This window comes from Nocardiopsis sp. NPDC101807 (assembly GCF_044766605.1).
Lineage (GTDB): Bacteria > Actinomycetota > Actinomycetes > Streptosporangiales > Streptosporangiaceae > Nocardiopsis > Nocardiopsis tropica.
Genome location: NZ_JBIWMK010000004.1, coordinates 517,293 through 631,959 on the forward strand (window position 1 = coordinate 517,293; position 114,667 = coordinate 631,959).

General features: G+C 73.9%; 94 protein-coding genes and 1 pseudogene (2 of these 95 only partly in view). 52 read left to right on the top strand and 43 right to left on the bottom strand.

The window, feature by feature from the left end; translation table 11 throughout:
• The 4 genes in view from ACIRPH_RS15160 to ACIRPH_RS15175 are tightly spaced (at most 2 nt apart) and all read left to right on the top strand, a layout consistent with a single transcriptional unit that may run on beyond the window.
• Positions 1-298, top strand: the final stretch of a protein-coding gene (locus tag ACIRPH_RS15160) for an ABC transporter permease (protein ID WP_402914291.1). Its footprint begins 707 nt before the window's first position; the window shows 298 of its 1,005 coding nt (coding positions 708-1,005); its start codon lies off the left edge, out of view; its stop codon occupies positions 296-298.
• Positions 298-1,323 (top strand): ABC transporter permease, encoded by a 1,026-nt coding sequence (locus ACIRPH_RS15165; RefSeq protein WP_402914294.1) that lies wholly within the window; start codon positions 298-300, stop codon positions 1,321-1,323. The genes ACIRPH_RS15160 and ACIRPH_RS15165 overlap by 1 nt, the downstream gene beginning before the upstream one ends.
• A 2-nt stretch (positions 1,324-1,325) precedes the next feature.
• A complete protein-coding gene (locus ACIRPH_RS15170) occupies positions 1,326-2,450 on the top strand; it encodes an ABC transporter ATP-binding protein (protein ID WP_402914296.1) in 1,125 nt (374 codons plus the stop codon).
• Positions 2,447-3,559, top strand: a complete 1,113-nt coding sequence (locus tag ACIRPH_RS15175) for an ABC transporter ATP-binding protein (RefSeq protein WP_402914299.1) — start codon at positions 2,447-2,449, stop codon at positions 3,557-3,559. Before ACIRPH_RS15170 ends, ACIRPH_RS15175 begins: the two co-directional genes overlap by 4 nt.
• Before the next feature lie 85 nt (positions 3,560-3,644).
• Here the strand turns inward: ACIRPH_RS15175 and ACIRPH_RS15180 are convergent, their stop codons facing one another.
• Both ACIRPH_RS15180 and ACIRPH_RS15185 read right to left on the bottom strand, forming a co-directional pair.
• Positions 3,645-4,529 (bottom strand): 3-methyladenine DNA glycosylase, encoded by an 885-nt coding sequence (locus ACIRPH_RS15180; RefSeq protein WP_402914302.1) that lies wholly within the window; start codon positions 4,527-4,529, stop codon positions 3,645-3,647.
• 126 nt (positions 4,530-4,655) lie between these two features.
• A complete protein-coding gene (locus ACIRPH_RS15185) occupies positions 4,656-6,446 on the bottom strand; it encodes a hypothetical protein (protein WP_402914305.1) in 1,791 nt (596 codons plus the stop codon).
• A 271-nt stretch (positions 6,447-6,717) separates the two neighbouring features.
• On the opposite strand from ACIRPH_RS15185, the gene ACIRPH_RS15190 reads away from it, so the two are divergent.
• The gene (locus ACIRPH_RS15190) at positions 6,718-8,142 is read left to right on the top strand and encodes an aldehyde dehydrogenase family protein (protein ID WP_402914308.1); all 1,425 of its coding nucleotides are present in this window, start codon (positions 6,718-6,720) and stop codon (positions 8,140-8,142) included.
• Between the two features lie 93 nt (positions 8,143-8,235).
• Here the strand turns inward: ACIRPH_RS15190 and ACIRPH_RS15195 are convergent, their stop codons facing one another.
• Both ACIRPH_RS15195 and ACIRPH_RS15200 read right to left on the bottom strand, forming a co-directional pair.
• Positions 8,236-9,294 (bottom strand): trypsin-like serine peptidase, encoded by a 1,059-nt coding sequence (locus ACIRPH_RS15195; protein ID WP_402914311.1) that lies wholly within the window; start codon positions 9,292-9,294, stop codon positions 8,236-8,238.
• Positions 9,295-9,456: 162 nt separating this feature from the next.
• Entirely contained in the window at positions 9,457-11,130 is a 1,674-nt protein-coding gene (locus ACIRPH_RS15200) for a CocE/NonD family hydrolase (protein WP_402914314.1), read from the bottom strand.
• A gap of 301 nt (positions 11,131-11,431) precedes the next feature.
• Here ACIRPH_RS15200 and dxr point away from each other — a divergent pair, with 301 nt between their 5' ends.
• The 7 genes from dxr to bla all read left to right on the top strand — a co-directional run bounded on the left by dxr (position 11,432) and on the right by bla (position 21,414).
• Complete coding sequence (gene dxr / locus ACIRPH_RS15205) at positions 11,432-12,652, top strand: 1-deoxy-D-xylulose-5-phosphate reductoisomerase (protein ID WP_402914817.1); 1,221 nt, start codon at positions 11,432-11,434, stop codon at positions 12,650-12,652.
• 21 nt (positions 12,653-12,673) lie between these two features.
• Complete coding sequence (locus ACIRPH_RS15210; protein ID WP_402914317.1) at positions 12,674-14,029, top strand: M50 family metallopeptidase; 1,356 nt, start codon at positions 12,674-12,676, stop codon at positions 14,027-14,029.
• Positions 14,030-14,345: 316 nt separating this feature from the next.
• Complete coding sequence (gene ispG, locus ACIRPH_RS15215) at positions 14,346-15,503, top strand: flavodoxin-dependent (E)-4-hydroxy-3-methylbut-2-enyl-diphosphate synthase (RefSeq protein WP_402914320.1); 1,158 nt, start codon at positions 14,346-14,348, stop codon at positions 15,501-15,503.
• A gap of 350 nt (positions 15,504-15,853) precedes the next feature.
• Positions 15,854-17,314, top strand: coding sequence for an amino acid permease (locus ACIRPH_RS15220; protein ID WP_402914322.1), 1,461 nt, complete (start codon positions 15,854-15,856; stop codon positions 17,312-17,314).
• Positions 17,315-17,590: 276 nt separating this feature from the next.
• Positions 17,591-18,400: a carbon-nitrogen hydrolase family protein gene (locus ACIRPH_RS15225; protein ID WP_402914324.1), complete on the top strand. Its 810-nt coding sequence runs from the start codon at positions 17,591-17,593 to the stop codon at positions 18,398-18,400.
• 125 nt (positions 18,401-18,525) lie between these two features.
• Positions 18,526-20,241, top strand: a complete 1,716-nt coding sequence (locus tag ACIRPH_RS15230) for a flavin monoamine oxidase family protein (RefSeq protein WP_402914326.1) — start codon at positions 18,526-18,528, stop codon at positions 20,239-20,241.
• Positions 20,242-20,490: 249 nt separating this feature from the next.
• A complete protein-coding gene (gene bla, locus ACIRPH_RS15235) occupies positions 20,491-21,414 on the top strand; it encodes a class A beta-lactamase (RefSeq protein WP_402914328.1) in 924 nt (307 codons plus the stop codon).
• A gap of 496 nt (positions 21,415-21,910) precedes the next feature.
• On the opposite strand, the gene ACIRPH_RS15240 is transcribed toward bla, so the two are convergent.
• Entirely contained in the window at positions 21,911-22,375 is a 465-nt protein-coding gene (locus ACIRPH_RS15240; RefSeq protein ID WP_402914330.1) for an Lrp/AsnC family transcriptional regulator, read from the bottom strand.
• A 143-nt stretch (positions 22,376-22,518) separates the two neighbouring features.
• Here ACIRPH_RS15240 and ACIRPH_RS15245 point away from each other — a divergent pair, with 143 nt between their 5' ends.
• The 3 genes from ACIRPH_RS15245 (at position 22,519) to ACIRPH_RS15255 (ending at position 26,456) form a co-directional block, all read left to right on the top strand.
• Positions 22,519-24,168: an alpha/beta hydrolase gene (locus ACIRPH_RS15245; RefSeq protein WP_402914332.1), complete on the top strand. Its 1,650-nt coding sequence runs from the start codon at positions 22,519-22,521 to the stop codon at positions 24,166-24,168.
• Positions 24,169-24,253: 85 nt separating this feature from the next.
• Complete coding sequence (locus tag ACIRPH_RS15250; RefSeq protein WP_402914335.1) at positions 24,254-25,096, top strand: GNAT family N-acetyltransferase; 843 nt, start codon at positions 24,254-24,256, stop codon at positions 25,094-25,096.
• 142 nt (positions 25,097-25,238) lie between these two features.
• Positions 25,239-26,456, top strand: coding sequence for a Bcr/CflA family efflux MFS transporter (locus tag ACIRPH_RS15255; protein ID WP_402914337.1), 1,218 nt, complete (start codon positions 25,239-25,241; stop codon positions 26,454-26,456).
• A 67-nt stretch (positions 26,457-26,523) separates the two neighbouring features.
• On the opposite strand, the gene ACIRPH_RS15260 is transcribed toward ACIRPH_RS15255, so the two are convergent.
• The 4 genes from ACIRPH_RS15260 to ACIRPH_RS15275 are packed head-to-tail and all read right to left on the bottom strand — an operon-like array spanning position 26,524 to position 31,664.
• Positions 26,524-28,200, bottom strand: coding sequence for an ABC transporter ATP-binding protein (locus ACIRPH_RS15260; RefSeq protein WP_402914339.1), 1,677 nt, complete (start codon positions 28,198-28,200; stop codon positions 26,524-26,526).
• The gene (locus ACIRPH_RS15265) at positions 28,197-29,090 is read right to left on the bottom strand and encodes an ABC transporter permease (protein WP_402914341.1); all 894 of its coding nucleotides are present in this window, start codon (positions 29,088-29,090) and stop codon (positions 28,197-28,199) included. Before ACIRPH_RS15265 ends, ACIRPH_RS15260 begins: the two co-directional genes overlap by 4 nt.
• Positions 29,087-30,022 carry an ABC transporter permease gene (locus ACIRPH_RS15270; protein WP_402914343.1) on the bottom strand — a complete coding sequence of 312 codons (936 nt, stop codon included), beginning with the start codon at positions 30,020-30,022 and terminating at the stop codon, positions 29,087-29,089. The genes ACIRPH_RS15265 and ACIRPH_RS15270 overlap by 4 nt, the downstream gene beginning before the upstream one ends.
• A gap of 40 nt (positions 30,023-30,062) precedes the next feature.
• Entirely contained in the window at positions 30,063-31,664 is a 1,602-nt protein-coding gene (locus ACIRPH_RS15275; RefSeq protein ID WP_402914345.1) for an ABC transporter substrate-binding protein, read from the bottom strand.
• A 769-nt stretch (positions 31,665-32,433) separates the two neighbouring features.
• Here ACIRPH_RS15275 and ACIRPH_RS15280 point away from each other — a divergent pair.
• Complete coding sequence (locus ACIRPH_RS15280; RefSeq protein ID WP_402914348.1) at positions 32,434-32,994, top strand: ATP-binding protein; 561 nt, start codon at positions 32,434-32,436, stop codon at positions 32,992-32,994.
• 70 nt (positions 32,995-33,064) lie between these two features.
• Here the strand turns inward: ACIRPH_RS15280 and ACIRPH_RS15285 are convergent, their stop codons facing one another.
• The 4 genes from ACIRPH_RS15285 to hisS all read right to left on the bottom strand — a co-directional run bounded on the left by ACIRPH_RS15285 (position 33,065) and on the right by hisS (position 40,985).
• Positions 33,065-33,913: an AMP-binding protein gene (locus ACIRPH_RS15285; RefSeq protein WP_402914350.1), complete on the bottom strand. Its 849-nt coding sequence runs from the start codon at positions 33,911-33,913 to the stop codon at positions 33,065-33,067.
• 399 nt (positions 33,914-34,312) lie between these two features.
• On the bottom strand, positions 34,313-36,850 hold the full coding sequence (locus ACIRPH_RS15290) for a LuxR C-terminal-related transcriptional regulator (protein WP_402914352.1): 2,538 nt from the start codon (positions 36,848-36,850) through the stop codon (positions 34,313-34,315).
• Between the two features lie 165 nt (positions 36,851-37,015).
• A complete protein-coding gene (locus ACIRPH_RS15295; RefSeq protein WP_402914355.1) occupies positions 37,016-39,472 on the bottom strand; it encodes an ATP-binding protein in 2,457 nt (818 codons plus the stop codon).
• Positions 39,473-39,647: 175 nt separating this feature from the next.
• Complete coding sequence (hisS, locus tag ACIRPH_RS15300; protein ID WP_402914358.1) at positions 39,648-40,985, bottom strand: histidine--tRNA ligase; 1,338 nt, start codon at positions 40,983-40,985, stop codon at positions 39,648-39,650.
• A gap of 833 nt (positions 40,986-41,818) precedes the next feature.
• On the opposite strand from hisS, the gene ACIRPH_RS15305 reads away from it, so the two are divergent.
• From ACIRPH_RS15305 to ACIRPH_RS15315, 3 genes are all read left to right on the top strand, one after another.
• Positions 41,819-42,433, top strand: a complete 615-nt coding sequence (locus ACIRPH_RS15305) for a GTP-binding protein (protein WP_402914361.1) — start codon at positions 41,819-41,821, stop codon at positions 42,431-42,433.
• Between the two features lie 140 nt (positions 42,434-42,573).
• Positions 42,574-44,880 carry an accessory Sec system translocase SecA2 gene (secA2, locus tag ACIRPH_RS15310; RefSeq protein WP_402914364.1) on the top strand — a complete coding sequence of 769 codons (2,307 nt, stop codon included), beginning with the start codon at positions 42,574-42,576 and terminating at the stop codon, positions 44,878-44,880.
• A gap of 183 nt (positions 44,881-45,063) precedes the next feature.
• Positions 45,064-45,333 (top strand): DUF6406 domain-containing protein, encoded by a 270-nt coding sequence (locus ACIRPH_RS15315; protein ID WP_267948433.1) that lies wholly within the window; start codon positions 45,064-45,066, stop codon positions 45,331-45,333.
• Between the two features lie 912 nt (positions 45,334-46,245).
• On the opposite strand, the gene ACIRPH_RS15320 is transcribed toward ACIRPH_RS15315, so the two are convergent.
• The 6 genes from ACIRPH_RS15320 to ACIRPH_RS15345 form a co-directional block, all read right to left on the bottom strand.
• A complete protein-coding gene (locus tag ACIRPH_RS15320; RefSeq protein WP_402914367.1) occupies positions 46,246-46,596 on the bottom strand; it encodes a hypothetical protein in 351 nt (116 codons plus the stop codon).
• A gap of 486 nt (positions 46,597-47,082) precedes the next feature.
• Positions 47,083-48,015: a cytochrome d ubiquinol oxidase subunit II gene (locus tag ACIRPH_RS15325; RefSeq protein WP_402914369.1), complete on the bottom strand. Its 933-nt coding sequence runs from the start codon at positions 48,013-48,015 to the stop codon at positions 47,083-47,085.
• Positions 48,016-48,031: 16 nt separating this feature from the next.
• Positions 48,032-49,282 carry a cytochrome ubiquinol oxidase subunit I gene (locus ACIRPH_RS15330; protein ID WP_402914371.1) on the bottom strand — a complete coding sequence of 417 codons (1,251 nt, stop codon included), beginning with the start codon at positions 49,280-49,282 and terminating at the stop codon, positions 48,032-48,034.
• 193 nt (positions 49,283-49,475) lie between these two features.
• Positions 49,476-50,150, bottom strand: a complete 675-nt coding sequence (locus tag ACIRPH_RS15335; RefSeq protein WP_402914373.1) for a response regulator — start codon at positions 50,148-50,150, stop codon at positions 49,476-49,478.
• Entirely contained in the window at positions 50,147-51,370 is a 1,224-nt protein-coding gene (locus tag ACIRPH_RS15340; RefSeq protein ID WP_402914375.1) for a sensor histidine kinase, read from the bottom strand. Before ACIRPH_RS15340 ends, ACIRPH_RS15335 begins: the two co-directional genes overlap by 4 nt.
• A gap of 272 nt (positions 51,371-51,642) precedes the next feature.
• Entirely contained in the window at positions 51,643-52,500 is an 858-nt protein-coding gene (locus tag ACIRPH_RS15345) for a spermidine synthase (RefSeq protein WP_402914378.1), read from the bottom strand.
• 210 nt (positions 52,501-52,710) lie between these two features.
• Between ACIRPH_RS15345 and ACIRPH_RS15350 the strand changes: the two genes are divergently transcribed.
• Positions 52,711-54,447 (top strand): proline--tRNA ligase, encoded by a 1,737-nt coding sequence (locus ACIRPH_RS15350; protein WP_402914821.1) that lies wholly within the window; start codon positions 52,711-52,713, stop codon positions 54,445-54,447.
• A gap of 141 nt (positions 54,448-54,588) precedes the next feature.
• Here ACIRPH_RS15350 and ACIRPH_RS15355 read toward each other — a convergent pair whose 3' ends face one another.
• Positions 54,589-55,050: a ferritin-like domain-containing protein gene (locus ACIRPH_RS15355; RefSeq protein ID WP_402914380.1), complete on the bottom strand. Its 462-nt coding sequence runs from the start codon at positions 55,048-55,050 to the stop codon at positions 54,589-54,591.
• Positions 55,051-55,095: 45 nt separating this feature from the next.
• On the bottom strand, positions 55,096-55,611 hold the full coding sequence (locus ACIRPH_RS15360) for a ferritin-like domain-containing protein (protein WP_402914383.1): 516 nt from the start codon (positions 55,609-55,611) through the stop codon (positions 55,096-55,098).
• Positions 55,612-55,970: 359 nt separating this feature from the next.
• Between ACIRPH_RS15360 and rimP the strand changes: the two genes are divergently transcribed.
• The 7 genes and pseudogenes from rimP to truB all read left to right on the top strand — a co-directional run.
• Positions 55,971-56,453, top strand: coding sequence for a ribosome maturation factor RimP (rimP, locus tag ACIRPH_RS15365; RefSeq protein ID WP_402914386.1), 483 nt, complete (start codon positions 55,971-55,973; stop codon positions 56,451-56,453).
• A 24-nt stretch (positions 56,454-56,477) separates the two neighbouring features.
• The gene (gene nusA, locus ACIRPH_RS15370; RefSeq protein ID WP_402914388.1) at positions 56,478-57,491 is read left to right on the top strand and encodes a transcription termination factor NusA; all 1,014 of its coding nucleotides are present in this window, start codon (positions 56,478-56,480) and stop codon (positions 57,489-57,491) included.
• Between the two features lie 28 nt (positions 57,492-57,519).
• On the top strand, positions 57,520-57,810 hold the full coding sequence (locus ACIRPH_RS15375) for a YlxR family protein (RefSeq protein ID WP_267950269.1): 291 nt from the start codon (positions 57,520-57,522) through the stop codon (positions 57,808-57,810).
• Between the two features lie 231 nt (positions 57,811-58,041).
• Positions 58,042-61,023, top strand: coding sequence for a translation initiation factor IF-2 (gene infB / locus ACIRPH_RS15380; protein WP_402914390.1), 2,982 nt, complete (start codon positions 58,042-58,044; stop codon positions 61,021-61,023).
• A gap of 83 nt (positions 61,024-61,106) precedes the next feature.
• A complete protein-coding gene (locus ACIRPH_RS15385; RefSeq protein WP_402914393.1) occupies positions 61,107-61,403 on the top strand; it encodes a DUF503 domain-containing protein in 297 nt (98 codons plus the stop codon).
• Positions 61,404-61,405: 2 nt separating this feature from the next.
• Complete coding sequence (rbfA, locus tag ACIRPH_RS15390; RefSeq protein WP_267948446.1) at positions 61,406-61,849, top strand: 30S ribosome-binding factor RbfA; 444 nt, start codon at positions 61,406-61,408, stop codon at positions 61,847-61,849.
• Positions 61,850-61,949: 100 nt separating this feature from the next.
• Positions 61,950-62,825: pseudogene (truB, locus tag ACIRPH_RS15395) on the top strand (tRNA pseudouridine(55) synthase TruB); the annotation flags it as partial.
• Positions 62,826-62,839: 14 nt separating this feature from the next.
• Here truB and ACIRPH_RS15400 read toward each other — a convergent pair.
• The gene (locus ACIRPH_RS15400; RefSeq protein WP_402914396.1) at positions 62,840-63,688 is read right to left on the bottom strand and encodes an alpha/beta fold hydrolase; all 849 of its coding nucleotides are present in this window, start codon (positions 63,686-63,688) and stop codon (positions 62,840-62,842) included.
• A 305-nt stretch (positions 63,689-63,993) separates the two neighbouring features.
• On the opposite strand from ACIRPH_RS15400, the gene ACIRPH_RS15405 reads away from it, so the two are divergent.
• The 4 genes from ACIRPH_RS15405 (at position 63,994) to ACIRPH_RS15420 (ending at position 69,545) form a co-directional block, all read left to right on the top strand.
• Positions 63,994-64,941 (top strand): bifunctional riboflavin kinase/FAD synthetase, encoded by a 948-nt coding sequence (locus ACIRPH_RS15405; protein WP_402914398.1) that lies wholly within the window; start codon positions 63,994-63,996, stop codon positions 64,939-64,941.
• A gap of 265 nt (positions 64,942-65,206) precedes the next feature.
• Complete coding sequence (gene rpsO, locus ACIRPH_RS15410) at positions 65,207-65,476, top strand: 30S ribosomal protein S15 (protein ID WP_267948452.1); 270 nt, start codon at positions 65,207-65,209, stop codon at positions 65,474-65,476.
• 305 nt (positions 65,477-65,781) lie between these two features.
• Positions 65,782-68,091, top strand: a complete 2,310-nt coding sequence (locus tag ACIRPH_RS15415; RefSeq protein ID WP_402914402.1) for a polyribonucleotide nucleotidyltransferase — start codon at positions 65,782-65,784, stop codon at positions 68,089-68,091.
• A 119-nt stretch (positions 68,092-68,210) separates the two neighbouring features.
• Complete coding sequence (locus tag ACIRPH_RS15420) at positions 68,211-69,545, top strand: M16 family metallopeptidase (protein ID WP_402914405.1); 1,335 nt, start codon at positions 68,211-68,213, stop codon at positions 69,543-69,545.
• Positions 69,546-69,591: 46 nt separating this feature from the next.
• On the opposite strand, the gene ACIRPH_RS15425 is transcribed toward ACIRPH_RS15420, so the two are convergent.
• The 5 genes from ACIRPH_RS15425 to ACIRPH_RS15445 form a co-directional block, all read right to left on the bottom strand.
• Positions 69,592-70,821 (bottom strand): Dyp-type peroxidase, encoded by a 1,230-nt coding sequence (locus ACIRPH_RS15425; protein WP_402914407.1) that lies wholly within the window; start codon positions 70,819-70,821, stop codon positions 69,592-69,594.
• Positions 70,821-71,375, bottom strand: coding sequence for a copper chaperone PCu(A)C (locus ACIRPH_RS15430; RefSeq protein ID WP_402914410.1), 555 nt, complete (start codon positions 71,373-71,375; stop codon positions 70,821-70,823). Before ACIRPH_RS15430 ends, ACIRPH_RS15425 begins: the two co-directional genes overlap by 1 nt.
• Before the next feature lie 250 nt (positions 71,376-71,625).
• Positions 71,626-72,099 (bottom strand): Hsp20/alpha crystallin family protein, encoded by a 474-nt coding sequence (locus ACIRPH_RS15435; protein ID WP_402914412.1) that lies wholly within the window; start codon positions 72,097-72,099, stop codon positions 71,626-71,628.
• A gap of 33 nt (positions 72,100-72,132) precedes the next feature.
• Entirely contained in the window at positions 72,133-73,689 is a 1,557-nt protein-coding gene (locus ACIRPH_RS15440) for a BCCT family transporter (RefSeq protein WP_402914415.1), read from the bottom strand.
• 271 nt (positions 73,690-73,960) lie between these two features.
• A complete protein-coding gene (locus ACIRPH_RS15445; protein ID WP_402914417.1) occupies positions 73,961-74,476 on the bottom strand; it encodes a MarR family winged helix-turn-helix transcriptional regulator in 516 nt (171 codons plus the stop codon).
• A 219-nt stretch (positions 74,477-74,695) separates the two neighbouring features.
• On the opposite strand from ACIRPH_RS15445, the gene ACIRPH_RS15450 reads away from it, so the two are divergent.
• From ACIRPH_RS15450 to ACIRPH_RS15465, 4 genes are read left to right on the top strand one after another with little or no spacing between them, the layout of a single operon-like run.
• A complete protein-coding gene (locus ACIRPH_RS15450; RefSeq protein ID WP_402914824.1) occupies positions 74,696-75,790 on the top strand; it encodes a polyprenyl synthetase family protein in 1,095 nt (364 codons plus the stop codon).
• Positions 75,787-77,298, top strand: coding sequence for a phytoene desaturase family protein (gene crtI / locus ACIRPH_RS15455; protein ID WP_402914419.1), 1,512 nt, complete (start codon positions 75,787-75,789; stop codon positions 77,296-77,298). Before ACIRPH_RS15450 ends, crtI begins: the two co-directional genes overlap by 4 nt.
• Positions 77,295-78,251, top strand: coding sequence for a phytoene/squalene synthase family protein (locus ACIRPH_RS15460; RefSeq protein WP_402914421.1), 957 nt, complete (start codon positions 77,295-77,297; stop codon positions 78,249-78,251). Before crtI ends, ACIRPH_RS15460 begins: the two co-directional genes overlap by 4 nt.
• A gap of 31 nt (positions 78,252-78,282) precedes the next feature.
• The gene (locus tag ACIRPH_RS15465; protein WP_402914423.1) at positions 78,283-79,293 is read left to right on the top strand and encodes a DUF5914 domain-containing protein; all 1,011 of its coding nucleotides are present in this window, start codon (positions 78,283-78,285) and stop codon (positions 79,291-79,293) included.
• Between the two features lie 314 nt (positions 79,294-79,607).
• On the opposite strand, the gene ACIRPH_RS15470 is transcribed toward ACIRPH_RS15465, so the two are convergent.
• Both ACIRPH_RS15470 and ACIRPH_RS15475 read right to left on the bottom strand, forming a co-directional pair.
• Positions 79,608-81,170 (bottom strand): FAD-dependent oxidoreductase, encoded by a 1,563-nt coding sequence (locus ACIRPH_RS15470; RefSeq protein ID WP_402914425.1) that lies wholly within the window; start codon positions 81,168-81,170, stop codon positions 79,608-79,610.
• Positions 81,160-81,900: a class I SAM-dependent methyltransferase gene (locus ACIRPH_RS15475; protein WP_402914827.1), complete on the bottom strand. Its 741-nt coding sequence runs from the start codon at positions 81,898-81,900 to the stop codon at positions 81,160-81,162. The genes ACIRPH_RS15470 and ACIRPH_RS15475 overlap by 11 nt, the downstream gene beginning before the upstream one ends.
• Positions 81,901-81,987: 87 nt before the next feature.
• On the opposite strand from ACIRPH_RS15475, the gene ACIRPH_RS15480 reads away from it, so the two are divergent.
• Positions 81,988-83,181 carry a lycopene cyclase family protein gene (locus tag ACIRPH_RS15480; protein WP_402914427.1) on the top strand — a complete coding sequence of 398 codons (1,194 nt, stop codon included), beginning with the start codon at positions 81,988-81,990 and terminating at the stop codon, positions 83,179-83,181.
• Between the two features lie 10 nt (positions 83,182-83,191).
• Here the strand turns inward: ACIRPH_RS15480 and ACIRPH_RS15485 are convergent, their stop codons facing one another.
• Positions 83,192-84,223 carry a MerR family transcriptional regulator gene (locus ACIRPH_RS15485; protein ID WP_402914429.1) on the bottom strand — a complete coding sequence of 344 codons (1,032 nt, stop codon included), beginning with the start codon at positions 84,221-84,223 and terminating at the stop codon, positions 83,192-83,194.
• A 91-nt stretch (positions 84,224-84,314) separates the two neighbouring features.
• Here ACIRPH_RS15485 and ACIRPH_RS15490 point away from each other — a divergent pair, with 91 nt between their 5' ends.
• The 3 genes from ACIRPH_RS15490 (at position 84,315) to ACIRPH_RS15500 (ending at position 88,618) form a co-directional block, all read left to right on the top strand.
• Complete coding sequence (locus ACIRPH_RS15490) at positions 84,315-84,821, top strand: DUF4383 domain-containing protein (protein ID WP_402914431.1); 507 nt, start codon at positions 84,315-84,317, stop codon at positions 84,819-84,821.
• Positions 84,818-86,305, top strand: a complete 1,488-nt coding sequence (locus ACIRPH_RS15495) for an SDR family oxidoreductase (RefSeq protein WP_402914433.1) — start codon at positions 84,818-84,820, stop codon at positions 86,303-86,305. The genes ACIRPH_RS15490 and ACIRPH_RS15495 overlap by 4 nt, the downstream gene beginning before the upstream one ends.
• A gap of 132 nt (positions 86,306-86,437) precedes the next feature.
• On the top strand, positions 86,438-88,618 hold the full coding sequence (locus ACIRPH_RS15500) for an MMPL family transporter (protein WP_402914436.1): 2,181 nt from the start codon (positions 86,438-86,440) through the stop codon (positions 88,616-88,618).
• 248 nt (positions 88,619-88,866) lie between these two features.
• Here ACIRPH_RS15500 and ACIRPH_RS15505 read toward each other — a convergent pair whose 3' ends face one another.
• Together ACIRPH_RS15505 and ACIRPH_RS15510 are read right to left on the bottom strand one after the other, a co-directional pair.
• Positions 88,867-89,658 carry an aminotransferase class IV family protein gene (locus ACIRPH_RS15505; RefSeq protein ID WP_402914438.1) on the bottom strand — a complete coding sequence of 264 codons (792 nt, stop codon included), beginning with the start codon at positions 89,656-89,658 and terminating at the stop codon, positions 88,867-88,869.
• A 143-nt stretch (positions 89,659-89,801) separates the two neighbouring features.
• On the bottom strand, positions 89,802-90,509 hold the full coding sequence (locus tag ACIRPH_RS15510; protein WP_402914440.1) for a GntR family transcriptional regulator: 708 nt from the start codon (positions 90,507-90,509) through the stop codon (positions 89,802-89,804).
• 297 nt (positions 90,510-90,806) lie between these two features.
• On the opposite strand from ACIRPH_RS15510, the gene ACIRPH_RS15515 reads away from it, so the two are divergent.
• From ACIRPH_RS15515 to ACIRPH_RS15535, 5 genes are all read left to right on the top strand, one after another.
• A complete protein-coding gene (locus tag ACIRPH_RS15515) occupies positions 90,807-92,057 on the top strand; it encodes an NRAMP family divalent metal transporter (protein ID WP_402914830.1) in 1,251 nt (416 codons plus the stop codon).
• Positions 92,058-92,271: 214 nt separating this feature from the next.
• Positions 92,272-93,057, top strand: a complete 786-nt coding sequence (locus tag ACIRPH_RS15520) for a LamB/YcsF family protein (protein WP_402914442.1) — start codon at positions 92,272-92,274, stop codon at positions 93,055-93,057.
• Between the two features lie 106 nt (positions 93,058-93,163).
• Entirely contained in the window at positions 93,164-93,820 is a 657-nt protein-coding gene (locus ACIRPH_RS15525) for an allophanate hydrolase subunit 1 (RefSeq protein WP_402914445.1), read from the top strand.
• Complete coding sequence (locus ACIRPH_RS15530) at positions 93,817-94,677, top strand: biotin-dependent carboxyltransferase family protein (protein WP_402914448.1); 861 nt, start codon at positions 93,817-93,819, stop codon at positions 94,675-94,677. Before ACIRPH_RS15525 ends, ACIRPH_RS15530 begins: the two co-directional genes overlap by 4 nt.
• 53 nt (positions 94,678-94,730) lie before the next feature.
• Positions 94,731-95,513, top strand: a complete 783-nt coding sequence (locus tag ACIRPH_RS15535; RefSeq protein WP_402914451.1) for a putative hydro-lyase — start codon at positions 94,731-94,733, stop codon at positions 95,511-95,513.
• 30 nt (positions 95,514-95,543) lie between these two features.
• Here the strand turns inward: ACIRPH_RS15535 and ACIRPH_RS15540 are convergent, their stop codons facing one another.
• From ACIRPH_RS15540 to ACIRPH_RS15555, 4 genes are all read right to left on the bottom strand, one after another.
• Entirely contained in the window at positions 95,544-96,227 is a 684-nt protein-coding gene (locus tag ACIRPH_RS15540; RefSeq protein ID WP_402914453.1) for a hypothetical protein, read from the bottom strand.
• 54 nt (positions 96,228-96,281) lie between these two features.
• Positions 96,282-96,890: a hypothetical protein gene (locus ACIRPH_RS15545; RefSeq protein ID WP_402914455.1), complete on the bottom strand. Its 609-nt coding sequence runs from the start codon at positions 96,888-96,890 to the stop codon at positions 96,282-96,284.
• Positions 96,891-97,230: 340 nt separating this feature from the next.
• The gene (gene dctA, locus ACIRPH_RS15550; protein WP_402914457.1) at positions 97,231-98,748 is read right to left on the bottom strand and encodes a C4-dicarboxylate transporter DctA; all 1,518 of its coding nucleotides are present in this window, start codon (positions 98,746-98,748) and stop codon (positions 97,231-97,233) included.
• A 241-nt stretch (positions 98,749-98,989) separates the two neighbouring features.
• Complete coding sequence (locus ACIRPH_RS15555) at positions 98,990-99,958, bottom strand: arsenic resistance protein (RefSeq protein ID WP_402914460.1); 969 nt, start codon at positions 99,956-99,958, stop codon at positions 98,990-98,992.
• Positions 99,959-100,071: 113 nt separating this feature from the next.
• Between ACIRPH_RS15555 and ACIRPH_RS15560 the strand changes: the two genes are divergently transcribed.
• A complete protein-coding gene (locus tag ACIRPH_RS15560; protein WP_402914462.1) occupies positions 100,072-100,470 on the top strand; it encodes a GNAT family N-acetyltransferase in 399 nt (132 codons plus the stop codon).
• A 166-nt stretch (positions 100,471-100,636) separates the two neighbouring features.
• Here the strand turns inward: ACIRPH_RS15560 and ACIRPH_RS15565 are convergent, their stop codons facing one another.
• The gene (locus ACIRPH_RS15565; protein ID WP_402914465.1) at positions 100,637-101,095 is read right to left on the bottom strand and encodes a GNAT family N-acetyltransferase; all 459 of its coding nucleotides are present in this window, start codon (positions 101,093-101,095) and stop codon (positions 100,637-100,639) included.
• A gap of 144 nt (positions 101,096-101,239) precedes the next feature.
• Positions 101,240-101,866: an HAD-IA family hydrolase gene (locus ACIRPH_RS15570; RefSeq protein ID WP_402914468.1), complete on the bottom strand. Its 627-nt coding sequence runs from the start codon at positions 101,864-101,866 to the stop codon at positions 101,240-101,242.
• Positions 101,867-102,009: 143 nt separating this feature from the next.
• Between ACIRPH_RS15570 and ACIRPH_RS15575 the strand changes: the two genes are divergently transcribed.
• Positions 102,010-102,246 (top strand): hypothetical protein, encoded by a 237-nt coding sequence (locus ACIRPH_RS15575; RefSeq protein WP_402914471.1) that lies wholly within the window; start codon positions 102,010-102,012, stop codon positions 102,244-102,246.
• Positions 102,247-102,270: 24 nt separating this feature from the next.
• On the opposite strand, the gene ACIRPH_RS15580 is transcribed toward ACIRPH_RS15575, so the two are convergent.
• The 3 genes from ACIRPH_RS15580 to ACIRPH_RS15590 all read right to left on the bottom strand — a co-directional run bounded on the left by ACIRPH_RS15580 (position 102,271) and on the right by ACIRPH_RS15590 (position 105,625).
• Positions 102,271-103,107 carry a TIGR03619 family F420-dependent LLM class oxidoreductase gene (locus tag ACIRPH_RS15580; protein ID WP_402914474.1) on the bottom strand — a complete coding sequence of 279 codons (837 nt, stop codon included), beginning with the start codon at positions 103,105-103,107 and terminating at the stop codon, positions 102,271-102,273.
• A gap of 97 nt (positions 103,108-103,204) precedes the next feature.
• A complete protein-coding gene (locus ACIRPH_RS15585) occupies positions 103,205-104,248 on the bottom strand; it encodes an endonuclease/exonuclease/phosphatase family protein (protein WP_402914476.1) in 1,044 nt (347 codons plus the stop codon).
• Between the two features lie 444 nt (positions 104,249-104,692).
• On the bottom strand, positions 104,693-105,625 hold the full coding sequence (locus tag ACIRPH_RS15590; protein WP_402914479.1) for a LysR family transcriptional regulator: 933 nt from the start codon (positions 105,623-105,625) through the stop codon (positions 104,693-104,695).
• Between the two features lie 99 nt (positions 105,626-105,724).
• Here ACIRPH_RS15590 and ACIRPH_RS15595 point away from each other — a divergent pair, with 99 nt between their 5' ends.
• From ACIRPH_RS15595 to ACIRPH_RS15610, 4 genes are all read left to right on the top strand, one after another.
• Positions 105,725-106,735: an NADP-dependent oxidoreductase gene (locus ACIRPH_RS15595; protein ID WP_402914481.1), complete on the top strand. Its 1,011-nt coding sequence runs from the start codon at positions 105,725-105,727 to the stop codon at positions 106,733-106,735.
• Between the two features lie 87 nt (positions 106,736-106,822).
• Complete coding sequence (locus ACIRPH_RS15600) at positions 106,823-107,641, top strand: aldo/keto reductase (protein ID WP_402914484.1); 819 nt, start codon at positions 106,823-106,825, stop codon at positions 107,639-107,641.
• A gap of 350 nt (positions 107,642-107,991) precedes the next feature.
• A complete protein-coding gene (locus tag ACIRPH_RS15605) occupies positions 107,992-108,876 on the top strand; it encodes an alpha/beta fold hydrolase (RefSeq protein WP_402914487.1) in 885 nt (294 codons plus the stop codon).
• A 477-nt stretch (positions 108,877-109,353) separates the two neighbouring features.
• Positions 109,354-111,009 (top strand): BCCT family transporter, encoded by a 1,656-nt coding sequence (locus ACIRPH_RS15610; RefSeq protein ID WP_402914490.1) that lies wholly within the window; start codon positions 109,354-109,356, stop codon positions 111,007-111,009.
• A gap of 68 nt (positions 111,010-111,077) precedes the next feature.
• Here the strand turns inward: ACIRPH_RS15610 and ACIRPH_RS15615 are convergent, their stop codons facing one another.
• Positions 111,078-111,665 carry a TetR/AcrR family transcriptional regulator gene (locus ACIRPH_RS15615; RefSeq protein ID WP_402914833.1) on the bottom strand — a complete coding sequence of 196 codons (588 nt, stop codon included), beginning with the start codon at positions 111,663-111,665 and terminating at the stop codon, positions 111,078-111,080.
• 286 nt (positions 111,666-111,951) lie between these two features.
• On the opposite strand from ACIRPH_RS15615, the gene ACIRPH_RS15620 reads away from it, so the two are divergent.
• Entirely contained in the window at positions 111,952-113,163 is a 1,212-nt protein-coding gene (locus tag ACIRPH_RS15620) for a DUF418 domain-containing protein (RefSeq protein WP_402914493.1), read from the top strand.
• Between the two features lie 67 nt (positions 113,164-113,230).
• Positions 113,231-113,986, top strand: coding sequence for a nucleotidyltransferase family protein (locus ACIRPH_RS15625; protein ID WP_402914496.1), 756 nt, complete (start codon positions 113,231-113,233; stop codon positions 113,984-113,986).
• Positions 113,987-114,161: 175 nt separating this feature from the next.
• Here the strand turns inward: ACIRPH_RS15625 and ACIRPH_RS15630 are convergent, their stop codons facing one another.
• Positions 114,162-114,667, bottom strand: the 3' portion of a protein-coding gene (locus ACIRPH_RS15630; protein WP_402914498.1) for a GNAT family N-acetyltransferase. The gene runs 445 nt beyond the window's last position; 506 of the gene's 951 nt are visible here — the last part of the coding sequence; the start codon falls outside the window, past its right edge — the gene reads right to left on this strand; its stop codon occupies positions 114,162-114,164.

Sequence of the window (114,667 nt, forward strand, 5' to 3'; positions counted from 1 at the left end):
CAACGCCAAGGGCCTGCACCGCAACACCGTGCGCACCCGCCACGTGATGCGCAACGCCATGCTCCCCGTCGTCACGTCCATCGGCCTGCTCACCGGAAGCCTGTTCGCCGGCGCGGTCCTCACCGAGAGCGTGTTCGCGTTCCCCGGGATCGGCTCGTTCGTGTACGCGGCCACGCAGACCCGCGACTACCCGGTCCTCACCGGGTTCATCCTGCTCATCGCCACCATGTACGTGTTCATCAACCTCCTGGTGGACATCTCCTACAGCCTCCTCGACCCGAGAGTGCGGGCCCAGTGATGCCAACGACACCGAGCTCCCAGAACCCGTCCCGGGCCGAGGACGCGTCGGACGCCGGGGGCCCGCTCCTCGGACGGAAGGCGGCCCGCATCGACCGACTCGCCGAGCTCATGGGCGAGCGCGACGAGAGCGGCCACGGCTCGGGGATCTGGCGCACCGCCTTCTCGCGGATGCGCCGCAGCCCCATGGCGATCACCGGAGCCGTGATCGTCGTCGTGTTCGTCGCCGTGGCCCTGCTCTCACCGCTCATCGCGCCCTACTCGCCCACCTCGCAGGCCTGGGGCGACGAGGTGTTCCCGAACCAGAACATCTTCGTCGGCCCGCGCGGCGAGAACTGGCTGGGGCTGGACAACCTGGGCCGCGACCAGTTCTCCCGCATGGTCGTCGGCGCCCGCCAGACCCTCATGGTCGGCGTGGTCGCCACCCTGGTCGGCTTCGGCGCCGGCGCGCTCCTGGGCGGCGCGGCCGGGGCCGCGTCGGTCCTCGGCGGGCGCTGGGGCCGCCAGCTCGACAACGTGGTGATGCGCGTCATCGACATGATGCTCGCGCTGCCGACGCTGCTCCTCGCGGTGACCGTCGCCGCCCTCGTGGGGCCGAGCCTCACCACGGTCATGATCGCCGTCGGCGTCGCCCAGGTCCCGATCTTCGCCCGCCTCCTGCGCGGCGCGATGATCTCCCAGGGCAACCGCGACTACGTCCTGGCCGCACGCGCGCTGGGGGTGCGCAAGCGCAGGATCGCGCTCACGCACATCCTGCCGAACTCCCTGGGCCCGGTGATCGTGCAGTCCACCCTCACCCTGGCCACCGCCATCATCGACGCGGCGGCCCTGTCCTACCTGGGTCTGGGCAACCCGGACCCGGCCTTCCCCGAGTGGGGGACGATGCTCGCCGACGCCCAGCGCTTCCTGTCCAGCGCCCCGCAGCTGGCCGTGTACCCGGCCCTGGCCATCATCGTCACCGCCCTGGGCTTCACCCTCCTGGGTGAGGCGATGCGGGAAGCGCTCGACCCGAAGCTGAGGAAGTGACCATGAGTTCCAGCACGCCGCTGTTGGCGGTGGACGAGCTGTCCGTGGTGTTCCGCGGGCGCGGTTCCGACCCGGAAGAGGTCCGGGCGGTGGACGGGGTGTCCTTCACCCTGGAGGAGGGCCGGGTCACCGGCCTGGTGGGCGAGTCCGGCTGCGGCAAGAGCGTCACCTCGCTCGCCCTCATGGGCCTGCTGCCCGACAGGGGGGTGCGGGTCGGCGGCAGCGCGGTGATGCGGCTGCCCGACGGGGAGGCCGACCTCCTGAAGCTCTCGCAGAGGCGGATGCGCGACCTGCGCGGGTCCCAGCTGGCGATGATCTTCCAGGACCCCCTCAGCTCCCTCAACCCCGTGGTGCCCATCGGCCGCCAGGTCACCGAGATCCTCCGGCGCCACCGGGGCCTGCGGGGCCGGAAGGCCTCGAAGGAGGCGGCCGACCTGCTCTACCGGGTGGGCATCCCCGACCCGACGCGCAGGCTCCGCGAGTACCCGCACCAGCTGTCCGGGGGGATGCGCCAGCGGGCGCTGATCGCCATGGCGGTGGCCTGCCGACCCCGGCTGATGATCGCGGACGAGCCGACCACGGCCCTGGACGTCACCATCCAGGCGCAGATCCTGGAGCTGCTCAAGGACCTGGTCACCGAGGAGGGCACCGCCCTGCTCATGATCACCCACGACCTGGGCGTCGTCGCCGGCCTGTGCGACGACATCAACGTCCTGTACGCCGGCCGGGCGGTGGAGACGGCGCGGCGCGCGCCGCTGTTCGCCGACCCGACGCACCCCTACACCGTCGGCCTGCTGGGCTCCATCCCCCGGTTGGACGCCCCCCGGGGCGAGGCGCTCACCCCCATCCGCGGCTCGGTCAACGACAACATCGCCTGGGCGGACGGGTGCGCGTTCGCGCCCCGGTGCGACCACTACACGATGGAGTGCCTCCAGGGCCCGCCCCAGCTGGTCACCGCGGGAGCGGGCGGCGGGGCCGCGGCGGGGGGCGGCGGCGCGGCGGGCCGGGCGGCCGGGGCCGGCCACGCGTACCGCTGCGTGAACCCCGTCCGGCACGCGGACGTGGTGGACCGGACGGTACTGGAGAGCCCGGCGGTGGTCGGCGACGACGAGGAGGCGCAGGGATGAGCCTGCTGCGGATCAACGACCTCAAGGTGCACTTCCCGATCAGGCGCGGGGTGGTGTTCGACCGCACGATCGGCCACGTGCGCGCGGTCGACGGCGTCAGCCTGGAGATCCAGGAGGGCCAGACCTACGGCCTGGTGGGGGAGTCCGGCTGCGGCAAGACCACCCTGGGCCGGGCCGTGCTGCGGCTGGTGGACGTCACGGAGGGGGAGGTGCTGTTCGGCGGACGCGACCTGGCCGGTCTGGACGCCGAGTCGATGCGCCGGGAGCGCAGGAACCTCCAGATGGTCTTCCAGGACCCCCTGGGCAGCCTCAACCCCAGGCAGAACATCGGCTCGATCCTCCTGGAGGGGCTGCAGACCCACGGGATCGGCGGCCCGGAGGACGACGGCCCCGGGGCGTCCGCGGGAAGGCCCGAGCGGCGGAAGCTGGTCCTGGAGGACCAGCACCGCAGGGTCGTGGACGCCCTGGAGAGGGTGGGGCTGTCCTCGAAGGCGCTCAGCCGGTACCCGCACGAGTTCTCCGGAGGCCAGCGGCAGCGCATCGGGATCGCCCGGGCGCTGGTGCTCGAACCCGACCTCATCATCTGCGACGAGCCGGTGTCGGCCCTGGACGTGTCGATCCAGGCACAGGTCCTGAACCTGCTGGAGAGCCTCCAGCAGGAGCTGGGGCTCACCTACCTGGTGATCGCCCACGACCTGGCGGTGGTCCGCCACGTCAGCGACGTGGTGGGGGTGATGTACCTGGGGGCGCTGGTGGAGGAGGCCTCCAGCGACGAGCTGTACGAGACGCCGATGCACCCGTACACGCGGTCCCTGATGTCGGCGGTGCCGGTCCCGGACCCGGAGGTGGAGGACGCCCGCGAGCGCATCCTGCTCTCCGGTGACCTGCCCTCGCCGGCGAACCCGCCGTCGGGCTGCCGCTTCCACACCCGCTGCCCGTGGAGGCAGGAGGAGCTGTGCGACACCGAGCGCCCGGAGCTGCGCCCGGTGCGGGGCGCCGCCGAGGGCAGCACCCACCGGGTGGCCTGCCACTACGCGGAGCAGATCCTGGCGGGGGAGATCCGGCCGGACGAGAAGCTGGCCGAGCGCATCGTGCACGGCGTGGGCTGAGCACGGACCGCCCCGCCGCAGGAGCGGGGAGGCGCCGGGCCGCCCCGGCCCGGCGCCTCCCGTCCCGGCACCGGCCCGTCGGGGGTCAGGCCGCCCGCAGGGTCCGGCAGGCGTCCAGCAGCCGCTCGCGCAGCACGGCGCCGCGCTCGGCGAAGCCCCTCTGCGCCTCCATGTACGCGGCCTTGCCCTCGGCCGTCTCGATGCGCACCGGTGCGTAGCCCCAGTCCGCCAGGTCGTAGGGGGACGCGCGCATGTCGAGGGTCCGGATCTCCCGGGAGAGCTCGAAGCAGTCCACCACGAGTTCGGAGGGCACGGCGGGGGAGAGCTTGTACGCCCACTTGTACAGGTCCATGTTGGCGTGCAGACAGCCCGGCTGGTCCAGCTCCGACTGCAGCTCGCGGGTCGGCCGGAGCGTGTTGAGGGGGCGTGCGGCCTCGGTGAAGAACCGGAACGCGTCGAAGTGCGAGCACTGGATCCGGTGCGACTCCACGACCCGGTCGGTGCCCTCGTGGCCGAGCCGCAGCGGCACCTGGCCGTGGCGGACCCGTCCCGTGCGGTACGCCATCGCCCACTCGTGCAGGCCGAAGCAGCCCAGGTGGGCGGGGCGGGAGGCGACCGAGGACAGGAGCTTCTCCACGAAGCCCAGCACGGGCCGGGCCGCCAGGAACTCCCCGGCGTCCACGGCGACGGCCCCGTCGGGCAGCTCCGTGTAGAACCGCTCGGACAGGCGGGCGCGGGCCCCTTCGCCCAGCAGCGCCGTCCCGGCGCCCGGGTGCCAGCGCCGCAGCTGCGAGGGCTTGAGGTTGTAGTAGGTGAACAGGAAGTCCTCCACGGGGTGGGGCACGCCCTCGCGGCGCCGCCGCAGGTGGTCGGCGACCAGCGCGTCCACGCGCAGTTCGTGCCTCTCGGCGCGCCCGCGCCACTCCGTCTCGGCGAGGGCCGTCGGCGCCCCGGTACTCGTTCCCGTCACGGCCCCCAGGGTACGCGGGCGCGGTGGGCGCCCTCCGCGCCCGCGGGAGCGGCGCGTGGTCATCCGGAGTCTGCGCTTCGGCGTACACGCGTCCTCCGCGCCCGCGGGACCGGCGCGGTGACGGGCTCAGTTGGACTGCTGGACGGGCAGGTGGCGGCCCAGGTAGCCGATGTAGACGCGGTTGGTCGTGCCCGGCCCCAGGTGGGGGTAGAAGTACAGCCGCGGGCAGATCCCGTACTCGATGTCCAGCTTGATGTGGGCGTACATCGGGACGCGCCCGCCGGGCTCCACCTCCTCCGGCACCCGGAAGAGGCGCTTGTCGTTGAGCTTTCCCCGGTTGCGCACGTGGTCCGACTCCTGCGAGGCCAGACGCTTGACCGGGATCACCTCGTAGCCGTCGGGCGTCTCCTTCAGGTACGAGTGGAACCCGAGCCCGCTGCCGGGGTTGTCGAACTGGTAGCGCGCGTAGTCGTTCAGGGCCAGCAGGGCCTCCCAGGCGCGGGTGACCCACAGGGCCTCCTTGCGGCTGTCGGACAGCTCGTACACCGTCTGCGCCTCGATGGTGAAGAACAGGTGGGGCAGCGCGGACCCGTCGGTGACGCGCTCCAGGAGTTCGCGCACGCTCCGGGGCGGACGCCGCCGCGGGTCGCGCGGCGCGGGGGCCGCCGCCAGCCGGAACTGCCCGGCCTCGCGGGCCCGGGCGCGCAGCCACCGGACCTCGTAGGCGGCGGCGCGCGCGTGGTCCCGCGCGCTGTCGAGCTCCTCGGCGAGGTCGGCCGTCTCGGCGAGGAGGGCCTGGCGCTCCTCCGCGAGTTCGGCGACCCGGGTGCTGAGGCGCGTGACCTCCTCCCTCAGGCGCTGGACCTGCTGCTCCTGGGCCTCGCGCTCCTGCTCGGAGGCCAGGTCGGCGGGGCCGGGGGCCGCCCGGTGCGCGGCGGCGGAGCGGGCGGCGGGAGCGGGGCCGGGGGAGGGGGACCGCGCGGCCGCGCGCAGGTCCTCAGTCTCCTCGGAGAGGAGGGCGTCGACCGCGAGGAGGGGGTCGGGGAGGCTCACGTCGAGGGCGTTGTCGCGTACCCGGCGCGACAGCGCCGCGCCCACCCAGTTGCGGATGCGCTCTCCGTCGCGGGCGGTGTCGAGCGTGGCCGGGCTCATCCTGGGGTGGCGGGGGGCGTCCTCCTCGTCGAGCAGGTCGACGCCCGGTAAGAACGTGCGCACCCCGCCCGGGGGGACGTCCAGCCCCCGGGGGAGGAGGGAGCCGACGCGCTCCAGGGCGGCGGCGTCGAGCACGTAGGCGGCGCACATCCCGGTGCAGCGCGCCATGGCGCCCGCCATGGCGTCGCGCCAGTCGGCGACGGTGACGTCCCGGGGGGCCCCGGTCGCCACCACCGCCATGCGTCTGACGGGGTCGCGGATGGCCGACACGAGCGTGTCCATGAGGGCGTCGTCGCGTCCGCGCACGATCAGGGGGGCGGGGGGCATCGGGTGCTCGCCGTCGTGGGCGTCCACGGAGTCGAGGAGCATGCGGGCGGCCTCGGGGGGCATGACGTCCAGGCGGGGAGGGTCCGTCGCGGCGCGCTCGGCGGGGGCGGGGTCGACGGCCATGTCGATCCACACGTACCGCCACGGGGCGAGTTCGGGGTCCACGACCGCTGTGGCGACGGTCCGCCACACCCCGTCGGGCTTGTCGGACTCCGTGGTGAGCCGGAGGAAGCGCAGTCCCTCGTCGTCGTTGTCGTGCCGGACCACCAGGGCCCGGGAGCGGTTGCTCAGCTCGTGGCGTCCCGAGGCCGAGAAGTCCACCCGCGCGCCCGAGTTGCCGCGTTTGCTGAGCCAGCGGGACAACACCGTCGAGGTGGTGTCGATGAGGTCGCCGTCGTGCTCCGGGACGGCGACGAGCGTGCGGTAGACAAGTGGCAATGAGCACTCCCGGGCTCCCGACGGCGGCGGCGGACCCGAGGGTCCGCCCGAACACGCTGGCAGAGCCCTCCTCCCCACTTTGGACGAAGGAGTCCTCCGGCGCCAGTCGGTTGGCCAAAGAACCCTCGGCCACATCCCAAGGATCTCAGAAGTCTCAGGCCGCCCCACCGGAGCACTCCGGGCCGGTTGCGCCACTGTGGCCAAGGAACGACACGCCAGTGGCAAAAATGGACAAAGCGGGCGGCGAGACGCGGGCACTAGCGTCACGGGCATGTCCACGCACCCGTTCTGGCTGGCCGGCACCGCCGCGACCGGCGACAGCGAGATCCCCGTCGTCAACCCCTACACCGGCGAGTCCGTCGGCGCGGTCGCCGTGCCGACCGCCGAGCAGATCGAGCAGGCCGTCTCCGCGGCCCACGCCGTCGCCGCCGAGGCGGCCGCCCTGCCCGCGCACGTACGGGCCGACGCCCTCGTCCACATCTCCCGGCGCATCGGCGAGCGGTCCGAGGAGATCGCCCGGACGATCACCGCGGAGAGCGGCAAGCCCCTCAAGTGGTCCCGCGCCGAGGCGGGCCGCGCCGTCTCCGTGTTCCGCTGGGCGGCGGAGGAGGCCCGGCGCGACAGCGGCGAGCTCCAGCGGCTGGACACCGACCCCGGCGGCGTCGGCCGGATGGCCGTGGTCCGCCGCGTCCCCAAGGGGCCGGTCCTGGGCATCTCGCCGTTCAACTTCCCGCTCAACCTGGTCGCCCACAAGGTCGCCCCGGCCCTCGCCGTCGGCGCGCCCGTCGTCCTCAAGCCCGCGCCCGCCACCCCGATGACGGCCCTGATCCTGGGCGAGATCGTCGCGGAGACCGAGCTGCTCGGCGGCATGCTCTCCGTGCTCCCCATGCCCAACGACCGCGCGGCGTCGCTGATCACCGACGAGCGCCTCCCCGTCATCTCCTTCACCGGCGGGGCCTTCGGCTGGGAGCTGCCCCGGCTCGCGCCGCGCAAGCACGTCACCCTGGAGCTGGGCGGGAACGCCGCCGCCGTGGTCCTCGCCGACGCGGACCTGGACTGGGCGGCGCAGCGCATCGCGCTGTTCGGCAACAACCAGGCCGGACAGGTGTGCATCGGCGTGCAGCGCGTGATCGTCGAGGAGTCCGTCCACGACGAGTTCGTGGCGCGGCTGGTGGAGCGCGTGGAGGCCCTCGGCGTCGGGGACCCCGCCGACCCGGCCACCGACGTGGGCCCGCTCGTGAACGAGGCGTCCGCCGAGCGCGTGGCCGCCTGGATCGACGAGGCCGTCGCCGACGGCGCCGAACTGCTCACCGGCGGAACCCGGGACGGGGTGACGGTCGCGCCGACGGTGCTCGCGAACGCGCCCGCCGACGCGAAGGTCGTGCGCCAGGAGGTGTTCGGACCGGTGCTGGTCGTCCAGCGGGTGGCCGACACCGACGCCGCGTTCGCGGCGGTCAACGAGAGCGACTTCGGCCTCCAGGCCGGGGTGTTCACCCGCGACCTGCCCACCGCGTTCCGCGCGCACCGGGAACTGGAGGTCGGCGGGGTGGTGATCGGCGACGTCCCCACCTTCCGCGCCGACCAGATGCCCTACGGCGGCGTCAAGCAGTCGGGCGTGGGCAAGGAGGGCGTGCGCGCCGCCATGACGGACCTGACGTACGAGCGGGTCCTGGTGCTCACCGGCATCGACCTGTAGCGGAACCGGGCGCCGCCCCGTGGGCGGCGCCCGGTCGGGCACCCCTCCCGTACGTCCGCCGGAGCGGCGGCCACCGCCCCTCCGGCCGGGCGCCTAGAGCCCCGCGGCGTGGTCGTAGAGCTTGCGCGCCTCCGCGCCCAGCCGGGGGCCGTACTGGGTGGAGCGGTCGTCGGCGTACTTGAAGCTGACCACCGAGGAGATCGTGCCCCGCCCGGTCGAGGTGTCGAAGCCCGTGAACCAGGGCCCGCCGCTGGACCCCTGCGTCATGCTGCACCGCACGCCGTTGGCGGTGGTGCCGCCCGTGTCCGGTTTGGTGCGGCCCGAGCAGTAGTGCAGGTCCTCGCCGTCGAAGGGCGAGGCCGAGGGGTACCCGAACGTGTACACCTGGACGCCGTCGCGGACCTTGTCCGCGGTCCAGGAGCCGAACGAGATCCGCTGGGACCCGACCTCGTCCTGGACGGCGGTCCCGCCGCTCTTGTTCAGCACCACCATGGCGAAGTCGTAGCTGTCGTCGGCCTCGCGCGACCACTGCGGGGCGACGAGCATGTCGCGGGCGGTGAACCTGCCGTACGGGTCCTTCCCGGCGCCGTGGCCCGGCACGAAGGTCCAGTTGCGCGCCCACGACCCCTGGCCGTCCTTGGCGCAGTGGCCGGCGGTGACCACGGTGCTCTTGTTGGCGGAGTCCACGACCGAGGCCGAACAGGTGAAGTCGCGGCCGTCCATGGTCAGGTAGACCTTGCCGGTGGTCTTCGTGACCAGGCCGCCGGCGGTCCACCGCTCGCCCCGGCTGTCGGCGCGCGGGGACGCCTGGTGGTCGACGCCTTCCGGAGCGGGGGGCGCCGCGGGCGGCAGGAGGGCGCCCTCCAGCATGCTGGTGATGGGCTGGGCCGCGGCCATCCGCTCGGCGGTCCAGTAGTCCAGCACGGCCTGGTGCTGGGTGCCCGTGACGGCCGCCCTCTGGTGGGAGATCCCGTCCACGCGCGTCACCGCCTCACCGCTGGCGCGGGCGGGCGAGGCGTGCTGCGGAGCCCCGGCGGCCCGGGTGACGGCGGAGGCCGGTGCGGGGAGTCTCTCTACGAGGGCCAGTCCTCCCAGGGCGACCGCGACGGCGGCCAGGGGGGCGAGGATCTTGTGTGAGGTGGACGAGGTCATGCCCACGATCTTTGCACACTTTGGGTAACTCAACGGCTACTTTGAGTTTGTGTCTCGGGCGGCGGGGAAATGTGGTCGGCCGCCTCCGGCGCGGGGGTCGTGCCGGAGGCGGCCGGGGGGCGTCCGGCCGCCTCCGCGGGAGCGGCGCCGGCCGGGCGCCGGTCAGGCGAGCGGCACCGTGACCCGCGTGGGGGCGTCCTCGGGGGACGTCACGTCCACCCGGTCCCCGAGGGCGCTCTCGCTCGTGTAGCGGGCGTCCCGGCTGTCGATGACGACCGCCAGGCGGTGCCCGGCGGGGACGTCCCAGACGACCGGCTCCAGCTCGGCGGTGACCGTCACCGGCTCGCCCGGGACGGCGCCCCGCAGGGTGTGGGGGGTGTGGGAGAGCAGTGAACCGGCCCCGTTGCCGTCGACGGCGTAGAGGTGGAGGAAGACCGACTGGTCCTCCGCGGTCGGGGTGAACGTGAACGTCGCCTCGGGGGCGCCCGCCACGCGCACCCCGTCCGGGTAGGCGGGGCTGGTCCACACGGCCGCGCGGCGGCGGTCCACCGTCGGCAGCAGGACCCCGGTCGGGATGTCGAAGAACTGCTGGAGCGCACCGGAGAGCAGGACGGAGCCGCTCTCCGCCGGCGTGCCGATCCCGGTCCGGAAGCGGTAGTCCCACCCCGTGGCCGGCTCGGTCACCATGGCGCCGCTGCTCTGCCAGCGGAACCAGTCCCCGCCCGGCTCGGCCAGGTAGTACTCGTCGGAGCCGCCGGTCACCGAGGGCCAGTCGGGGTGGGAGGTCCACCCGCCGCCCCCGTTGTTGGGCCTGACGTGCACGGGGCCGTCGGCGTCCACCTCGCTCTCCTGTCCCCGGAGGTGGTGGTCGAACCAGTCGCCGAGGGACTCCCACACCTCGTCGGGCAGGCCGAGGGCCCCGAACGCCTCCTGCGTGGCGTGGTCGCCGGGGGCGAGCATCAGGCGCTTGGGGCCCTCCAGCTCCTCGTAGAAGTCGGTGACGTGCCCGACGGGGAAGACGCCGTCGTTCCAGGCGTGCGCCATCATCACGGCCGTGCCGTTGGCGTTGAGCGCGTCGACCCTGGTGGCGGCGGAGCGGTCCGGGGCCAGGTCGAGGGCGGGCCGGATGTTGCCGCGCCTGTACTCCTCCTCCATCTCCGCCAGGTCCTCGCCGGGGCGGCCCGTGAGGTTGCCCGCCAGCAGGAGCAGCTCGGCCGCCTGCCTGTTGACGGTCTCGTCGGGGTACAGGGAGGCGGCCAGGTCGGCCCATCCGCTCAGGGAGGCCACGGCCCTGACCCGGTCGTCCTCGGCGGCGGTCAGCAGGCTGATGCCGCCTCCGTAGGAGATCCCGGCCATGCCGATGCGGTCGGGGTCGGCCTCGGTGTTCTCCAGGGCCCAGTCGATGACGGCGCCGGCGTCGGCGCGGTCGTCGGGGCCGGCGACCTCGATCTCCCCGCCGGAGTCCAGGAACCCGCGCGAGGTGTAGGCGACGACCTGGTAGCCGGACTCCATGGCGAGCCTGGCCGCGGCCCCGACGTAGATGATCTGGGGCGTGCCCCAGGCGGAGGGCATCACGAGGAGGGGGTGGGGGCCCTCGACGCCGGTCGGGGTGATGACCTTCGCGCTCAGCTCGGTGCCGTCGTGGCTGACGATCCTCTCGTAGGAGACGGAGGCGCCCACGGCGGCGGAGGCGGGTGCGGGGTGGAGGACGGCGGCGGCGAGGACCGCCGCGAGCGCGCAGGACAGCGGGCGGGCGGGTCCTCGCGCGGCGGTCGGGGCCGGGGGGCCGCCGTCCTCCGGCGGCGCGGAACGGGGGGCGCTTCTCACAGGGCGCATGGGGAACCTCGGGGGTGGCGGGGGCGGGGGAGGGCCGATGGGTCGTCGCGCCGTGTCGCCATCGGGGGGCCGGTGTCCGTGGGCGCCGAGGGGGTGTCCGGCGCCTCACATGACCGTGAGGTAACTTACTCCCGGGTAAAGTTAGGCCAACCCGCACGCGTTGTAAAGACCCGGTGACTCCGCGGTCCGCCGGTCCGGGGCGGTGCCCGTGCGGCCCGTGCGGGGTTGTCCACAGGGGCCGCCGGAGGTCCGCCCGGTGCGGGACAATGGGGCCGTGCGAGAAGAACAGCAGCGAACAGTAGTGATCCTCGGCTCCACGGGCTCGATCGGGACCCAGGCCGTGGACATCGTCCGGCGCAACCCCGACCGCTTCCGCGTGGTGGGCCTGGCCGCGGGCGGCGGAAGGGCCGACCTGCTCGCCAAGCAGGCCGTCGAGCTCGACGTGCCGCTGGTCGCCGTCGCCGACCCCGAGCGGGCCGCCGACCTCTCGCGCTCCCTCGCCGAGCACGGCAGCCGGGCCGCCGTCCTGGTCGGCGCCGAGGGCGTGGCCGAGCTCGCCGGGAGCCCCTGCGACGTCGTGCTCAACGGCATCACGGGCGCCCTGGGCCTGGAGTCCACCCTGGCCGCGCTGCGCGCGGGCACCACCCTCGCCCTGGCCAACAAGGAGTCCCTCATCATCGGCGGTCCGCTGGTGCGCGACCTCGCCAGGCCCGGCCAGATTGTCCCGGTCGACTCCGAGCACTTCGCCATCGCCCAGTGCTTCCCGTACCTGCCCGAGGGACAGCTCGCCAGCCCCGCGCAGGGCCACGTGCACGCCCGCCGCGACGAGGTCAGCCGCCTGGTCGTCACCGCGAGCGGGGGCCCGTTCCGGGGCCGCGACCGCGACGGGCTGGCCGGCGTCACGCCGGCCGAGGCGCTGGACCACCCCACCTGGAGCATGGGGCCGGTCATCACCGTCAACTCCGCCACCCTGGTTAACAAGGGGCTGGAGGTCATCGAGGCCAGCCTGCTGTTCGACATGCCCTTCGACAGGATCGACGTCGTCGTCCACCCGCAGTCCATCGTCCACTCGATGGTCGAGTACGTCGACGGATCCACCATCGCCAAGGCCAGCCCGCCCAGCATGATGATCCCCATCGCCTACGGGCTCGGCGCGCCCGACCGGGTCCCGGGCGCGGCCCCCGGCATGGACTGGACCCAGGCCCAGAACTGGACCTTCGAGCCGCTGGACCACGAGGCGTTCCCCGCCGTCAGGCTCGCCTGCGAGGTCGGCGCCGCGGGGGGCACCGCCCCCGCGGTGTACAACGCCGCCAACGAGGAGGCCGTCGACGCCTTCCTCCGCGGAAACCTCGCGTTCCCGTCCATCATGGACACCGTCTCCCGGGTAGTCTCGGAGCACCGGCGAACGGACCGCCCCGGGGGAGCGTCGCACCAGAGCGTGGGACTGAGCCTGGACGACGTGTACGCCGCCGACGCCTGGGCCCGCACACGCGCGCGCGAGCTCCTCGCACGCCAGGCCTGACACCGCCTAGAGGAGAGTTGCATGGTCGCCCTGATGACCGTGGTCGGGATCGTCCTGTTCGTCTTCGGGCTGTTGTTCTCGATCGCCTGGCACGAGCTGGGTCACCTCTCCACCGCCAAGATGTTCGGGATCAAGTGCACCGAGTACATGGTGGGCTTCGGCAGGACCCTGTGGTCCTTCCGGCGGGGAGACACCGAGTACGGGATCAAGGCGGTGCCGCTGGGCGGCTTCGTGCGCATGGTCGGCATGCTCCCCCCGTCGCGCCAGAGCGCCGACGGCGGCGCGCGCAAGCTGTCCCGCTGGCGCGCCATGGCCGAGGACGCCCGTGAGGCCAGCTACGTCGAACTCTCCCCGCAGGACCAGGACCGGCAGTTCTACCAGCGCGCGCCGTGGAAGCGGCTCATCGTGATGTTCGCCGGCCCCGGCATGAACGTGGTCCTCGCCGCGATCCTGCTCGCGGTCCTGTTCATGGGCATCGGCGTCCCGAGGAGCACCACCGAGATCGGGCTCGTCAACGAGTGCATGGTCCCGGTCGGCAGCTCCGTCACCGACTGCACCGGCGTGCCGCCCACCCCGGCGGCCGAGGCCGGGATGCTGCCCGGCGACGTCATCGTCTCCGTCGGGGGCGAGTCCACCCCGGACTGGAACACCGCCAACCGACAGATCCGCGAGTCCCTGGGCAGCACCGAGGTCGTGGTCGAGCGCGACGGCGAGCGCGTCCCGCTCGACGTCGACGTCGTCGAGAACGAGCTCCCGGCCCGCGACGCCGAGGGCGAGATCCTCTACGAGACCGACGCCGACGGCGAGCCCGTGTACGACGCGGACGGCTACCGGGTCTACCAGACCGAGACCGTGGGCTTCCTCGGCATCGTCTTCGCCCAGGAGCGCGCCCCGCTCACCGTCGGCGAGTCCGCCGCAGAGATGGGCTCCATGATGGTCGGCGTGGGCGAGGCGCTCATCTCCCTGCCCAGCAAGGTCCCGGAGGTGTTCGCCGCCGCGTTCCTCGGGGAGGAGCGCAACCAGGACTCCCCGGTGGGCATCGTCGGCATCTCCCGCATCGGCGGCGAGATCATGGCCCAGGGCCTGCCCGTCGCGGACACGGCGGCGATCATGCTCCAGATCCTGGCCGGTGTGAACCTGTTCCTGTTCGCCTTCAACATGCTCCCGATCCTGCCCCTGGACGGCGGCCACATGGCCGGAGCCCTCTGGGAGTGGCTCAAGCGCGGCTGGGCCAGACTGTTCCGCCGGCCCGAGCCCGCCCCGGTGGACGTGGCGATGCTGACACCGGTCGCCTACGTCGTGGTGGCGTGCTTCCTCGTGTTCAGCGTGGTCCTGCTCGTCGCCGACCTCTTCAACCCGGTCAGGCTCTTCGGCTGACGCACACCTTCGCGACGGCGGGCGGACGGCCGGACGACACCGGCCGTCCACCCCGGTCGCGGGGCGGTTCCGGCGTGACGCCGACCACCCCCGCAGGCCGGTAATCTTCAGCTGGCGCACCGGTTCCGCGCTTCGCGGGGGGCGCCCTTCCACGGGCGGGTAACCTGGAGATCGCGATCCGGGAACGACGGTGCAGCGGAGGCCGCCGCGCGAGGTGACCCCGGACGCGGCGCCGCGCGCTGCGCCGGACGCCCTTTCCCGATAACCGACGAATCAAGTGCCGCCCCCCTCCGGCGGCAGACGAGGTGAATCAAGCGTGACCGTCGATCTCGGTATTCCCGCCACCCCGCCGCGCCCGCTGGCGACCCGGCGCAAGACGCGGCAGATCATGGTCGGAAACGTCCCTGTCGGCGGGGACGCCCCGGTGTCCGTCCAGTCGATGACGACCACCCGTACCTCCGACATCAACGCGACGCTCCAGCAGATCGCGGAGCTCACCGCCTCCGGCTGCCAGATCGTCCGCGTGGCCGTGCCCACCAACGACGACGCCGACGCGCTCCCGATCATCGCGAAGAAGTCGCAGATCCCCGTGATCGCCGACATCCACTTCCAGCCCAAGTACGTGTTCCAGGCGATCGACGCCGGCTGCGCCGCCGTGCGCGTGAACCCGGGCAACATCAAGAAGTTCGACGACAAGGTCGCCGAGATCGCGCGGGCCGCCAACGAGGCGGGCACCCCGATCCGCATCGGCGTCAACGCCGGTTCGCTGGACAAGCGCCTGCTCCAGAAGTACGGCAAGGCCACCCCGGAGGCCCTCGTCGAGTCGGCGCTGTGGGAGTGCTCCCTCTTCGAGGAGCACGGCTTCCGCGACATCAAGATCTCGGTCAAGCACAACGACCCCGTGGTCATGGTCAACGCCTACCGCCAGCTGGCCTCCGCCTGCGACTACCCGCTGCACCTGGGCGTCACCGAGGCCGGCCCCGCGTTCCAGGGCACCATCAAGTCCGCGGTCGCCTTCGGGGCGCTGCTGTCCGAGGGCATCGGCGACACCATCCGCGTGTCCCTGTCCGCGCCTCCCGCCGAGGAGGTCAAGGTCGGCGCCCAGATCCTGGAATCGCTGGGGCTGCGCGAGCGCGGCCTGGAGATCGTCTCCTGCCCGAGCTGCGGCCGGGCCCAGGTGGACGTCTACACGCTCGCGGAGGAGGTCACCGCCGGGCTGGAGGGCATGGAGGTGCCGCTGCGCGTGGCCGTCATGGGCTGCGTCGTCAACGGGCCCGGCGAGGCCCGCGAGGCCGACCTGGGCGTGGCCTCCGGCAACGGCAAGGGCCAGATCTTCGTCAAGGGCGAGGTCATCAAGACCGTGCCCGAGTCCAAGATCGTGGAGACCCTCATCGAGGAGGCCATGCGCATCGCCGAGGAGATGGGCGAGGCCGGGGCCGAGTCCGGTCGGCCGACCGTCGCCGTGGCGGGCTGACCCCGGGATCCTCCGACGACGGCCGCGCCGCACCCCCCGGGGTGCGGCGCGGCCTTTCGCGTGCCCGGGCCCGGGAGGCGGCACACGGTGGGAGCCCCGCCGGGCCCCGCCGTGCGGAGCTCATGCGTGTGCCATCGCTCACACCGGCACGCGTTTTCTTGCGCGGGAGCGCAAGGATGCGCCGCTTCCCGGGGACAGACGCAACGAATGTGGGTCATGTTACCTGGGTAACGCAGTTACGGTTACGGGGGGCGTTTTCGGGATGATTCCGGTACGAAACGCCCGCCCACCTCCCCCATCCCCTCCCAGGGGGACAGGTGTGCCCGCCCACAGCAACGAGGAGTAGTCACGTGGTCGACCAGAAGACCCCGGCGGACGCGGCGGCGCCCGTCGCCGTGCCCGCGCTGAGGGAGCGGCTGACCCGGCGCAAGCCGGTCGAGAAGCTCGTCGCCGAGGCCGGCGACGGCAGCGGCCTCCAGCGGCACATGGGCTTCTGGCAGCTCTCCATGATCGGCATCGGCGCCACCCTCGGCACGGGCATCTTCGTCGTGCTGGGCGAGGCCGTCCCCGTGGCCGGGCCCGCCGTCGTCCTCGCCTTCGTGCTCGCCGGCGTCACCGCGCTGTTCTCCGCGCTCGCCTACGCCGAGATGGCCGGGATGATCCCCGCCTCCGGCTCCGCCTACTCCTACAGCTACGCCACCATCGGCGAGTTCATGGCGTGGGTGTGCGGATGGTGCCTCATGCTCACCTACGGCGTGTCCGTCGCCGCCGTCGGCGTCGGCTGGGGGGAGTACATCAACGAGCTCCTCCACCTCACCACCGGCCTGTCCCTGCCGGGCGCGGTGCTCGCCGGACCGCTGGAGGGCGGCGTGGTCAACCTGCCCGCCGCGATCGTGGTCCTGCTGTCCATGTTCGCCCTGCTCGCGGGGGTGCGCGAGAGCAGCCGCGTCAACGCGGTCATGGTCGCCGTCAAGGTCGCCATCCTGGTCATGTTCGTCGCGATCGCGATCACCGCCGTGCAGGACGGCAACTTCGCCCCGTTCATGCCGATGGGCATGGCCGGGGTCAGCGCCGCGGGCGCCACCCTGTTCTTCTCCTACATCGGCTTCGACTCCGTCTCCACCGCGAGCGAGGAGGCGAAGAACCCCCAGCGCGACCTGCCCCGCGCGATCATGTTCTCGATGATCCTGGTGACCGCCGTCTACTGCCTGGTCGCCGTCTCCGCCGTCGGCGCGCTCGACTGGACCGGCTTCGTGGACGGCCAGACGTCCCTCGCGGGCATCCTCACCCTGGTCACGGGCACCCCGGTGTGGGCGGTCGTCTTCGCGGCCGGGGCGGTCCTCGCCCTGGCCAGCGTGGTGCTGGTGGTGCTCTACAGCCAGACCCGCATCCTCTACGCGATGTCCCGCGACGGGCTCATCCCCAAGGCGTTCTCCACCGTGGACGCCAAGGGCACCCCGCGCACGAACACGGTCATCACCTCCGTGTTCATCGCGCTCCTCGCCGCGCTGGTCCCCCTGGGGCCGCTCGCGGACGCCACATCCATCGGAACCCTCTTCGCGTTCGCCCTGGTCAACGTGGCCGTGTTGGTGCTCCGGCGCACCCGTCCCGACCTCCCGCGCGCCTTCCGTGTGCCCGGCGCCCCCGTCACGCCGGTCCTGGGTGTGCTCGCCTGCGCCTACCTCATGTTCAGCATGTCGCCGAGCGTATGGGCGGCCTTCGGGGCCTGGCTCGTCGTCGGACTGGCCGTCTACTTCGGCTACGGCATGCGCCGCTCCGCCCTGGAGCGCGTGCCCGCGCCCGGGGCCTAGACCGGGGCGGAAGTCCGCACCGCGCCGTCCGCGCCGGGGCCGGGGACCCCTCCCCGGCCCCGGCACCGTGCCCGCCGCCGGCCTCCGGCCGCCGGGGCGCGCCCGGCCCCCTGACGGGCCCACGCGGCGATGCGCGCACGAACGTGCCGGAACGCGCAAGGAAAAGCCGTGTTCCAGGGGAAAGACGCGCGTTTCCGCCGCTCCGGCGCACCGTTCCGACACGATCTCCCGCCTAGAGTGGACGCGGCCCGACAGCGACCGAGGGGGAGGCGGCCCATGACGCGCGGACCACTGCGTGTGGCCCTGGACCAGGGCGCCGGCCGCAGCGGCGACGTCGCCGACGCGCTCGGCCGACTCGCCGACCGCGCCGCGCAGGCCGCCGAGGCCGGGGCCCGCCTGCTGGTCGGCCCCGAGATGTCGCTCACCGGCTACGCCCTCGGGGCCGGGACGGTGGCCCGGATGGCCGAACCCGCGGACGGACCGCTCGCGGACGCCGTCGCGGCGATCGCCGCCGACACCGGCGTCGCCCTCGTCTACGGATTCCCCGAGCGCGCGGACGGCGCCGTGTACAACACCGTCCAGCTCGTGGACGGCACCGGTGCGCGCCTGGCCGCCTACCGCAAGGCCCACCTGTTCGGCGACCTGGACCGGAACGCGTTCTCCCCGGGGGCCGACCCGGTCGTCCAGGCCGACCTCGACGGGTTCCGCGTCGGCCTCCTGATCTGCTACGACGTGGAGTTCCCCGAGGCCGTGCGCGCTCACTCCCTCGCGGGCACCGAGCTCCTCCTCGTGCCGACCGCCCTGATGCTCCCCTTCACGGAGGTCCCCACCCGGGTGGTGCCCGTGCGCGCCCTGGAGAACCAGCTCCATGTGGCCTACGTGAACCGCTGCGACACCGAGGGCGACCTGTCCTACGCGGGCCTGAGCGCGCTCATCGGGCCGGACGGGACCGAGACGCTGCGCGCCGGCCCGGGCGAGGAGCTCCTGGTCGGCGACGTCGCGCCGGACGCCGTCGCCGCCGCCCGCCGGGAGCACTCCTACCTGGACGACCGCCGGCCCGACCTCTACCGGGCGCTCACCGCCTGACCCGCCCCCGGGGCGCACGCGTCCCCGGCGCCGACCGCTGCCGGGGGGCGCGGCCCCGGGCCGCCTCCCCCCTCAGCCCGATCACCGGCTCAGCCCGATCACCGACCACCCGAAGGAGGGACTCCATGACGTCCGCAGTGCCCACCGCCGCCGGTACCCCGCCCACGCCCGGCACACCGCCGCTGAACATGTGCGGGCCGGACTTCCCGTTCGCCTACGACTCCTACCTGGAGCACCCGGCCGGGCTCGGGCAGGTCCCCCCGCAGCACCACGGGACCGAGGTCGCCGTCATCGGCGGAGGGCTCTCCGGGATCGTGGCGGCCTACGAGCTGATGAAGATGGGGCTGCGCCCGGTCGTGTACGAGGCCGACCGGATCGGCGGACGCCTGCGCACCGAGAAGCTCCCCGGCTGCCCCGACGACGTGGTCGCCGAGATGGGCGCGATGCGCTTTCCGCCCTCCTCCACCGCCTTCCTCCACTACGTGGACCGGGTCGGCCTGGAGACGACTCCCTTCCCCAACCCGCTCTCCCCGGCCACCCCGAGCACCGTGGTCGACCTCAAGGGCGAGTCCCACTACGCCACGACCCTCGCGGACCTGCCCGAGGTCTACCGCGAGGTGGCCCGTGCCTGGGAGCGGACGCTGGAGGAGGGCGCCCAGCACAGCCGCATGCAGCGCGCGATCCGCGAACGCGACACCGCGACCCAGAAGGAGATCTGGAACGATCTCGTCCGGGGGCTGGACAACCAGACCTTCTACGGTTTCCTCTGTGAGTCACCGGCGTTCGCGTCCTTCCGCCACCGCGAGATCTTCGGACAGGTGGGGTTCGGCACGGGCGGCTGGGACACGGACTTCCCGAACTCCATCCTGGAGATCCTCCGGGTCACCTACACGGGCGCGGACGACGACCACATGGGCATCCGCGGCGGTGTCCAGCAGCTTCCCCAGCGGCTCTGGGAGGACGCCCCGGACAAGCTCGTCCACTGGGCGCAGGGCACCACGCTGGAATCGCTGCACGGGAGTGGTCCGCGCCCGGCCGTCACCGCCCTGCGCCGCACCGCGGCGAAGGGCTCGCCGTCGGGGAACATCACGGTCACCGACGCGTCGGGCTCCGTCCGCACCTACGCGGCGGCCGTGTTCACCGCGCAGAGCTGGATGCTGCTGTCCAAGATCGACTGCGACGACGACCTGCTGCCGATCGACCACTGGACGGCGATCGAGCGCACCCACTACATGGAGTCCTCGAAGCTGTTCGTCCCCGTGGACCGCGCCTTCTGGCGCGACAAGGACCCCGAGACGGGCCGCGACGCCATGAGCATGACGCTCACCGACCGCATGACCAGGGGGACCTACCTCCTGGAGGGCTCCGACCCGGACGGCCCCGCGGCGATCTGCCTGTCGTACACCTGGTGCGACGACTCGCTCAAGTGGCTGCCGCTCTCGGCCGGCGAGCGCCTGGAGGTCATGCTCTCCTCGCTGGCCAAGATCTACCCCGGGGTGGACGTCCGCTCGCACATCACCGGTGACCCGGTCACCGTGTCGTGGGAGGACGAGCCCTACTTCATGGGCGCGTTCAAGGCGAACCTGCCGGGCCACTACCGCTACCAGCGCCGCCTGTTCACGCACTTCCACCAGGAGGGCCTGGCGGAGCGCCACCGGGGCCTCTTCCTGGCGGGGGACGACGTCTCCTGGACGGCCGGATGGGCGGAGGGCGCGGTGCAGACCGCGCTCAACGCGGTGTGGGGCGTGGCGCACCACTTCGGCGGCGGCACCGACGCCTCCAACCCCGGGCCGGGCGACCTGTTCGACGAACTCGCCCCCGTGGAGCTCCCGGAGGACTGAGCCCGGCCGTGTCCCGCGCCCCGCGACCGCCCCGGGCGGCGGGGCCGAGCACGCGTCCCGCGACCGCCCCGGCTCCGGGGGCGGGGCCGAGCAGGCTCCATGCCGTTCGTGCATGGGAGCGGTGGTTTCCGTCTTGGACAGCATCAGGAGCGGTGGCCAGACTTCTGGCGTGGGGCCGCCCGCCGGGGGCGGCCCGCGCGGACCGGGCAGCCGGGCCGCGCACCCCCCGAACAGGAGCTGAACAGGACCATGTCCCTCTCACCGACCCTGCGCGCCGGAGGCGCGGCCCTGGCCGCGCTGGCCCTCACCTCCGTCACCGCCTGCGCGGCCTCCGGGCCGGAACCCGGGCAGGAGCCCGCCCAGGAGCAGTCGGCCGCCCCGGACGCCGCGCCGGGACCGGTCCGGGAGTTCGAGCGGTTGGAGGAGCGGTTCGACGCGCGGCTCGGCGTCTACGCGGTGGACACGGGAAGCGGTGAGGAGATCGTCCACCGGGCCGACGAGCGCTTCGCCTACTGCTCCACCCACAAGGCCCTCTCCGCGGGCGCGGTGCTGCGGCGGAACACGCTGGAGGAGATGGAGGAGGTCGTCGCCTACACCGCCGACGACCTGGTCGGCCACACGCCGATCACCGAGGCGCACGTGGACACCGGGATGACCCTGCTGGAGGTGGCCGACGCCGCGGTCCGCTACAGCGACAACACCGCGGCCAACCTCCTCCTCGAGGAGCTGGGGGGACCGGACGGGTTCGAGGAGGCCATGGAGGAGATCGGCGACGACGTGATCGAAGCCGACCGGATCGAGCCCGACCTCAGCCGGACGGCGCCCGGGGACACCCGGGACACGAGCACGCCGCGCGCCATGGCCGCGAGCCTGGAGGAGTTCACGCTCGGCGACGCCCTTCCCGAGGACCGGCGCGCCGTGCTCAACGGCATGCTGCGCGACAACACGACCGGCGACGAGGTGATCCGCGCGGGCCTCCCGGACGACTGGGAGGTCGGTGACAAGACGGGCAGCGGGAGCTACGGGACGCGCAACGACATCGCCGTCGTCCGTCCCCCGGGCGGCGACCCGGTCGTCATCGCGATCATGTCCATGCGGTACGAGGAGGACGCCGAGTTCGACAACGCCCTGATCGCCGAGACCGCGGAGGTGATCGCCGGGGCCCTGGGCTGACGCGGTGACCGGAAGGGGCCACGGTCCTCGCCCTCCGCCGTGACCCCGCCCCCGGGGCGAGGTCGGGCGGGTCGGCCGCCGGGTCCGACGGCCGCTCCCCGTCGGCCCCGGGGCGGGCCGCCCCGGCCGAGGTGCTCGACGAGTTCCCCGTCGCGACCGCCACGCGCCCCGGGACCGGCCGCGAGCACAAGGCCGTCCGGATCAGGGGCCCCGACGTCACACCGGCAGCGGTCCCGTGCCCGGGCCGGACGGGGAAGGGGCCGCCCGCCTTGCGGCGGACGGCCCCGCAGGCGCCCGGGGTCAGGGGGCGCCACTCCCCTCCAACGAACGGAGGGGTCCGGGAGTTTCCGTGCCGGCGGGCGAAGCCCCGCGGCTCCGCGGGACGGGCGGCGCCGGTCACCGGCCACGTGCGCGGCGGACGCCCGGAACCCGCCCCCGCGGGCCGTGCGGCTCCGGGACCCTGGGCGTCCGGCCCGCCGCGCACCGGGCCCGGAGCTCAGGGCAGGTCGGCGGTCCCGGCGAGGATCGGCCGGTCCACGAGCCGGGACAGGACCAGAGTGCTCTTGGTCCGCACCACGAAGGGTTCGGCGCCCAGGCGCTCGATGACCTCCTCCAGGTGGTGCGTGTCGCGTGCGCGCACCTGCACGATGGCGTCGGCCTCGCCGGTGACCGTGCACGCCGAGGTGATCTCGGCGTAGCCCGCGAGCCCCGAGCGGATCTCGCCGGGAGAGGTGCGGGCGCGGCAGTACAGCTCGATGAACGCCTCGGTGGTCCACCCGACGGCCTGCGGTTCGACGACCACGGTGAACCCGCGCACGGCGCCGGAGTCCACCAGACGGTCCACGCGCCGCTTGACGGCCGAGGGGCTCAGCCCGACGTGGCCGCCGATCTCGGCGAAGCTCATCCGCGCGTCCGCGCCGAGAATCGCGATGATCCGCTCATCGACACGATCCAGCCGCATTGTGCCCCTTTGTCCACGTCTGATCCAGGCAGGGCACATGTTACCGGGGTATACCTTCCTGGGGTCCGTGTCGCTTCCCTCCGTCACGCTGCGCAACGGTGACAATGCATGAGGTCGAACAGACGGTGTGAGGGAGTGGACGAGTGCGAGCACGAACCCTGGCCGCGGTCTCTGCCGGAGCGGTCCTGGCCTCCCTCGTCGCGGGGGTCCCCGCGCAGGCGGAGCGGACCGGGACGACGACGGGGCCCGTCCCCGCCGGCGCCGGGGAACTGGTGTGGGCCCCCTGCGAGGACATCGCGCCCGTCGGGGACGAGACCCTGGAGTGCGCGACCCTCACCGTCCCCCTCGCCCGCACCGGCGACGGCACGCGGATCCACGGCCTCGGGGACACCGTGGAACTCGCCCTGTCCCGGGTCCCCGCCACCGGCCGGGCCGAGCACACGATGCTGGTCAACCCCGGCGGCCCCGGAAGCGCCGGGCGCATGTGGGCCGCCCACACCCACCGCCGCCTGCCCGTGGAGCTGCGCGAGACCTACGACGTCGTCTCCTTCGACCCGCGCGGCGTGGGGGCCTCCACCCCCTCCATCACCTGCGACCCCGCCTACTTCGCGCCCGTCCGCCGCGACACCGTCCCGGCGGACGCGGACGCCGAGGCCGCCCTGCGGGCCGGGGCGGAGGGCTACGCCGAGGCGTGCGAGGCCAACACCGGCCGCCTCCTCGACCACGTCCGCACCGAGGACACCGCGCACGACATGGACGCCATCCGGGCCGCGCTCGGCGAGGAGGCCATCGACTACCTCGGCTACTCCTACGGCAGCTACCTCGGCACGGTCTACTCCTCCCTCTACCCCGACCGGGTCCGCGCCCTGGTCCTGGACAGCGTCGTCAACCCCGACAACCCGTGGTACGAGAGCAACATCGAGCAGAGCCGGGCCCTGGACAGGGCGGCGGACGGCTTCTTCGACTGGGTGGCCCGCAACGACGCCGCCTACGGCCTCGGCGCCGACGGCGACACGGTCTCCCAGGCGTACCACTCCCTGCGCGCGGAGCTGGCCGCGACGCCGGCGGCCGGCACCGTGGGCCCCACCGAGCTGGAGGGCGCCGTCATCGTCGTCGCGTACAGCGGCGGCACCTGGCCGCGGGTCGCCGAGGCGCTCGCCGCCCGGATCAACGACGGGGACGACGCCCCGCTGCTCTCCCTCCACGAGGACTACGGGGACGACGCCGGGTCCGACCGCGGCTACGGCGGCTACCTCGCGGTCCAGTGCACGGACGCCCGGTGGCCCGAGGACTGGTCCACCTGGCGCGGTGACGCCGAGAGGCTCCACGCGGAGGCGCCCTTCATGGGGTGGCACAACATGTGGTACAACGCTCCGTGCGCCACCTGGGACGGCGACGCCGACGACTGGTTCCAGGTGGGCGACGGCCTCGGAGAGCACCCCGCGTACGGCGGCGACGCGCTCGTCGTGCACGCCACCCGGGACGGGGCCACCCCCGTCGAGGGCGCCTACGCCCTGCGGAACCGGCTCCCCGGAGCCAGCCTCGTGATCGAGGAGGGAGGGCTGACCCACGGTGTCTCCCTCACCGGGAACACGTGCGTGGACGAGGTCGTCACCGCCTACCTGCGCGACGGGGAGGTCCCCGCCCGGGACGGGGGCGAGGGCGCCGACGTCGTCTGCGAGGGGCGTCCCGAGCCCCGGCCGCGCACCTCCCAGGCCGCACCTGAGACGATGGTGGAGCGCCTCGGCCCGGTCGGTATGGAAAGTCCCGGGAAGCCCGGGTCATCCGAGTAACCGGTCCAATAGGCTGGAACCGGCGCGAACAGGCTCGGCCAGTCGTCCCGGAGCCCGGAGGGCCCGGCCAGAGGGGGGAGAGGCGATGCTGCGGACCTCGCCGGTACGGATCCTCGGAGAACGGGACCGGGAGGCCGTCCGCGCGCTCCTGGACGCCGACCCCGTGGGCAACGTCTTCGTCGCCTCGCGCCTGATGGCCACCGGCCTCGCCGCCGGCGCCCACGGCGCCGAGGTGTGGGGGCACGTCGAGCGGGGCCGCCTGACCGCGATGTGCTACTCCGGGGCCAACCTGGTCCCGGTCAACGCCGGACCGGCCGCGATCCGCAGCTTCGCCGACCACGCCCGCTGGCGGGGCCGCCGGTGCTCGTCCATCGTCGGCCCCGTCGCGGCGGTCGGCGACTTCTGGGAACAGGTCGCCCCCGTGTGGGGGCCCGCCCGCGCCATCCGCGCCAGCCAGCCCGTCCTGGAGATCGACGGCCCGCCCGCCGTGCCCGCCGACCCGCTCGTGCGCCGGGTCCGCCTCTCCGAGCTCAACACCCTGGTGCCCGCCTGCGTGGCCATGTTCACCGAGGAGGTCGGCGTCCCGCCGGACTCCGGTGACGGCGGCGCGCTCTACCGTGCGCGGGTGGAGGAGCTGGTGCGCACCGGCCGGGCGTTCGCCAGGATCGAGGACGGCCGGGTCGTGTTCAAGGCGGAGGTCGGCGCGGTCACCCGCCACGCCTGCCAGGTGCAGGGCGTGTGGGTGCACCCGGAGCTCCGGGGCCGGGGGCACTCCTCGGCGGGGATGGCGGCGGTGGTCGAGCACGCGCTCGCCGAGATCGCCCCCCGTGTGACCCTCTACGTCAACGACTTCAACGCCCCCGCCCGCGCCACCTACCAGCGGGTCGGGTTCCGCCAGGTGGGAGAGGTCATGTCGGTGCTCTTCTAGCCGGCGCCCCTCCTGGCCCCGGAAAGCACCGCCCCCGCCGGCCCCCGCCCGCCCGGCGCACCCCGCGCCGCCCCGCGGTTGCGTTCCGGCGCCCCGGCGCCGGGACCCCCGCGCGCCCCGCCACGACCCCGAGAGAGCCACGATGCGGCACAACCCGACCGGACGCGCACGCCTGGGACTGGCCCTGCTCCTCGGACTCCTGGCGGTGCTCGGCCCCCTCAACATCGACATGTACCTCCCGGGCCTCCCGCAGATCGCCGCCGACCTCGACGCCGGGGCCTCCCAGGTCCAGCTCAGCCTCACCAGCTGCCTGATCGGGCTCGCGGTCGGCCAGGTGGTCGTCGGCCCGGTCAGCGACGCACGGGGGCGTCGCGGCCCCCTCGCCGTGTCGCTGCTGCTCTTCGTCCTGGCCTCGCTGCTGTGCGCCGCGGCGCCCGACATCACGACCCTGGTGGCGGGCCGCTTCCTCCAGGGGTTCACCGCCTCGGCCGGCACCGTCCTCTCCCGGGCCGTCGTGCGCGACGTGTTCGACGGTCCCGCGCTGACGAGGTTCTTCGCGCTCCTGATGGTCATCACCGCCGTCGCCCCCATGGTCGCGCCGGTCGCCGGGGGAGCCGTCCTCGCACTGCCCTTCGCGACCTGGGAGACGGTCTTCCTGGCCCTCGCCCTGCTCGGCGTCCTGATCGTCCTGGTCGTCATGCTCGGGCTCCCCGAGACACTGCCCCCGGAACGCCGCCTCCCCAGCTCGCCCGGCGGCTCCCTGCGCACCATGGCCGCGCTCCTGCGGGACCGCACCTTCATGGGGTACGCGCTGATCGTGGGCCTGCTCCACGGCGGCAGCTTCGCCTACGTCGCCGGGACGCCGTTCGTCTACCAGGACCTCCACGGGGTGTCGCCGCAGGCGTTCGGCGTGTTGTTCGGCGTCAACGGGATCGCCATCATCCTGGGCAGCGCGGCGGTGGGGCGCCTCGGAGAACGGGTGACCGAGTCGGCGCTGCTGCGGTTCGCCGTGGTCACCGCGGTCGTGGCCACCGGCGTGCTGCTGGCCGCCACCCTGCTCGACGGCCCGCTGCCCGCGCTGGTGGCGCCGATCTTCGTCTACATGACGTGCATGGGCATGATCCTGACCAGCTCCTTCGCCCTGGCGATGGAGGGGCAGGAGGGACGGGCCGGAAGCGCGGGCTCGCTGCTCGGCGCGCTGCCGATGCTCATCGGCGCCGGAGTCGCGCCCCTGGTCGGACTGGACGAGAGCACCGCCGTGCCGATGGGCGCGGTCCTGTTCGGGACGGCGTCCCTGGGGCTGCTCGTCCTGGTCGGCACGGTCTCCGAGCGCAGGCGCCAACCGGCGGCCGGGGCCTGACGGGCCCGACCGGGCGCGCCCGCGGGAGGACGGCCCGTCCCCCCGCGGGCGCGCCGGCCACGGCCGGCTACGCCTCGGTGACGGGCCGGTCCTGCGCGGCCATGCCCAAGCGCTCGGGGGTCCCCGCGAAGGACAGCTCGAAGTCCGGGGTGTCCGCGATCAGCGCCCGGGTGTACTCGTGCTCGGGGGACGACATCACCCGGCCCACCGGCCCCTGTTCCACGATCGCCCCCCGGTGGAGCACGGCCACCCTCTGCGCGATGTTGGACACCAGGGCGATGTTGTGGGTGACGAACAGCAGTGCCATCCCCTCGTCCTGGAGCCCGCGCAGCAGTTTCACGATCTCCGCCTGCACCGACACGTCGAGCGCCGACGTGATCTCGTCGCAGATCAGCAGGTCGGGGCGGGTGGCCACCGCGCGGGCGATGCACACCCGCTGCCGCTCGCCGCCGCTGAGCTGCTCCGGGTAGCGGTCGGCGTAGGAGGCGGGCAGGGCGGCGCGCTCCAGGGCCTCGGCCACCACCGCCCCGGGGTCCCCGGGCCTGCCCACCAGGTGGCGGTAGGGGCCCAGGATCTGGTCGCGTACCCTCCTGCGCGGGTTCAGCGCCTCATAGGGGTTCTGGAACACGTACTGCACCCGGCGCCTCTGCTCGGCCGTGCGCCGGTAGCTCCCGGCGGCCAGCGGGCGCCCGTCGAACACCACCTCACCGGTGTACTGGCGGTGCAGGCCCGCGACCGAGCGGGACAGGGTCGTCTTGCCCGACCCCGACTCGCCCAGCAGGGCCACGCACTCGCCCCGGTGGACCGACACGTCGATCCCGTCCAGGACCCTCGTGCGCCCGTAGCCCGCGTCGAGCCCCGTGATCCTCAGCAGCGGCTCCCCCTCCGGCTCGCCGGCCTCCTCGTGGTCCGTGGTCCGCAGCAGCGGCACGGCCATCAGCAGGCGCCGGGTGTAGGAGTGGCGCGGGTCCGCGAGCACCCGGTCCGTGCGCCCCCGCTCGACGACCTCGCCCCGGTACATCACCGCGATCTCGTCGGCCAGGTCGGCGACCACCGCCATGTCGTGGCTGATGTACACCCCCGCCGTGCCGTAGTCGCGGGTCATCCGGCGGATGGTCCGCAGGACGTGCGCCTGCGTGGTCACGTCCAGGCCGGTGGTCGGCTCGTCCAGCACGATCACGTCCGGGCGGCCGACGAACGCCATCGCGATCGCCACCCTCTGCTGCTGTCCGCCGGACAGCTGGTGGGGGTAGCGGGCCAGGAACCCGTCGTCGTCGGGGAGCGCGACCTCGCCCAGGACCTCGCGGACCCGGGCCTCGGCGTCGGCCGCCGACAGGGAGGCGTCGTGCAGGGCCTCGCGCAGCTGGGTGCGCAGGCGCAGGGCAGGGTTGAGCGCCGAGGCGGGCGACTGGGGGATGTAGGCCACCGCCCGCCCGCGCAGTTCGCGCACGCCCCGCTCGGAGAGCGAGGCCAGGTCCTTCCCGGACACCTCCACGCGTCCCGCGGAGATCTCCGTCGCGCGCTTGCAGTGGGCCAGCAGCGACAGGCCCAGGGTGGTCTTCCCGGAGCCGGACTCGCCGACCAGGCCGAGGATCGTGCCCCGCGCCACCGTGATCGAGACCCCGCTGATGATCTCCACGTCCGAGGGGCGGCCGATCACGGTCAGGCCCTCCACCGAGAGCACGGCGGCCCCGGTGTCCCGGCCGCCTCCGGAGCCCGCTTCCCGTCCGGCGTCCCGCGTCACTTCTCCACCCCTCGGTCGATGCCGATCGCCGCACGGGACAGTCCGTCGGTGATCAGGTTGGCGCCGATGGTCAGGACGGCGATCGCCGCCACGGGCAGCGCCACCGCCCACGGCTGCACGGCCATGCCCTGCCGGTTCTCGTTGATCATCAGCCCCCAGTCCGCCGTCGGCGGCTGGAGCCCCATGCCGAGGAAGCCGAGCACGGCGACCACCCCGATGGAGTAGGTCAGCCGCAGGCCGAGCTCGACCAGCAGCGGGCTCGTCACGTTCGGCAGGATCTCCACCGCCATGATCCGCCAGCGCGGCAGGCCGACGGCCTCGGCCGCCTTCACGTAGTCCTGCTCGACGACCTTGCGCGTCGCCTCGCGGATCACCCGTGCCACGCGGGGCATGTGCGACACGGCGATGACGGCCACGATCAGCCACACCTTCGGGCCCACGATCGACATCACCAGCAGCGCGGCGATCAGCTGGGGGAAGGCGAGCAGCACGTCGCCGAGGCGCATGAGGACGTCGTCGAGCCAGCCGCGCCGGTACCCGGCGACCACACCGACGACGGTCCCCGCCGCCACGCCGATCGCCGCGGAGGCGCCCGCGAGGAGCAGCAGCGTCCATCCGCCCCACAGGAAGCGGGTCAGCACGTCGCGGCCGCGGTTGTCACCGCCGAACAGCGTGCCGTCCACCCCGGTCTCGAACGGTCTGGCCACGAACTCGGTGGGCGTGTACGGGGCCACGAAGGGCCCCACCACCGCGATCAGGACGACCAGGCCGGTCAGGGCGGCGCCGACCTTCGTCCGGCCGAACCCCCAGGCCGTCCGGAACAGGCCGGCGCCGCGTCCCCGCGGCACCACGGTCACGGGCTCCACGCCCGCGTTCACGGGAGCGCTCATCGGTTCGCCACCCTCACCTTCGGGTTGGCCGCCAGCCCGATCACGTCCGCGATCAGGTTGACGAGGATGTAGATGCCGGCGATGAGCAGGACCACGGCCTGGACCAGGGGCACGTCGCGGTTCTCGATCGCGTCCATGAGGATCTTGCCGACACCGGGGAAGTTGAACAGGAACTCGACGGCCACCACGCCGCCCGCGAGCCACGCGAGCTGGAGGGCGACCACCTGGGCCACCGGTCCGATGGCGTTGGGCGCGGCGTGCCGCCACAGGACCGTGCGCTCGTCCACGCCCTTGAGCCGGGCCTGCTGGACGTACTCGCTCTCCAGGACCTCGATCATCGTGGCCCGCATCATGCGGACGATGGGCGGCGCCACGGCGAACGCGAGTGTCAGCACCGGCAGCACCCACTGGTCGGGGCCGCCCTCGCGGGAGTACACGGACGGGAACCAGCCGAGTCCGCCGGGCCCCAGCAGGAGGATCAGCAGGATGCCGACCACGAACTCGGGGATGGACGCCACGACCAGCGTCCCCATGGACGATGCGTGGTCGAAGGCGCGGTCCCGCCGCAGCGCGCTGACCGCGCCCACGAGGAGGGCGACGGGGGTGGCGACGAGGGCCGCCAGCCCCATCAGGGTCAGCGAGCTCAGGACCGGTCCGGAGAGGACCTCGGTGACCTCCGTCCGGTTGGAGTAGGAGGTGCCCAGGTCCCCCTGGACGATCCCCTGGAGCCAGTTGAGGTACTGCACGGCCACCGGCTCGTGCAGGTCGAGCTGGTCGCGGAGGGCCTCCACGCGCTCGGGCGTGGCGTCACGGCCCAGGATCATCTGGGCGGCGTCGCCGGGCAGTGCCTGCGTGGCCGCGAAGACCACGAGGGACACCGCCCAGAGCGTCAGCGCGCCGAAGAGGAGGCGGACGACGATGAGTCGGGTCATGGTGAGCTTTCGGTAGCGGTCGGTCGGGTCCGGGGAGCCGCTACTGCTCCAGCCAGGCCCGGTGGAACGCGTACGAGCCCAGTGGGTGGCCGGAGACGGCGGGCTCCAGGCCGTGCACGGCGGTGCTGTGGCCGTCGAGGAGGTTGACGAAGCCCCACACGATGTAGCCGCCCTCCTCGTACTCGACCCGCTGCGCCCGGCGGATCAGCTCGTTGCGCTCGTCGGGGTCCGCGGTGCGGCGGGCCTCCTCCAGGTGGCCGAGCCACTCCTCGTTCTCGCCCCACATGGTCTCGTTGTAGGGGGCTCCCACCACCGAGCCCTGCGCGGCCTGGGTGATGTAGTTGCGCGCGCTCCAGAAGTCCTCGCCGAAGGCGTAGGGGAAGCCCTCCTCCTCGTTCCAGTAGTCGCTGGGGTTGACGCGGCGGAGCTCGACGGTGACACCGGCCTCGCGGGCCTGCTCCTGGAAGACCTCGGCGGCGGCGACCACGCCCGCGCTGATGTCGGAGGTGACCAGCTCGACCTCCAGGCCGTCCCCGTGCCCGGCCTCGGCCAGCAGACGCCGGGCCTCCGCGATGTCCTGTTCCCGCTGCTCGAAGTCGTCCGGGTAGGACGGGTCCATCCGCGCGTACATGTCGTTGCCGACCTGGCCGTACCCGGCGAGGGCCTGGTCGATCATCTCCTGGCGGTCCACGATGAGCCGGAACGCCTGGCGGACGCGGACGTCGTCGAAGGGGGCCTGGTCCACCCGCATGGTGAACGGCAGCCACATGCCGGTCTCGGACTCCATGATCGCGAGGTCGGGGTTGCCCTCGATCACCGCCACCTGCGCGTGCGGGACCTGGGTGATGAGGTCCACGCTGCCGCTGTTGAGGGCGTTGACGCGTGCGTCGTCCTCGGGGAAGTCGACGATCTCCAGCTCGTCCGCGTAGGGCAGGCCCTCCTCGTGGTAGCCCTCGTGCCGCTCGAAGAGGCTGTACTCGCCCGCCACGAACTCGACGCTGCGGAACGGGCCGCAACCGATGGGGTCGGCGGGGTCGTACCCCTCGGGGACGACGCAGTTGTAGTACTCGGCGAGGGCCTCGGGCAGGGTGACCGTCGGCTCGGTGCAGCGGATGACCACCGTGCGCCCGTCCACGGCCTCCAGCCCGTCGACGTCGACGCCGTCCATGTCGCCGGCGCCGCGCAGCGGGTTGTCGGGGTCCAGGATGCGCCGGAGGGAGAAGACGACGGAGTCCGCGGTGACGGGGGAGTCGTCGTGGAAGGTCAGGCCCTCCTTGAGCACGACGGTCCACTCCGTGGCGTCCTCGTTGGGCTCGACGGACTCGGCCAGGTTGTTCTCGATGGCGCCGTCGGCGGCGTAGCGCAGCAGCCCGGCGTAGAGCGCGAAGTTGCGGGCGATGTCCACGTTGTCGGTGGGGTCGTGTGCGTCCAGTGTGTCGTTGACCCCGCCTCCTGCGACGCCGACGCGCAGGCGCCCGCCCCGCTGGGGTTCACCCCCGCCCGAACCCCCGGAGCCGGAGTCCCCTCCGCAGGCGGCCAGGACCGGCGCGACGACGGCGCCTGCGGCGGAGACCTTGAGGAGGGAGCGACGGCTGGGGGCGGAGAGAAGGGTGGGGCGGGGGCCTTCGGACAGGGGCGACAAGGGACACCTCGTGTGGGGACGGGAACCTCAGGGCGTTCGGGGCCGGGGAGGGGCGGCGCCCGGGGAGGGGCGGGGCCCGGCATCGGACCTGATCGATACTTGTTCGCCCTTCACGGAGCGTCAAACGAGGTCGGAGGCGGTGCGGTCCGTGAACGCGGTGTTGCGGGGCCGTGACGGAGGGGAGAGGGGAGCCTCCTACCGGAACCAGCTCTGGCCTGCGGGTTTCCGCGCCGTTCGGTGTGTGCTCCGAGCGGCGGTGTGCGCATGGCGCCCACCGCCGGTTCGCGGCGAACGACGCTCCGGGGGGCGTCCGGGTTGTGTTCCAATCGATGTCGTGGGGAAGCGAAACCGTGGTGTTTAGTGCGAATAATTTCCGTTTTGTTGCCTTATGTAGCTGTATGTCTTTTCAGGGGGAGGCGGGCGGCCGGGGCCGGGGTCCCGCTCCGGCCGGGCGGGCGCGGGGGCCGTCGGGGCTGCGGCGAGCGGCGTCCCGGCCGGTGCGTGGGAGCGCATATCGTTACTGGTCGTGTCCGTGTCGGGGGACGGGCCGCCCGCGGGCGCATTGCCAACGTGTTACACCTCACATGGGGGACTCTGGGGTCCGGACTGTTTCCTTTGTCCTCATCGGGGATGACACGTGACGGGGTTTTGTGGCCAATACCAGGCGGGGTGAACCCAGGTGTGCTGTTCTGGACCCAGCACACCCTTGTCTAAGGTGAGTGCAGGCGGCGCAACCCGCGCGCCCGTCGCGGGTGATTGGAGTGACCGGATGGCTGAGGCGAGGCAACTCCGGGAATACGTGCCCGCGGAGGTACCGGGGAGCACGGTTCCGACCACGCCGGGGTTCGAGACGGGCGACCTCACGGGAGGGTCCACCGACCACACGGTGTGGAGTTGCGCCGGGAACCTCACCGCGGTGCGGTCGATCCGCGCGCGCGTGCGCGAGTTCCTCACCCGCATGGGCCACACCGAGGGCGCGCTGGACGACGCCGAGCTGTCAGTCAGCGAGCTGGCGACCAACGCGCTGCTGCACTCCCGCTCCGGACAGAGCGGAGGCGTCATGACGCTGTTCATCCGCTCCGACGCCGGACGCCTGCGCGTCGCCGTGGCCGACCAGGGCGAGCGCGACGGCGAGGGCGTCCACACGCGGGAGGACGGCGACGACTACGGCCGGGGCAAGCTCATCGTCGACAGCTGTGCCACCCGCAGCGGCGAGTACTGGAGCGAGGCCACGCACGTGGCCTGGTTCGAGATCGAGGACGGCCACGTGCCGGTCCACGCCTTCGACGCGGAGCCCGCGGTCGCGGAGCTCACCGAGTCCGGGGACTGACCCCGGGAGCCCCCTCCGGCGGTGCGCACGCCGGACGCCGGGACCGGAACCCGGCCCCCCTTCGGGACCCTCAGTCGGCGCTGTCGGGGTACGGGAAGGCGACCCGCGCCGGCTCGGGCGCGCAGATCACGGTCACCTGGCGCCCCTCGGGCGGAGGGCAGTCCGCGCCGGTCACCACGCAGGCCCCCGTCCACAGCGCCAGCGCCACCAGCGCCACCCGCGTGGCCTCGTCGCCCCGTTCGTCCACCGCCACGACGTCGTCGGCGGTCAGGTGCAGCAGGCTCCTCAGCTCGGAGAAGCGGGCCATCAGGTCGTTGTGCGGGTAGAGGGTGGTCAGCAGTCCGCCGCTGGTCCGCTCGTAGCCCAGGATGCCGTTGTCGAACAGCCCGCGCGCCGGGCTGTACCCGTTGCCGTCGGGGCTGGGCTGCAACAGGTCCTCGAAGGGCGTCGCCCCCAGGGACGGGCCGAAGGAGATGATCTGCCGCACCCGCGACCGCTCGGCGAGTTCGAGGGCCGTCTGCGCCAGCTCGGGGCTGACCAGGAGCAGCCGGGCGTCGGTCTCGGTCAGGACGGCGCACTGGGTGTCCAGGTCGGACGAGGTCGAGAGCGGGAGCGCCCGGCCGCCCACGGCCATCACCGTGTAGGTGGCCAGGAACCGGTCCGGCGAGACCGGCGCGAGGACCCCCACCACGTCGCCGAAGCACATGCCCCGGCGGCTCAGCCCGGCCGCGGCCTGCTCGACGGTGGTGGCGAACGTGAGCGCGTCCACCCGGTGCCGGGCGGTCCGCAGCGTCCCCGGACGCGACGAGCGCAGCCGCAGCCGCTCGCACAGGCCGCCGGTCAGGGATCCGATCGGGTCGTCCCTACGCGGCAGATGGCGTCCCGGTCGCCCGGTTCCTGAAGACAGCCCTACCCCCATACGTACCCCCAGTCGGCCCATCCGGCGGTGGTTCCGCTTTCCGGGCTCGTCACGCCCCCTCCACGTGGCGAGCCCGGAAGCGCGGCCCCGGGCGGTCGGTGCGACGTCCCTCCCCAGGACGCACCCCGCTCCGGCGCGGTTCCCCACCGGCCCCGGGAACCTTCCCGGGGCTGACGGTCCGCCGGGATCCCGGTGTTCGGATCGGGTTCCGACGGCCGCTTCTGGGGCTCACGGATCCCGTGTCACGAGAGTGCCACGAGCGTGATGCCCCATGGCTTGAACCCTAGCGCGTTCACAGTCAGATGCACATGCATATTGCTATGCAGATGCATATGTAGATTCGGACCGCAGGGAAAAGAGCGCCCGCACGAGAGGGGCGTAAGCGGGCAGACCGGGCGGTCAGCCCGCCGCTCTGTGCTGCTCCATCCACGCCGTGATCTGCGCGCGCGAGTGGAAGCCCATCTTGCGGTTGATGTTGGCGACGTGCCTGGCCGCCGTCGACGGGGTGATGAACAGCGTCCGGGCGATCTCGGGGTTGCTCCGTCCCGAACTCACCAGCCGCGCGATCTCCAGCTCCCGCTTGGTCAACCGCTGCTGCGGGGTCACCGACTCCGGCGCCGGGACGGGCCCCTCCAGGGGCCGGCGGGCGCGACCGCGCCCCGGCGCCCGCGGCGCGGCGGCCGGCGGGGGGGGGGGGGGGGGGGGGGCGGGCGCACGCCGCCCCTCCTCGGCCAGGCGCTCGGCCTCGCGGACCACGTCGGACAGGTCCAGCCCGCGGCCCTGCTCCCACCACGCCACCAGCTGGCGCCGGCGCCGGCGGACCCGCTCCACGTCCGTGAACGGCCACGGGGCCTCGTGCACCGACAGGCCCAGCTGTCCGCGCACGCCCGTCGCGGCGCCGGCCAGGCGGCAGGCCGGTTCCCGCAGCCCGGTGTCGAACACCACCCGCGCGATCGCGACCAGCGCACGCGCGGCCTCGGCCCGCTGCCCCGTCGAGTGGCTGAGGAGCAGCCCCTCGCTCAGGTAGTCGTACGCCTGGCTCGTGGACCCCTGCGCGTACGCCACACGGCCGATCCCGGCCAGGCAGCGCGCCTCCTCCGCCGCCGCTCCGATCATCCGCTGGGTGTCCAGCGCCTCGCGGTAGCAGCGGTCGGCGGTGATGAGGTCGTTGTTGGCCTCCGCGGCCCGGGCCTGGCCGATGAGCGTGACGCCCACGCCCCACCGGTGGTCGATGCCCCGCAACAGGGTCAGGGCCGCGTTGTAGTGGTGGTCGGCCGTCGGGTAGTCGCCCTGCTGGGCGACCAGGGCGGCGCGGGTCCCCAGCGCGATCGCCTCGCCCCACTGGTCGCCGGCCTCCCTGCACAGCCTCAGCGCCTCCTCCACCCGCACCGCGGCCTGGTCCGACACGCGGTCGCGCACCTCCACCAGGGCCAGCACGTTGAGCGCGGTGCGCACGAACGCGTCGTCCCCGGCCTCGCGGCACAGCCGCAGCCCCTCCTCGCCCAGCGCCACGGCCAGGCCGTGGTCGCGGCGCACGCGCGCGAGCTGGGCCCGGGCGACCAGGGCCCGCGCCCGCGAGGGCGCCTTGCCCGACTCCTCCAGCTCCAGCAGCCGGTCCATCCAGTGGGCGCCCTCGGCGTGGCTCTGGTGGCTCACCCAGTGCGCGACCAGGCTCACGCACAGCCGGAGCCCGGACTCCGCCGCGCCCCGGGCCAGGGTCCAGCCCAGCAGGGAGCGCAGGGTGTCGTACTCGGCGATCACCCGCTGGCGACCGGCGTCGCGCTCGCTCCAGGGCATCGGCCGGCTCGACTCCAGCTTGAGGCCCAGGTCCTCGACCAGGCGGAGCATCCGGTCCAGCAGCCGCTCGTGGTAGAGGTCGGCCTCTCCCGCCGCGGCCAGGCGCCCCGCGGCGAAGCGGCGCACCGCCTCCGGCAGCTTGTAGCGGACACGGCCCTCGAACTCACCGGTCACGGTGATCAGCGAGCGGTCCAGCAGCGACGTCAGCAGGTCCAGGACGGCCGACTCGGGCAGGGACCCGTCCGCGCACACCTGCTCGGCGAGTTCGAGGTCCCAGCCCCGGAACACCGACAGGCGCCGCAGGAGCACCCGTTCCGGCTCCGGGAGGTTGACGTACACGAAGTCCAGCACCAGCGGCAGCACCTGGCTGCGCGAGATCGCCTGGCCCGGTCCCGGCTGGAACTCGGGAGACGCCAGGTGGGCGCGCAGGCCCTCGGCGAGCGCGCCGGGCCGGACGACGGGCGCGAGCGCCCCGAGCACCTCGATGCCCAGGGGCACCCCGCCCGTGAGGTCGCAGACCACGGCCGCGGTCTCCGTCTCCTGGGGGGTGGCGGAGAAGCGGGGGTCGCGCGCCCGGGCGCGGTCGAGGAACAGCCGGACCGCGTCGGAGGCGGCGGGGTCCGGCGGCGGGGCGTTGCGCGCGGCCACCGGAAGCGCCATCGGGGTCATCCGCCACACGGTGCCGTCCGCCAGCCTGACGGGCTCCTCGCTGGTGAGAAGGATGGAGAGCGCCGGACAGGCCGCCAGCAGGGCCTCGCCGACCTCCGTCACCTCGTCGGGGACGTGCTCGCAGGAGTCCAGCACCAGCAGGAGGCGCCGGGAGCGCAGCGCCTCGGCCACCGTGGCCGCCAGGGGCTGCCCCGGTTCCTCGATCACGCCGACCGCGGCGCACACCCGCGCGTAGACCTCCAGCGTCGTGTGGGCGTCGGTGAGGTCGGCCAGCCACACCCCGTCGGGGAAGGACACGGTCGACTGCTCGGCCAGGCGCAGGGCCAGCCGTGTCTTGCCCATGCCGTCGGTTCCGCACAGGGTGACGGACCGGCTGGAGCCGAGCAGGCGGAGCAGGTCGCTCAGGTCCCGCTCACGGCCGACGAAGCCGGTGCCCGGTCGGGGGAGGTTGTGCCGCGCTGGCGCGGTCAAAGGTGCCATGGCCTTCACAGGTAGGGGCGGTCGGGGGGTTCCTCACCAGGGCTGAGGGGTCGGTGGGCAAGGGGGACGTCATCGAGGGGGGCGGTGGAGGTCGGGGTTTCTGTCTTAGCGGGTGCACGCGCACTGTGCAAGTGCTACCGCGCGATCGGGCCCCTCTCAGCCACCGTCGCGGGAAGCAGCCCAACCGGTCAACTGCGTCCTGGAGGAGATCGAGAGTTTTCTGAAGATGTTCGCTATATGTCTCGCCGCGGTGGCCTGACTGATGGTCAACCGCTCGGCGATCTCGCGGTTGGACAGGCCCCGCTCGGCGAGTTCGGCGATCTCCCGCTCCCGGGGCGTCAGCGACTCCGGCCCCGTCGCCCTCGGGGCGGGCGGCCGGGGAAAGGCGAGGGCCCGGTCGCGCACCTGCTCCAGGGGCAGCGACCGCCACGCGTTCCAGGCCTCGGACGTCCGGGCCCCGCCCACGAGGCGCTCCACACAGGAGCGCAGCCGCAGCGTCTCGGCCGAGGGCCGGTCCAGGGAGGTGCGCAGGCCGGCGGCCACGCCCGCCAGGGCGGCGGCCCTCTCGGCCTCGTCCTCGGCGAGCGCGAGCTCGGCCAGGGCCTCCAGCGCGCGGGCGACCGCGATCCGCCGACCGGACGTGAAGCTCACCCGCAGGCACGTGGACAGCGGCTCCCGCGCCCTGAGGGGCTCGCCCTCCGCCAGGAACAGGCGGCCCAGGTCCCGCGCGCAGCGGGCGGTCGCCGGGGCCGCCTCCAGCTCGCCGAAGACGGACAGCGCCTCGGTGAGCAGTTCCCGCGCCCGGGCGAAGTCCTGGCGCTCCGCGGCGATCGAGCCCAGCCCGTGCAGGCCGCGGGCCACGCTCCACCGGTCGCCGAGGCCCTCCGCCAGCGTGATGCCGTGCTCCAGGTGGGCCACGGCCCGGTCGGGTTCCCCGCCGCGCCTGGCCGCCTGGGCCAGCACCCCGAGGGTCGTCCCCTCGGTGATCGGGTCGTCGACCCGCTCGGCCCAGCGCCCGGCGCGTCCGGCGTGCTCCAGCGCCTCGTCCGGCCGGCCCGCCCGCAGGGCCAGGGAGGCCGTGGTCGTGAGGGCGGAGGCGGCGGCCCCCGCGTCGCGGCAGGCACGCGCGGCCTCCAGCGCGCACCGGGCGAGCGCGGACACGCGCGGGGCGGGGTCCAGCTCCAGCCGCAGCTCGGCCTGGAGGGCGAGGGCCCGCGCCCGCAGGGACGGGGACTGGTCGTCCGGATCGGCCGCCAGGACCCGCTCCAGGACGCGGCTGCCCTCGGAGGCCAGGTCGCGCACCATCCAGTACGGGCGCAGCGCCACGCACACCCTCAGGGCGTCGTCCACGCGCCCCTGGGAGAGCGCCCACTCCACCATGCGCGAGTGGTTCTCCCGGTGGTGGTCGAGCAGCCTCAGGTACGACAGGCGCTCGCTCCACGCCAGCGGCGCCCGGAAGCTCTTGGCCCCCTCCTCCAGACGCGTGACGGAGAAGCGGAGGTAGCGTTCCCAGCGCGCGTCCAGGTCCCCGTCCTCGGCCAGGCGCTCCGCGGCGTAGGCGCGCACCGTCTCGGTCAGCCGGTAGTGCGCGGTGCCGTCGATCTCGGTGTCCACCACCACCAGGGACTTGTCCAGGAGGGAGAAGTGCAGCGGCAGGATGTCGGAGGCGTCGACGCCCTCGCCGGAGCACACCTCCTCCGCGGCCTCCAGGTACCAGGTGGAGAAGACCGACAGCCGGCGCAGGAGGAGCCGCTCCGGCTCGGTGAGCAGGTCGTGGCTCCACTCCAGGACCGCGCGCAGGGTGCGCTGGCGCGGGGGCAGGTCGCCCGAGCCGTCACTGGTCAGGAGCTGGAACCGGTCGTCCAGGCGGCGCAGGATCTGCTGCACCGACAGCACCCGTACCCGCGCGGCCGCCAGTTCGATGGCCAGGGGCATCCCGTCGAGCATCCGGCAGATCTCCGCGATGTAGCCGGAGTTCTCCCTGGTCATCTCGAACCCCGCGCGGGCGGCGTGCGCGCGGGTGACGAACAGGCGCACCGACTCGTAGCGCTGGGTGTCGCGACGGGGGATGGGCGCCGGGTCGGCCGCGTAGGGGTCGGTGGGGGTGGCCCGTGCGGGCAGCGAGAGCGGCGGCACCCGCCAGATGCTCTCCTGGGGAACGTGCAGGGGCTGGCGGCTGGTGACCAGGATCCGTACCCGGGGGCAGTCGCGCAGGACCGCCTGGCACAGCCGGGCCATCGGCCCCACGGCGTGCTCGCAGGTGTCCAGCAGGAGCAGGAGGTCGCGGGTGCGCAGCGACGTGATGATCGCGTCGGTCATCGTGCGCTCGTCGTCCTCCACCGCCTGGAGGCTCTTGGCCACCGTGCGCAGCGCCTGGTCGTGCGTGGAGGACTCGCTGAGGTCGATGAAGCGGACGCCGTCGGGGAACCGGCGCATCACGCGCTCGGCCAGGTGGAGGGCGAGGCGCGTCTTGCCGATGCCGCCGGTGCCGGTCAGGGTGACCATCCTGGCGGTGTTGAGGAGGCGGCTCAGGTCGACGATGTCGCGCTCGCGCCCGACGAACCTGATGAACTCGCCGGCGGACAGGGGCAGGTTGTGGCGAGGATGAGACATGGCCTCGATCAGTAGGACTCCGAATCGGCCCGCGGGGCACGCCCGGGGACGCGTCGACGCGGAGAAAGCCGTTCCAAGTCTGGCACCCCCCGCCCCGGGCTGTCTCGCCAATGGCCGGTTCCGGCATGAGCGGCCGGAAACCGCCCATGCCGGTCGATGGGGTGCTACGGGTCGACTACCCTGCGCTGTCCGCGCCGGAGCCGGGGGACCAGGAGCCGGGGTCCGCCGGACCCTGGACGCCCGACCCCATGTCCTTCACCTCGTGGGCGCCGTCGGCGTCGAACGGGGGGAACCACACGAAGGGGATGCCCTTCTTGGCGGCGTACTGGATCTGCTTGCCGACCTTGGCGGTGGAGTGGAACACCTCGGTGTTGAAACCGCGGGCGCGCAGCAGCTCGCCGGTGCGCAGGGCGTCACGGCGGCGCTCGGCCCCGGGGACCACGACCATGACGTCGGTGGGGCAGGCCCGCCCCTCCGTGAGCCGCCCCTCGGCGACGAGCTTGGCGAAGATGCGGGTGAGGCCGATGGAGATGCCGACCCCCGGCAGCCTGCGGCGGATGAACTGCCCGGCGAGGTCCTCGTACCGGCCCCCCGCGCAGATGCTCCCGTACCCGGGGTCGTCGTCGAAGGAGGCCTCGTAGACGGTGCCCGTGTAGTAGTCCAGGCCGCGGGCGATGGACAGGTCGGCGACCACGCTGCCCTCGGGCAGGTCGGCGAGGTCCCCCATGACGAAGGCGAGCTCGTCGAGCCCCTCGTCGAGCAGGCCGGAGGAGACCCCGAGTTCCCGCACACGGGCGGCGACCTCCTCGCCGGAGCCCTTGACGCGGGCCAGGGCGAGGCAGGCGTCGGCCTGCTCCCCGCCGAGGCCCTCCGCCAGGAGGATGTCCCGCACGCCGCCGTCGCCGATCTTGTGGAGCTTGTCGACGGCGCGGATGACGGCGACCGGGTCCTCGACCCCGAGGCCCTCGTAGAAGCCCTGGAGGACCTTGCGGTTGTTGACGTTGAGCGTCCAGGCGGGGATGTCCAGCCCGCTGAGCACGCGGTGGACGATGCGGGGGAGCTCGGCGTCGAAGTGCAGGGGGACGGAGTCGACGTTGATGACGTCGATGTCGCACTGGGTGAACTCGCGGAAGCGCCCCTCCTGGGGCCGCTCGCCCCGCCAGACGCGCTGCATCTGGTAGCGCTTGAACGGGAACGTCAGCTCGTTGAAGTGCTGGGCGACGTACCTGGCGAAGGGCACGGTGAGGTCGAAGTGCAGTCCGAGCCGCGCGTCGGAGTCGTCCTTGGCGTCGGCCTGGAGCCGGTGCAGGGTGTAGACCTCCTGGGAGGTCTCGCCCTTGGCCGTCAGCACGTCGAGGTTCTCCACCGAGGGGGTCTCCACCGACGCGAAGCCGAAGGACTCGAACCCGGCCCGGATATGGTCCAGCCAGCGCTGCTCCACGGCCCGGACCTGTGGGGTCCACTCGGGGAAACCGCTGATGGGAGTGGGGCGGACGACGCGCTGATCGGACATGTGGGTTTCTCGGCTCCCTTGGGAGGGTCGGGTCGGTTCGGCTCGCCCTCGGCCGGACGGCGGCGCGGGTTCGCGCGTGCGGGGCCGGCGCGGGAGGGCGAGCCCATCCTACGGCCAACCAGGGGAAGCGGTCCCGGGAGCGGGCGGGGCGCGCGGGCGCGCCGGGTCCGCGGCGGCCCGTGCGGCCGGGCCCCGTGAAGGCGCGCCGGTCGGTGCGGGGTCGCGCGCGGGTCGGTCCAGCCGCCACCGGCCCACGTGGACGGTTGTGGGCCGGTGGGGCGCCGGAACGCCGACCTGAGGTGCCGACCGGCCCGACGCCGAAGAGCGAGACGTCGGTGCGCGGCCGCCCCGGGGCGCCGCGGGGGCTCCCGCGGCGGTCGCGTCCTCGTGCCAGGAGTCCGTACCGCGACCGCGTCGTGGCGCGGGGGCCCTGTCCTCCACCGTAGACTCCGTGGACGGCTCCGGACAGGGATCGGCGCGGCCGAAAGCGGCCGAAAATGACCGCTCACAATGTCGTAAAGTCGACCTTCCGGGGTAGAAGTCTGTGCTTACCTGGTTACGGCCGGTCCTGGGGTGCGGACCCGCCGCCACGGGACGGCTCGGGCCCCGTGGCCGTTCCCGCTGTCCCGGGGCCGCAGGGCCTGCGCAGCCGGGAATGTGGTCTCTTGCACCACTGTTCCCAAAACGCCGTTAGCGGCCTCTTTCCGGTGTTAGGTTCCAGGGGCGGCGCCTCCCGAGAGGGTTCGGACCCCGGGAGCACACCGCACCCCTCAGGACCGGGCCGTGTGAGCCGTATCGTCCGTACTGGCCCGGCACTCTCGCTAGGACTAACTGTGATCGATCCAGCCAACAGCACGAACAACGTCCACGCGCCCACCGCGTTGTCCACCAAGATCATCATCGCCGGGGGCTTCGGGGTCGGGAAGACCACGTTCGTCGGCGCTGTCTCGGAGATCCCGCCCGTCCGTACCGAGGCCGCGGTCACCGCCGCCAGCGCCGGTGTCGACGACCTCTCCCACACCCCGGACAAGACGAGCACCACCGTCGCGATGGACTTCGGGCGGATCTCGCTGGACACCGACCTGACCCTGTTCCTGTTCGGCACCCCGGGCCAGCAGCGGTTCTGGTTCATGTGGGACGACCTGGTCCGCGGCGCGCTGGGCGCGGTGATCCTGGCCGACACGCGCCGCCTGGAGGACACCTTCCAGGCGCTCGACTACTTCGAGCGCCAGTACCGGCTGCCCTTCGTCGTCGCCGTCAACGAGTTCGACCCCGAGGCCCCGTACAGCGCGGAGGAGCTGCGCGACGCCCTCGACCTGACCCCGGAGGTTCCCGTCGTCTACTGCGACGCCCGCGACAAGCAGTCCGTCGTCGGGGTCCTGATGACCCTCGTCAAGCACGCCATGGCCGTCGAGGCACGCCAGCGCACCCGTCGCCAGCTCGTGTGACGCGCGGGCGCCCCGTGCACGGGGCGCCGCGGGCGCCCCGTGCACGGGGGCCGGACCCCCGGTCCCGCCCGGCGCGAGGGCGCCCCCGGGGTTCTCCGAGGGGTTGTGTCCGGCGTTACCCTGTGGTGGTGTTCGGACGAATGGCGGAAAGCGTCCGCCGCCTACTGGGCAAGCCCGGTGCGGTGGACCTGCGGCCCTATACCAAGCTCCTGTCGGCGATCGAAGCCGAGGAGGATGGTCTGCGTGAGCTCGACGACACCGAGCTGACGGAGAAGGCCATCGAACTCGGCAACGCCGAACTCCCCTACGATCGCAACGACCTCGTGTCGCTGTGCGCCGTCGGCCGCGAGGCCGCTCGGCGCTCACTGGACGAGCGCCCCTTCGACGTGCAGCTCCTCGGTGTCATGGCGCTGCTCGACGGCCACGTCGCGGAGATGGCGACGGGCGAGGGGAAGACCCTCGCCGGCGCCCTCGCGGCGGCCGGGTTCGCACTGCGCGGCCAGCGCGTGCACCTCCTGAGCGTCAACGACTACCTGGCCCGGCGCGACGCCGAGTGGATGCGCCCCGTCTACGACATGCTCGGCGTCACCGTCGGGTGGATCACCGAGGACTCCACCAAGGAGGAGCGCCGCGCCGCCTACTCCTGCGACGTCACCTACGCCGCCGTCAGCGAGCTAGGCTTCGACGTCCTGCGCGACCGCATGGTCACCGACATCGGCGACAGGGTCGTGCCCCCTCCCAACATCGCGATCATCGACGAGGCCGACTCGGTCCTCGTCGACGAGGCCCGGGTCCCGCTCGTCCTCGCGGGGGCCGCCGAGAGCGTCGCCGCCGACGTGGAGATGGCGGACGTCGTCCGCGGGCTCAAGCCCCGCCTGCACTTCGAGATCGACGGCGAGGGGCGCAACGTCCAGCTCACCGACGCCGGCATCGACGCCGTCGAGAAGGCCCTGGGCGGGGTCGACCTGTACTCGGAGGACGACACGTCGGTCCTCCCGCAGGTCAACCTGGCCCTGCACGCGCACGTGCTCCTCCAGCGCGACGTCCACTACGTGGTGCGCGACGGGGAGGTCCGGCTCATCAACGAGTCCCGGGGCCGCATCGCCCTCCTCCAGCGGTGGCCGGACGGCCTCCAGGCCGCCGTCGAGGCCAAGGAGAAGGTCGCGGTCAGCGAGACCGGCGAGGTCCTGGACTCCATCACGGTCCAGTCGCTGGTGCTCCGCTACCCCACGCGCGCCGGTATGACCGGCACCGCGATGGCCGTGGCCGAGCAGCTCCGCGAGTTCTACGAGCTGGAGGTGGCGGTCATCCCCTCCAACAAGCCCAACGTGCGCGAGGACCACGGCACGCGCCTGTACGCCACGCGCGAGGAGAAGGAGGACGCCCTCGTCGCGAAGGCGGAGGAGGTGCACAAGTCCGGGAGACCGATCCTCATCGGGACCCAGGACGTCGCGGAGTCCGAACTGCTCGCCAAGCGCCTGCGCGAGGCCGGCCTGGACTGCGTGGTCCTCAACGCCAAGAACGACGCCGACGAGGCGTCGATCATCGCGGAGGCCGGCACCCACGGCGCCGTCACCGTCTCCACCCAGATGGCCGGCCGCGGCACCGACATCCGTCTGGGCGGCAGCGACATGGCCGACCGCGAACGGGTCGTCGAGACCGGCGGGCTGTACGTGATGGGCTTCGGCCGCTACCCGAGCAGTCGCCTGGACGGGCAGCTGCGCGGACGCGCGGGGCGCCAGGGCGACCCGGGCGACTCCATCTTCTTCGTCAGCATGGACGACGACCTGGTGGTGAACAACGCCCCCGAGACCACGGGGTACGAGACCACCGCCGAGGGCGAGATCACCGACGGCGGCTGGTTGCACATGGTCGACCACGCGCAGCGGGTCGCCGAGGGGCAGCTGCTGGAGATCCACCGCAACACGTGGCGGTACAACCAGCTGATCGACGTCCAGCGCGACGTGGTCCTGGAGCACCGCGAGATGGTCCTGACCGGGGACCAGGGCGACCGGCACATCGCGCTGGACCGCAAGAAGCACCACGGGGCGCTCGTGGAGGAGGTGGGGGAGGAGAAGGTCGCCCAGGCGGCCAGACTCATCACCCTGTACCACCTGGACCGGGGCTGGACCGACCACAACGCGTTCCTGTCGGAGCTGCGGGAGGGCATCCACCTCCGGTTCCTCGGACGCCGCGACCCCCTGGACGAGTTCAACCGCGACGCCGTGCCGGTGTTCAAGGGCTTCCTGGACGAGGCGCGCGCCCGTGCCGCGGAGAGCTTCGAGGAGCTGGAGGCCGAGGACGGCGAGCTCGACGTCAGCGGGGTGGGCGTCAAGCGCCCGTCGATGACGTGGACCTACATGGTGCACGACCACCCCTTCAGCTCGGCGTTCGAGACCCTGGTGGGGCGGCTCAAGGGCGGACGGGGCACGGCCGACCGGGACTGAGGTTTTTCGGCAAGGACGGTTTCCTGCGCGGGTCGGGACTTTGGTCCCGGCCCGCGCATTACCTTTGTCAGCTATTCTTCTGAAACGTCGGCCAGACGCGAAATCGCCATGCGCAATTGCCTGGACCGCGTTAACATGGCTGCGTTTTCAACGGAAACCGAGACGGTTGGGACTGAATCCACTGTGGTTCACGAAGTCGGCGCGCAGGAGAAGATCAGTTACGGCCGGAACGACCGCTTCGCGGGCGGGCCGGTCGGTGGGGGCAGCTTCTGGATCGACGATGAAGGCCGACCCGTGGCCAAGATCGGCGGACCGAAGGAGTGGCGCCCCACGCCCATGATCGACGTCCACGTAGGAGATGTGTTCAGTGTGGGAGGGCAGGTGTGGAGGGTCACCGATATCGTTGACGCGGACAACCCCTCCGCCTATCTGCTGGCCACGCGAATAAGCTGAGCACCGCCCGGGCGGCCGCCCGGGGTGCAAACGACTTGCTCGGATCCGGAATCGCAACCCCGTGCAACCTTTCCACGGGAAGTCACGGATTGTTTCCATTTCCGGTTTTATGGATGTCGGAATTTTGTCGGTGGAGGCCGCCTCGCGGGGGCCGAAGCGGGCCGCGTCGGGGCTCCCGTGAGTTCTGTGATTTCTGGGGTTTCGTGAGTGAAACGGCGCCATGGCTCTGCGTCACCGCAGTTCAGCGCGTGTCTCCTGATATGGCCGGGAGGAATCGAGACGTTCCGGTTATCTGAAGGAGGGTGTTCGTGTTACCGCTGAATCGTTAACGTCTGTGGAGCAGGGCGCGCCTCGGCGCACGGGGAGGGCACCACTCTCGGCGGTTTCCGGGCCGCTGCGCCCTGCCGCCCCCCGAAGCCGGTCCCAGGGGCTGTCCCCCGCCCCTGGGCCCGGCGGCCGCCCCGCTCCCGGGGGCCGGCCCCCGTGCCGACCGGTCGCCCCGGCGCCTCCCGCCGGTACCGTGCCTTCCGCCCCGCCCGCCCCGCCCCGTGCCGGCCGGGCCCCCGCCGTGGCGAACCCCTCGCCCTCCCCGCCGCGCCGTTCCCGTGTCCGGCGGTTCGGCCGGGGCGCCCGCCGTGCGGCGCCGTCCCGACCGTGCTCGGAGGCATCGGTAGGACTTGTTCCTCCCGGCGGGGTGGTGAACCGGGCCCATGTCCTCCTTGCACGAGTTCTGCGGGCGGGTCTTGCGGTAGAACGCGTTCCAGTATTAACCTCTGCGTATACCTGGCCCGGGTGAGGGCGCCCGGCGGTTCGGTCGCCGGGCGTCGGCGCACGGCAGGTGAGAGAGGACCGTCGCCCGTCGACGTCGGATCGCGCCCCGACGCCGGCGGGCGACGTCCGTCGCGGCGCCGCTCAGCCCAGGAGGCGGGCGAGTTCGGCGAAGGTGGGGCAGGGCCAGGTCTGGCGGCAGCCCCCGCAGCGGTGCTCGTCGCAGCCCTCCCGCCCCTCCGGCCGGTGCAGCCGGAGCAGGTCGGCGCAGACGCCTGCCAGTGCGGCCACCTCGTCGCGGGCGTTCGCGTAGAAGGCGACGTCGTTGATCCTGGCGAGGGCGCTGTCGCAGCCGGCGTCCGGGAGGCCGACCGTGTCCGGCGCCCAGGGGACCGCCCGCACGGAGCGCTCCCGGATGCCCTGTACGCACCGGAGCAGCCTCGCGTGCTCGGAGAGGCCGCCCCTCCGCGGCGCCGGCGTGGTGAACGGTGACATCGCTGATCTCCCCCGATGGGTGGATACGCAGCTTCACGTAGTGACACAGCGTATCTCCGGTGTCGCGCTTTGTCGCGACCTGCCGGGGGTGTGTGGCCCGGTGGAAACACGGGCGGGCCGCCCCCGGGGGGACGGCCCGCTGTCTCGTGGCGTCTCAGCTGCAGCCGCCGCCGCAGCTGCAGGAACCGCCGCTCTGGCAGCCGCATCCGCAGCCCGTACCGCAGCTGCATCCGGCCAGGTCGGGGAGGGTGGTCAGGGGGTGGGTCACAGTCACTCCTCGGGGCTTTGCAGCGCCCGCGCGCGATCACGCCGGGATCCCCCCGGGACGGGAGGGGCGTCGCGGGCGTGTCTCCCGAGAGCTGGCCTGCCCCCTCCCGGACTTCCCCAATCCGCCGTGGGAACCCCGCCGAGCCGTGACCCGGCGTGCACGCGTCCGTCACCGGCTGTCCGCGACCGCGGCGAGCTGGGAAGCAGCGGCTCCCGGGGTCAGGCGAAGAAGGTCGCCCCGACCGCCGGCCGGCGTGTCATTCGGTAGAGCCAAACCTGACCGATGAGCATGACCGGAATGACGGGCAGCAGGGTCGCCCAGACGAACGTCCCGGTCACGGCCGGGACCGGAGACGACGGGAGGTGCGCGGCCCAGGCCACCATGAGGCCCGGCACGGCGATCGCGAGCGCCGACGTGTGCCGGGAGAGCATCGGCCCCGCGAGGCCGCCGGTCGCCGCCAGGGACGCCGCGAGCACCGCCACCGGGGCCGCGGCGAGCAGGGGCGGGGCGGGCTCCGGGCCGCCCGGGAGAAGCGCGGCCGCGGCGGCCGCCGCCGTCGCGCCCAGGGCCAGCCGGGACAGCGGGCGGGTGACCCGTGCCGCCACGTCCGCGCTCTCCGCGTCGGTCGGACCGACCAGGCGCTCCGCCCCGAAGGCCGCTCCGCGCAGCGCGAACAGGGCCGTCACCACGAGTGCGCACAGCACGGTGAACGCGCTCGCCGTGAGGCCGCCGGTGAGCAGCCCCGCGACCACCAGCCCCCACATCGCCGCGACGGTCCAGCTGCCCGCGACCACCGCGGCGTCGCAGGCCAGGCGCCAGCGGGGCCGGTCCACGCGGGCGCGCAGCCACAGCCCGGCGTCCCGGACCAGCCACGCCGCGAGCAGGGCGGCGAGCACCGGCCACAGCTCGGCGACGACGTGGTGCTCCAGAACGGGGAACAGCCCCGCCATGACCCCGGCGGCGGCGACCAGCCACACCTCCGAGGCGAGGAAGTAGGGGGCGATCGCCGCGACCACGCGGCGGCGCTGCCCGGGGCCGCGCGCCACGTGGGGCATCAGCATGCCCAGGCCGATGTCGGAGCCCGCGAGGACGAGGTAGCCCACGACGAGCAGGGCGAGCAGGGCGGAGGATGCGAAGGACAGGACGTCCATGGTGGTGCTTCCTGGTTCAGAACGTGTGGACGGGATCGGCGGGCCCGACGGGCCCCTCCTCACGGCGCTCCGCGAGGGGGCCGCCGTCGGGACCGCGCCGGGCGTACCGCACGAGGAGCCAGTAGGTGACGGCCGCCAGGACCGCGAACGCGGCGGTGAAGAAGGCGAAGGAGAGGACTGCCGCGCCCGGGGGCATGGGGGTCACCGCGTCCGCGGTGGTCAGGTGGTGCACCACCGTCCAGGGCTGCCGGTTGGTCTCCCGGAACACCCAGCCGCCGATGCTCGCCAGGTAGGGGACGAAGGGGGTGGCGACCAGCGGGGCGAGGAACCACCGCCACCGGTCCAGGCCGCCGAGGGGCCAGGCCAGCAGCATGAGCGGGCCGAGCAGGAACAGCACGGTCCACATGCCCGTCATGAGGCCGTCGGCGGTCGCGTTGACGCCGTGCAGGAGAGGTCCGCCGGGGGAGGCGGCCTCGATCGCCGCGATCTCCTCGGCGGTGTGGGTCAGGCCGCTCGTGGGCGGGGCCTCGCCGAACAGCTCGAACTGGATGCCGCCGAAGACCACCACGAACACCGGTGCCACGCCCATGACGAGCGCGGCGTAGCGGATGCCCCGCCGGAAGATCCCGTGCGGGTCGTCGCGCCGTACCAGGTGGTAGGCGCTGGTGGCGGCCACCACCAGGGCGCCGACGGTCATGGCGCCGGAGGCGACGTGCCCGAAGGCCGCCGTGGCGGCGGGGTTCGTCATCAGGGCGACGGGGTCGGTCAGCTGCGCCACGCCGTCCACGACCTCGAACCCGACGGGGTTGCGCAGGAACCCGTTGGAGACCAGGACCCACCACGCCGAGGAGTAGGCCGTCACGGTGACCACCGCGAAGCAGGACAGGTGGGCCCAGCGGCCCATGCGGTCCCAGCCGAAGATCCACAGCCCCAGGAAGGTGGACTCGACGAAGAACGCCGTCATCGTCTCCAGGGCCAGCGGCGCCGCGAAGGTGTAGCCGAACATCTCGTGCAGCCCGCTCCAGTTGAGGGCCAGCTGGAACTCCATCACCAGGCCCGACAGGACGCCCATGCCGTAGTTGACGAGGTAGAGGCCTCCCCAGAAGCGCACGGCGGTCATCCGCGAGCGGTCGCCGCGCGAGGCGGCCAGGAACTGGGTGGTGAGGATGTACGGGGCGAGCCCGAGCGTCAGCGCCACGAACATGTAGTGCGTGGCGGCGGTCAGCGCGAACTGGAGCCGTGCCAGGAGGAGCGGGTCTTCGAGCATCGTCGGGCCTCGCGTTCGGCGGTGGGGACACGCCAAGGATCCGACGGGGGCGGCGGCGGGCGCATCGTCCCGGCGGGGGCACCGGGGGGCCGCCCCCCGGTGTACGCGCCGCCCCGCCCGTACTCCCGCGGGTGTAGGGGGAGACCCCGAGGCGTCCCCGGCGCCCCTCGGGGGAGGGCCGGGGCCGGGCCGGTCAGGCGTCCCGGCTCCACCGCGGCGTGACCAGGGCCGTCTCGTAGGCGATGACGACCAGTTGGGCGCGGTCGCGCACGCCCAGCTTCACCATGGAGCGGCTGACGTGGGTCTTGGCCGTGGCCGGGCTGACCACCAGCCGGGCGGCGATCTCCTCGTTGGACAGCCCGCCCCCGACCAGCGCGACCACCTCGCGCTCGCGGTCGGTGAGCCCGTTGAGGCGGACCGAGGGGTCCGGGGCGCGGGGCGGGCGGCGGGCGTAGTCGGCGATCAGCCGCCGTGTGATCGCCGGTGAGAGCAGCGCCTCGCCCGCGTGCACGACGCGCACCGCCTGCAGGAGGTCGCGGGGCTCGGTGTCCTTGACCAGGAACCCGCTGGCCCCGGCGCGCAACGCCTCGAAGATGTACTCGTCCAGGCCGAACGTGGTGAGGATGACGATCCTCGTCCCCGGGAGGGCGCTGTCCGCGAGGATGCGCCCGGCGGCGGCCAGGCCGTCCACACCGGGCATGCGGATGTCCATCAGGACCACGTCGGGCCGTTCCGCGCGGGCCAGCCGGACCGCCTCCTCGCCGTCACCCGCCTCGGCGACCACCTCGATGTCGGGGGCGCTGTCCAGGAGCGCGCGGAAACCCGCGCGCACCAGGACCTGGTCGTCGGCGAGCAGCACCCTGATCACTGCGTCCTCGTCTCGTCGGTGGCGGAGGCGCCGCGCGCGTCCGGCGGGGCGGAGCCCGGCTGTCCCGGCCCGGCCGGCCCCGACGGCAGCCGCGCCCGCACCCGGAATCCTCCCCCCTCCAGGGGGCCCGCGTCCACCGTGCCGCCGATCAGGGCGGCGCGTTCGCGCATCCCGGTGATGCCGTTGCCCGGCGCCGGGGGGCCGACCGTGCCGCGGCCGTTGTCCGTCACCTCGACCACCAGGGAGGACGCCCCGTGCTCGATCCGCACCCGGGCGGCCGTCGCCCCGGAGTGGCGCACGGTGTTGGTGAGCGCCTCCTGCACGGTGCGGTAGGCGGCGGAGTCGGTGCTGACGGGCAGGCGGGCGGGGGTTCCGACGACCTCGACCTCCACGTCGAGCCCCGCGGCCCGCGTGCCCTCGGCGAGTTCGCCCACCCGGTCGAGCCCGGGGACCGGCGACCTCGGCGCGACCTCGTCCACGGCGCGCAGCACCCCCAGCATCCCGCGCAGCTCGGTCAGGGTGTCCTTGCTCGTCTGCTTGATGGTGGCCAGGGCCTCCGCGGCGCGCCCGGGCTCCGTCTCGATCAGGTAGAGGGCGGTGCCGGCCTGCACGTTGATCAGCGAGATGTTGTGCGCGACGGTGTCGTGCACGTCCCGGGCCAGCCGGACCCGCTCCTCCGACGCCCGGCGGAGCACCTCCTCCTCCTTCGTGCGGTTCGCCTCGACCGCGCGCTCGCGGTCGGCCCGCAGGTACTCCTGGCGCCAGCGCACGACCTCGCCCGTGCACAGCAGCAGCATGACCCAGGCGACCATGCCCACCGCCTCGAAGCGGAACCCGCCGCCCACCAGCAGCTCGTAGGCGTTGACCGCGACGAACTGGCCGACGCCCAGCGTCCACCCGGACACGCGGTAGCCCCAGCGGACCAGGGTGTAGAGCATGACGGCGGTGCACAGCATGACCGCGCCGTCCGGGAAGCCCAGGGGGTAGTAGACGGTCGCGGAGGCGATCGAGACCAGGCCCACGGCGCGGGGGAAGGCGGTCCGCCACAGGAGCGGCAGGCACGCCGCCAGGACGAGGGCCCATCCCCACGGCCAGGGCTCGCGGTCCGTGGGGACGGGGGCGACCCACTCGATCACGAGCGTGCTGCCCACGGACAGGACGAGCAGGACCGGGGCGAGCCAGGCGTCGGTGCGCGTGGGGCGCGGAAGTAGTGCTGCCACACCCACGACAGTAGGGGCGACCCCCGGTGCGGCGCGTCGTCCTCGGGGGTGCACTTCGCGCGTCGGCGTACTCCCCGCGGAGTACGCGCCTCCGCGCCCCGCGCCCGGGGGACGCCCGGCGGGGCGCCGCGACGCCCGCGGGCACGGGGCCCCGCCGCGTCCGGCCCGCCCGTCACCGTCGCCCGCGGCCACAGGACCCGCGCCCCGGGGGACACCGCCGGCCGGGAGGGGAGTCCGGTTCCGGCCGTTCGCGCCGGGGCCCGGCGGCGGGCTCAGAACACGTCGTCCGGCGGCGCGGGGGAGTCGACCGCGTCCGCGTCGTGGACGGGCGCGCGGCCCGAGACGAAGCGGTCCAGCTCCCCGCCCTCCAGCAGCCGGGCCATTTCCGGGTCGCGGTGCGCGAGGCGGCCCAGGTCCTCGGAGGGGAGCGGCCGGCGCCCGGCCACCAGGACGAGGTTGCCGAACCGGCGCCCGCGCAGGATGGCGGGCGCGGCGGTCAGGGCCACGTGCGGCAGCACCGCACGGGCGGTCGCCACCTGGGCGCGGGTGTGCTCCAGGGAGTGGCCGTCGCCGATGTTCACCGCCAGCAGGCCCCCGGGCCGCAGCACGCGCGCCATCTCCCCGTAGAACTCCACCGAGGTCAGCCGCGCGGGCGTGCGCGCCCCCGAGAACACGTCGCTGACGACCAGGTCCGCGCTGTCGGCGTGCCGGGCGCCGATCCACTCACGGGCGTCGCCGATCCCCACCCGCAGCTGCGCCCTGCGGTCCCACGGCAGCCGCCGCCGCACCATCTCCACCAACGGGGCGTCGACGTCCACCGCGCGCTGCCGCGAGCCCGGGCGGGTGTGCGCCACGTACCGGGCCAGGGTCAGCGCCCCCGCCCCCAGGTGCAGTGCGTCGATCGGTTCGCCCGGGGGCGCGACGAGGTCGGCGGCGTGCGCGATCCGCCGCATGTACGAGAAGTCCAGGTAGGACGGGTCGGACAGGTCCACGTGGGACTGCGGCGTCCCCTCCACCACGAGGAACCACGAGTCGGACCGGTCCGCGTCCGCGAGCAGCTCCGTCCCGGGAACGCCCTCCGGCTCCCCGGCCCCGTCGGGTCCCGTGTCCCGAGTACCGCGTCTGCCCATGCTCTTCCCCGTTCGTCGGCGGCGTCCGCCGGCCCCTTCGCCGGCCGCGCCCGCCGCCCGGATCGCCGGCCACCAAGCCTAGGTACGGGCGGGAGCGCTCGCGCAACCCACGCGCGAACGCGTCCGCACTACCGCTAGCCTGGGACTCCCCTAGTCCTGATCCCCACGCCCCACGGGCGTGTTCACCGAGGAGTGGCCGTGCTGCTGCGGATGTCGAACCTGTTCCTTCGCACCCTGCGTGAGGACCCGGCGGACGCCGAGGTGCCGAGCCACAAGCTCCTCGTGCGCGGCGGGTTCGTGCGCCGGGCCGCCCCCGGGGTCTACTCCTGGCTGCCCCTGGGCAAGATGGTCCTGGACAACGTCGCCCGCGTCGTGCGCGAGGAGATGGACGCCATCGGCGGCCAGGAGGTCCTCCTGCCCGCCCTCCTGCCCAGGGAGTACTACGAGGCGACCGGCCGCTGGGAGGAGTACGGCGACACCCTGTTCCGCCTCAAGGACCGCAAGGGCGCCGACTACCTGCTCGGCCCCACGCACGAGGAGCTGTTCACGCTCCTGGTCAAGGGCGAGTACTCCTCCTACAAGGACTTCCCCGTCGTCCTGTACCAGATCCAGGAGAAGTTCCGCGACGAGGCGCGCCCCCGGGCGGGCGTGCTCCGCGGCCGCGAGTTCCACATGAAGGACTCCTACTCCTTCGACATCGACGACGAGGGCCTCCGGGCCTCCTACGAGGCGCACCGCGCCGCCTACATCCGGATCTTCGACCGGCTCGGGCTGGAGTACGTGATCGTCTCCGCCACGTCCGGCGCCATGGGCGGGTCCGCCTCGGAGGAGTTCCTGGCCGTGGCCGCGAGCGGCGAGGACACCTTCGTGCGCAGCACGGAGTCCGACTACGCCGCGAACGTCGAGGCCGTCGCCACCCCGGCGCCCCCGGCGCTGCCCGTCGAGGGGCTGCCCGAGGCGGTGGTGCACCACACCCCGGGCACCGCGACCATCCAGACGCTGGTGGACTTCCTCAACGGGGCCGGACTGGGCCGCGACTTCAGCGAGGCCGACACCCTCAAGAACCTCCTCGTCAAGACCCGCGAGCCCGGCGCCGACGAGTGGAAGCTGCTGGCCATCGGCCTGCCCGGCGACCGCGAGGTCGACCTCAAGCGACTGGAGGCCGCCCTGGAGCCCACCGAGGTCGCGCTCCTGGAGGAGGCCGACTTCGCGGCCAACCCCTTCCTGGCCAAGGGCTACATCGGCCCCCTCGCCCTGCTGGACAACAAGGTCCGCTACCTGGTCGACCCGCGCGTGGTCACCGGCACCGCCTGGGTGACCGGCGCGGACAGGGCCGACCACCACGTCATCGACCTGGTGGCCGGGCGCGACTTCACCCCGGACGGCGTCATCGACGTCGCCGAGGTCCGCGACGGCGACCCCTCGCCCGACGGGCGGGGCACGCTGTACACCTCGCGCGGCATCGAGATCGGCCACATCTTCCAGCTCGGCCGCAAGTACACCGACTCCTTCCAGGTGGACGCCCTCGGAGCCGACGGCAAGCCCAAGCGCGTCACCATGGGCTCCTACGGGATCGGCGTCTCGCGCGCCGTCGCCTGCGTCGTCGAGCAGTCCCACGACGACAAGGGCATCGTCTGGCCGCGCGCCATCGCGCCCGCCGACGTGCACGTGGTCGGCACCGGCAAGGGCGAGCAGATCGAGGAGGCCCTGCGGATCGGCGCGGAGCTGGAGGCACGCGGACTGCGCGTCCTCGTGGACGACCGCAAGGGCGTCTCGCCGGGCGTCAAGTTCACCGACTCCGAACTGCTCGGCATCCCGACCGGCGTCATCATCGGCCGCGGGCTCAAGGACGGCCTGGTGGAGCTGCGGGACCGCGCCACCGGCGACCGCGAGGAGGTCGCCCTGGCCGAGATCGTGGACCGCACCGTCGCCGCCTGCCGCGGCTAGGGCGCGTCCGGCGGGCGGCGCCCGCCGCACAGCGGGGCGGGCGTCCGCCGGGCACGTCCCGGGGCGCCCGTCCCGCCGCCGGCCGGGACGGCCGACGGCGGGAAACCGGGGAGCGGCCCCGGCCCCTCGCGCGGGATCCCGTCAGGCGGTCTCGAAGCCGGGGAGGGCGTCCAGCTCCCCGCCCCACTCCAGTCCCCGCAGCGTCGTCTCCTGGAGGGCGCGCGCCGCCCTCGACCGCAGGCCGGCGTCGCCCGACGCCGTCAGCCACAGGTACGCCCGCGCCGCCGCCTCCTCCAGCCCGACCGCGAAGGCGTCGAAGCCGTCGTCGTCGCGCCCCTCCGGCAGGGGGTACGTCGCCAGCGCCGAGGGCGCCTCGAAGCCGCGTTCCACCGCCGCCGCGCGCAGCGCGTCACGCAGGGCCTTGTGCTGCTGCGCGGCCTCCAGGGCCCGCTCGCGCCGGCCCCGGTCCCCGGCGGCCCCGCCGACGAACTCGTACCCGTACACCGCCGCGTGCTCCGCGCTCAGCGCCTCGGCCAGCGCGTCGGGGCCGGGGTCCGTGCCGGGGTCCGCCCCGCCAGGGGTGGACGCGGGACTCTCGCTCACCAGTACCGCCTTCAGGTTCGTGGATGCCGTGCGGGGAGGCCGGGCCTAGGCCCGGGCCAGAAGGTACGCGTGTCCTGCCTCGCAGGCGCCGATGCCGCTGATCAGCTGGGCCAGGCCGGGGTCGGACACGGCCGCGGCCTGGTCGAGGCGCGCACTCGTCGCCGCCGACTCCAGCAGGCGCAGCCCCGCCGCGTCCAGCGCCTCACCGGGCGCGGGTCCGTCCTGCGCAGGGGTCCCCCCGCCCTCGGCCGGGTCGGCGGGAGGGGTGGGGGAGGCGCCCTCGGGGAGCGACTCCACGAGCGCGTCCGCATGGGTCAGGTGGTGCTCCAACAGCCGCTCCAGCAGGTCCGCCGGCCCCGCCCCGTCGGCGATCGCGGCCTCGTAGAGGGCCACCGTCCGCTCCTTCTCCCGGATCACCGACCGGAGCACGTACTCGTCCGGGGTCACGTCCGCGGGGTACCACTCCGCCCCGCCGCACCCGGCCAGACCCGCGACCGCCGCTCCGGCCACCGCAGCGCCCAGCACCGTGCGGCGGCTGACGCAGCCGTTCACCTGGCCCACGTGCTCTCCTTCCGTGCCCCGCGCCGTCCCTCGCCGGCGCGTCGGCCGTCCGGGACGGCCACGGCCCCATCTTTCCACGGTCCGCGCGGGGCCCGACCCGGTCCGACACACCGCTCCACACGGGCTTTCCCGCTTCCCGGGGCCACGCCGCGGCGCGTCCCGGACACCGACGGCGACCTGGAAGGCGTCCGGGTGTGGATACCCTTGCAGCACAACCGCCGTCGCACGCGACGCGCGGCCGGTCCGCGTCCCTCGGGGGCGGACCGTTCAGTCGCAGACTACGTACAGAGCTGGACCGCCCCGTACACCGGCCCGAGGCCGAGCGGGCGGGATTTCTCCGCTGGAGGGGCAGACACCACATGGGAGCGCAGGCACGCGAAGAGCGCATCGCCGAGCTGCTGGAGCCGGTACTGGCCGAGGCCGGACTGGACCTGGAGGCCGTCGAGCTGACACCGGCGGGCAAGCGCCGGGTCCTGCGCGTCGTCGTCGACTCCGACGACGGGGTGGACCTGGACCGGGTCGGTGAGGTCAGCCAGGAGGTCAACGCCGCGCTGGACGCCTCCGACGTCATGGGCGAGCTGCCCTACGTCCTGGAGGTCACCTCGCCCGGGGTGGACCGCCCGCTGACGCAGCCGCGCCACTGGCGGCGCTCCCGTGGACGGCTGGTGAAGGCAGCCCTCGCCGGGGGCGGCGACGTCACCGGCCGGGTCACCGACGCCGACGACGAGGGGGTCACCCTCGACGTCGGGGGCCGGCCCCGCACCCTCGCCCACGCCGAGCTCGGCCCGGGCAGGGTCCAGGTGGAATTCCGTCGCGAAGCCGACACCGACGCGGCGGACTAGAGGGGGAGCCCCGTGGATATTGACATGAGTGTCCTGCGCAGCCTGGAGCGCGAGAAGGACATCGCGGTCGAGCTGGTGGCCAAGGCCATCGAGGACGCGCTCCTGATCGCCTACCACCGCGAAGAGGGACCCGACAAGAAGGCCAGGGTCGAGCTCAACCGCTCGACCGGCCACGTGACCGTGTGGGTGTCCGAGACGAACGAGGAGGGCGAGGTCCTCGGCGAGTTCGACGGCACCCCGTCCGGATTCGGCCGCATCGCGACCTCCACCGCCAAGCAGGTCATCCTCCAGCGCCTGCGGGACGCCGAGGACGAGCTCACCCTGGGCGAGTTCGCCGGGCGCGAGCACGACATCGTCTCCGGCATCATCCAGCAGGGCAAGGACCCCCGGAACGTGCTGGTCGACCTCGGCAAGCTCGAAGCGGTCCTGCCCCCGCAGGAGCAGGTCCCCACCGAGACCTACACCCACGGGGAGCGGCTGCGCGCCTACGTGGTCCAGGTCCGCAAGGGCCACCGGGGCCCGTCGGTCACCCTCTCGCGCACCCACCCCAACCTGGTGCGCAAGCTCTTCGAGCTGGAGGTGCCCGAGATCGCCGACGGCACCGTCGAGATCTCGGCGATCGCCCGCGAGGCGGGCCACCGCACCAAGATGGCCGTACGGTCGCACCGGGGCGGGGTCAACGCCAAGGGCGCCTGCATCGGCCCGCTCGGCAGCCGTGTCCGCAACGTGATGGCGGAACTCCACGGAGAGAAGATCGACATCGTCGACTTCTCCGACGACCCGGCCGCGTTCGTCGCCAACGCCCTGTCCCCGGCGCGGGTCAACTCCGTGGAAATCCTCGACATGGCCGCCCGGGTGGCGCGGGTCGTCGTGCCCGACTACCAGCAGTCCCTGGCGATCGGCAAGGAGGGCCAGAACGCCCGCCTCGCCGCCCGTCTGACCGGTTGGCGCATCGACATCCGCTCCGACGCCGAACCCGTGGGCGGTCCCGCCGACGGTGACGGAACCGACGGCGACGACGCCGCCGCGGCCGGTTAATCGGGTCGCGGCGATGCCCCGACGCGATATGGTGGCCGGAGACGGTCCCGACGGCCCCGTGCGCACATGCGTGGGGTGCCGGTCTCGGGCAGTCCAGTCCGACCTCGTGCGGCTGGTGGCTGTGGGCACGGCCATCATGCCCGACACCCGGGGTCGACGTCCGGGGCGTGGCGCCTACCTGCACGACGACCGGCGGTGCCTCGAGCTCGCCGAGCGTCGCAGGGTATGGTCCCGCGCCTACCGGAGGGGAGCGGGTGACGCCGGGTGGGACCTCTCACCCGTGGAGGCCCTGCTCGATGCCGCCCCTCGTGGCGGATAGGCTTAACGCTCCCGATAGGGTTGGAATGTCTGGGCCGGTCTCCGGGTTGTCATAACCGAGGTCGGCGTACCAGTGCTGTGTCGGCACGCGAGTACCGACCCATTGTTGTGTAGCGATGAGGAAGCAGGTCGAGATTGCGATGAGCGCCTGATGAGTACGCAGCGATGAGTAACTCGAGCTAACGACGGTCCGGCACAAGCCCATGTCCCGGACCGAAGCTGAAGGAGAGTAGTGGCGAAGGTCCGGGTGTACGAACTCGCCAAGGAGTTCGGTGTAGAGAGCAAGGCCGTGCTGGCCAAGCTCAACGAGATGGGCGAATTCGTCCGTTCGGCGTCCTCGACGATAGAGGCCCCCGTCGTGCGACGCCTCCAAGAAGCCTTCAACAACGGTTCCGACGGCGGCAGGAAGGGCTCGGCTCCCAAGCCCGGCCCCCGCGCCGCGTCCGAGCCGGGTGCGGCCCCCAAGCCGGGGCCCGCTCCCAAGCCCGGCCCGAAGCCGGGTCCGGCAGCGCCCAAGCCGTCGGCCGCGCAGGGCGAGTCCGCCCCGCGTCCCGGCGCGCCCAAGCCCGGCCCCAAGGCCCCCCGCGGCGAGGCGGGCACCCGCCCCGGCGGTGCGCCCAAGCCCGGTGGCCCGGCAGGCCGGCCCGAGGGTGTGCGCTCCGAGGAGTCCCGCCCCGAGGCCGGGCGTCCCGAGCGCGGCGAGCGCCCCCCGCGGGGCGACCGTCCCGAGCGCGGCGAGCGTCCGCAGCGGGGCGACCGCCCCGAGCGCGGCGGCGCCCGTCCGGGCCCGCGCACGTCCGGTCCGCGTCCGGGCAACAACCCGTTCGCGTCCAACGCCTCCGGCATGGGCTCCAAGCCCGCTCCGCGTCCCGGCGGCGCTCCCGGCGCCGGCGCTCCGCGTCCGGGCGGTCCCCGTCCGGGTCCGCGTCCCGGCCCGCAGGGCGGCGGCGACCAGCGCGCCCCGCGTCCCGGCGGCGCCGCGGGCGCTCCGCGTCCGGGCGGTGCGGCAGGCGGACCTCCGCGTCCCGGCGGCGGCGCCGGCGGGCCCCGTCCCGGCGGTCCGCGTCCCAGCCCCATGAACATGCCCTCGTCCCGTCCGGCCTCGCCCGCGGGCGGCGGTCGCGGCGGCGCCGGCGGCGGTCGTCCCGGCGGCGGCGGTGGCCGCGGTCGCGGGGGAGCCCCCGCGGGTGCGGGTCCCCGTCCCGGTGGCGGCGGCGGCGCGGGCGGCGGTCGTCCCGGCGGCTTCGGCGGCCGTCCCGGCGGCGGCGGTCGCGGTCGCGGCGGCGGAACGGCCGGTGCGTTCGGCCGTCCGGGCGGTCGTCCCGGGCGTGCCCGCAAGTCCAAGAAGCAGCGGCGCCAGGAGTTCAACGACCTCCAGGCACCGTCCTTCGGCGGCGTCAAGATCCCGAGCGGCAACAACCAGGTCATCCGCCTGTCCCGCGGCGCCTCGCTGTCGGACTTCGGTGACAAGATCGACGTCAACCCGGCGTCGCTCGTCCAGGTCATGATGCACCTGGGTGAGATGGTCACCGCGACCCAGTCGCTGCCCGACGAGTCGCTCCAGCTGCTGGGCGAGGAGCTCAGCTACCGCATCGAGGTCGTCAGCCCCGAGGACGAGGACCGCGAGCTGCTGGAGTCCTTCTCCATCGAGTTCGGCGAGGACGACGGAACGGCCGAGGACCTGCGTCCCCGTCCGCCCGTGGTCACCGTCATGGGCCACGTCGACCACGGTAAGACCCGACTGCTGGACACCATCCGCAAGACCAACGTCGTCAGCGGCGAGGCCGGCGGTATCACCCAGCACATCGGCGCCTACCAGGTCGCCACCGAGGTGGACGGCGAGGAGCGCAGGCTCACCTTCATCGACACCCCGGGTCACGAGGCGTTCACCGCCATGCGTGCCCGCGGTGCGAAGGTCACCGACATCGCGGTGCTGGTGGTCGCGGCCGACGACGGCGTCAAGCCGCAGACGGCCGAGGCCATCGACCACGCCAAGGCGGCCGAGGTGCCGATCGTGGTCGCGGTCAACAAGATCGACGTCGAGGGCGCCGACCCGCAGCGGGTCCGTGCGCAGCTCACCGAGTACGGCCTGGTCGCCGAGGAGTACGGCGGCGACGTCCAGTTCGTGGACATCTCCGCGCTCAAGGGCGACAACATCGACGGCCTGCTCGAGTCGATCGTGCTGACCTCCGACGCGGCGCTCGACCTGACCGCCAACCCGAACATGGACGCCCAGGGTCTGGCCATCGAGGCCTACCTGGACCGCGGTCGCGGTTCCATGGCCACGGTGCTGGTCCAGCGCGGCACGCTCAACGTGGGCGACTCGATCGTCTGCGGCGACGCCTACGGCCGTGTGCGCGCCATGCTCGACGAGCACGGCGACAACGTGCAGAGCGCCGAGCCGTCCCGTCCGGTGCAGGTGCTGGGTCTGACCAACGTTCCCAGCGCCGGCGACAGCTTCCTGGTCGTCAAGGACGACCGGGTGGCACGTCAGATCGCGCAGCAGCGCGAGGCGCGCGAGCGCTTCGCCCAGCAGGCGCGTTCGGCCCGCCGCGTCACGTTCGAGACCTGGCAGGACGCCCTCAAGGAGGGTGAGCGCTCCGAGCTGCTCCTCCTCATCAAGGGCGACATGTCCGGCTCGGTCGAGGCCCTGGAGGAGTCGCTCCTCAAGATCGACTCGGGTGGCGACGAGGTCAACATCCGCGTCATCGGCCGGGGTGTCGGTGCGATCACGCAGAACGACATCAACCTGGCGTCGTCCGCCGACGCGATCATCATCGGCTTCAACGTTCGGCCCGAGGGCAAGAACAGCGAGCTCGCCGATCGCATGGGCGTCGACATCCGGTACTACTCGGTGATCTACCAGGCCATCGACGAGGTCGAGGCCGCGGTCAAGGGTCTCCTCAAGCCGGTCTACGAGGAAGTCCAGCTCGGCAGCGCCGAGGTCCGCGAGGTCTTCAAGGTTCCGAAGATCGGCAACATCGCGGGCTCGATCGTCCGCAGCGGCCTCATCCGCCGCAACACCAAGGCGCGGCTCATCCGCGAGGGTGTCGTCATCTCCGAGAACCTCACCGTGGAGTCCCTGCGGCGGTTCAAGGACGACGCGACCGAGGTCCGCGAGGGCTTCGAGTGCGGTATCGGTGTCGGCTACAACGACATCCGCGTCGAGGACGTCATCGAGACCTACGAGATGCAGGAGAAGCCCCGCGACTGATCCTCGCGGAGCCTGATCCGAAGGGGCCCCGGCCGTGTGGCCGGGGTCCCACGCTCTTTCCCCACAACACCACAGGTGATCATTTGTACGTCGGGTCGCTGACCCTGGACGTCCTTCTCGGTGACGTCCACTCGCTCAAACAGAAGCGCTCGCTGGTCCGACCGGTGATCGCCGAGCTGCGCCGCAAGTTCTCCGTCTCGGTCTCCGAGGTCGGGGACCAGGACCTGTACCGACGGGCCAAGGTCGGCGTGGCGGTGGTCGCGCCGACGGCGGCGCACGCCCGTGACCTGATGGACACCTGCGAGCGTTTCGTCGCGGGACGTCCCGAACTGGAGCTGCTCTCCGCCAGGCAGCGGCTCTTCAACGAAGAGGAAGACTGACGATGGTTGACGCCGCACGCGCGCGGAAGATCGCCGACCGCATCCAGCGCATCGTCGCCGAGATGCTGGACCGGAGGATCAAGGACCCGCGCCTGGGATTCGTCACCGTGACCGACGCGCGCATCACCGCCGACCTGCGGGACGCCACGGTGTACTACACGGTGTTCGGCAGCCCGGAGGAGAAGGCCGCCTCCGCCGCCGCTCTGGAGAGCGCCAAGGGCGTCATCCGCAGCGAGGTGGGGCGCCAGACCGGCATCCGGCACACGCCGAGCCTGGCCTTCGTCATCGACGAGGTCCAGGAGAACGCCCAGCACATCGAGGAACTGCTGGTCAAGGCGCGCCAGTCCGACGCCGAGGTGGCCGAGAAGGCGACCGGCGCCAAGCACGCGGGAGAGGCCGACCCGTACAAGGCCCCCCGCGAGGACGACGAGGACGAGGACGAGTAGCCTCCCTCCCCGTTCCAGCACCACCACCGGCGGGGGGGGGGGGGCGCCGCCGCCCCCCCCCCCCCCCCCCCCAGCGCCGCGGGGAGCCCAGGGCGCGGGCGGCGTCGTCGTCGTCGACAAGCCCGCCGACTGGACCTCGCACGACGTGGTCGCCAAGACGCGCGGGCTGGCACGCACGCGCCGGGTCGGCCACGCGGGCACCCTCGACCCGATGGCCACGGGGGTCCTCGTGCTGGGGATCGAGAAGGGCACCAAGCTCCTCGGCCACCTGACGCTGACCGAGAAGGAGTACGCGGCGACCATCCGGCTGGGCCTGGTGACCAACACCGACGACGCGGAGGGGGAGCCGGGCGCCCGGGTCGACGCCTCGCAGGTCGGGGACGAGGCCGTGCACGCGGCGGCCGCCCGGCTGACCGGCGAGATCCAGCAGGTCCCGCCGCAGGTCAGCGCGATCAAGGTGGACGGCAAGCGCGCCTACAAGTCGGCGCGTGAGGGCAAGGAGGTCGTGCTCCGGCCCCGCGCGGTCACCGTGGCGCGGTTCGAGGTCACCGCCGTCCGCAGGGTGGAGGACGCCGACGGCGTCTTCGTGGACGTGGACGCCGCCGTCACGTGCTCCAGCGGCACCTACATCCGCGCACTCGCCCGGGACATGGGCGGGGACCTGGGCGTGGGAGGCCACCTGACCGCGCTGCGCCGTACGCGGGTGGGGCCCTACGACCTGTCCCAGGCCCGCACGCTCGACCAGCTGGCCGCGGAGTTCACGCAGGTGCCGCTGGCCCGCGCGGTCGCGGCGGCCTTCCCGGTGCGCATGCTCACCGACGACGAGACCCGCCTGGTCCGGAACGGGAACCGGATCGAACCGAGCTCGCTCGGCCCCGGGCCGGTCGGCATGTTCGCCCCCGACGGCCGGGTGATCGCGCTGGGGGAGAACCGCAGGGACCACATGAAGCCCCTGGTGGTGTTCGAGCCGGCCTGACCCGCCCGCGCGCCTCAGGACACGCCGAGGAAGTCCGCGAGGGCGGCGGTCAGCTCCGCCGGGCGCTCGACGGACGGAAGGCTCCCGGTCTCCGGCATCTCCAGCAGGCGTGCCCCGGGGATCCCCTCGGCGTACAGGTCGGCGACCTCCCGGACGGGGCCGGGCTCCGACAGGCCCTTCACCACCAGCGCGGGCGCGGCGATCTCGCCGAGCCGCCCCTTGGACGGCCTGTCGGGCCGGCGGGCCGTGGGGACGGGCCCGGACCACCGGCGGGCGAACAGCTCCCGCAGCATCAGGAGGGACATGTCCCACGCCTCGGGCGCCATGTCCTCGGGGTCCCGACCGGGGCCCAGCACCAGGAAGCGGGCCTGGGCCTGGGCCATCGCGGCGACGTCCGCGGGGTCGGGCTCCGCGCGCCCGGCGCCGTACACCTCCAGGCGCTCGTGCGGGACGGCGGCCAGGACCATCTTCCGCGACTCGCGGACGAACACCTCGGGCCACTCGTGCCCCGACAGGCCCGGACACACCAGGGTCAGGGACTCGACCCGCTCGGGTGCGGCCAGCGCGGCGTCGGCGCAGTGGGCGCCGCCGCAGCAGGCGCCCACGAGGGTCGCGCGCCCGATGCCGAGCCCGTCCATGAGGGCGAGCAGGTCCTCGTGGTGGGCGACGGGCCCCTCGTGGTCGGCCGAACCGCCGTGGCCCCGCCAGTCGTACCTGACCACCCGGTGGGTCCGCGAGAGGGCGGCGAACTGGTGGTCCCACATGCGTCGGTCACCGACCCCGGCGTGCACGAACACGATCGCCGGCCCGGAGCCGGCCTCGTCGTACGCGAGCCGGGTGTCTCCCGTGTCGATCATCGCCATCCGGGCACGTTAGGCGGTGGCGGAGGCGTGTGCCAACCCCGGTCCGCCGCCGGCGGGACGGCGCCCCGCGCGGACGCGCCTCGCACGGGCCCCCACGTCCGCCGGGGCAGGGCCGGCGCGTACCACCGCACGGGTGGTCGCCGAGGCGGGCGGCGCCTCCGTGGGGAGGCGTGTGCCGGGCCACACACCCGGTCTGTCGGTGCCGGTGCGCCCGGCGTGGCACCCTTGGTTCCTGAAAGCCCCGCGGCCCCCGGCGGCGGGGCCCGGCGCGGAGCCATGAGGAACGACGAGCAGGGGAGCCGGACGTGCGGCGATGGGACGGGCTGGAGGGCATCCCCTCCGGGCAGGGGCGCTCCGTGGTGGCGGTCGGCGTGTTCGACGGGGTGCACCGGGGCCACCGGGCCATCCTGGAGGCCGCCGTCGGGCGCGGCCGCGAACTCGGGCTCCCGGTCGTCGTGGTCACCTTCGACCCGCACCCCCGGGCCGTGCTGACGGGGACCGCCCCGCCGGTGCTGACCCCGCTGGAGCGGAGGGTGGAGCTGCTCGGGGAGTACGGCGCCGACGCCGTGTGCGTCCTGGGGTTCACCAAGGACCTGTCCTCGCTCGCCCCCGAGGAGTTCGTGCGCCGGGTGCTGGTCGACCGGCTGCACGCCGCGGCCGTGGTCGTGGGGGAGGACTTCCGGTTCGGGCACCGCGCCGCGGGCGACGTCGCCGCGCTGACCGCTCTCGGGGCCGGGTTCGGCTTCGCCGCGTACGGGGTCGCCCTCGTCGCGGACGGCGAGGCGATCACCTCGACGCGGGTGCGCGCACTGCTCGCCGAGGGGGCCGTGGCCGAGGCGGCCGGGCTGCTCGGCCGCCCGCACCGGGTCGAGGGGGAGATCGTCCACGGGGCGGCGCGCGGACGCGAGCTGCTGGGGTTCCCCACCGCCAACATGGACCTGCTGCCCGGCACCGCGGTCCCCGGGGACGGCGTCTACGCGGGCTGGCTGAGCCGTGTCACGCCGGTGGCCGGCCACGAGACGCGCTGGCCGGCCGCGATCTCCGTGGGCACCAACCCCACGTTCGACGGCGCGGAGCGGACCGTGGAGTCCTACGCCCTGGACCGCGACGACCTGGAGCTGTACGGGGTCCGGATGACCGTGGACTTCACCGCGCGCATCCGCGGCCAGGAGCGCTTCGACAGCATCGAGGAGCTCATCGTGGCCATGCGCCGGGACGTGGACCGGTGCCGCGAGGTCCTCGGCGCGGCCTGACCGGGGAGCGGGGAGACGGGGCGCACCCGCGGGACAGCCCCGTCACCTCGTGGTCTGCGGTAGGGTGGGGTCCGTCCACGTGTGCCTCGCGGACGGTCACGATCCGGTGAACCGACCCGTGGGGAGCGCGGTGCGCCCACGCCGTCGGCGGAGGGCCGCGCGCACCACACGCGACGGTGACTGTTCGCACGCGCGGTCACCGCGTCTGATCCCCGTCACGTATCGGGATCTGCCCTGCGTGCCGACTTTCCAACGAAGGAGCGACGTGTCGATCGACACCGCCACCAAAGAGAAGATCATCGCCGAGTACGCCACCACCGAGGGCGACACCGGTTCCCCCGAGGTCCAGGTCGCGCTGCTCACGCACCGCATCACCGAGCTGACCGAGCACCTCAAGGACCACAAGCACGACCACCACAGCCGTCGTGGCCTGCTCCTGATGGTCGGTCGCCGCCGCCGCCTCCTCAAGTACATCGCCAAGCAGGACATCACCCGCTACCGCTCGCTCATCGAGCGTCTGGGCCTGCGCCGCTAGGTGTGAACGGCGGGAGTGGCTTCGGCCGCTCCCGCTTTGTTAGTAAGGTGTGACGCGACGGCGGTCACAGACCGCCGCCCGCCTAATTTCACAGAGATCACCCGCGCCCCTCCCTCGGCACCAGAGTCGAGGCCGGTCCTCGGTAGTGGTCCCCGGACAGCGCCTCCCAGGCGTGCCGTGGGCTTCGATCGATGACCGGCCGTCATCAACTCCGGGGCACGGACGCGGGAAACGAACGACGAAGCGCCCGGGGCACGCCCGTGCCCGGCGCGACGAACGCGAACACGTGTAGTAGGAGGTCGCCCATGGAGGGCGTTTACTCGGCCGAAGCCGTCATCGACAACGGCAAGTTCGGCTCCCGTACCATCCGCTTCGAGACCGGTCGCCTGGCCCGCCAGGCCGCCGGATCGGCGACGGTCTACCTGGACGACGAGACCGTCGTCCTGTCGGCCACCACCGCCTCGAAGCGTCCCAAGGAGAACCTCGACTTCTTCCCCCTCACGGTGGACGTCGAGGAGCGCATGTACGCCGCGGGCCGCATCCCCGGCTCGTTCTTCCGGCGCGAGGGACGTCCCTCCGAGGACGCCATCCTCACCTGCCGCCTGATCGACCGGCCGCTGCGCCCGTCGTTCCGCAAGGGCCTGCGCAACGAGATCCAGATCGTCGAGACGATCCTGGCCCTGCACCCCGAGCACCTGTACGACGTCGTCGCCATCAACGCGGCCTCGATGTCCACGCAGATCTCCGGCATCCCCTTCTCGGGCCCGATCGGCGGCGTGCGCGTCGCCCTGATCGACGGCCAGTGGGTGGGCTTCCCGACCCACGCCGAGCTGGAGGGCGCCACCTTCGACATGGTGGTCGCCGGTCGCGTCCTGGAGGACGGCGACGTGGCGATCATGATGGTGGAGGCCGAGTCCACCACCCGGACGCTGAAGCTGGTCGCCGAGGGCGCGGTCGGCCCCAACGAGCAGTCCGTCTCCGAGGGCCTCGAGGCCGCCAAGCCCTTCATCAAGGTGCTGTGCAAGGCCCAGCAGGCCGTCGCCGACCAGGCGAGCCGCGAGGTCACCGAGTTCCCGATCTTCCTCGACTACGAGGACGACGCGTACGCGGCCGTCGAGGCCGCCGTCCGCGACGAGCTCTCCAAGGCGCTCACCATCGCGGACAAGCAGGACCGCGAGGCCGAGCTGGACCGCGTCAAGGCCATCGCCGGCGAGAAGCTGGCGGAGGACTTCGAGGGTCGCGAGAAGGAGGTCGGCGCCGCCTTCCGCTCGCTCAGCAAGCAGGTCATGCGCGAGCGCGTCCTGCGCGAGAAGGTCCGCATCGACGGCCGCGGCCCCAAGGACATTCGCGGGCTGAGCGCCGAGGTCGGCGTCCTTCCGCGGGTGCACGGCTCCGCCCTCTTCGAGCGCGGCGAGACCCAGATCCTGGGTGTCACCACGCTCAACATGCTGCGCATGGAGCAGACGGTTGACACGCTCAACCCGGACAAGACCAAGCGCTACATGCACAACTACAACTTCCCGCCCTACTCCACCGGTGAGACCGGCCGGGTGGGCTCGCCCAAGCGGCGCGAGATCGGGCACGGCGCCCTCGCCGAGCGCGCCCTGCTCCCAGTGCTGCCGGCGCGGGAGGAGTTCCCCTACGCCATCCGCCAGGTGTCCGAGGCCCTCGGGTCCAACGGCTCCACCTCGATGGGCTCGGTCTGCGCGTCCACCATGTCCCTGATGGCGGCCGGCGTGCCCCTCAAGGAGATGGTGTCCGGCATCGCCATGGGACTGATCAGCGAGGGCGACGAGTACGTCACCCTCACCGACATCCTGGGCGCCGAGGACGCCATGGGCGACATGGACTTCAAGGTCGCCGGCACCCGTGACCTCATCACGGCCCTGCAGCTGGACACCAAGCTCGACGGCATCCCCGCCGAGCAGCTGGCGCTCGCGCTCCAGCAGGCCCGCGGCGCCCGCCTGGCCATCCTCGACGTGATGCAGGAGGCGATCGAGCGTCCGGCCGAGATGAGCCCGAACGCTCCGCGCATCCTCACCGTCAAGGTCCCGGTGGACAAGATCGGAGAGGTCATCGGCCCGAAGGGCAAGATGATCAACTCGATCCAGGACGACACCGGCGCCGAGATCACGATCGAGGACGACGGCACCATCTACATCGGTGCCACCGACGGCCCGTCCGCCGAGGCCGCCCGGGACACGATCAACCAGATCGCGAACCCGACGATGCCCGAGGTGGGCGACCGGTACCTGGGTACCGTCGTCAAGACCACGACGTTCGGCGCGTTCGTGTCGCTGCTGCCCGGCAAGGACGGCCTGCTGCACATCTCGCAGATCCGCAAGCTGCACGGCGGCAAGCGGATCGAGAACCTCGACGACGTCATGGGCATCGGCGAGAAGATCCAGGTCGAGATCCGCGAGATCGACGACCGCGGCAAGCTCTCGCTCGTCCCGGTCGAGGTCGTCGAGGCCGAGGCCGCCTCCGCCGCCCCGGCGGCCGAGGTCGAGGCCGACACCGCCCCCGAGGGCGAGGACAACGGTGGCGACAAGGACGGGGACGCCCCCCGTCGCCGTCGCCGCCGCAGCTCGGGCGGGCGTTCCGAGAACACCTGATCCTGACTGACGCGTGTCGGGGGCGGTCGCACCACGGGTGCGGCCGCCCCCGGCGCGTATCCTCGGCTGGGCCCCCGGCGGCCCGGCCGCCGACGTTCCGACGCGAAGAAGAAGGATTCATGAGCTCTGTCCCCATCGCCGCCGAGCAGGATCCGGGCACGACCGTGACGCTGCTGGAGCCCGACGGCGGCTCCGGCCTGGTGCGCCGCACGGTCCTGCCCGGCGGCCTGCGCGTGGTCACCGAGAACATCCCGGGTGGCCGGTCCGCGGCGTTCGGGATCTCGGCCACCACCGGCTCCCGCGACGAGGACTCCGCGCACGCGGGGTCGGCGCACTTCCTGGAGCACCTGCTGTTCAAGGGGACGCGGACCCGGTCGGCGCTGGAGATCTCCGCGCTGCTGGACGGCGTGGGCGCCGACCACAACGCCTACACCACGAAGGAGCACACCTGCTACTACGCCAAGGTGCTGGACCGCGACCTCCCGCTGGCCATCGACGTCGTCGGTGACATGGTCGCGAACTCGGTGCTGGACGAGGGGGAGGTGGAGACGGAGCGGGGCGTGATCCTGGAGGAGATCGCCATGTACGAGGACGAGCCCGCCGACCTGGTGGACGACGTCTTCGCGGCGCACTTCTACGGGGACACCCCGCTGGGCCGCCCGATCCTGGGCACCACCGACACCATCCGCGCCCTGCCCCGGGACCGGATCGCCGAGCAGTACCGGGACGTGTACGTGCCCGGGGAGCTGATCGTGACGGCGGCCGGGAGCCTGGACCACGACCAGGTGGTGGAGCAGGTCCGGGCGATGTTCGCCGACCAGCTGGCCGCGGCGGGCGACGCCCGCCCCGCCCGCCCGCGTGCGGGGGCCGGCCCGGTCGCCACGAACGGCGGCACCGTGGTGCAGCCGCGCGACACCGAGCAGGCGCACATCATCCTGGGCTCGGAGGGCATCACCCGCACCGACCCGCGCTGGCACGCGCTGCGGCTGCTCAGCGCCGCCCTGGGCGGCGGCATGTCCTCCCGCCTGTTCCAGGAGGTGCGGGAGAAGCGCGGCCTGGCGTACTCGGTGCACGCGTACCAGACGGGCTACGCCGACACCGGCATGTTCCAGGTCTACGCGGGCTGCCTGCCGGAGAAGGCCGACGAGGTCATCGGCGTGTGCCGCGACGAACTGGAGAAGGTGGCGGCCTCGGGGATCACCGCCGAGGAGCTGACCCGGGCCAAGGGCCAGATCCAGGGCTCCCTGGTCCTGGGCAGCGAGGGCACCAACGCGCGGATGGGGCGGCTGCTCTCGCACGAGCTCAACAAGCCGCGCCACTACTCGATCGACGAGGACCTGGCGCTGTTCGACGCGGTGTCCGGCGCGGACGTGGCCGAGGTGGCGGCCGAGCTGCTGTCGCGGCCGCGGGCCCTCGCCGTGATCGGCCCGTACGAGGCGGACCGGGTCTTCTAGGGCGCGCCCCGTCCCCCGTCCTCGGACGGGGGACGGGGGCCACCGGTCAGCCCTCCAGCAGGGTCTGCCCCACGTATCCCCCCTCCTCGCAGCCGGGCGGGACGGCGAACACGGCCGAGCCCACGGCGGTCACCCACTCGTTGAGCAGGTCGAGTTCGTCCAGGCTCCGCTGGATGGGCACGAACTGGCGCACGGGATCGGCCTGGAACGCCGCGAACAGCAGACCGGCCTCCTCGCCGCCCGTCCCGCGCATGTCGTAGTTGTAGGCGCGGCGGAAGATCCGCTCCTCGGGGTCGCCGGTGACCGCCCTGCGCACGTGGGCGAACGCCGGGACGACCGTCAGCCCGGTGGCGTCGACGGCCGCCAGGTCCACCTCGTCGTGCTCGGCCGCACCCGTCAGGGGCGCGCCGCTGTCCAGCCGGCGGCCGATGACGGCCTCGCGGGCCGGCCGGTCCAGTTCGTCCCACGTGTCCAGGTGGGTGGCGATACGCCGGATCACCAGCCCCGTGCCGCCCTCCAGCCACGCCGGTCCGCCGCCGCCCCACACCAGGTGCTCGAAGTCGGCCGTCCCCGGCTCGGGGTTGACGGTGCCGTCGACCTGGCCCATCAGGTTGCGCATGGTCGTGCCGTCGGGCTGGGACCCGTGGGCCCGGCGGAACCCGCTCTGGGTCCACCGGTGCCGGGTGAAGGCCCGCGCGTCCTTGAGGAGCATCCGTACCGCGTGCGAAACCGTGAGGGGGTCGTCGGCGCACACCTGCACCAGCAGGTCCGCCTCGCCCCACGCCTCGTCGAGCCGGTCGTGGCCGAACTCCGGCAGCGGTCCCAGCCAGTCCGGCACGGCGCCGGGGTCCACGCGTTCGACCAGGCCCCGTCCGAACCCGAACGTGGTGGTGAGCCGGGCCGGGACCTCGGCCAGCTCGGGCTCGGTGTCGGCCAGGGCGGGCTCCCCCCGGGCCAGGCGGGCGGCGTCGTCGCCGAGCAGCCGCATGAGCCGCCGGACCCCCTCCGCGTCGACCTCCGGTCCCAGGTCCAGCGCCACGAACGTGCCGTGGGCCTGGGGCGGGGTCTCCACCCCCGCCTGGTGGGGACCGTGGAAGGGCACGGTCCTGGATCCGTGGAGCGGCGGGGCCGCGGCCGGGTCGGGGCCGCCCCCCGGCCGGCCGGCCCACGTGGCGGCCCCGGCCCCGGCGATCCCGGCCGCGCCGAGGCCCGCCGCCCCGCCCAGGATCAGGCGGCGGCGGCTCAGCGGGCCCGCGCCCGCGCCGCGCTCCGCCATCAGTGGCCCCCGTCCCCGTGGCCGCCGCCCTCGTACTCCTCGTTCGCCCCGGCGTACTCCTTCACGGGCGCGGTGAACTCGGCGGTGGAGCCGTCGGAGAACTCCACGGTCACGGTGGTCTCGTCACCCGGCTCCAGGTCGCGGGTGAGGTCCATGAGCATGATGTGGTCGGCGCCGGGCTCCAGGGGGAGAGCGCCCCCGGCGGGGACGACGAACCCGCCGTCCTTCTCGCGCATGGTGGAGTCCGCGCCCTCGGTGACGACCTCGTGCAGCTCGACGGTGTCGGCGGCGTCGTGGGAGGCGGAGACGATGGTGGCCTCCGCGTCCGAGCCGTTGGTGATCTCGCCGAAGACGGCGGTCATGCCGTCGTCGGCGGTGGCGGCCTTGACCCAGGGGTCGGTGACCCCGAAGGCGTCGGCGGCGGTGGCGGCGGCCGTGGAGGGGGCGTCCGCGTCGGCGGCGCCGGTGGCGTCGGGAGAGGCCGCGGGGCCTCCGCAGGCGGTCAGGGCGAGGACGAGGAGGGCGGTGGCGGCCCACGTACGTGTCGGGTTCACGGGTGTTCGCTCCAGGTTCCGGGCCGCGCTCCCGCGGCCGTCCACCCCTGGTGTCGGATCCGCGTGCCGTTCGGTTCCCGGCATCTGCGCGTTCCCCGCCGCCGGGACCCGCCGGGCGGGGCCGTCGACCGGCGGGCCGCCTCCCGGGGGGCGGCCCGCGCGGCCCTGCCCCGCCGCGGCCGCCCGGGCCCGGCCGGCGGAGCCGCGGGAGCCCGCCAGGCCGGGCCCGGAACGAGCCGTGGAAGCCGCCTCAGGACCGCTTCGGCGCCCTCTTGCGCACCGTGATGCGCTTGGGGCCCCGGGCGTTGGCCCCGCCGCGCACCGTGATCTCCAGCAGTCCCTCGGCGTAGGAGGCCTCGATGTCCTCCTCCTTGACGCCCTCCGGCAGGCTGACCCTCCGGCGGAACGTGCCCATGAAGCGCTCGGACGTGTAGTAGACGACGTCGTCCTCGTCGCGGTGGCGCTCCCCGCTGATGCTGAGGATGCCGTCGTTGAAGCTGACCGACACGTCCTCCTCGTGCACCCCGGCGATCTCGCACCGGAGCACGAGGTCGCTCCCCCGGGCCAGGATGTCGGTCGGGGGGCTCCACGCGTCCGAGTAGCCGCGCTCCTTGTCGCCCGCCTGGCCGCTCTCCAGCGAGGACATGCTGTCGGAGATCCGGTTCATCTCGCTGATCATGTCCACCACGCCGTGGAACGGGTTGTTGAACCTTCGGGGAGCCACAGAGGCCTCCTCTCTTCGCTTGCGGTGAGGGGGTCAGTCGGGGCGGGAGGGGCTCTGGGAGCCCCGGTCCTCCGCCCGGGACCGTTTCGGCGCCCCCGGTTTCGGTTCGGAGGCCAGTCCCTTGAGCAGACCCCAGACCATGAACAGCAGGATGACCGCGAAGGGCAGGCCCGTCACGACCGAGGCCGCCTGGAGCGCGGACAGCGCGTTGGTGCCCCCCAGGACCAGCAGGATCAGCGTGACCGCGCCCTCGCTGATGGCCCAGAAGGCGCGCTGGGCCTTGACCGGGTGCAGGTCGCCGCCGCTGGTGAGGGTGTCCACGACCAGCGAGCCGGAGTCGGACGAGGTGATGAAGAAGACCGCCACCACGAGGATCAGGAGGACGGAGACGATCAGTCCGACGACCTCTCCCAGGGGCAGCAGGTCCATCAGGCGGAAGGCCCGGTCCTCCTCCGCGAGCCCGTTGAGCCCGCCGTCGCCGAACAGCTCGTAGTAGAGCCCGGACCCGCCGAACACGCCGAACCACAGGATGGACACGATGACGGGGGCGAACAGCGCGCCCAGGACGAACTCGCGGATGGTGCGCCCGTAGGAGATGCGCGCGAGGAAGATGCCGACGAAGGGGGCCCAGGAGATCCACCACCCCCAGTAGAAGATGGGCCAGGTCGTCGTCCAGGACGCCGCCTGCTCGTCCACGAGGGGGCTGGGGAAGGCCAGGCTCCAGGGGACGAGGTTGCCGAGGTACTCCCCGGCCCCGGTGGTCGTGATGCTGATGATCCACAGCTTCGGCCCGAACAGGAAGACGATCACGAGCAGCGCGAACGCGAGCCACAGGTTGATGACGGAGAGCCGGCGGATCCCCTTGTCGATGCCGGAGAGCACGCTCAGCAGGGCGATGGCCGTGATCACGACGATGATCACCGACTGGACCAGGGCGTTCGAGGGGATGCCGAAGACGTGGTTGAGGCCGCCGTTGATCTGGAGGGTGCCCAGGCCCAGGGAGGTGGCCAGGCCGAAGATCGTGCCGAAGACGGCCAGGATGTCGACGACGTTGCCGGGCCAGCCGAAGGCCCGGTCCCCCAGCAGCGGGTACAGGGCGGACGCGGGGCGCAGCGGCAGGCCCTTGCGGAAGGCGAAGTAGCCCAGGGAGAGGCCGAGGGCGATGTAGATCGCCCACGGGTGGAAGCTCCAGTGGAAGTAGCTCAGCGCGAGGGCCTCGCCCGCCGCCTCGGGGGGCGGGGGCTCCCCCTCCGGGGTGACGAACTCCGCGTCACGGGGCGAGTGCAGGTGGTGGATCGGCTCGGAGACCCCCCAGAAGACCAGGCCGATGCCCATGCCGGTGGTGAAGAGCATGGCGAACCACGCCAGGGTGTTGAACTCGGGCCGGGAGTCGTCGGGGCCGAGCCGGACGGAGCCGAACCGGCTCAGCATGAGGACGATCGCCAGGACGAGGAAGAGCGACGTCGCGAGGACGTAGATCCAGCCGAGCTTCTCGCCGATCCAGTCGCGCGTGGCCGTCGCCGCCGACAGGAGGGGGTCGGTGGCCACGATGCCCGCGACGACGAAGGCGATGATGACGAGGCCGGACACACCGAAGACGGTGGGGTTGGTGTGTCGTCGGATGTACTGGCGTAGGGATGAGATGGGTGGCTCCTTCCCGGCCCCGGTGGGACGGGTGCGCCGTTGACTGGCCGGTCTCTGCAGCTCCTCCGGCCACTGACGTGTTTCCGTGGGATGGTAGGGGCGGAGCGCACCGGCGCAAAGGAACCGCGTGAACACGGAGTGTTGGTGTTTTGAGCGTCATCGCGCATGGTGAGGTGATATGTCGCCTCATGTCATTTTGCGGCGCTCGGGGCAGCGGCTACCCGCGGCCCTCGGTGAGGTCGTCCAGGGTGGTGCCCACGCGGTCCAGCCAGCCCGTGATCACGGTCAGCTCCTCCAGCGTGTAGTCGGCGTGCAGGGCGGTCATCGCGGCGCGCATGCCGGGGGCGGTGGAGCCGGCCAGGCGCTCGGCCCCGGCGGTCAGCCGGACGGCGACCTTGCGCCGGTCCTGCGGATGGCGGGTGCGCTCCACGAGCCCGTGCGCCTCCAGCCGGTCGACGACCCCGGTCACCGAGCCGGTGGACAGGCAGAGGCTCTCGGCGATCTCGCCGGGGGTCATGGAACCGCTGACCCGCAGCAGCGTGTAGCACTGGAAGTCCGTGGGGTTCATGCCCGAGTTGTCCGCCATGCGGTGCAGCAGGCGGATCAGCCGCACGGCGAGTCGCTGCCCGTCGCTCTGGAGGGAATCGTAGAGTTCACCTCGCGACCGGCTCTCGGCATCCCCCTCGCGGGCGCCCGGGAGCCCGTCGGAGTGTGCGGCCGGAACGGCGTCCATGGTCTCTCTCTCGCGCTGGCGTGATCGGTTCGTCCGATCTCCCCTGTGAGTCTACGGGGCGCGGTGCCGGGGCCCTCCCGGTCGGCGGCCGTGTTTCCGGGGACGGACATGGTTGGAACGCCGCACTCCGGGAAGTGTTTCGTTTACCAAGATTCACCGAATCCGAGTAACTCGGACAGTCCGGAGGCACGACCCCGGGAGGAAGCCGTCAAACCGCTCCTGAACACCCACGGACAAGGCCAGGGCGCCGAGGTCGGGGGGCACCGCGCGGCGTTGGAGGAAGCCCTGCGCCGCTACCTCCACCGGCGACTCCACGAGGCGGAGGACCTCGACGCCGGGTTCGGCCGCGACCTGGCGGGCGAGACCGTCCGCTTCACCCTCGGAGGGGGCAAGCGGATGCGGTCCCTGCTGGCCTGGTGGGGGTGGACGGCCGGCGGCGGGGCGACCCGCGGGGAGCGGGCCCGCTCCGCCCTCCAGGCGTGCGGGGCGCTGGAGCTCATCCAGACCTGCGCCCTCGTCCACGACGACGTGATGGACGGATCGCCCACCCGCCGGGGCCGGCCCTCGGTCCACGCCCGCCACGCGGCGGAGCACGGGGAGAACGGGTACGGCGGAGAACCGCGGCGGTACGGCGAGGCGCTCGCCGTCCTGGTGGGGGACCTGGCCCTGGTCTGGGCCGACGACATGTTCGAGGAGGCCCTGGACGGCCTGGCCCGGCCGCCCGGGGCACGGGCGGTCTGGCGGGCCCTGCGCACCGAGATCATGGCGGGCCAGTTCCTCGACGTCCGCGCCCAGGCCGAACGCGACCGCTCCGAGGGGACCGCGCTGCGCATGAACCTGCTCAAGACGGCGTCCTACAGCGTCGAGCGCCCCCTCCACCTCGGCGCGGCCATGGCCGGGGCGGACGGGGCCGTGGTGGACGCCCTGCGCGGCTACGGACGGGACGTCGGAACCGCCTTCCAGCTCAGGGACGACCTCCTGGGCGTGTACGGGGACACCGCCCGGACGGGCAAACCCGTGGGCGAGGACATCAGCGAGGGCAAGTGCACGCTCCTCCTCGCGGCCGGCGTGCGGCTGGCCGAGGAGCGGGGGGACGCGGCCGCGAGCGACCTGCTCTCCCGTGTCGGAGCCGGCGCCGACCCGGCCGAGGTCGCCGGCGCCCTGGACCGGCTCGGCGCCCGCGACCTGGTGCGGGGCCGGTGCCGGGAGCTGGCGGCGCGGGGGGCCGACAGGCTGGAGGGGCTCGACCTGGACCCCGCCGTCCTGGAGGGCCTGCGCGGACTCGCCGCCCGGACCGGGACGGACCCGGTATGAGCGGCCGCACCCGGACACCGGGACGCGGACCGGCCCCGGGCTCCGGACGCGTGGTCGTGGTCGGCGCGGGACTCTCGGGCCTGGCCTGCGCCCTGCACCTGCGGGGGGCGGGACGCGAGGTCGTCGTCGTGGAGCGCGACCCGCACCCGGGCGGGCGCGCCGGGCGGCTCGACCTGGACGGGTTCCGCATCGACACCGGCCCCACCGTGCTCACCATGCCCGAACTCCTCGACGAGGCGCTCGCCGCCGTCGGCGAGAGCACCGCGGACAGGCTCGACCTCGTGCCGCTCAGCCCCGCCTACCGGGCGGCCTTCGCCGACGGCTCCGCGATCGACGTGCACACCGAGCGCGAGGCCATGGCCGCCGAGGTGGCGCGCGTGGCCGGGGAGCGCGAGGCCGAGGGCTACCTCCGGCTGCGGGACTGGCTCACGAGGCTGTACCGGGTGGAGATGCGCTCGTTCATCGACGCGCGGTGCGACTCGCCGCTCGACCTGGTCCGGCCCGACCTGTTCCGGCTCGCGGCGCTGGGCGGCTTCGGCCGGCTGGCCCCGGCGGTCGGGCGCCGCGTCCGGGACGAGCGCCTGCGGCGGATCTTCTCCTTCCAGTCCCTGTACGCGGGGGTGGCCCCGGAGCGCGCCCTGGCGGCCTACGCCGTCATCGCCTACATGGACACCGTCGCCGGGGTGTACTTCCCCCGGGGAGGGATGCGCGCGCTCGGGGACGCCCTGGCCGGGGCGTTCACGAAGGCCGGGGGCGCCGTCCGCTACGGGGAGGCCGTCACCCGGCTGGAACGGAGCGGCGACCGGGTCACCGCCGTGATCACCGAGGGGGGCGACCGCCTGGCCTGCGACCACGTCGTGCTCACCGCCGACCTGCCGGCCGCCCACCGCCTTCTCGGCCACGAGCCCCGCCGCCCCGTCCGGACCCGCCACTCGCCCTCCGCCGTCGTGCTGCACCTGGGCACCGACCGCACCTGGGACGTCCTGGGGCACCACACCATCTCCTTCGGCGCGGCCTGGAAGAGCACCTTCGCGGAGATCATCCGGGAGGGGCGCACCATGAGCGACCCCTCCCTGCTCGTCACCCAGCCCACCCGCACCGACCCCGCGCTGGCGCCCGAGGGGCGGCACCTGCTGTACGTGCTCGCCCCGGCCCCGAACCTCGCCGTGGGAAACATCGACTGGGACCGGGAGGGTCCGCGCTACCGGGACAGCCTCGTGCGGACGCTGGAGGAGCGGGGCCTCGACGGCCTGGACGCCTCGGTCCGGACCGAGCACCTCGTCACCCCGGCGGACTGGGAGCGCCAGGGGCTGGCACACGGCACCCCGTTCTCCCTCGCGCACACCTTCGCGCAGACGGGGCCCTTCCGCCCGGGCAGCACCGTCCCCGGCGTCGCCAACGCCGTGCTGGCGGGCTGCGGGACCAAACCGGGCGTGGGCCTGCCGACCGTGCTGATCTCCGGGAAGCTCGCCGCCGCGCGGGTGCTGGCGGGGGGCGGGGGACGATGAGGGGGGCCGCGACCGCCGAACTCGACGCCGCCGGCATCGGACCGGACCGGCTGCGCGGGGACTACCTGCTCTGCCGCGACCTGCACGCACGCCACGGGCGCACCTATTTCACGGCGACGAGGGTCCTGCCGCCGGAGCGGCGGCCCGCGGTGCACGCGCTGTACGGGTTCGCGCGCTGGGTGGACGACATCGTGGACGAACCGGCCCCCGGCGCCACCGCCGCGGACCTGCGGGACCGGCTCGACGCCGTCGGCGAGGACCTGGGGCGCGCGCTGTCGGGCCGGGAGCCGCGGGAACCCGTGCTGCGCGCCCTGGCGCACACCGTCGGGGTCTACGGTCTGCCCGCCGGCTACTTCACCGCGTTCATGGACTCCATGCGCATGGACCTGGACGTCACCGGCTACCGCGACCTGGAACACCTGCGCGAGTACATGTACGGCTCGGCCGCGGTCATCGGGCTCCAGGTCCTGCCGGTCCTGGGGACGGTGGCGCCCAGGACGGAGGCCGCCCCGCACGCGGCTGCGCTGGGGGAGGCCTTCCAGCTCACCAACTTCCTCCGCGACGTGGCGGACGACCTGGGACGGGGCAGGGTCTACCTGCCCGCGGACGTCCTGGGGGCGCACGGCGTGGACCGGGAACTCCTGGAGCACTGCGCACGGGCACGGACGCCCGACCGGCGCGCCCGTGCCGCCGTGGCCGACCTCGTCGAGGTCAACCGGGGGATCTACCGGGAGGCCGAACCCGGCATCGCGATGCTCTCCCCGGTCTCCCGCCCGTGTGTCGCCACCGCCTTCCGGCTCTACCGGGCGATCCTGGACGAGATCAGCGCGGCCGACTTCGACGTGTGGAGCACCCGCCACCGGGTCTCCGACGCCCGCAAGGTCGCCGCGGCCGTGCCCGCCCTCGCGCGCTCCCTGCTCGCCCGCTCCGTGCCGCGCCCCCGGTCCGGCTGAGCGCGGCGGACACCACCAGGAGGAGAACCCCGTGACGCTTCCCGACCCCGAACCGCGGCGCATCCCGCTGCGCCGGATGCCCGCCCTCGCCTGGAGCGGGCAGAGGCCCACCTGGAGGGAGGGGTCGCCCGCCGTCATCGGGGCGGCCCTCAAGCGGGCCCTGGCCAGGCCGTCCGGCAACTGGTTCGTGCTGGCCGCCAGCAGCGAGGTGCGGGCCGACCGGCCCTTCGGCCGCGTCGTCGCCGGCGCCGAACTCGTGGCCTGGCGCACCCCGGACGGCGCCGCCCACGCCGGGCCGGGGGCGTGCCCGCACCTGGGGGCCCCGCTCTGCCGGGGCGCCGTGACCGGGGGGAACCTGGTGTGCCGCTGGCACGGCCTCTCCCTGGGGGCCGAGGGCTTTCTGGGGTGGAGCCCCTATCCGGTGCACGACGACGGGGTCCTCGTGTGGGTGCGTCTGGACCGGGAGGGGGGCGAGGAGCCCCTCGACGCGCCGGTCGTCCCCGAGCGCCCGGGTGCGGCCGTCTCGATCGCTGCCGTGGAGAGCCTGGCGGGGCGGTGCGAACCGGAGGACGTGGTGGCCAACCGGCTGGACCCCTGGCACGGCTCCTGGTTCCACCCGTACTCGTTCGTGGGTCTGACGGTGACCGAGGTGCCGGAGGGGCCCGACCCGGACCCGGACCGCATGGTGGTCGACGTGGGGTTCCGCGTGGCGGGCCGCCTCGGGGTGCCGGTGCGCGCCGAGTTCACGTGCCCCGAGCCGCGCACCGTGGTCATGCGCGTCATCGAGGGGGAGGGGCTGGGGAGCGTGGTGGAGACCCACGCCACCCCGCTCGGCGTCGACGACCGAGGGGTGCCGCGCACGGCGGTCATCGAGGCCACCGTGGCGACGTCCGACCGGGTGGGGTTCGCCCTGGCCCGCAAGGTGGCGGGGGCGGTCGTGCGTCCCGCCGTGCGCATGGCCGCGCGCCGCCTGTGGCGCGACGACCTCGCCTACGCGGAGCGCCGGTACCTCCTGCGCTCCTCCGGCCGCTGGCCCGGCTGAGCCCTCCGGCCCCCGGTTCCCCTCGCCTCCGCCGTACCCGGGGTCTGCGGCGCCCGCCGCTCCCGGTCCCGGCCTCCGGCGCGGACCCCGGTCCCGGGCCGCCGTTTCCGGTCCCGGTCACGTCCGTGGCCCCGGGCCTGCGGTCAGTCCCCGGCAGCCGGTCCCGGGTCTGTGTTTCCGCCCCCCGGTCCGGTCCCGGTTACGCCCGTGGCCCCGGACCCGTGTGTGCGCCCCTCGGTCGCCGGTCCCGGTCCCCGGTCTCCGCCCCGGCCGTCGGCGCCGGTCCGGGGCCCGCGCTCCGTCCCCGGGGCGGGTCAGCGCCGGGCGTGCCGGGCCCACCGGGCCAGGGAGCGCAGCGGAGCCGAACGGCCCCGCCGGGGCACCGTCCACACGGTGTGCCCCTCCCGCCCCCAGCGGCCCAGCAGGGCGTTGGCCGCCAGCAGGCCGCTGGTCGCCGCGCGCTCCATCAGCGCCACGGGCAGGTCCGTGCGCACGTGGTCCCCGGCCAGGACGAGGAACGGGTCCGGGGTGGCCACACCGCAGCGGTCGCGGTGGCTCCCGGGGGCGAACAGCGGGCAGTCCGCGCGCAGCTCGTGCCGCGAGTCCACGACCCCGGCGGCCCCCAGCTCCGGGTAGACGGCCGCCGCCTGCTCCCACAGCCGCACCCGCTCCCGCTCCGGGTCGGCGTCCTCGGGCAGGGCGTAGGCGTGCAGCTCCACCACGGAGCCGCCGGTGCGCCGCGCCCATCCGCGTGCCTCGTCCTCGTACCGGTCGAGCACGCTCACGTTGTCCAGCGCGGAGTACCCCGCCGTCCCCAGGAACGCGGGCCGGTGCGGCCGCACGGGGCGGTCGAGCCAGTAGCGCGACACCAGGAACGGGGGAGCGGACTCCAGGCGTGCCAGCCGGTCCCGCCACCCCGCGTCCCCCAGGTCCGGGGACCCCGCGACCAGGCGGCGGACCCCGGGGGGATCGGCCGCCAGCACCACCCCGTCGAACTCCTCCTCCGGTCCGCCGTCCGGCCCGCACCGCACCGCGAACCTGCGCTCCCGGCCGGGCCGCACCCCCTCGACGGGGGCGCCGGTCCGGAAGCGCACGCCCAGCTTCGCCAGACGGCGCTCCAGCGGATCCCACAGGGCCTGCGGGAACGGCGATCCCGGCACGTCGAACACCAGGCCCTCGGACGAGCCGAGGAAGTACATGTGGAACATCACCGCCAGCTCGGCGGCCGACAACCGGCCCGGGTCGGCGAAGAAGCTCCGTGTGAACACCTCGAACGCGAGGTGCCGCGCCCTCGGCGGGAAGCGGACCGCCGCGAGCAGGTCCCGTGCGCTCAGGTGGTCGAGGCGCTCGTACACGCCCGGCACGTCGACGTCCAGCAGCTGCAGGGCGGCGGGCACGTTGACCCGGGCCAGGTCGCGCGGCGGAAAGCTCGGACTGATCGCGGCGAGGACCGCGGCGTTCCACGGCGGGGAGGACGGCAGCCCCGAGAAGCGGTCGCGCGGCCCGTCCCGGTGCACCAGCGGGTAGTCGGCGAGCGGGACCAGCCCGTCCAGGCCCGGGTCGGCGCGCCGCAGCAGGCCGCGCAGGTTGTAGTACTGGCGGAAGAACGCGTGGAAGCCCCGGGTCATGGTGGCGGGGGTCCCGTCGCGGAGCGTGGTCCCCCACCCCCTCAGCCGCCCGCCCAGGGAGTCCTCCCGCTCGTACACCACCACGTCCGCGTCGCGCTCGGCCAGGGCGCACGCCGCGGCCAGCCCGGCGATGCCGCCCCCGACCACCGCCACGGCCGGTGCGGCCTCCGGCCGGGGGCCGGACGGCGGGGCGGGGGCCACGGACTCGGCCAGCGGGTCCCGCACGTCCGCGGGGCGGTCAGCGCCCATCGACGGCCCCCTCGCCGAGGGGGCGCCTGCCCGCGAACGTGTGCGTGATCCCGTACTGCCACCCCGGCAGCGGCGCGCTGGCCACCGACTCCAGGCCCGCGCGGCGCATGCGCTCCAGGAGGGCGCCGCGGCCGTCGAACTCCAGCACGCTCCGCCACAGGTAGCGGAACAGGTCGGCGCGGCCGGTCAGGACCCGCCCCGCCGGGATGACGGCCCCCCAGCACACCGCGGTCCACACCGCCCGCGCGGACGCCGAGTCGGCCACGGAGTACTCGTGCAGGACGAGCCTGCCGCCCGGCCTCAGCAGGGAGCGCGCCGCGGCCAGCAGGGCGTCGGGGTCGGGGCAGTTGCGGACCAGGTACGCGCCGAAGACCGCGTCGGCGGGACCGCCCAGGTGCTCCTCGGCCCACGCGGGCGTCAGCTCCTCGGCCCGCCCCCGGTGGAAGGACACCGAGTCCGGCCAGGGCTTGCCCCGGGCGGCGTCCAGCATGCCCCGGGAGGCGTCCACGCCCGCGATCCGGGCGGACGGGGCCTCGCGCAGCAGGGCCGCGGTCGAGGCCCCGGTGCCGCACCCCAGGTCGAGGAGGCGCAGCCCGTGCCCCCGGTCGGGCAGCCCCAGCCTCCGCGCCGAGACGCGCAGGTGGGCGTGGTACCCGGGGTTGGCGGCGACCAGCCGGTCGTAGGCCCCGGCGGCGCGGTCGAACTCGTCGGTGACCGGGCCGTCCTTCATCGCCCGCGTGGTGGTGTCCAGAGGGTCCCTCCCGGAGTGGCTGGGTGTCCGCGTGATCGCGGCGGCCCCGAGGGGCATGCTGGGGGCATGGCCGACTACGACGTGGCGATCATCGGCGGGGGAGCCGCTGGGCTCACCCTGACCCACCGGCTCCGCGGTATCAACGACCGGCGCGGCCGTCCGCTGCGTGTCGCGCTCGTGGAGCCGCCGCCGGGGCCGCACACCCCGCCGCCGCGCACCTGGTGCTTCTGGGAACCGGACGGGGGACCGTGGGACGGCCTGCTGGCCGCCCGCTGGGACCGGTTGTCCGTGGTCGGGGCGGACGGGGAGGTCCACTCCTCCCCGGCCGCGCCCTACGTCTACAAGATGCTCAGGTCGGCCGACGTGGACGCGCACGTGCGCTCCACGGCGGGCGAGCACGTGGACCAGCTCCCGCTCCTGGTGACCGGGGTGCGGGACGGGAGGGGGGAGGCGGTGGTCGAGGGGGACCGGCCGGACGGCGGGAGGGCGGCCCTCACGGCGGAGTGGGTGTTCGACTCCCGGCCGCCCCGGGACGCCCCGCGCGGACGCACCCACCTGCTCCAGCACTTCCGGGGCTGGTTCGTGCGCGTCCCCGGGGACGTCTTCGACCCCGGGGCGGCCGTGCTGATGGACCTGCGCCCGGCCCAGCCGGCGAACGGGGTCGCCTTCGGCTACGTGCTGCCCCTCTCCTCGCGCGAGGCCCTGGTGGAGTACACCGAGTTCGGCCGGGAGCCGCTCACGACCGACGAGTACGAGCGCGCGCTCGGCCGGTACTGCGACCTGCTCGGGCTGTCCGGCCCGGAGGTGACGGCGGCGGAGCAGGGGGTCATCCCGATGACCGACGCGCCGGTCCGGACCCGGGCCGGGAACCGCGTGTTCCGGGTGGGCACGGCCGGGGGCGCCACCCGGCCGTCGACCGGCTACACGTTCAGCGGGGTGCGGCGGCAGGCGGAGGCGGTGGCCCGCGCACTCGCGGAGGGGCGGGTACCCGTGCCCCCGGTGCCGCACCGGCGCCGCCACCTGGTGATGGACGCGGTCATGCTGAGGGCGCTGGACACCGGCCGGGTCCGGGGCGCGGAGTTCTTCTCCGGGCTGTTCGCGGCCAACCGCCTCGGGGACGTGCTGGCCTTCCTCGACGGCGGCTCGCGCCTGCACCGGGAGCTGGCCATGGGCCTGAGCACGCCCGTCGCGGCGATGTCCCTGACGACGGCCGAACACGTCTGGCGCTCCCTGCGCGCGGGTCCGGCCCGCCGCCCCTGACCCGGGGGCGTCACGGTCCCCGGGGGCCGGGCGCGGGCCCGTCCGGGGCGAGCACCCGCACGGCGTCGGCCAGGGAGTCGAGGTGGCCGTCGGCCGGCGCGGGGCCCGCGGCCACGGAGCGCCATCCCGGCCCCGCCGTGTACACGGCCGTGGACTGCGTGGTCCCCGACGCGGCCCGCAGCGTGCTCCGGAGCGCGACGGCGTCGGCCGTCCCGCCCCCGCGGCACCACAGCACGACGGCCCGGGGCCCGGTGCGGCGCACCGTCCGCACGGTCGCCTCCACCGGGGTGCACGGGCCGAGCATCCGGTGGGGTGCGCCCCGCTCCCGGAGCGCGGCGGCCAGCGCCTCCACCGGGAGGCAGTGCATCTCGTGCGGGCCGCAGGCGAGCACGGTCGGCCGGGCGCGCGCCGCGGCCCCCGCCTCCCCGTCCCCGCTGCCCCGTTCCCGCGGAGGCGGGACGCGGCGCAGGGCGGAGGACACGCACCACGAGAGCAGGTGCTCGACCTCCACGTAGCGGAGGGTGTCCTCCCACTTGCGGCCCATCCCGTACAGCAGGGGCATGGCGAGCTCCTCCCAGGCCGCCACCACGCCGTGCCGCTCCAGCGCCTCCTCCAGGAGGGCCTCGACCAGGTCGGAGTCGAGACGCATCGCGGCGCGGGCGATCCCCTGGAGGGTGGGCGCGGCGGGGCCGAGCGGAAGGGTGTCCCCTCCCGGGCGCCAGGCCGGGCGGCCCACCGGGGCGCCTGCTCCTTCGTCCCCCTCCCGGCCGGCGCCGGCGCGCGGCGGTCCGGCGCTCCGCGGGGCGGGCACGGGAGGGGCCGGGGCGAGCGCCAGGCGGGCGGCCGAGGCCGGGGGGACCCCCTCGCCGACCAGGCGGCACAGCTCCCGGAGCCGGGCCACGTCGGCGGGGGCGTAGCGCCGGTGGCCGCCCGGGCTGCGCTCCCGGGGGCCGATCCCGTATCTGCGGTCCCAGCTGCGCAGGGTGGAGGGGGCGACCCCGAGAAGGCGGGCGGTCGCCCCGGGGGTGAGTGCGTCGGACATGGCGCCCCAAGCGTTGCGAAAGCGACGCGACTTGTGGTGTGCGCCACTCACGCATGACTCTAGCTGGGAGGACACCGAAAGGGGCAGCACCATGGATCTGGACACGACACGTCCTGCGGACCGCCGTCTCAGCGTGGTCTACAGGGTCGGGGCCGGGCTCACGGGCCTCGTGCTCGTCGGCTTCGGGGTCGCGGGCCTGATGGTCAGGCTCCCGCTGTTCGACACCCGGGGAGAGGTGATCGCGGGCCTGTCGACCAACGGCGCGCTCAGCTTCCTCTCGATCGCGATCGGCTCGCTGCTGCTGGGCGCGGCCGTCCTGGGCGGCTCGTTCGCCTCGACCGTCTGCACGGTGGTGGGGGTCGGCTTCGTGGCCAGCGGCCTGGTCAACCTGTACCTCATGAGCGCGGGACCCAACATCCTGGCGTTCTCCATGCCCAACGTCGTCTTCAGCCTCGTGGTCGGCCTCATGGTGATGACCTTCGGCATGTACGGCCGCGTCGGCAGCCACCTGCCCGGCGACAACCCGTACCGCAGGCTCCGCGAGGAACGGCGGGAGCGCCGCCGCCGCGACCGCGGGACGCTCGGGGCGACCGGATGAGGCGCTCCCACCGGACCCTGGTCACGGGCGCGACCGGGTACATCGGCGGGCGGCTCGTGCCCGAGCTGCTCGAGGCGGGGCACGCCGTCCGCTGCCTCGTGCGCACCCCGGACAAGCTCCGCGACGTCGACTGGCGGAGCGGGGTCGAGGTCCTGCGGGGGGACGTCGTCTCCGGGGAGGGTCTGGACGAGGCGTTGGAGGGCATCGACACGGCCTACTACCTGGTCCACTCGATGGGGGGAGGGCGCGACTTCGGGAGCGCCGACGCGGAGGGCGCCCGCAACTTCGCCCGGGCGGCCGAGCGGGCCGGCGTGCGGCGTCTGGTCTACCTCGGCGGGCTCGTCCCCGAGGAGGGGGACCTGTCCGCGCACATGGCCTCGCGCACGGAGGTGGGCGACGTCTTCCTGGAGTCGCCGGTCCCCGCCGCGGTGCTCCGCGCCGCGGTGATCATCGGCTCGGGATCGGCCTCCTTCGAGATGCTGCGCCACCTCACCGAGCGCCTTCCGGTCATGACGACGCCCCGGTGGGTGCGCAGCCGGGTGCAGCCGATCGCGGTGAGGGACGTGCTGAGGCTGCTCGTGGAGTCGGCGGAGCTGCCGGAGGGGGTCGACCGCGCCTTCGACATCGGGGGGCCGGAGGTCCTGACCTACGCGGGGATGATCCAGCGCTTCGCGGGGGTCGCCGGCATCGCCAACCGGGTGATCATCCCCGTGCCCGTGCTCTCCCCGGGCCTGTCCAGCCTGTGGGTCGGCCTGATCACGCCCGTGCCGCCCGTGATCGCCCGTCCGCTGGTGGACTCCCTGCGCCACGACGCCGTCGCGGGGGAGGACGACCTGTCGGCGTACCTGGACGACCACCACCGGATCGGCTTCGACGAGGCCGTGCGGCTCGCGCTGAGGAGGGTGGACGAGTCCCGGGTGGACACGCGGTGGTCCTCGGCGGCCTGGCCGAGCGCCCCGTCCGACCCGCTGCCGACGGACCCGGACTGGGCCGGGGGCAGCCTCTACACCGACGTCCGGGCACGGTACGTCGACGCCGGGCCCGGGGACGTGTGGCGGGTGATCGAGGGGATCGGCGGAGAGAACGGCTGGTACTCCTGGCCCCTGGCCTGGGCGGCGCGGGGGTGGATCGACCTGGCCGTGGGCGGGGTGGGCCCCCGGCGCGGGAGGCGCGACCCCTCCCGGCTGCGGGTGGGCGACCCGCTGGACTTCTGGAGGGTCGAGGAGGTCGTGCCGGGCTCCCTGCTGCGCCTGAGGGCGGAGATGCGGCTGCCCGGCCCCGCCTGGCTGGAGATGGGGGTCGGGCGGGTGAAGGGGCGCACGGTCTACCACCAGAGGGCGCTCTTCCACCCCCGGGGGCTCCTCGGCCACCTGTACTGGAAGGCCGTGACGCCGTTCCACGGGGTCGTGTTCGGGTCGATGGCCGCCAACATCGCCGCCCGCGCGGAGGCGGTGGCCCGGACGGAGAGGGCCGGGACCGGCTGACCCGCTGCCCGGTCCGCCGGCCCGGCGGTGCGGGAGGCGCGTCGCGGCGGCAGCCCCGTGCGCGAAATTGACTCGAAATCCAAGATGCTCTAATTTCGAGTCAAACATCGGAGCAACGGAAGGACCCGTCCCGTGCGCAAGGACCAAGGCCGGCCACGCCGCCCCCGCTGGTGGGCGGGGGCGGCGCTGCTGGTCACCCTCGTGTGGCTGTTCGGCGCAGGCCCCCTCGGCATGTTCCTGGGCAGGCTCGGAGAGGTGCAGACCAACGACCCCGGGGCGTTCCTGCCGGTGGGCGCCGAGTCCACCGAGGTCTCCGATATCGCCGAGGAGTTCGACCGCGAGGAGGCCGTCCCGGCGGTGGTCGTCTACTCCGGGGGCGGTGACATCGCCGAGGACGACCTGGCCGCCATCGCCGGGGTCGGGGAACGGGTGGCCGGGGAACCCTGGGCCGCCGGCCCGGTGATCGGCCCCTTCCCCGGGACGGAGGACCCCTCCGTCGCCCAGTTCACCGTGGCGATCGACCCGGGGCACGACACCGGGGACGCGGTCGACGAGCTCCGCGCGCTCCTCGCCGACGACCCGGTCCCCGGGCTCCAGGCGCAGGTCACCGGCCCGGCCGGGTACGCGGCCGACCTCACCGCGGCCTTCGGCGGCATCGACTCGACCCTGCTCGTCGTGGCCCTCGCCGCCGTCCTGGTCATCCTCGTGGCCGTCTACCGGTCGCCCCTGCTGCCGGTCCTGGTCGTCCTCGCCTCCCTGCTGGCCCTCGGCCTGTCCGGGGCGCTCGTCTACCTGGCCGCGGACACCGGGCTGGTCAGCCTCAACGGGCAGAGCCAGGGCATCCTGTTCATCCTGGTCGTCGGCGCGTGCACCGACTACGCGCTCCTGCTCGTGGCCCGCTACCGGGAGGAGCTCGCCACGCGCGACCGCGTCCCCGAGGCCGTCCTGGCCGCGGTGCGCGGAGTGACCGGCCCGGTCCTGGCGTCCGGGGGGACCGTCATCCTCGGCCTGCTCTGCCTGCTCGCGGCCGACCTGGCGTCCACCCGCAGCCTCGGCCCGGTCGTGGCCATCGGCGTCGCCGCGGCCCTGCTGTCCGCCATGACCTTCCTGCCCGCCGTGCTCGCCCTCTGCGGAAGGGCGGTCTTCTGGCCGTCCGTCCCGCGACGGCCCGGCGACGGCGGGGCGGCCGGGGGCGGCCCGGGGGACGAGGGCCTCGACGCGGTCATCGCCAGGCACCGCTTCTGGGGGCGGATCGCCGGAACGGTCTCGCGCCGTCCCCGCGCCTACTGGATCGGGACCACCGTCCTGCTGGCGGCGGCGGCCGTGTTCGCCCCCCAGTTCGACGCCGGCGGCACCGGCCAGTCCGAGGTGTTCCGCACGCAGGTCGAGGCGGTCGAGGCCCAGGAGGAGCTCACCCGGGGCTTCGGGCCCGCCAGCGGGGCGGCCCCCGCCCTGGTGGTCGCCGACGCCGACCGGCTCGACGAGGTCGTCGCCGCCGCGGAGGACCTCCCCGAGGTGGAGGAGGCGGTCGCGGTCACCGAGCCCGGACCGCCCGGGGCCGACGCCCCGCCGCTGGTGGAGGACGGGCGCGTCCTGGTCGAGGTGACCCTGTCCGTTCCCCCGGAGTCGTCCGAGGCGGTCTCCGCCGTCGGCGGCCTCCGTGACGCCCTGCGCGGTGTCGAGGGGGCCGACACCCTGGTCGGCGGTGTGACCGCCACCGACCTGGACACCCTGGAGACCGCCCAGCGCGACTTCGCCGTGGTCGTCCCCCTCGTCCTGGTCGTGGTCTTCCTCGTCCTGATCCCGCTGCTGCGCTCCCTGGTGGCGCCGCTGCTGCTGATGGCGGCCAACGTGCTGTCCTTCGCCGCCGCGCTCGGCGTGGGCACGCTGGTCTTCGAGCACCTGCTCGGCCTGCCGGGAGCGGACCCGGTGGTCCCGCTGTTCGCGTTCGTGTTCCTCGTCGCGCTGGGCATCGACTACAGCATCTTCCTGATGTCCCGGGCCAGGGAGGAGGCCCTGGTCCACGGGCACCGGGAGGGCGTGCTGCGGGCGCTCACCGTCACGGGGGGCGTGATCACGTCGGCCGGGGTGGTGCTGGCCGTGACCTTCGCGGCGCTGGCGGTGATCCCGCTGCTGTTCCTGCTCCAGCTCGCGTTCCTGGTGGCGTTCGGCGTGCTCGTGGACGCCCTGATCGTCCGCACCCTGCTGGTGCCCGCGCTGTCCCTGGACGTGGGCCCGCGCATGTGGTGGCCGGGGCGGGCCGGCAGGCCGGCCGTGGCCGCCGGGACCGCCCCGGCGGACCGGGAGGGATAGGGGCCCGGGGCTCCCCGGGCCCGGAGCCCGGCGGGTGCGGCCTGCCGCCGGAGGCCCCCGAAGGCCGGGCGTGGTCCGTGGGCGCCTCCGGTCGGCTCGGCGCCCGCGCCGATCGACGCGGGTCCGGAACGACCCGCGGACCACGCCCCGGACGTCCTGACCTGAGAGGTGAGGTGCGCGGGTAGCCGGAGGCCCTCTTCGCGTGTGTCGGGCGGGGCGGGTGTTACCAACCTCCGTGGTCAGTACACCTAGAGGGCGTCGCCGGGGATGGCGCGGTAGGCGTCGGCCAGTCTGCGGATCAGGGCCGACTGCGGCAGGTGGACCCCGTCGATGGAGGTGACCGGCCGCACGCCGGCGGCGGCGTTGGTGACGAAGGCCCCCGCCACGCGGGTGCTCGCGGCCCCGGCGACGGGCCGGGTGGACACGGGGATCCGCAGGGAGTCGGCGGCGCGGTCCACCAGGCGGGCCGTCACCCCGGGCAGGCAGGGCGCCTGGGGCCACACCACGCCGCCGCCGTCCAGGAACGCGATGTTCCAGGTGGGACCCTCCGACACGCGTCCGTCGACCCCGGTGAAGAGGGCGTCGTCGAACCCGTCCAGCTGGGCCGAGCGCCGCTGGCGGATCGCCCCGAACATCCCGGTGCCCTTGACCCGGGGGGTGTCCCGGGCGAACAGGCGGGTGCCCAGGCGGAGCGGTGCCGGGGGCCCGTCCGGGGCCGGGGCCGGCCGGGTGGTGACCAGGATCTGCGGAGGCCGCCGCGAGGCCGGGCGGGCGAGGTCCATGCCGGGGTCGAACACGGTCACCCGCACCACGGAGGGGGACGGGTGCGCGCGCGCCGACCTCCGGGCCAGTTCGCGGACCCGGGGGATGTCCAGCTCGGCGCCGAACAGGGTCCGGCAGTCCCGGGTCAGCCGCTCCATGTGCAGGGCGAGGCCGCGCACCCGCAGATCGGTGACGAGCATGGTCGTGAAGTGGCCGTACCCGTACAGGGCGAGGCCCGCGATTTCCCCGGTGCCGACGGGGCGTCCGTTCAGTTCCATCGGGTCCTCATTCTGGCACTTCGGGACCTCCGTCACGCGGTTTTTCCGAGACCTGTGGACAATTCATCCCAAGTCGGCGGCGGCCCGGAAGGCCCCGGAGCCCCCGCCCCCGGAAGCGGCGGGGGCGGGCGCCGGCGCGTGGCTCAGGCGTCCCGCTCCCGGGCGGTGAAGGCCGTGACGAGCTGGTGCTCGGAGGTGTCGAGGTAGGTGGCCAGCTCGTCGGCGGCGCCCGTCACGTCCCCCTCGGCCAGCAGGGTGTGGATGCGCCGGTTCCAGTCCAGGTAGGGGGCGTGGAACTCGCGGGGGGCGTCCATGACGTGGAAGACGAGGCGGGTCTCGGCGAGCACCTGGCTCATGAACTCGTTGACCCGGGCGCTCCCGGCGAGCCCGGCCAGGGCCTGGTGGAAGCGCATGTTGGCGGTGCCCATCTCCTTCCACCGCTCCCGGTCGCGGGCGGCCTCGCCCTCGTCCACGGCGGCGCCGACCGCGCGCACGGCCTCCTCCCCGGGGCGGACCGCGCCCCGCAGCGCGGGGAGTTCGAGGACGCGGCGCGTCCTGAACAGGTCGCGGACGTCGTCGCTGGTGGGATGGGCGACGAACACCCCCCGGTGCATCTGGTGCACGAGCAGGCGCTCGCGGACCAGCAGCCGGAAGGCCTCGCGGAGGGTGTTGCGGGAGACGCCCAGCTCCTCGCACAGCCTCTCCTCGGAGAGGCGCTGGCGCGGGGGGTAGGCGCCGTCGATGAGGGACTCGCGGAGCAGTTCGGCGACGCGCTCGGCCTGGGTGGGCAGCGGGGGCAGGAGGCGCCTGCGGCCGGGGGGCCGGTCGGTGTGGGCGTCCGTGGCCGTCACATGTGCTCCTCGGGGTGCGTTCGGTTACTCCATTGTGACCGACCCGCCGGTCCTCTGGGGAGGCGGGTCTTCCAAGACATCGGTTCGTCGAATGAGCGGACCTATTACCGCGGATCTTGGGGCATACCCCTGGGGTGTAGGGGGTTGAGTGTGGTCCCCTGTAACAGCAGTGACCTGGGATTTTTGCTTACGCCACCTTTACTGGCCTCGTAGGATTGAAGTATTGTTCAACAATCCAACGACGGCGTGGTCGATCATCGCGCCACGGCACGCTTCTCGCACTCCCTGGAGAGACCCATGGGCGACACGCCCCCCGCGCCCCCCAAGGTGCGCCCCCGCCTCGGGCGGATCACGGTGAGCAGCACCCTGCTCGGCGCGATGTTCCTCATGGCCACCAGCGCCATCGGCCCCGGCTTCATCACCCAGACCACGACCTTCACCGCGCAGCTCGGCGCAACCTTCGCGTTCGCGATCCTCCTGTCGATCCTCGTCGACATCGCCGTCCAGCTGAACATCTGGAGGGTCATCGGCGTCGCCGACATGCGCGCGCAGGACCTGGCCAACAAGGTGCTGCCCGGCGCGGGCTACCTCCTGGCCGCCCTGATCGTCTTCGGCGGCCTGATCTTCAACGTCGGCAACCTCGCGGGCACGGGCCTCGGCCTGGACGCCATGCTCGGGTTCGACCCGAGGCTCGGCGCCGTCCTCTCCGCGCTCCTGGCCGTCGTCATCCTCGCCGTGAAGAAGCTGGGCGTCGCCCTCGACCGTATCCTGATCGTCCTCGGCGTCGGGATGATCGCCCTGACCCTGTACGTCGCGATCGTCTCCCAGCCCCCGGTCGGCGAGGCCCTGCGCCAGTCCGTCATGCCGGACCAGCTCGGCACGGACGTCTTCCTCGCCGCCGTCACCATCATCGGCGGCACCGTCGGCGGCTACATCACCTACGCGGGCGCCCACCGCCTCGTCGAGGCGGGCCAGGGCGGCCACGAGAACGCCGGCGCCATCACCAAGACCTCCGTCACCGGCATCATCGTCACCGGCGTCATGCGGGTCCTGCTCTTCCTCGCCATCCTCGGCGTCGTCAGCGGCGGCGCCGCCATCATGGAGGCCCCCAACCCCTCGGCCGAGGCCTTCTACCAGGCCGCGGGCGAGGTCGGCATGCGCCTGTTCGGCATGATCATGTGGGCCGCCGCGGTCAGCTCCGTCATCGGCGCCTCCTACACCTCGATCTCCTTCGTGACGACCTTCCACCCCTGGCTGGAGAAGCGCCGCGGCGTCCTGGTCACGGTGTTCATCGGCATCTCGCTGGCGATCTTCCTGCTGTCGGGCCAGGCCCCGAACACGCTGCTGATCCTCGCCGGCGCGCTCAACGGCGTCATCCTCCCGGTCGGCCTCGGCATCATGCTGTGGGTCGCGGCCCGCCGCTCCCACGACCTCCTGGGCGGTTACCGCTACCCGCGCTGGCTGATCGCGGTCGGCGCTGCCGCCTGGCTGCTCACCGTGTACATGGCCGTCAACTCCCTGGGCGGCATCGCCGCCCTCTGGCAGTAGAGACCCGGGGGGCGCGGCGCGGCGCGGGCCCGCCGCGCCCCCCGTTCCACCCCCCTGCGCCGAACGGTCCGAGGCTCGCGGGCCGGACGGGGTAGGAGCCCCGTGAGGGGCCCGCACAGTACGACAGTGCCGAGGGGCGAAAAGGGCGCCGCCGGCGCGGAGGCGCGCGGTCCGGACGCCCGGCAGGCACGAAGAAGAACGAGGAGCACCGACGTTGCGCATCGACCTCAACTCCGACCTCGGCGAGAGCTTCGGCCGCTGGGAGCTCGGTGACGACCGGGCACTGCTGTCCGTCGTCACCAGCGCCAACGTCGCCTGCGGCTTCCACGCCGGCGACCCGAGCGTGCTGCGCCGCACCACGGCCGACGCCAAGGAGCGGAACGTGGCGGTGGGCGCGCACGTCGGCTACCGGGACCTCGCCGGTTTCGGCCGCCGCTTCGTCGACGTCCCGCCCGCCGACCTCACCGACGAGGTCGTCTACCAGCTGGGCGCCCTGGCGGCGTTCACCCGCCTGGCCGACGACCGCATCCGCTACGTCAAACCGCACGGCGCCCTCTACAACGCGATCGTGCACCACGAGCAGCAGGCCGCCGCCGTCGTCGAGGCCGTCCGCGCCTTCGACCCCGGCCTGCCCGTGCTCGGGCTTCCCGGGTCCCGCTTCCTCGCCCTGGCGGAGGAGGCCGGGCTGCGCACCTACCGGGAGGCCTTCGCCGACCGCGCGTACACCCCCGAGGGCGTCCTGGTGTCCCGCCGAGAGCCCGGTGCCGTGCTCCACGACCCCGCCGCGATCGCCGAGCGCTGCCTGCGTATCGCCCGCGGCCTGCCGGTCGAGGCGATCGACGGGACCGAGATCGTGATCGAGGCCGACTCCCTGTGCGTGCACGGCGACAGCCCCGGCGCGGTCGAGATCGCCCGCGCCGTCGCGGACCGGCTGCGCGCCGCCGGGGTCGCCGTCACGCCGTTCACCCGGGAGGCCCCGACCGCCCCGGGGGACGCGTGACCGTTCCCGCCCGGGGAGGTGCGCACGCGGGGGCGTGCGCACCTCCCCGCGCGACGACGGCCTGCTGCCGCCGGCAGGTCCGCCACCACCAGGTTGAGGAGTCTTGTTGCGTGTCCTGAAGTGTGCCGACAGCGGGGTGCTCGTGGAGGTCGGGGACCTCGCCGAGGTGATGGCCCTGCGCTCCGCGCTCGAGGCGCACCCCGTCCCCGGCGTCACCGACGTCGTCCCGGCCGCCCGCACCGTGCTGCTGCGGATCGAACCCGGCACGCCCCCGGAGGGGGTCGCCTCGGCGGTCCGCGCCCTGTCCCCGGCGCCGGGGACGGAGCGGGCGGCCGGGGACGCGGTCACCATCCCCGTGGTCTACGACGGCGAGGACCTCGACGACGTCGCCGAGCTGACCGGCCTCACCCGGGAGGGCGTGGTCAGGGCGCACACCTCGGCCACCTGGACCGTCGCCTTCTGCGGTTTCGCGCCGGGGTTCGGCTACATGGTCTGCGACGACCCGCGCCTCCACGTCCCCCGCAGGAGCGAGGCCCGCACCCGGGTCCCGGCCGGCTCGGTCGCGCTCGCCGGAGAGTTCACCGGCGTGTACCCGCGGAGCTCACCGGGGGGCTGGCAGCTGCTCGGCAGGACCGAGGCCAGGATCTGGGACCTGGACCGCGAACCCCCCGGCCTGCTCCGCCCCGGGGTCCGCGTGCGCTTCACGGACGCGGGCTCCCCGGACGCCGGCGCGGACGCGCGGACGGGGGCGACGGCGTCATGAGCGCTCTGGAGATCATCGCCACCGGGCCCCTGGCCACGGTCCAGGACACGGGCCGGTTCGGCCACGCCGACCTGGGCGTGGGCCGCTCCGGCGCCGCCGACGCGGCCTCCTACGCCCTCGCCAACAGACTGCTCGCCAACCCGGAGGGGGCCGCGGCGCTGGAGGCGACCCTGGGCGGGCTGCGCGTGCGGGCCCGGGGAGCGGTCACGGTCGCCGTCACGGGCGCCGAGGCGCCGCTGTCGGTGGACGGGCGCGGCGCCGCCTCGAACACGGTCCTGCACCTGCCCGACGGCGCGGAGCTCACCATGGGCATGCCCTCCCGGGGCCTGCGCACCTACCTGGCCGTGCGCGGCGGCGTGGACGTCCGGCCGGTCCTCGGCTCGCGCAGCACCGACGTGCTCGCCGGGCTCGGGCCGGAGGTGCCCGCGCCGGGCGCTGTGCTGCCGGTGGGGCCGGCCCCCTCCGGCTTCCCCCGCGTCGACCACGCGGCCGTCGCACCCGTCGGCGGGCCCGAGGCGACGCTCAGGGTCGACCTGGGTCCCCGCGAGGACTGGTTCACCGACGACGCGATCGCCACCCTCCTCTCCGGCGAGTACGAGGTGACCTCCCGCAGCGACCGGGTGGGGGCCCGGCTGTCCGGCCCCGTCCTCGAACGCGCGCCCTCGCGCTCCGGCGAACTCCCGAGCGAGGGCATGGTCGTGGGCTCCCTCCAGGTACCGCCCGGCGGGGAGCCGGTGCTGTTCCTCGCCGACCACCCCGTCACGGGCGGCTACCCGGTGGTGGCCGTCGTGCGCACGGCGGACCTGCCCAAGGCCGCGCAGGCCCGCCCCGGAAGCCGGATCCGGTTCGCCCTGTGAGGCGGGTCCGGGACCGCGGTACTCCCACAGGCCAGAACGAGAGGCAGGACACCATGACCCCACCGGCGGAACTCTCACCGAGCCGGGCGCGCGCCCTGTTCAGGGGCGGGCTGAAGGCTCCCACCTCCGGGTACAGCCCGGGGTACGCGCAGGCCAACCTCATCGCGCTGCCGCGCGAGGACGCGTTCGACTTCCTGCTGTTCGCGCAGCGCAACCCGAAGTCCTGCCCGATCCTGGACGTCACGGAGCCGGGCCAGGTGGACGCGTCGGTGTTCGACGGCGACCTGCGCACCGACCTGCCCGCCTACCGCGTGTACCGCGACGGCGCGCTGGCGGAGGAGCGCACCGACGTCACCGACCTGTGGCGGGACGACCTGGTCGCCTTCCTCATCGGGTGCAGCTTCACGTTCGAGACGCCGCTCCTGGAGGCCGGGGTCCCGGTCCGCCACATCGAGGCGGGCAGCAACGTGGCCATGTACGCGACCAACCGGGAGTGCCGCCCGGCCGGCCGTTTCCGGGGCCCCCTCGTCGTCTCCATGCGGCCGATCCCCGCCCACCAGGTCGCCGACGCGGTCCGCATCACCTCGCGGTACCCGGCGGTGCACGGCGCCCCGGTGCACGTCGGCGACCCGGCGGCGCTGGGGATCACGGACCTGGACAGGCCCGACTACGGCGACGCGGTCGAGGTGCGCCCGGGCGAGATCCCCGTCTTCTGGGCCTGCGGGGTGACCCCGCAGGCCGCGGTGGCCGCGTCCGCGCCCGAGTTCGCGATCGGGCACGCGCCCGGCCACATGGCGATCACCGACGTCAGGGACTCCTCCTACCAGGTCCCGTAGTCCGTCCCGGCCGCCCCGGACCCGGCGGGGTCAGCCGTTCGGGGGCGGCTCAGGGTCCCGCGGCGCCCCGGGTCCGCGCCGACCGCCCGGGGCCGGGGGAGCCCGGTCCGGGGCGGGACGGCCGCGGTCGGTCTGCTCACCGCGGATGACGCCCCCGTGCGGGGGCGCGACGCCGCGCCCCCGCTCGGGGGCGTGGCCCGACCTGCCCGGGTGGAGCTGCTCGGCCGTGCGCGACGCGTCGTCGGTGCGCGTCCCCTCCGTCCCCGCCTCCGGTCCGGCGGACCGCGCCGCGGCCTCGGACCGTGCCTCGACCTCGGGCACCACGTCGACGGTGACCGGCAGGACCGCGGTGTGCGCGGTGGGGGTGGCCGGGTCCACGTGGCCGGCTTCGAGAACGGTGACGGCGGCGGCGCCCGGTACGGACAGGCCGGGGACCTCCAGGCGCAGGAGGAGGCGCCGTCTCTCCCCGGGGCGGAAGTCGCCGAGTTCGACGGCGACCGACCCGTCGGGCAACCGGCGGGACGGCGTCCCCCCGACGACCCGGGCGCCGCTCGGGCGGGGGCCGACCGGTACGCGCAGGGACACGGCCCGGGCGGCCCCGGCCAGGAGGCCACCCTCCGCGCGCCCGGGCGCGGTGACGTCGAGCAGGACGGTCACGGTGCCGTCGGCGTCCGGGGGGACGGCGTCGGGGTCCAGAAGGGCGGACAGGCGCATGTCGGCTCCCGGTGGGTCGGTGGCGTTCCCGGCACGCGGCCGGGGCGGGGGGTGTCAGAACCCGCGCAGCCCCAGACGCCGCAGCTCCAGGTCGGCCAGCGCGTCGACGGCCCTCCTGTCGTCGGCGTGCCACGCGCCCGCCGGGTCCTCGTGCACGCCGACGAGTTTCGACGGAGCCACCGACGCCAGGGCGCGCAGGGCCAGGAGCCGCGAGCGGGCCTCCGGGGCGAGTCCGCGCAGCCGCCGGGTGGCATCGGCCTGGCGCACCCAGCGGGCCCGGGCGGGCAGCCACGTCGCCGCGATCAGCAGCAGCGGGAGCGAGGCGGTGAGCAGTGGCAGGGTCAGCGCCAGCGAGGCCACCGACTCCCGGAAGGAGTCGCCCGCGGAGGCCAGGGACTCCCCGGTCCCGCTCATGCCGGTGAACGGGGCGGCGAGAGCCTCCCCGGCGACGGGCACCCTCCGGGCCTGCTCGGCGGCCCCGGCCATGTGCTCGGTGAACCCACGGCCGGTGTCCTCCAGCAGTGCCCCGGGGCGGTCCAGGGCCAGGACGGTCTCGCGAAGCGACAGCGCCGCGCGGACCCACACGTAGACCCAGGCCAGGGCGAGCACGTCGGAGGCGATCTGGACGAACGCGCGCACGGGGTGTTCGGCGTACAGCTTCACGGGGACTCCCGGGGGGTAGGGGGCGGTCGCGGGTCGGGACCCACGGTTGCGCGTTACCCGCTTCCGGGGCCGTTCGCACCGGTCCGCGCCGATTCCTCGGGCGCCGCCCGCCCGGTGGGCGGTCCCGGAGGGGCGGCACGCCGCCCCGGGCCGGTGCGGCGACGGGCCGGGCGCAGCGCTGCGCTCCCGGTCCGGGCACGGGACCGCCCCGGGCGGACCCGTATGGTCACGGGGTCCCGCCCGGGGCGGTGGGAGACGGTGTCGGAGCGAGGGCCCGGGAGGCGCCGCGACACCGCGGCGGGCCGGTCGCGGTCCCGGGAGGGCCGGCCCGCCCTTGTGGCTAGCCGCCCTTGACCTCTGCGGGCGTGCGGTCCCCGCCCTCGCCGCCCACGGCCGGCCCGGCCGTGGCGGTCCCCTCGGCGGCGGGCGCCGCGTCGGCCCCCTCGGCGCCGGCGGTCCCGGTCGCCGGGGAGTCGCCCTCCCGGGCGCGGGCCGCGGCCCCCTCCTCGGCGTCGTAGCTCATCAGGGCGTCCATGTCGATGGTGTTCGGCCTGTCCAGGACCTCCCGCAGGCGGTCGCGGTCCAGTCCGCCGGTCCAGCGGGCGATGACCAGGGTGCCGACGGCGTTGCCGATCAGGTTGGTCAGCGAGCGGGCCTCGGACATGAAGCGGTCGATGCCGACGATGAGCGCGATGCCCGCGAGCGGGATGACGTCGCCGAAGGCGGCCAGCGAGGCGGCCAGGGTGACCAGGCCGGCGCCGCTGACGCCCGCCGCGCCCTTGCTGGAGAGCAGCATGAACAGCAGGAGGCCGATCTGCGTCCACACGGAGATGTCGGAGCCGGTCGCCTGGGCGATGAAGATGGCGCCCATGGTCATGTAGATCGCGGTGCCGTCCAGGTTGAACGAGTACCCGGTCGGGATGGTCAGGCCGACCACGGACTTCTTGACGCCCGCGGCCTCCAGCTTGACCAGCATGCGGGGCAGGACCGACTCGCTGGAGGAGGTGCCCAGCACGATCAGCAGCTCGTCGCGGATGAGGCGCAGCACCTTGAACAGGCCGAACCCGGCCATGCGGCTGACGATCCCGAGGACCACCACGATGAACAGCACACAGGTGATGTAGAAGCTGATCATGAAGTAGGCGAGGCTGCCGAGCACCTGGCCGCCGTACTCGCCGATCGTGAAGGCCATGCCGCCGAACGCGCCGAGCGGCGCGGTGTACATGACGATCTTGATGACGCCGAACATGACGTGCGACATCGTGTCCAGGGCGCGGACCGCGGTCTGGCCGCGCTTGCCCAGCATGGTGAGGGCGCAGGCGACCAGCACGGCCAGGACGAGGACCTGGATGAGCTGGCCGTCGACGAAGGCCCCGAAGAAGGACTCGGGCACCATGTGCAGGATGAAGCCGGAGACACCGCCCTCGGCGCCCTCCGCGGCGGCGATGGTGTCGGCCGCGTCGGCCTCGTCGAACGACATGTTCAGGCCGGCGCCCGGACGCATGATGTTGACGGTGACCAGGCCGATGGCGAGGGCGATCACGGTCAGCGCGGTGAAGTACACGAGCGTGCGCAGGGCGAGCCCGCCGGCCTTGGCGAGGTTGCCGAGGCTGGCGATGCCGACCACGACGGTACAGAAGATCGTCGGCGCGATGACGACCTTGACGAGCTTGATGAACAGGTCCGCGAGCCAGCGCATCTCGGCGCCCTGGGCCGGGAAGAGCAGGCCGACGGCGATGCCCAGGGCGATACCGACGAGCACCCAGAAGTAGAGGTGGCGGTAGATGGGCTTCTTGGGCGGGGCCGGTGCCTTGTCGGCGCCCTGCCCTGCTGTGGCGGCGCGTCCGAAACTCGGCATGGCCTCTCCTTCAGGGTCCTGTGCGGCGGGTCACAGGAACTTTCGCCGAGGTGTGTTCCACGGCCAAGTCACGCGGGGGAAACTTAAGATTTACCTGACATTCGATCACGCTCCGTGGCGCTTTGCGGCGTCTTGGTTAACTTTGCGTGTCCCGCGCGGGTCGGTTCCGGGGTGACGGCCGGTGAGCACCCCGCTCACCTGCGAGGACGGGGGCGGCCCGGGCGCAGAGGTGCTCCGGGGCTCAGGTTCCGGGCGCGTCGGCCCGCGGGCGCACCCGCACGAGCTGGGCGAGCAGGGCCAGCACCGGCAGTTCCAGGAGCGGGCCGGCCACCAGCGCCACCGCGACGAGCGGCCGGTCGGGGAAGGCCGCCACGGCGATCGCCAGGGCGATCGGCGAGTTGCGCGCCGTGGTCGTCATGACCAGCGTGACCCGCTGATCGGGGGGAAGGCGCAGCAGGCGCGACGCGACCAGGGCCGCCGACGGGGCCACGACGAAGAACAGGACCAGGGGCGGGACCAGGCCCGCCAGCTCGCCCATGTGGGAGGCGACCGTGCGCGCCTGCCAGGCGAACATGGCGAGCACCGCCGCGTACAGCAGCGGGAGCACCGCGCGGGAGGCCCGGGGCGCCAGGACGCCGTCCCGCCAGGCGGCGCCCCTCCACCTGCGGGCCGTCCACCGGGCGGCCACCGCCAGGACCAGGGGGACCGCCAGGACCAGCAGGACCGCCTCCACCAGGGTCCCCGTGTCCACCATCGCCGCGTCACCGCCGAGGAGCAGCACGTACACGGGCAGGAGCAGGAGCTGGAGGACCAGGTTCACCGGCAGCACCGCGGCGGCCACGCCCATGTGGCCCCGGGCCAGGCCGGTGAACACCAGGTACCAGTCCGTGCACGGGGTGACCAGCAGCAGCAGGAGGCCGATCCGCAGGTCGGGCGAGTCGCCGAGCAGCCCGGCGCCCAGGGCGCCCGCGAGCAGCGGCGTGAACACGAAGTTGAGCACGAGGCCGGCGGCGACGACGGGGCGCGCGGAGCGCGCCTCCCGCACCTGGCCGACGTCGACCTGCACGAACACCGCCGTCAGCATCAGCATCAGGGCGGGCAGGACGAGGTGCCCGGCCGCCCCGCCGACCGGCAGCAGCAGGCCCAGGCCCAGTCCGACCAGCGCGGCCGTCGCCACGAACACACTCTGGAACTTCTCTGACGTGGACACGCGGCGGCTTCCTGGTGGGCGGGACGGTTGGGTCCACGCTAGTCGCCGCACGCCGTCCAGGGGTTTCCCGGCTCCCCGGGGAGCCGGAAAACCCCTCCGCTAGGATCACGCGGATGACCGTGGAACACGTCTGGCGCGGACCCTTCGACAACACCGAGCTCGTCTCCCTCCACGCCCGCGGGTTCGGGTACGCGCCCGGCGACGCGGCGGACGTGTGGCGGCGCGTCAACGACCACAGCCTGGGCTGGGTGTGCGCCCGCCTCGGGGACGAGCTCGTCGGCTTCGTCAACGTGGTCTGGGACGGGGGCGTCCACGCGTTCGTCCTGGACACCGTGACCGACCCGCGCCTGCGGCGCACCGGGATCGGCACGGGGCTGGTGCGCCTCGCCACCGAGCGGGCCCGGGAAGCCGGGTGCCGGTGGCTGCACGTGGACTTCGAGCCGGACCTGGAGCCCTTCTACCTCCGGGCGTGCGGGTTCGTCCCCACCCGGGCGGGCCTCATCGCCCTCTGAACGGGCGCGTCCACGCCGGGGAGCGGGGGTCCCGGCCCGTGCCGTGGCCGACGCCCGACGCGGGCGCCGGGACCGGGATCTCCACACGGGCCCTGCGCCGCGTGTCCGGTCCCGCGCCCCCGGACCGTCGGGGTCGGACCCGGCCGCGCCGTGCCGGCGGCACGGGTCAGGCGAGCCGCTTCTTGAAGCCGACGTGGGAGGCGGCGTACCCGAGACCGGCGTAGAACCGGTGCGCGTCACCGCGCGTGGAGTCCGAGGTCAGCTGGAGCACCTTCGCCCCGCGTCCGCGCGCCTCCGCCTCGGCCCAGGCCATCATCTCCGAGCCCACACCGCTGCCCCGTTCGTCCGCGCGCACGCGGACCGCCTCCACCTGCGCGCGTGTCGCGCCGCGGTGGGAGAGACCGGGAAGGATCGTCAGCTGCAGGGTCGCGACCACCCTCCCGTCGCGGCGCGCCACGGCGAGGACGTGCCGGGGATCGGCGTCGATCGCCTCGAACGCCGCGAGGTAGGAGGCGTGGTCATCCGGGTCCTCGCGTCGCGCGCCGAGCACGTCGTCGGCGAGCAGGGCGACGATCGCCGCCACGTCCTCGGAGCGGGCGCGGTCGATGACGAGGGCGGTGGGCATGGGCTCTCCTCGGAGGACAAGGGGGTGGGGCACCCCCGAACCGGTACGCGTACGTCCGCTCCATGGATACAGCCTCCGCCGGTGCGCACCCCCCGGGGGGGCCCGCCGCACGGGTGCCCGACCGGTCGGACCCGGGCCGTGCCGTCAGAGCAGCAGCCGGGCGACGGCCGCGAGGTCCGCCACCACCGTGGTCGCGTGCGCCAGCTCCGACGGGGGGCTCGTGGTCGCCACCGCCAGCACGGGCATCCCCGCGGCGATCCCGGCGCGCGCGCCGTTGGGGGAGTCCTCCACCACCACGCACCCCTGCGGGGCGACCCCCATGCGCTCGGCGCCCAGCAGGTACGGCTCGGGGTGGGGCTTGCCCTCGGTGACGTCGTCGGCGGTCACCAGCACCCGGGGGAACGGCAGCCCGGCCGTCCCGAGGCGGGAGCGGGCGATCCTGTCGCCCCCGGACGTGACGACCGCCCAGGGGCGCCCGCGGGCGTCGAGCTCGGTGAGGAGGCCCAGGGCCGCGGGCAGGGCCCGGACCCCGTCGCCCGCGGCGGCCTCGTGGGCCTCGATCCGCCGGGCCTCCTCGACCGGGTCCAGGTGCGGGGCGACCAGGCGCGCCAGCCCGATGTCGGTGCGTCCGTGGCTGTGCTCCAGGACCTCGTCCACGTCGAGGCCGCGTTCGGCGGCCCACGCCGTGAGGCCGGCGCGGACGCTCTCCATGGAGTCCACCAGCACGCCGTCCAGGTCGAACAGCACCGTCGCCCCGTCGTAGTCGCCCACGTCGCCCCCTCGGTTCCGGATCGGTCGGTCCTCCAGGGTGCCAGAAGCCGGCGCGGCGCGCGGCGGCCGCGACGGGAGGGGCGCGACCGGACCGCGGCCCCGCCGCGGTCCGCCGCCGGAGGACGGTCAATTATAGTTGACCCATGGACACCGAACAGCTGGCCGCCCTCGCCCGTGCCACCGACGGCGACGACCCCCTGGCCGGTCTCGACGCCACGACGCGCGTCCGCAGGGAGATGGAGCGGGTCGAGGCCGTACTCGTGCGCCGCGCGCGCAACCAGGGCTCCACCTGGGCCGAGATCGCTGAGGTCCTCGGCGTCTCCAAGCAGGCCGTCCACAAGAAGTACGGGGGTCGGGGGCTCCTCGGCTCCCGGAAGTAGGACCGACCGCGCCGCGCGGCGCGGTCAGCGCAGCGCCGACACGAACCTCTCCATGCGCCCGCCGAACCCCTCCGCGTCGCCGAACCACACCGCCACCGAGTCCGCCCCGGCGGCCGTCAGCTCCCGGAACAGCTCCACGGTGCGGCCGAAGCCCTCCTCGTCCCCGGACCAGGCGATCCGGGTGCCCGACCGGACGGGGCGGTCGGTCAGACACCGCAGCCGGTTGCGCGCCGCCACGAACTTCTCCGCGGTCAGTCCGACGCCCTGCCACTCGTCGCCCCACTCGGCCGCGCGCCGCAGCGCCCGGTCGGAGGCGCCGCCGACCATCACCGGCACGGGTCGCGCCGGGCGGGGCTCGAACACGCCGCTCCCGTAGGAGTGGAACCGGCCCTCGAACGGGCCGCCGCCCCCGAACAGGTGCCGCAGCAGCCGCAGCGTCTCGTCCGTCCGCGCCCCGCGTGTGGCGAAGTCGGCCCCCACCGCGGCGAACTCCTCCTCGGACCAGCCGACGCCCACCCCCAGCACGAACCTCCCGCCGGACAGGGCGTCCAGGGTCGCCGCCTGCTTCGCGAGGACCAGGGGGTCCCGCAACGGCGCCACCAGCACCGACGTGCCCAGCCGGATGCGCGTGGTGCGGGCGGCCAGGTGCGCCAGGGACACCAGCGGTTCGTACACGCCGCCGAACGTGGTCCCGTACGGGGCGGGCGGCAGCAGGTGGTCCGGAAGCCACACGGCGTCCACCCCCAGCTCCTCCGCCCGGACGCCCAGGTCGGTCAGGGTCCTCGCGGACATCTCGGGGGACTCGTCGGGGAGGACCACCTGGAGGCGGGTGCCGGTGATCGGTTCGGTCAGCTCGCTCATGAGCCGACGGTAGACCGTGTCGCCGCCGCCCGGGGAGACCCCCTCCGGCGAGCCGGTCCCCCCGCCCCGTGGACACGCCCGTCCCGGGGCCGGGCCCTCACCGCCCCTCGGGCAGCGTGACCCGGGCGAGGACCGCCCGGTGGTCGCTTCCCGTGACCTCCACGACCTCGAACGCGCCGACGCCCATCGACTCGTCGACCAGCACGTGGTCGATGGCGACGCCGGGCAGTCCGCCCCCCGTCGGCCACGTGGGCTCCAGCCCCCGGCCGTGGACGGTCGCGGCGCTCACGTAGCCCGCGTCCAGGACGCGGCGCAGCTCGGCGTGGTCCAGGGTGGCGTTGAAGTCGCCGGCCAGGATCCTGAGCCCCGGCCGGTGGAAGCGGTGGCCGGGGTCCGCGACCGCGGGTTCCGCGTCCTCGGGACCGGGCAGGGCGCGCAGCCCGTCCCGCCACCCGTCCATGGTCCCGGGGGACAGGGGAGGCAGGGGGTGCACCGACACCACCTCCACGGGGAAGGAGTACCCGGGCACCTCCATGGCGGCGCGCGGCATCGCGAACGCCCCGGTTCCCGCCGCCGCGTCGCCCAGGTCGGCGAGGGGGTGGGCCGCGTGGACGCTGCTGCCGTGCACACCCGCGGCCGAGTGGTCGACCGTGTGGGGGAGGAGGTCGTCGAGCCCGGCCCCGGACAGGGCCTCCAACAGGTCCGGTGTGACCTCCTGGAGGGCGAGGACCGTCACCTCGCGGTCGCGCACCAGGTCGACCACCTCGGCGACGTCGGCGCCGCCGCCGAGGGCGTTCAGGCTCATGACCCGCAGCTCCGGGCCTCCCGCTCCGGAGATCCCGAAGGGGATCGCGCGCGGCACGACGGCCGCCGCGAGGACGGCCGCCGCCGCGACCAGCACGGCCAGCGGCACCCACCGCCGCAGCAGGCCCGCGACCGTCGCCGCCAGGAGCGCGGCCCCCAGCATGTACGGGGTGAAGGCCAGCGCGGGCACCAGCGGCCACCCCCGCTCCAGGCCGAGCCCCCGCAGCGCGGCGAATACCGCGAAGCCCGCCGCCGCCAGCGCGACCAGGACGGTCACGGCCGCCGAGCGCCGGCGGCGGGCGGCCGGCGCCGTTCCTCGTACCCCCGCGTGCTCCATGACCCCGACCTCCGTGTCCCGCGGACGGTCGCGCCCGCCCCGGATAGGACTCCCCCCGAGGGCGACGGGTTCGGACGGTTTCCGGCGGGAGCCGCGCCGGGACGCGGACCCGGAGGCGCTCGCCCGGGGGCGGGCGGCCCCGCACCGCAGGCCCTCGGCGTACCCCCCGCGGACCGCCGCTCCCCCGGCGGACCGCCGTCCACCACGGCGGGGAGGAGGTCCGCCGCACCCCCGAGGGCCCCGCCCCGACCGCCTACTGCCCAGGCGGGAGGGGCCGTCGGGAGACCATCGCGGAGGGGACGCCGGGGACCCCGCGCACGGTGTTCGGCCCCGCCGGAGGGCACGTGCGGGCCCTCGCGGGGCGCGCCCGCGGTCCGCCGCCGCACCCCCGCCGCCCGACGCGGCGGCCCGAGGTGCTCCGGGGCAGCCCGGGCCGGTGCGGCCTCAGGGCCGGGCGGCGGCCTCCGTCAACCGCTTCCACGCCCTCTCCAGGTGCGGATGGCACACTCCCGGACGCCGCACCAGGTAGGCCGTGTCGACGGGCGGATCCGCCGGGTCCAGGAGCGTGACCAGGCGGCCCTCGTCCAGTGCCGCCTGGCACAGGTACCGCGGCAGCACCGTCACCCCGGCGCCGCCGACCACCGCCGCCAGCACCCCGCGCAGGTCGGGCACGGTGACCGCGGGCGTGCAGGTCAGCCGCACGCCGAACACGTGGCGCCAGTACCGGCGGAGGAGGGGCAGGTCGTCGTCGTACGCCACCAGGGGGGCCGCGCACAGCGCCGAGGAGCCCTGGCGGCCCAGCCGTTCGCGGCGGATCCGCCGCGCCCACCCGGGCGACGCCACCAGGACGGACTCCGTGTCCGCCAGCGGATCGGCGACCAGCGTGCGACCGCGCGGCCGCACCGTCGACACCACCAGGTCGTGCCTGCCCGAGCGGAGCCCGTCCAGGAGGTCGTCGGCCGGTCCGGTCCGGACCCGCAGCCGTACCCCCTCCTCCACCAGCGGGGCGAGGGCGGGCAGGACCAGGGAGTGGAGCGCCTCGGCCGGCCCCGCCAGCCGCAGCGGCACGGGCGGGGAGGACGCGTCGCCGCCGTTCTCCCCGGCCACCACCTCCAGGGCGTCCAACGGCTCGGCGATCCGGGCGGCCAGGTCGTTGGCCTCGGCGGTGGGGGCCACGCCGCGGGGCAGCCGGTCGAACAGCTCGCGTCCCAGCCTCCGCTCCAGCGAGCGGATCTGCGTGGTCACCGTCGGCTGTGACAGTCGCAACAGCTGGGCGGCCGCGGTGAAGGAGCCCGACCTGTGCACGGCCAGGAAGGTGCGCAGCTGCTGGAGGTCCAGCGCCCCGGCGACCGATCCATTGGAATCTCTATAGGTCACCTTGCCGATTTTATTGGTGGACGAATACGTTGCCGCACTAGTGTCTGCCTGGACCGGGGCAGCCCGGTCCACAGCACACGACGTCCCGGAGGTTCCGCCATGCCAGTCACCAGCAGGGAAGTCCACCTCGTCGCCCGCCCCTCCGGCGAACCCGAGCCCACCGACTTCTCCCTCGTCGAGACCGAGGTCGGCGACCCGGGGGCCGGGGAGATCCTCGTCCGCAACTCGTGGATCTCCGTGGACCCCTACATGCGGGGCCGCATGAACGACACCAAGTCCTACGTCCCGCCCTACCGCCTCGGAGAGGCGATGGACGGCGGTGCGGTGGGCACCGTGGTCGCCTCCGGCAGCGACGACGTACCGGTCGGCGCCACGGTCCTGCACTCCGCCGGGTGGCGCGAGTACGCACTCCTGCCCGCCGGGGCGGCGCGCGTGGTCGACCCCGGCCTCGCCCCCGTCGAGAACCACCTCAACGTCCTCGGCATGATCGGCCTCACCGCCTACGCCGGGCTCGTCGAGGTCGCCCCCGTGAAGGAGGGCGACGTGGTGTTCGTCTCGGGCGCCGCGGGGGCGGTCGGCTCGCTCGCCGGCCAGATCGCCCGCAAGCTCGGCGCCTCCCGCGTGGTCGGGTCGGCGGGCGGCCCGGAGAAGCGGCGCCGGGTCGTCGAGCGGTTCGGCTTCGACGCCGCCGTCGACTACCGCGAGGGCGACCTGGAGGGGCAGCTCGCCGAGGCCGCGCCCGACGGGATCGACGTCTACTTCGACAACGTCGGAGGCGACCACCTGCGGGCGGCCATCGCGGCGATGCGCGACCACGGGCGGATCGCCCTGTGCGGAGCGATCTCCCAGTACAACGCCACCGAGCCCGTCCCCGGGCCGGACAACCTCTTCCTCGCGGTCGGCAAGCGGCTCAACCTGCGCGGGTTCATCGTCGGCGACCACGCCCACCTGGCGGCCGAGTACGCACGGCTGGCGGCGGGCTGGATCGCCGACGGGGACCTGCGCAGCGAGGAGACCGTGGTCGACGGCATCGACAACGCCGTCCGCGCCTTCCTCGACATGATGCGGGGGGCGAACACCGGCAAGATGCTGGTCCGCCTCACCGACTGAGCCCTTGCCTGGAGTGCACTCCAGGTTGCCATCATGGGTGGCACTCCCCGCAGCCACCACGGACTCCGTGACCACGGAAAGGCTTCCATGCAGTACGTCACGCTGAACAACGGCCTCACCATGCCGCAACTCGGGTTCGGTGTCTGGCAGGTCGCCGACGACGCGGCCCAGGCCGCCGTCGAGACCGCCCTGGAGAGCGGCTACCGCAGCATCGACACGGCCAAGCTGTACGAGAACGAGGCCGGTACAGGCCGGGCGCTCGCGGCGTCGGGACTCCCCCGGGAGGAGTTGTTCGTCACCACCAAGCTGTGGAACGACGACCAGGGGTACGACAACGCGCTCAAGGCCTTCGACGCCAGCCTCGACCGGCTCGGCCTGGACTACGTCGACCTGTACCTCATCCACTGGCCCGCGCCGGCGAGGGGCGCCTACGTCGAGACCTGGAAGGCCCTGGAGCGCATCCACTCCGAGGGGCGGGCCAAGGCCGTCGGGGTGTCCAACTTCACCGCCGCGACCCTGGACCGCGTCGTCGAGGAGGGGGACGTGGTCCCGGCCGTCAACCAGATCGAGCTGCACCCCTACTTCTCCCAGGAGGCCATGCGGGCGGCCAACGCCCGCCACGGCGTCGTCACCGAGGCGTGGAGCCCCCTGGGCCAGGGCAAGGACCTGCTGCAGGACCCCGTGCTCGCCGCGATCGGCGCCGCGTACGGCAAGTCCGCCGCGCAGGCGGTGCTGCGCTGGCACATCCAGAGCGGCAACGTCGTGATCCCCAAGTCCGTGACCCCGTCGCGGATCCGGGAGAACTTCGACGTCTTCGACTTCGAGCTGTCCGGTGACGACATGGACAAGATCGGGTCGCTGAACCGTGACGGCCGGATCGGTCCGGACCCCGACACCCTCGGCTGAGAGCCGCGTCCTCCGGGGCCGTGACCGGGCCCGGGGGTGGGATCATCCGACGCTCCCGGGCCGTGGAAACGGCCCGGGAGCGTCTTTCACGGGACGAAACGGATGGGGCGGGAAGCAAACGTCTCGCCCCGCGCATGACCGGAACCGGACGAAGCGGTACGCGCGCGCACCACGGCCCACACCCTTCCCAAGGGCCGGTCCGCACGGGGTAGGGACCTGGTGAACGTCTCGGGTCAGGACCTCCGCCGCCCCCGAGTGGCGTGGTGCCGAACAGAGGCGTACAGTCCCTCTGGTGCGCCGGGAAACATACGACGGCGGACACCAGCTCTCCTCTACGCGAAACCAGATCCATGACCGTCGTCCCCCTTCGTGCCGCACGCGTGTACCGCTCGGAGAACGCCGAGCGCTCCGTCCACGCCTGGTGCCACAAAGCCCTGAGCCAGTGGCCCGAACTCGGGCCCCTTCCGCCTGTGGAGACCCGTCTGGGGAGCACGCAGGCCTTTCGAGCCGAAGGCGGTGCCGGCACCCCGGTACTGGTCCTGTCGGGCACCAACTTCAACGCCGCCACCACGGTCCCCGCCGCCCGCGCCCTGGCCGCGGACCGTCCGGTGCTGCTGGTCGACGTTCCCGGACAGCCCGGCCTCAGCTGCAGCCAGCGGGTCGGCGGGACCAGGATCGAGACCTACGGCGCGTGGCTGGACGAGCTCCTGCCCCGGATCACCGACGGGCCCGTCCTGGTGCTGGGACACTCGCGCGGCGCCGCCATCGCGCTCGCCTCGACCCCGTCCCCGCTGGTCGCGGGGATGCTGCTGCTCAACCCCGCGGGGCTCACCGCGGCCGGTGTCAGCTCGGAGTCGATGCGCGCGACGCTGCCCTGGATGATCCACCCCAACGAGCAGACCAGCGGCCGCCTCGTCGAGTTCCTCAGCGGTCCGTCCGCGGACGAGTGCGCCGAGCGCCGCGCCGAGGCCGAGTGGCTGACCATGGTGGCCCGCTACTGCCGCACGGGCACCACGCCCAACCCGCTCCACGGCGAGCAGTTCCGCGCCTGGGCGGACACGCCGGTCGCCGTGGCGACCGGATCGCACGACCCCTTCTTCTCCCCCGCGCGCCTGCACGGGCCGGCCCGCCGGTTCCTCAACACCGGGGTCCACACGATCGAGGGCGCGGGCCACCTGTCGCTGTACGAGCAGCCCGAGAGGGTGTGCGAGCTCCTGCGCGGGCTCGACGCCTGACCCGATCCCCGCGGCGGCCTCCCGCCGCGCACGGACGCGGCCCCACCGGCGCGTTCCCGCCCCCGCGCGAACGCGGTCGGCCGGACGTGTGATCCGCTCCTGCGGCCCCCGGTCCGGCCGCCGGGGCCCGGCGTACGCGCACGGCGGCCCCCGGTCCGGCCCCCGGTCCGGCCGCCGGCGCCGCGCCGCCGAACAGGTGGCCCTTCCGTGTGCCTCCGCCGCGCTCCCGGCCGTCCCGCGGCCCGGAGCGGCGGCGTCCTCCGCCGCGGCGCGGTGCCGTACTCTCCTTTTCCTGGTGTTCCGGTCTAAAAGAGTGCACTGCATCTGGAATCTTTATGTGAATCGGGATCTGCGTCATTTCGTATGAAATGGACGTAGGTGAATCTGTCTTTCCCGGTGCGTATCCTTGCCCGGGGCCGCTCCGAGATCTCGGCCCCGCCGCGCGCCGAAAGCACCCGAAACACCAGAGGGCAGTGCATGTCGAAAAAACTGGCACACATGCTCGGGCTCAACACGAACCCGACGATCTTCTTCGCTTCCGCCGCACTGACCGTCGTCTTCGTGGTGTGTGCCATCGCCTTCACCGACACGGTCGACACCGTCTTCGGCGCCGTCTCGCAATGGATCCTGACCCATCTCGGATGGCTCTACATCCTCGGCGTGACGACCTTTCTCCTCTTCCTCGTGTGGATCGCGTGCAGCCGCCACGGCGGTGTCCGGCTCGGCCCCCCGGGCAGTGCGCCGGAGTACGGCAACCTCGCCTGGTTCTGCATGCTCTTCGCGGCCGGGATCGGCAGCATCCTCATGTTCTGGGGAGTGGCCGAGCCCATCAGCCACTACGCGAACCCGCCCCGGGGAGACGTCGAGCCGGAGTCGGTGGAGGCGGCCCGGCAGGCCATGGGGTTCACGCTGTACCACTTCGGCCTGCACACCTGGACGATCTTCTGCCTGCCGGCGCTGGCCTTCGCCTACTTCGTGTACCGCAAGGGCCTGCCGTTCCGGGTCAGCTCGGTCTTCCACCCGTTCATCGGCGACCGGATCGACGGTCCGCTGGGAAGGACCGTCGACGTCGTCGCGGTCCTCGGCACGCTGTTCGGCGTGGCCGTCACCATCGGCCTGGGGACCATGCAGATCAACAGCGGCCTCAACACGCTGTTCGGCATCGAGGAGGGCCGCCTCGTGCAGCTGGTCCTGATCGCCGTGGTCACGGCCGTCGCGGTCGCCTCGGTGGCCTCGGGGCTCGACGTCGGGATCAAGTGGCTCTCACTGGTCAACGTCGTCCTCGCGGTCGCCCTGCTGGTGTTCGTCTTCCTGGCGTCCTCCCCGCTCTACCTGGCGAAGGGCACCATCGAGACCACGGGCGTGTACCTGGAGCGGCTGGTCGCGCTGTCGTTCTGGAACGACACCTTCGGCAACACCGGCTGGCAGGGCTCCTGGACGGTCTTCTACTGGGCGTGGACCATCACGTGGTCGCCGTTCGTCGGCATCTTCATCGCCCGCATCTCCAAGGGCCGCACCATCCGCGAGTTCGTGCTCGGCGTGCTCGCCCTGCCCACGGCCTTCAGCATCGTCTGGTTCGGCGTCTTCGGCCTGTCGGCCTTCGACATCGAGATGAACCGGGGCGGCGGCCTGGTCCGGGAGGTGGTCGTCGAGCAGGACGTACCGGGCGCGCTGTTCGCGTTCCTGGAGCACTTCCCGATGGCCACGCTCGTCTCGGCCGCCTCGATCCTCATCGTGGTCATCTTCTTCACCACGTCGTCGGACTCGGCGTCCCTGGTCGTGGACATGCTGTGCTCGGGCGACGCCGTCACCCCGACCCGGCAGCGGGTGTTCTGGGGGGTCGTCCAGGGCGTGGTCGCCGCGACGGTCCTCACCGCGACGGGCGTGGGCGGCCTGGACGCCCTGCAGCAGACGATCATCGTGTTCGGCCTGCCGTTCTTCGCGATCGGCTTCTTCATGATGGCCGGGCTCGTGCGCTCCCTCCGGGCGGAGACGCGGGAGGGGACGGGGGCCCGGCGGGCGCGCGACGCCCCGCTCGCCACCCGCGCCCGCCGGGCGGCCCGGCGCGACAAGCGGGGCGCCGGCCGCGCCCGGGGGCGCCGCGGGGGGATCGGGGCGCGGCGCGCCGGGTGAGCGGGTCCGGCCCGAGGCCCCTGCCCGGGGGCCGGCCGCCGTACCCCGGCGCCCCGGCCGGCCGGGGCCTACGACGGGTCGGCGCCCGGGGACCACCGGTCGCGCGGGTCCTGGCCGACGGCGGGCAGGATCACCTGGTCCACGATCCGGGCCACGTACTCCTCGTCCGGGAAGGCCTGGTGGTCCATGCCGTACTTGATCACCATGGCCTCGCCGATGTCGACGGTGAGGGGGGTGACCCGGGCGGGGTCGATCCTGCCCCGCCCGGCGTAGTGCTCCAGCACGGTGCGGGTGAAGCGACCGCCGCGCGCGTCGAACACCTCCTCCGTGAACCGCCTGTACAGGTCGGGGTGGTGCCGCGCCTCGGCGACCACGGCGAACAACGCCTGGCCACGGGTGCCGTCGGCCATGACGCCCCGCAGGAGCATGAGGGCGCGGATGAGGTCCCCCCGCAGGTCGTCGGCCCCGGGCGTGGGCACCTCCTGCGGGAGGGTGTGGTACATCGCGTCGATCAGGATGTCGCCGGGGGTGGGCCAGCGCCGGTACAGGGAGGTCTTCGCGGTGCCGGCGCGGCGGGCGACGCCCTCCATGGACAGCCGGGAGAGGCCGACCTCGGCGGCCTCGGCGAGGACCGCCTCGTGGATGGCGTCGAGCAGTTCCCTCCCGCGCCTGCGCGTGGCCCGGGGCGCGTCCGGCCGGGGGCGGTCCCGCGCGCCCCCGCCGCCCCCGGACGGTTCCCCCTGTCCGCCGGGGCGCTCCCCGGACCCGTCCCGCACCACGTCGTCCGCCAACCCTGCCTCCCCTGGCCGCTTCCGGCCGAGAACCGACTTCCCAAACAAGAAACGGTGTCGTATCTTAAGAACGCCTTTGGATACGCCATCGTATCCAATGCCCATCCACCTGGCCCCGCCCTGCCCCCGTGCGGCGTGAACGGAGCTTCCCGTGTCCCTTCCACCTTCCCGTACGACCCCGGCCTCCGGCGGTGTCCCGCTCGGCCGGCGGTCCCTGGCCCCCGACCTGTCCCGTGGCGTGATGCTACTGGTGATCGCCGTCGTGCACGCCCACATCTTCCAGGAGATGGTCGGCGGCGACCCGCAGGCGCCGGGCGCCGCGTTCGACGCCGCCACCTCGGTCTTCGTGACGACGTTCGCCGAGGGGCGCGGCTACCCCATGTTCGCCGCGCTGTTCGGCTACGGGCTCGCCCGGATCCACCTGCGCCGCGCGGCCGAGGGGCGTCCCTGGCCCCGGGTGCGCTCCCTGGTCCGCAGGAGGGGGCGCTGGCTGGTCCTCATCGGGCTCCTGCACACCGTCCTGCTCTTCTTCGGTGACATCATCGCCGTCTACGGGCTCATCGCCCTCATGTTCGCGGGGCTCCTCCACGTCGGCGACCGGAGACTGCTCGCCCACGGGTTCACCTGGATGGCCCTCGGCACGCTGGTCTACGCCTTCCTCAACACCGTCCCCTCCTTCACCGACCCCGCGGCCGGGGGAGGGGTCCTCACCGGGAGCCCGCTGGCGGACATGGTGACGCGGCTGTTCACGTGGCCGGTCATGACCCCGATGCTCCTCATGACGTCGGTGTTCCCGTTCGCGGTGGGGGTGTGGGCGGCCCGCCGCGGCGTCATGGAGGAGCCCGGGCTCCACCTCGGCCTGCTGCGCCGGAGCGCCTCGGTCGGCATCCCCGTCGCCGTTCTGGGGGGCCTGCCGTACGGCCTGGCCTCGGCCGGGCTGTGGGAGCCCGCCGGTCCGGCCGAGACCGGCCTCGCCTGGCTGCACATGCTCACCGGCTACGCGGGCGGCTTCGGCTACGCGGCGCTCATCGCCCTCGTCGCGGTCCGCCTCGGCCACCGGCGGGGCCCGGTGGTCCGGGCGCTGGAGGCCGCCGGCCAGCGCTCGATGACGTGCTACCTCCTGCAGTCGGTGGCCTGGACCGTGCTGTTCGCGCCGTACGCGTTCGGCCTGGCGTCGGGCCTCTCCGAACTCGGCGCGGTCCTGGTCGGCGCGGCCGTCTGGCTGGCCACCGTGGTGGTCGCCGACGTCATGCGGCGCACGGGGGCACGCGGCCCCGCCGAACGCCTCCTGCGGTGGGGCACCTACCGGGAGCCCCGCTCCGGCGCCGGGACCGTGGCGGAGCAGGCGCACTCCGGCGGCTGAGCGCCGCTCGGGCCCGCCGAGGGGAAACCCGTGGAGGCCGCCGGTCGGGGTGCACGATGATGGTGCGATGACCACTTCCGACGACGAGCGCTTCCTCGCCGCCACCGCCGACCGGCTCGCCTCCCTCCCCGCCGTGCGGGCCGTCGCCCTCGGGGGCTCCAGGGCCCGAGGCTCCCACCGGCCCGACAGCGACTGGGACCTGGCCCTCTACTACCGGGGCGGGTTCGACCCGCAGGACCTGCGGGACACGGGCTGGCCCGGCGAGGTCTCGGAGCTCGGGGACTGGGGCGGCGGCGTCTTCAACGGCGGAGCCTGGCTGCGGATCGACGGGCGGGCCGTGGACGTGCACTACCGCGACCTCGACGTCGTCGAACACGAGCTCGCCGAGGCCGGCGCGGGCCGGTTCCGGGTGGAGCCCCTCATGTTCCACCTGGTCGGCATCCCCAGCTACCTCGTCGTCGCCGAACTCGCGATCGGCCGCGTCCTCGTCGGCGACCTTCCTCGGCCCGACTACCCCGGGGCGCTGCGCCGGGCCGCGCCACCGGTGTGGCGCGGCCTGGCCTCCGCCACCCTGGCCTACGCCGAGCGCCACCACGCGCCCCGCGGCAGGGTCGCCCAGACCGCGGGCCTGGTCGCCCAGGCGGCCTCCCACACCGCGCACGCGGTACTGGCCGGCCGGGGGGAGTGGGTCACCAACGACAAGGAGCTCCTGGCACGGGCGGGGCTGGAGGAGGTGGACCTCGTGGTGGCGGGGATGACGGCCGACCCCCAGGACCTCGTCGCGGGGGTGGCGGAGGCCGGCCGGATCCTCGCCACGGCCTGAGGCGGGCGCGGGAGCCGGTCGGCGCGTGCTTCCGGCGCGGCTTCTTCGGGACCTTCCACGAGGGTGGCGCGGGCCTCCCGCCCCTGGACCGCCCGGCCGCCGGCCCGGCCGGCGCCGCCCCCGGTGCGGGCCCCGCACCGGGGACGGGGCGACCTGAGGAGGACGCCGTCCCGGGCTACCTCCAGGTCATGTCGACGACCGCGTTGAGCGTGGTGTACCCCGCCCGGCGGAACGCCGCGGCCATCGGCGTGTTGCCGACGTCCGTCGCCGCCCGGATCCTGTCGACCCCCTGTTCGGCGAGGACACGGGTCCCCTCCGCGAGGATGTCGTCGACGTACCCGTGGCCGCGGTGCTCGGGGAGCACCCCGATGTAGGCGATGACCGGGTGGTAGTCGTTGCGGGCGGGCAGCACGAACCCGACGGGCCCGCCGTCCGGGAGCGTCGCGACCCGCCACCAGCCGCGGGGCGTCGTGTACCGCTCGAACTCCTCCGCGTACTGGTCGGCGGCGATCTGCTCCGCGGACCTGTGCGCGAGATCGCCCCGGTGGTGGGCGTCCAGGGTCCCTTCGAGGACCCGGGCCGTCAGGCCGAGCAGCTCCTCCTCGTCCCGCACGGGACGGAACCGGAGGCGGTCGCCCGGGCGCGGCGCGGAGCCCCCGGGGGTCCATTCGAGGCGCAGGC

What these genes read in the sequence shown, in the direction of transcription:
- ACIRPH_RS15210 (WP_402914317.1), top strand. Translation starts at nt 12,674, where the DNA reads ATGGTCGCCCTGATGACCGTGGTCGGGATCGTCCTGTTCGTCTTCGGG.
- nusA (WP_402914388.1), top strand. Translation starts at nt 56,478, where the DNA reads ATGAGTGTCCTGCGCAGCCTGGAGCGCGAGAAGGACATCGCGGTCGAG.
- ACIRPH_RS15190 (WP_402914308.1), top strand. Translation starts at nt 6,718, where the DNA reads ATGTCCACGCACCCGTTCTGGCTGGCCGGCACCGCCGCGACCGGCGAC.
- ACIRPH_RS15505 (WP_402914438.1), bottom strand. Translation starts at nt 89,658, where the DNA reads ATGGAACTGAACGGACGCCCCGTCGGCACCGGGGAAATCGCGGGCCTC.
- hisS (WP_402914358.1), bottom strand. Translation starts at nt 40,985, where the DNA reads ATGTCCGATCAGCGCGTCGTCCGCCCCACTCCCATCAGCGGTTTCCCC.
- crtI (WP_402914419.1), top strand. Translation starts at nt 75,787, where the DNA reads ATGAGCGGCCGCACCCGGACACCGGGACGCGGACCGGCCCCGGGCTCC.
- ACIRPH_RS15610 (WP_402914490.1), top strand. Translation starts at nt 109,354, where the DNA reads ATGTCGAAAAAACTGGCACACATGCTCGGGCTCAACACGAACCCGACG.
- ACIRPH_RS15225 (WP_402914324.1), top strand. Translation starts at nt 17,591, where the DNA reads ATGACGCGCGGACCACTGCGTGTGGCCCTGGACCAGGGCGCCGGCCGC.
- ACIRPH_RS15535 (WP_402914451.1), top strand. Translation starts at nt 94,731, where the DNA reads ATGACCCCACCGGCGGAACTCTCACCGAGCCGGGCGCGCGCCCTGTTC.
- ACIRPH_RS15425 (WP_402914407.1), bottom strand. Translation starts at nt 70,821, where the DNA reads ATGGCGGAGCGCGGCGCGGGCGCGGGCCCGCTGAGCCGCCGCCGCCTG.
- ACIRPH_RS15265 (WP_402914341.1), bottom strand. Translation starts at nt 29,090, where the DNA reads ATGAGCGCTCCCGTGAACGCGGGCGTGGAGCCCGTGACCGTGGTGCCG.
- rbfA (WP_267948446.1), top strand. Translation starts at nt 61,406, where the DNA reads ATGGTTGACGCCGCACGCGCGCGGAAGATCGCCGACCGCATCCAGCGC.
- ACIRPH_RS15470 (WP_402914425.1), bottom strand. Translation starts at nt 81,170, where the DNA reads ATGGGCGCTGACCGCCCCGCGGACGTGCGGGACCCGCTGGCCGAGTCC.
- ACIRPH_RS15330 (WP_402914371.1), bottom strand. Translation starts at nt 49,282, where the DNA reads ATGCTCGAAGACCCGCTCCTCCTGGCACGGCTCCAGTTCGCGCTGACC.
- ACIRPH_RS15230 (WP_402914326.1), top strand. Translation starts at nt 18,526, where the DNA reads ATGACGTCCGCAGTGCCCACCGCCGCCGGTACCCCGCCCACGCCCGGC.
- ACIRPH_RS15240 (WP_402914330.1), bottom strand. Translation starts at nt 22,375, where the DNA reads ATGCGGCTGGATCGTGTCGATGAGCGGATCATCGCGATTCTCGGCGCG.
- ACIRPH_RS15605 (WP_402914487.1), top strand. Translation starts at nt 107,992, where the DNA reads ATGACCGTCGTCCCCCTTCGTGCCGCACGCGTGTACCGCTCGGAGAAC.
- ACIRPH_RS15195 (WP_402914311.1), bottom strand. Translation starts at nt 9,294, where the DNA reads ATGACCTCGTCCACCTCACACAAGATCCTCGCCCCCCTGGCCGCCGTC.
- ACIRPH_RS15490 (WP_402914431.1), top strand. Translation starts at nt 84,315, where the DNA reads ATGGATCTGGACACGACACGTCCTGCGGACCGCCGTCTCAGCGTGGTC.
- dctA (WP_402914457.1), bottom strand. Translation starts at nt 98,748, where the DNA reads ATGCCGAGTTTCGGACGCGCCGCCACAGCAGGGCAGGGCGCCGACAAG.
- ACIRPH_RS15345 (WP_402914378.1), bottom strand. Translation starts at nt 52,500, where the DNA reads ATGGGCAGACGCGGTACTCGGGACACGGGACCCGACGGGGCCGGGGAG.
- ACIRPH_RS15250 (WP_402914335.1), top strand. Translation starts at nt 24,254, where the DNA reads ATGCTGCGGACCTCGCCGGTACGGATCCTCGGAGAACGGGACCGGGAG.
- bla (WP_402914328.1), top strand. Translation starts at nt 20,491, where the DNA reads ATGTCCCTCTCACCGACCCTGCGCGCCGGAGGCGCGGCCCTGGCCGCG.
- ACIRPH_RS15280 (WP_402914348.1), top strand. Translation starts at nt 32,434, where the DNA reads ATGGCTGAGGCGAGGCAACTCCGGGAATACGTGCCCGCGGAGGTACCG.
- ACIRPH_RS15445 (WP_402914417.1), bottom strand. Translation starts at nt 74,476, where the DNA reads ATGGACGCCGTTCCGGCCGCACACTCCGACGGGCTCCCGGGCGCCCGC.
- ACIRPH_RS15530 (WP_402914448.1), top strand. Translation starts at nt 93,817, where the DNA reads ATGAGCGCTCTGGAGATCATCGCCACCGGGCCCCTGGCCACGGTCCAG.
- ACIRPH_RS15580 (WP_402914474.1), bottom strand. Translation starts at nt 103,107, where the DNA reads ATGAGCGAGCTGACCGAACCGATCACCGGCACCCGCCTCCAGGTGGTC.
- ACIRPH_RS15595 (WP_402914481.1), top strand. Translation starts at nt 105,725, where the DNA reads ATGCCAGTCACCAGCAGGGAAGTCCACCTCGTCGCCCGCCCCTCCGGC.
- ACIRPH_RS15200 (WP_402914314.1), bottom strand. Translation starts at nt 11,130, where the DNA reads ATGCGCCCTGTGAGAAGCGCCCCCCGTTCCGCGCCGCCGGAGGACGGC.
- ACIRPH_RS15175 (WP_402914299.1), top strand. Translation starts at nt 2,447, where the DNA reads ATGAGCCTGCTGCGGATCAACGACCTCAAGGTGCACTTCCCGATCAGG.
- ACIRPH_RS15460 (WP_402914421.1), top strand. Translation starts at nt 77,295, where the DNA reads ATGAGGGGGGCCGCGACCGCCGAACTCGACGCCGCCGGCATCGGACCG.
- ACIRPH_RS15560 (WP_402914462.1), top strand. Translation starts at nt 100,072, where the DNA reads ATGACCGTGGAACACGTCTGGCGCGGACCCTTCGACAACACCGAGCTC.
- ACIRPH_RS15495 (WP_402914433.1), top strand. Translation starts at nt 84,818, where the DNA reads ATGAGGCGCTCCCACCGGACCCTGGTCACGGGCGCGACCGGGTACATC.
- ACIRPH_RS15420 (WP_402914405.1), top strand. Translation starts at nt 68,211, where the DNA reads ATGAGCTCTGTCCCCATCGCCGCCGAGCAGGATCCGGGCACGACCGTG.
- ACIRPH_RS15285 (WP_402914350.1), bottom strand. Translation starts at nt 33,913, where the DNA reads ATGGGGGTAGGGCTGTCTTCAGGAACCGGGCGACCGGGACGCCATCTG.
- ACIRPH_RS15375 (WP_267950269.1), top strand. Translation starts at nt 57,520, where the DNA reads ATGGTGGCCGGAGACGGTCCCGACGGCCCCGTGCGCACATGCGTGGGG.
- ACIRPH_RS15600 (WP_402914484.1), top strand. Translation starts at nt 106,823, where the DNA reads ATGCAGTACGTCACGCTGAACAACGGCCTCACCATGCCGCAACTCGGG.
- ACIRPH_RS15575 (WP_402914471.1), top strand. Translation starts at nt 102,010, where the DNA reads ATGGACACCGAACAGCTGGCCGCCCTCGCCCGTGCCACCGACGGCGAC.
- secA2 (WP_402914364.1), top strand. Translation starts at nt 42,574, where the DNA reads ATGGCGGAAAGCGTCCGCCGCCTACTGGGCAAGCCCGGTGCGGTGGAC.
- ACIRPH_RS15475 (WP_402914827.1), bottom strand. Translation starts at nt 81,900, where the DNA reads ATGAAGGACGGCCCGGTCACCGACGAGTTCGACCGCGCCGCCGGGGCC.
- ACIRPH_RS15320 (WP_402914367.1), bottom strand. Translation starts at nt 46,596, where the DNA reads ATGTCACCGTTCACCACGCCGGCGCCGCGGAGGGGCGGCCTCTCCGAG.
- ACIRPH_RS15415 (WP_402914402.1), top strand. Translation starts at nt 65,782, where the DNA reads ATGGAGGGCGTTTACTCGGCCGAAGCCGTCATCGACAACGGCAAGTTC.
- ACIRPH_RS15255 (WP_402914337.1), top strand. Translation starts at nt 25,239, where the DNA reads ATGCGGCACAACCCGACCGGACGCGCACGCCTGGGACTGGCCCTGCTC.
- ACIRPH_RS15515 (WP_402914830.1), top strand. Translation starts at nt 90,807, where the DNA reads ATGGGCGACACGCCCCCCGCGCCCCCCAAGGTGCGCCCCCGCCTCGGG.
- ACIRPH_RS15170 (WP_402914296.1), top strand. Translation starts at nt 1,326, where the DNA reads ATGAGTTCCAGCACGCCGCTGTTGGCGGTGGACGAGCTGTCCGTGGTG.
- ACIRPH_RS15540 (WP_402914453.1), bottom strand. Translation starts at nt 96,227, where the DNA reads ATGCGCCTGTCCGCCCTTCTGGACCCCGACGCCGTCCCCCCGGACGCC.
- ACIRPH_RS15585 (WP_402914476.1), bottom strand. Translation starts at nt 104,248, where the DNA reads ATGGAGCACGCGGGGGTACGAGGAACGGCGCCGGCCGCCCGCCGCCGG.
- rimP (WP_402914386.1), top strand. Translation starts at nt 55,971, where the DNA reads ATGGGAGCGCAGGCACGCGAAGAGCGCATCGCCGAGCTGCTGGAGCCG.
- ACIRPH_RS15270 (WP_402914343.1), bottom strand. Translation starts at nt 30,022, where the DNA reads ATGACCCGACTCATCGTCGTCCGCCTCCTCTTCGGCGCGCTGACGCTC.
- ACIRPH_RS15625 (WP_402914496.1), top strand. Translation starts at nt 113,231, where the DNA reads ATGACCACTTCCGACGACGAGCGCTTCCTCGCCGCCACCGCCGACCGG.
- ACIRPH_RS15350 (WP_402914821.1), top strand. Translation starts at nt 52,711, where the DNA reads ATGTCGAACCTGTTCCTTCGCACCCTGCGTGAGGACCCGGCGGACGCC.
- ACIRPH_RS15325 (WP_402914369.1), bottom strand. Translation starts at nt 48,015, where the DNA reads ATGGACGTCCTGTCCTTCGCATCCTCCGCCCTGCTCGCCCTGCTCGTC.
- ACIRPH_RS15565 (WP_402914465.1), bottom strand. Translation starts at nt 101,095, where the DNA reads ATGCCCACCGCCCTCGTCATCGACCGCGCCCGCTCCGAGGACGTGGCG.
- ACIRPH_RS15295 (WP_402914355.1), bottom strand. Translation starts at nt 39,472, where the DNA reads ATGTCTCATCCTCGCCACAACCTGCCCCTGTCCGCCGGCGAGTTCATC.
- ACIRPH_RS15480 (WP_402914427.1), top strand. Translation starts at nt 81,988, where the DNA reads ATGGCCGACTACGACGTGGCGATCATCGGCGGGGGAGCCGCTGGGCTC.
- ACIRPH_RS15485 (WP_402914429.1), bottom strand. Translation starts at nt 84,223, where the DNA reads ATGTCCGACGCACTCACCCCCGGGGCGACCGCCCGCCTTCTCGGGGTC.
- ACIRPH_RS15165 (WP_402914294.1), top strand. Translation starts at nt 298, where the DNA reads ATGCCAACGACACCGAGCTCCCAGAACCCGTCCCGGGCCGAGGACGCG.
- ACIRPH_RS15400 (WP_402914396.1), bottom strand. Translation starts at nt 63,688, where the DNA reads ATGGCGATGATCGACACGGGAGACACCCGGCTCGCGTACGACGAGGCC.